General features: G+C 48.4%; 79 protein-coding genes, 1 other RNA gene and 1 pseudogene. 31 read left to right on the top strand and 50 right to left on the bottom strand.

Features of this window, described 5'->3' with window-relative positions:
* Positions 1-110: 110 nt before the first annotated feature.
* On the top strand, positions 111-755 hold the full coding sequence (locus QGP82_RS20260; RefSeq protein WP_499060794.1) for a hypothetical protein: 645 nt from the start codon (positions 111-113) through the stop codon (positions 753-755).
* 7 nt (positions 756-762) lie between these two features.
* Here QGP82_RS20260 and QGP82_RS20255 read toward each other — a convergent pair whose 3' ends face one another.
* The 4 genes from QGP82_RS20255 to QGP82_RS20240 form a co-directional block, all read right to left on the bottom strand.
* Entirely contained in the window at positions 763-1593 is an 831-nt protein-coding gene (locus QGP82_RS20255; RefSeq protein WP_163661448.1) for an SWIM zinc finger family protein, read from the bottom strand.
* 43 nt (positions 1594-1636) lie between these two features.
* Positions 1637-3037 (bottom strand): aspartate ammonia-lyase, encoded by a 1401-nt coding sequence (locus tag QGP82_RS20250; protein WP_499060793.1) that lies wholly within the window; start codon positions 3035-3037, stop codon positions 1637-1639.
* 210 nt (positions 3038-3247) lie between these two features.
* On the bottom strand, positions 3248-4159 hold the full coding sequence (locus QGP82_RS20245; RefSeq protein ID WP_499060797.1) for an RluA family pseudouridine synthase: 912 nt from the start codon (positions 4157-4159) through the stop codon (positions 3248-3250).
* Positions 4160-4232: 73 nt separating this feature from the next.
* Positions 4233-4652 (bottom strand): HHL1-like protein, encoded by a 420-nt coding sequence (locus QGP82_RS20240; RefSeq protein WP_163700698.1) that lies wholly within the window; start codon positions 4650-4652, stop codon positions 4233-4235.
* A 131-nt stretch (positions 4653-4783) separates the two neighbouring features.
* Here QGP82_RS20240 and rarD point away from each other — a divergent pair, with 131 nt between their 5' ends.
* Complete coding sequence (gene rarD / locus QGP82_RS20235) at positions 4784-5653, top strand: EamA family transporter RarD (RefSeq protein ID WP_163661442.1); 870 nt, start codon at positions 4784-4786, stop codon at positions 5651-5653.
* 38 nt (positions 5654-5691) lie between these two features.
* Here the strand turns inward: rarD and QGP82_RS20230 are convergent, their stop codons facing one another.
* Positions 5692-5862, bottom strand: a complete 171-nt coding sequence (locus tag QGP82_RS20230; RefSeq protein WP_499060792.1) for a hypothetical protein — start codon at positions 5860-5862, stop codon at positions 5692-5694.
* A 76-nt stretch (positions 5863-5938) separates the two neighbouring features.
* Entirely contained in the window at positions 5939-6823 is an 885-nt protein-coding gene (locus QGP82_RS20225; RefSeq protein ID WP_499060791.1) for a hypothetical protein, read from the bottom strand.
* Positions 6824-7169: 346 nt separating this feature from the next.
* On the opposite strand from QGP82_RS20225, the gene QGP82_RS20220 reads away from it, so the two are divergent.
* The gene (locus QGP82_RS20220; protein WP_499060790.1) at positions 7170-8543 is read left to right on the top strand and encodes a P-loop NTPase fold protein; all 1374 of its coding nucleotides are present in this window, start codon (positions 7170-7172) and stop codon (positions 8541-8543) included.
* The gene (locus tag QGP82_RS20215; RefSeq protein ID WP_499060789.1) at positions 8536-13431 is read left to right on the top strand and encodes a WD40 domain-containing protein; all 4896 of its coding nucleotides are present in this window, start codon (positions 8536-8538) and stop codon (positions 13429-13431) included. Before QGP82_RS20220 ends, QGP82_RS20215 begins: the two co-directional genes overlap by 8 nt.
* 45 nt (positions 13432-13476) lie before the next feature.
* Here the strand turns inward: QGP82_RS20215 and QGP82_RS20210 are convergent, their stop codons facing one another.
* Together QGP82_RS20210 and QGP82_RS20205 are read right to left on the bottom strand one after the other, a co-directional pair.
* Positions 13477-14022, bottom strand: a complete 546-nt coding sequence (locus QGP82_RS20210) for an EF-hand domain-containing protein (RefSeq protein ID WP_163661435.1) — start codon at positions 14020-14022, stop codon at positions 13477-13479.
* 118 nt (positions 14023-14140) lie between these two features.
* The gene (locus tag QGP82_RS20205; RefSeq protein ID WP_163661434.1) at positions 14141-14560 is read right to left on the bottom strand and encodes a hypothetical protein; all 420 of its coding nucleotides are present in this window, start codon (positions 14558-14560) and stop codon (positions 14141-14143) included.
* Between the two features lie 201 nt (positions 14561-14761).
* Between QGP82_RS20205 and ilvA the strand changes: the two genes are divergently transcribed.
* Positions 14762-16273 (top strand): threonine ammonia-lyase, biosynthetic, encoded by a 1512-nt coding sequence (ilvA, locus tag QGP82_RS20200; RefSeq protein ID WP_163661432.1) that lies wholly within the window; start codon positions 14762-14764, stop codon positions 16271-16273.
* On the opposite strand, the gene QGP82_RS20195 is transcribed toward ilvA, so the two are convergent.
* The 4 genes from QGP82_RS20195 to QGP82_RS20180 all read right to left on the bottom strand — a co-directional run bounded on the left by QGP82_RS20195 (position 16252) and on the right by QGP82_RS20180 (position 19751).
* Positions 16252-17019: a TspO-related membrane protein gene (locus QGP82_RS20195; RefSeq protein WP_163661430.1), complete on the bottom strand. Its 768-nt coding sequence runs from the start codon at positions 17017-17019 to the stop codon at positions 16252-16254. The genes ilvA and QGP82_RS20195 overlap by 22 nt on opposite strands.
* Positions 17020-17066: 47 nt before the next feature.
* Positions 17067-17723 carry a hormogonium polysaccharide biosynthesis acetyltransferase HpsU gene (gene hpsU, locus QGP82_RS20190; RefSeq protein ID WP_250564744.1) on the bottom strand — a complete coding sequence of 219 codons (657 nt, stop codon included), beginning with the start codon at positions 17721-17723 and terminating at the stop codon, positions 17067-17069.
* Entirely contained in the window at positions 17723-18664 is a 942-nt protein-coding gene (locus QGP82_RS20185) for a glycosyltransferase family 2 protein (protein ID WP_163661428.1), read from the bottom strand. The genes hpsU and QGP82_RS20185 overlap by 1 nt, the downstream gene beginning before the upstream one ends.
* Positions 18665-18806: 142 nt before the next feature.
* On the bottom strand, positions 18807-19751 hold the full coding sequence (locus QGP82_RS20180) for a glycosyltransferase family 2 protein (protein ID WP_163661426.1): 945 nt from the start codon (positions 19749-19751) through the stop codon (positions 18807-18809).
* Positions 19752-20110: 359 nt separating this feature from the next.
* On the opposite strand from QGP82_RS20180, the gene deoC reads away from it, so the two are divergent.
* Positions 20111-20791 (top strand): deoxyribose-phosphate aldolase, encoded by a 681-nt coding sequence (gene deoC, locus QGP82_RS20175; RefSeq protein WP_499060788.1) that lies wholly within the window; start codon positions 20111-20113, stop codon positions 20789-20791.
* Positions 20792-20934: 143 nt separating this feature from the next.
* A complete protein-coding gene (hpsJ-B, locus tag QGP82_RS20170) occupies positions 20935-21717 on the top strand; it encodes a hormogonium polysaccharide biosynthesis protein HpsJ (RefSeq protein ID WP_163661422.1) in 783 nt (260 codons plus the stop codon).
* Positions 21718-21770: 53 nt separating this feature from the next.
* On the opposite strand, the gene QGP82_RS20165 is transcribed toward hpsJ-B, so the two are convergent.
* Genes QGP82_RS20165 through QGP82_RS20150 form a run of 4 tightly spaced genes read right to left on the bottom strand, consistent with a single transcriptional unit; the run spans position 21771 to position 24548 of the window.
* Positions 21771-23216 carry a protein adenylyltransferase SelO gene (locus QGP82_RS20165; protein ID WP_163696215.1) on the bottom strand — a complete coding sequence of 482 codons (1446 nt, stop codon included), beginning with the start codon at positions 23214-23216 and terminating at the stop codon, positions 21771-21773.
* Between the two features lie 24 nt (positions 23217-23240).
* On the bottom strand, positions 23241-23918 hold the full coding sequence (locus QGP82_RS20160; protein ID WP_163661418.1) for a Uma2 family endonuclease: 678 nt from the start codon (positions 23916-23918) through the stop codon (positions 23241-23243).
* A gap of 44 nt (positions 23919-23962) precedes the next feature.
* Positions 23963-24259, bottom strand: a complete 297-nt coding sequence (locus tag QGP82_RS20155; protein WP_163661416.1) for a DUF3593 domain-containing protein — start codon at positions 24257-24259, stop codon at positions 23963-23965.
* Entirely contained in the window at positions 24252-24548 is a 297-nt protein-coding gene (locus tag QGP82_RS20150; protein WP_163661414.1) for a DUF2499 domain-containing protein, read from the bottom strand. Before QGP82_RS20150 ends, QGP82_RS20155 begins: the two co-directional genes overlap by 8 nt.
* A gap of 184 nt (positions 24549-24732) precedes the next feature.
* Here QGP82_RS20150 and csaB point away from each other — a divergent pair, with 184 nt between their 5' ends.
* From csaB to QGP82_RS20135, 3 genes are all read left to right on the top strand, one after another.
* Positions 24733-25809 carry a polysaccharide pyruvyl transferase CsaB gene (gene csaB / locus QGP82_RS20145; protein WP_499060787.1) on the top strand — a complete coding sequence of 359 codons (1077 nt, stop codon included), beginning with the start codon at positions 24733-24735 and terminating at the stop codon, positions 25807-25809.
* 183 nt (positions 25810-25992) lie between these two features.
* Entirely contained in the window at positions 25993-27345 is a 1353-nt protein-coding gene (locus QGP82_RS20140) for a hypothetical protein (RefSeq protein ID WP_163661411.1), read from the top strand.
* Positions 27346-27569: 224 nt separating this feature from the next.
* Positions 27570-27797, top strand: a complete 228-nt coding sequence (locus QGP82_RS20135; RefSeq protein ID WP_163661409.1) for a hypothetical protein — start codon at positions 27570-27572, stop codon at positions 27795-27797.
* 168 nt (positions 27798-27965) lie between these two features.
* On the opposite strand, the gene hetR is transcribed toward QGP82_RS20135, so the two are convergent.
* The 5 genes from hetR to QGP82_RS20110 all read right to left on the bottom strand — a co-directional run bounded on the left by hetR (position 27966) and on the right by QGP82_RS20110 (position 32855).
* The gene (gene hetR, locus QGP82_RS20130) at positions 27966-28871 is read right to left on the bottom strand and encodes a heterocyst differentiation master regulator HetR (protein ID WP_036020477.1); all 906 of its coding nucleotides are present in this window, start codon (positions 28869-28871) and stop codon (positions 27966-27968) included.
* A gap of 263 nt (positions 28872-29134) precedes the next feature.
* A complete protein-coding gene (locus QGP82_RS20125; RefSeq protein WP_499060786.1) occupies positions 29135-29533 on the bottom strand; it encodes a hypothetical protein in 399 nt (132 codons plus the stop codon).
* A gap of 135 nt (positions 29534-29668) precedes the next feature.
* On the bottom strand, positions 29669-31453 hold the full coding sequence (locus QGP82_RS20120) for an FAD-dependent oxidoreductase (protein WP_499060785.1): 1785 nt from the start codon (positions 31451-31453) through the stop codon (positions 29669-29671).
* 23 nt (positions 31454-31476) lie between these two features.
* Positions 31477-32226, bottom strand: coding sequence for a DUF533 domain-containing protein (locus QGP82_RS20115; RefSeq protein WP_163671149.1), 750 nt, complete (start codon positions 32224-32226; stop codon positions 31477-31479).
* Positions 32227-32282: 56 nt separating this feature from the next.
* Entirely contained in the window at positions 32283-32855 is a 573-nt protein-coding gene (locus QGP82_RS20110) for a YdcF family protein (protein WP_499060796.1), read from the bottom strand.
* Between the two features lie 339 nt (positions 32856-33194).
* Here QGP82_RS20110 and QGP82_RS20105 point away from each other — a divergent pair, with 339 nt between their 5' ends.
* A complete protein-coding gene (locus QGP82_RS20105) occupies positions 33195-33578 on the top strand; it encodes an endonuclease domain-containing protein (protein ID WP_499060784.1) in 384 nt (127 codons plus the stop codon).
* Positions 33579-33747: 169 nt separating this feature from the next.
* On the opposite strand, the gene QGP82_RS20100 is transcribed toward QGP82_RS20105, so the two are convergent.
* Positions 33748-34098: a CU044_2847 family protein gene (locus tag QGP82_RS20100; RefSeq protein ID WP_163671152.1), complete on the bottom strand. Its 351-nt coding sequence runs from the start codon at positions 34096-34098 to the stop codon at positions 33748-33750.
* A gap of 86 nt (positions 34099-34184) precedes the next feature.
* Between QGP82_RS20100 and QGP82_RS20095 the strand changes: the two genes are divergently transcribed.
* On the top strand, positions 34185-38363 hold the full coding sequence (locus QGP82_RS20095; RefSeq protein WP_499060783.1) for an NB-ARC domain-containing protein: 4179 nt from the start codon (positions 34185-34187) through the stop codon (positions 38361-38363).
* Positions 38364-38423: 60 nt separating this feature from the next.
* On the opposite strand, the gene QGP82_RS20090 is transcribed toward QGP82_RS20095, so the two are convergent.
* From QGP82_RS20090 to QGP82_RS20055, 8 genes are all read right to left on the bottom strand, one after another.
* Positions 38424-38630: a hypothetical protein gene (locus tag QGP82_RS20090; RefSeq protein ID WP_250565017.1), complete on the bottom strand. Its 207-nt coding sequence runs from the start codon at positions 38628-38630 to the stop codon at positions 38424-38426.
* A 117-nt stretch (positions 38631-38747) separates the two neighbouring features.
* Positions 38748-39056 (bottom strand): hypothetical protein, encoded by a 309-nt coding sequence (locus QGP82_RS20085; RefSeq protein WP_163696231.1) that lies wholly within the window; start codon positions 39054-39056, stop codon positions 38748-38750.
* Positions 39057-39286: 230 nt separating this feature from the next.
* Complete coding sequence (locus tag QGP82_RS20080; RefSeq protein ID WP_499060782.1) at positions 39287-40366, bottom strand: calcium-binding protein; 1080 nt, start codon at positions 40364-40366, stop codon at positions 39287-39289.
* A 593-nt stretch (positions 40367-40959) separates the two neighbouring features.
* The gene (locus tag QGP82_RS20075) at positions 40960-41934 is read right to left on the bottom strand and encodes a hypothetical protein (protein WP_499060781.1); all 975 of its coding nucleotides are present in this window, start codon (positions 41932-41934) and stop codon (positions 40960-40962) included.
* Positions 41935-42104: 170 nt separating this feature from the next.
* Complete coding sequence (locus tag QGP82_RS20070) at positions 42105-43442, bottom strand: DUF58 domain-containing protein (protein WP_499060780.1); 1338 nt, start codon at positions 43440-43442, stop codon at positions 42105-42107.
* A 3-nt stretch (positions 43443-43445) separates the two neighbouring features.
* A complete protein-coding gene (locus QGP82_RS20065; RefSeq protein WP_499060779.1) occupies positions 43446-44426 on the bottom strand; it encodes an AAA family ATPase in 981 nt (326 codons plus the stop codon).
* 381 nt (positions 44427-44807) lie between these two features.
* Entirely contained in the window at positions 44808-45959 is a 1152-nt protein-coding gene (locus QGP82_RS20060) for a hypothetical protein (protein ID WP_499060778.1), read from the bottom strand.
* A gap of 364 nt (positions 45960-46323) precedes the next feature.
* Positions 46324-48336, bottom strand: coding sequence for a mechanosensitive ion channel domain-containing protein (locus QGP82_RS20055; RefSeq protein ID WP_499060777.1), 2013 nt, complete (start codon positions 48334-48336; stop codon positions 46324-46326).
* A gap of 305 nt (positions 48337-48641) precedes the next feature.
* Between QGP82_RS20055 and QGP82_RS20050 the strand changes: the two genes are divergently transcribed.
* The 3 genes from QGP82_RS20050 to QGP82_RS20040 all read left to right on the top strand — a co-directional run bounded on the left by QGP82_RS20050 (position 48642) and on the right by QGP82_RS20040 (position 55371).
* Complete coding sequence (locus QGP82_RS20050; RefSeq protein ID WP_250565463.1) at positions 48642-50708, top strand: NAD(P)H-quinone oxidoreductase subunit 5; 2067 nt, start codon at positions 48642-48644, stop codon at positions 50706-50708.
* 29 nt (positions 50709-50737) lie between these two features.
* Entirely contained in the window at positions 50738-52543 is a 1806-nt protein-coding gene (ggt, locus tag QGP82_RS20045; protein WP_499060776.1) for a gamma-glutamyltransferase, read from the top strand.
* Between the two features lie 296 nt (positions 52544-52839).
* The gene (locus tag QGP82_RS20040; RefSeq protein WP_163670649.1) at positions 52840-55371 is read left to right on the top strand and encodes a CHAT domain-containing protein; all 2532 of its coding nucleotides are present in this window, start codon (positions 52840-52842) and stop codon (positions 55369-55371) included.
* 967 nt (positions 55372-56338) lie between these two features.
* Here QGP82_RS20040 and ssrA read toward each other — a convergent pair.
* Positions 56339-56731, bottom strand: a transfer-messenger RNA (tmRNA) gene (gene ssrA, locus QGP82_RS20035).
* A gap of 379 nt (positions 56732-57110) precedes the next feature.
* Here ssrA and QGP82_RS20030 point away from each other — a divergent pair.
* Complete coding sequence (locus tag QGP82_RS20030) at positions 57111-57530, top strand: hypothetical protein (RefSeq protein ID WP_163670647.1); 420 nt, start codon at positions 57111-57113, stop codon at positions 57528-57530.
* 111 nt (positions 57531-57641) lie between these two features.
* Here QGP82_RS20030 and QGP82_RS20025 read toward each other — a convergent pair whose 3' ends face one another.
* A complete protein-coding gene (locus QGP82_RS20025) occupies positions 57642-58496 on the bottom strand; it encodes an ABC transporter ATP-binding protein (RefSeq protein WP_250565191.1) in 855 nt (284 codons plus the stop codon).
* A gap of 54 nt (positions 58497-58550) precedes the next feature.
* Between QGP82_RS20025 and QGP82_RS20020 the strand changes: the two genes are divergently transcribed.
* Positions 58551-58862: a hypothetical protein gene (locus QGP82_RS20020; protein ID WP_163670645.1), complete on the top strand. Its 312-nt coding sequence runs from the start codon at positions 58551-58553 to the stop codon at positions 58860-58862.
* Positions 58863-59057: 195 nt separating this feature from the next.
* Here the strand turns inward: QGP82_RS20020 and QGP82_RS20015 are convergent, their stop codons facing one another.
* The 4 genes from QGP82_RS20015 to QGP82_RS20000 form a co-directional block, all read right to left on the bottom strand.
* The gene (locus QGP82_RS20015; RefSeq protein WP_163670643.1) at positions 59058-59201 is read right to left on the bottom strand and encodes a CAB/ELIP/HLIP family chlorophyll-binding protein; all 144 of its coding nucleotides are present in this window, start codon (positions 59199-59201) and stop codon (positions 59058-59060) included.
* Positions 59202-59366: 165 nt separating this feature from the next.
* A complete protein-coding gene (locus QGP82_RS20010) occupies positions 59367-60458 on the bottom strand; it encodes a hypothetical protein (protein WP_499060774.1) in 1092 nt (363 codons plus the stop codon).
* A 296-nt stretch (positions 60459-60754) separates the two neighbouring features.
* Positions 60755-61873: an SPFH domain-containing protein gene (locus QGP82_RS20005; RefSeq protein WP_163696249.1), complete on the bottom strand. Its 1119-nt coding sequence runs from the start codon at positions 61871-61873 to the stop codon at positions 60755-60757.
* A 228-nt stretch (positions 61874-62101) separates the two neighbouring features.
* Positions 62102-62659 carry a phycobiliprotein lyase gene (locus QGP82_RS20000; RefSeq protein ID WP_163670637.1) on the bottom strand — a complete coding sequence of 186 codons (558 nt, stop codon included), beginning with the start codon at positions 62657-62659 and terminating at the stop codon, positions 62102-62104.
* A 214-nt stretch (positions 62660-62873) separates the two neighbouring features.
* Between QGP82_RS20000 and QGP82_RS19995 the strand changes: the two genes are divergently transcribed.
* Entirely contained in the window at positions 62874-63464 is a 591-nt protein-coding gene (locus QGP82_RS19995; protein ID WP_163670635.1) for a chromophore lyase CpcT/CpeT, read from the top strand.
* 12 nt (positions 63465-63476) lie between these two features.
* On the opposite strand, the gene QGP82_RS19990 is transcribed toward QGP82_RS19995, so the two are convergent.
* Both QGP82_RS19990 and QGP82_RS19985 read right to left on the bottom strand, forming a co-directional pair.
* Positions 63477-63761: a hypothetical protein gene (locus QGP82_RS19990; protein ID WP_499060773.1), complete on the bottom strand. Its 285-nt coding sequence runs from the start codon at positions 63759-63761 to the stop codon at positions 63477-63479.
* A 30-nt stretch (positions 63762-63791) separates the two neighbouring features.
* A complete protein-coding gene (locus QGP82_RS19985) occupies positions 63792-64244 on the bottom strand; it encodes a DUF3531 family protein (protein WP_163696253.1) in 453 nt (150 codons plus the stop codon).
* A gap of 123 nt (positions 64245-64367) precedes the next feature.
* On the opposite strand from QGP82_RS19985, the gene QGP82_RS19980 reads away from it, so the two are divergent.
* Both QGP82_RS19980 and rsmG read left to right on the top strand, forming a co-directional pair.
* Positions 64368-65018: an ABC transporter ATP-binding protein gene (locus QGP82_RS19980; RefSeq protein ID WP_163671857.1), complete on the top strand. Its 651-nt coding sequence runs from the start codon at positions 64368-64370 to the stop codon at positions 65016-65018.
* Between the two features lie 61 nt (positions 65019-65079).
* The gene (gene rsmG / locus QGP82_RS19975) at positions 65080-65832 is read left to right on the top strand and encodes a 16S rRNA (guanine(527)-N(7))-methyltransferase RsmG (RefSeq protein ID WP_163670632.1); all 753 of its coding nucleotides are present in this window, start codon (positions 65080-65082) and stop codon (positions 65830-65832) included.
* Between the two features lie 82 nt (positions 65833-65914).
* On the opposite strand, the gene tatC is transcribed toward rsmG, so the two are convergent.
* The 3 genes from tatC to QGP82_RS19960 form a co-directional block, all read right to left on the bottom strand.
* On the bottom strand, positions 65915-66676 hold the full coding sequence (gene tatC / locus QGP82_RS19970; RefSeq protein WP_163670630.1) for a twin-arginine translocase subunit TatC: 762 nt from the start codon (positions 66674-66676) through the stop codon (positions 65915-65917).
* Positions 66677-66784: 108 nt separating this feature from the next.
* Positions 66785-68065 (bottom strand): helix-turn-helix domain-containing protein, encoded by a 1281-nt coding sequence (locus QGP82_RS19965; protein ID WP_499060772.1) that lies wholly within the window; start codon positions 68063-68065, stop codon positions 66785-66787.
* Between the two features lie 295 nt (positions 68066-68360).
* The gene (locus tag QGP82_RS19960) at positions 68361-70547 is read right to left on the bottom strand and encodes a lytic transglycosylase domain-containing protein (RefSeq protein ID WP_499060771.1); all 2187 of its coding nucleotides are present in this window, start codon (positions 70545-70547) and stop codon (positions 68361-68363) included.
* Positions 70548-70820: 273 nt separating this feature from the next.
* Between QGP82_RS19960 and QGP82_RS19955 the strand changes: the two genes are divergently transcribed.
* Positions 70821-72296: a leucyl aminopeptidase gene (locus tag QGP82_RS19955; protein WP_499060769.1), complete on the top strand. Its 1476-nt coding sequence runs from the start codon at positions 70821-70823 to the stop codon at positions 72294-72296.
* Positions 72297-72344: 48 nt separating this feature from the next.
* On the opposite strand, the gene QGP82_RS19950 is transcribed toward QGP82_RS19955, so the two are convergent.
* Entirely contained in the window at positions 72345-72608 is a 264-nt protein-coding gene (locus QGP82_RS19950) for a hypothetical protein (RefSeq protein ID WP_163661795.1), read from the bottom strand.
* A gap of 244 nt (positions 72609-72852) precedes the next feature.
* On the opposite strand from QGP82_RS19950, the gene QGP82_RS19945 reads away from it, so the two are divergent.
* Positions 72853-73071, top strand: a complete 219-nt coding sequence (locus tag QGP82_RS19945; protein WP_499060768.1) for a hypothetical protein — start codon at positions 72853-72855, stop codon at positions 73069-73071.
* Between the two features lie 25 nt (positions 73072-73096).
* Positions 73097-73387 (top strand): annotated as a pseudogene (locus QGP82_RS19940) (DUF3179 domain-containing protein); the annotation flags it as partial.
* A gap of 296 nt (positions 73388-73683) precedes the next feature.
* On the opposite strand, the gene QGP82_RS19935 reads toward QGP82_RS19940, so the two are convergent.
* The 5 genes from QGP82_RS19935 to gghA all read right to left on the bottom strand — a co-directional run bounded on the left by QGP82_RS19935 (position 73684) and on the right by gghA (position 80374).
* Positions 73684-74778 carry a hypothetical protein gene (locus QGP82_RS19935; protein WP_499060767.1) on the bottom strand — a complete coding sequence of 365 codons (1095 nt, stop codon included), beginning with the start codon at positions 74776-74778 and terminating at the stop codon, positions 73684-73686.
* 320 nt (positions 74779-75098) lie between these two features.
* Positions 75099-76589, bottom strand: a complete 1491-nt coding sequence (glpK, locus tag QGP82_RS19930) for a glycerol kinase GlpK (RefSeq protein ID WP_458789461.1) — start codon at positions 76587-76589, stop codon at positions 75099-75101.
* Between the two features lie 79 nt (positions 76590-76668).
* Positions 76669-77058 (bottom strand): VOC family protein, encoded by a 390-nt coding sequence (locus tag QGP82_RS19925; RefSeq protein WP_006515683.1) that lies wholly within the window; start codon positions 77056-77058, stop codon positions 76669-76671.
* 315 nt (positions 77059-77373) lie between these two features.
* Positions 77374-77661 (bottom strand): DUF6679 family protein, encoded by a 288-nt coding sequence (locus QGP82_RS19920; protein WP_006515682.1) that lies wholly within the window; start codon positions 77659-77661, stop codon positions 77374-77376.
* Positions 77662-77920: 259 nt separating this feature from the next.
* Positions 77921-80374, bottom strand: a complete 2454-nt coding sequence (gene gghA, locus QGP82_RS19915; RefSeq protein ID WP_499060795.1) for a glucosylglycerol hydrolase — start codon at positions 80372-80374, stop codon at positions 77921-77923.
* A gap of 525 nt (positions 80375-80899) precedes the next feature.
* Between gghA and ggpS the strand changes: the two genes are divergently transcribed.
* The 3 genes from ggpS to QGP82_RS19900 all read left to right on the top strand — a co-directional run bounded on the left by ggpS (position 80900) and on the right by QGP82_RS19900 (position 85395).
* Positions 80900-82411 (top strand): glucosylglycerol-phosphate synthase, encoded by a 1512-nt coding sequence (gene ggpS, locus QGP82_RS19910; protein WP_163670614.1) that lies wholly within the window; start codon positions 80900-80902, stop codon positions 82409-82411.
* A 147-nt stretch (positions 82412-82558) separates the two neighbouring features.
* Entirely contained in the window at positions 82559-84247 is a 1689-nt protein-coding gene (locus tag QGP82_RS19905; protein ID WP_163670612.1) for a glycerol-3-phosphate dehydrogenase/oxidase, read from the top strand.
* A 212-nt stretch (positions 84248-84459) separates the two neighbouring features.
* Entirely contained in the window at positions 84460-85395 is a 936-nt protein-coding gene (locus tag QGP82_RS19900; protein WP_163671854.1) for an NAD(P)H-dependent glycerol-3-phosphate dehydrogenase, read from the top strand.
* Between the two features lie 40 nt (positions 85396-85435).
* On the opposite strand, the gene QGP82_RS19895 is transcribed toward QGP82_RS19900, so the two are convergent.
* Positions 85436-86995: a hypothetical protein gene (locus QGP82_RS19895; protein ID WP_499060765.1), complete on the bottom strand. Its 1560-nt coding sequence runs from the start codon at positions 86993-86995 to the stop codon at positions 85436-85438.
* 589 nt (positions 86996-87584) lie between these two features.
* On the opposite strand from QGP82_RS19895, the gene psaA reads away from it, so the two are divergent.
* The 3 genes from psaA (at position 87585) to QGP82_RS19880 (ending at position 94008) form a co-directional block, all read left to right on the top strand.
* Complete coding sequence (psaA, locus tag QGP82_RS19890; RefSeq protein ID WP_163669349.1) at positions 87585-89852, top strand: photosystem I core protein PsaA; 2268 nt, start codon at positions 87585-87587, stop codon at positions 89850-89852.
* 23 nt (positions 89853-89875) lie between these two features.
* Positions 89876-92080 (top strand): photosystem I core protein PsaB, encoded by a 2205-nt coding sequence (gene psaB / locus QGP82_RS19885; RefSeq protein ID WP_163669350.1) that lies wholly within the window; start codon positions 89876-89878, stop codon positions 92078-92080.
* Between the two features lie 560 nt (positions 92081-92640).
* Entirely contained in the window at positions 92641-94008 is a 1368-nt protein-coding gene (locus tag QGP82_RS19880; protein ID WP_499060764.1) for a TIR domain-containing protein, read from the top strand.
* A gap of 68 nt (positions 94009-94076) precedes the next feature.
* Here the strand turns inward: QGP82_RS19880 and QGP82_RS19875 are convergent, their stop codons facing one another.
* Both QGP82_RS19875 and QGP82_RS19870 read right to left on the bottom strand, forming a co-directional pair.
* Positions 94077-94556, bottom strand: coding sequence for a DUF2690 domain-containing protein (locus QGP82_RS19875; protein ID WP_499060763.1), 480 nt, complete (start codon positions 94554-94556; stop codon positions 94077-94079).
* A gap of 35 nt (positions 94557-94591) precedes the next feature.
* A complete protein-coding gene (locus QGP82_RS19870) occupies positions 94592-95317 on the bottom strand; it encodes a Uma2 family endonuclease (RefSeq protein WP_499060762.1) in 726 nt (241 codons plus the stop codon).
* Positions 95318-95595: 278 nt separating this feature from the next.
* Between QGP82_RS19870 and QGP82_RS19865 the strand changes: the two genes are divergently transcribed.
* Complete coding sequence (locus tag QGP82_RS19865; RefSeq protein ID WP_499060761.1) at positions 95596-96414, top strand: hypothetical protein; 819 nt, start codon at positions 95596-95598, stop codon at positions 96412-96414.
* Positions 96415-96560: 146 nt separating this feature from the next.
* On the top strand, positions 96561-98093 hold the full coding sequence (locus QGP82_RS19860) for a hypothetical protein (protein WP_499060760.1): 1533 nt from the start codon (positions 96561-96563) through the stop codon (positions 98091-98093).
* Positions 98094-98196: the final 103 nt, after the last annotated feature.

Genomic DNA, 98196 nt, shown 5'->3' with positions numbered 1-98196 from the left:
CGTTTGGTATACTTGAGGCAACATTTTATTTTTTGTGGGGGCTGCATAGTCCCCTATTTTTTTGCCCTTTTAGTTTCCCAAATCATTGCCGACTATAGGCTTGAAGTTCCTTGTCACCCTTTAAGGAACTTGCCAACCAATTAGGCTTTATTGCCCTAACAAAGGCTCAAGCAGATATCTATTTTGATCACGGTTTTGAAGCGAATCATTCTCCCTTACAGTTTACTAGCGATCGCATAGATGAAATTCTGGACTTATTTGAGCAAATTGATCTGCTAGACCACCTGAGTCCAGACCAGATTGAGGCTAGCCGAAAGTTAATTGCCGAAAGCTATATCACTCAGCGTTATGAACTTTTTTCAGCCTTTAAAGATGTAATTCTTCTATTTGAATGGGAGTCAGGCAATGTGGATACGCCTTACCAGAGTCTGACAGAAAACTTTGCTGCTATTTCGCGAGGACAATTTTCACCAACTGAGATATCCAATGAATTTGACTTGGAGAATCAGACCGCTGCACAGACATTTATCCTGAATGGCACGCAATATCACACCCCTCTAGAGTTTAATGGAGACTGGCTCGACCCTAATTTTTTTAGTTTTATTCAATCAGTTGCAGATCAAGAAATCTCGACAGGGCGGTTTTATGCTGTTGATGTTGGCTATGATACTCCTGGATATTTGTTCTTAACACCCACTCAGTTAGAAGTTCTCAGATCTGAAAACTTAATCCAACTCACTACTTCTAATAGGTGAATTCAGATCAACTCAAGGCCGACATCATGGCTTGTTGGGCAACGCTTTGATAAAGGCTCGTAAAATGGCCACTGAGTACCTGGGCATCGCTGGCTGGGAGGGGCATTGGCCCTAAGAGATCCAATACTGTTTGATCCGCTGGGATAATGACGACGAGAGATGAGTCTAGAGCGTCATCATATTGCCAGAAATTTTCTAAGTTAAGGGTTTGAGATTTTGTCTCAGCCGCAACAACAACTTCTTCAGTGTCTTCAGCGATGATTTCTACAGGATTCTCTTCTACCTGTTGCCTCCGCTTTTCACGAATAGCATCGATAATCTGTTCTTTAGTACGACCGCGAAGCTGGAACAGAACGAATGGCTCTTCTCGAAATGCATCTGCTAACTGATAGTACACAGCGGCAATATGCTTACAGGGATTTTTCGGGTCGGGGCAATTGCACTTGGAGTGTACATCCGCCAGGGTAAAAGGAAATAGGCTTAACCCGTTGGCGGTAAATACGCTTTCAATGTCGGCAGGCATTTCACCAGCCAGGAGCTGTGCTGAGTAGAGTGCTTTTTGAGATAACGTATCTACCACGAAATCCCAATCTTCATCGGCAAAGCGATCAATCCAGATAGACAGCTTGTAAGGTTCATCCGCCGTTCCCTGCACTGAGGCATGGACCTTAGATTCGGTGAAATCCAGTCGGAGAATGTGACCTTCACGGGCGTAGCGGCGACCACGTTCTAAGCGCTTTTTGAAGCGATAGGAATTAAGGAGGTCCACCCATTGCTGTACCCACCAGGCTTCGGATTCGAGTTCGTAGGGATTGGGTGCTGCTTGGTATGAGGTCATGAATGTGCAGGTTTTGGTGACTGGTGGATGTTGTGGGGACGGTTTATTCAGGAATTTTGCTCATTTTTTCTAAATCAAGCACTTCGTTTAGTTTATCGTCGGGCATTAGATTTTTTTCTAGCACAAGCTGACGCATGGACTTGCCGGTTTCTAAGGATTCTTTAGCAATGGCGGCGGCATTAAGATAACCGATGTGAGTATTGAGGGCTGTCACCAGGGCAAGACTGCCTTCGGCGAAGTCACGGCAGCGTTCGGGGCGGGCGGTGATACCTGCCAGGCAACGCTTATCGAGGGCGCTGATGGTGTTGCCAAGGATTTCGATGCTGTGGATGAGATCGTAGGCGATCAGGGGCATCATCACATTTAGCTCTAGCTGACCGGCTTGGGCAGCGCAGGCGATGGCTTGATCGTAGCCCATCACTTGGAAGCAGACCATGGAAGTCATTTCGGCCATAACAGGGTTATATTTCCCTGGCATGATGGAGGAGCCTGGCTGAACCGGTGGGAGCTGAATTTCTTTGAGTCCTGTTTTAGGACCTGAGTCTAGTAAGCGCAGGTCGTGGGAAATTTTGACCAGGTCTTGGGCCAGGTTACGGAGGGTACTGGAGACGGCGACAAAGGGGGCCATGCTCTGCATTGCGGCCATTAGGTGGGGGGCACTGGTGAGGGGTTGACCAGTGAAGCCTGCCAGCAGCTCAGCCACGCGATGGCGGTATTGGGGATGGGTATTGAGACCGGTACCAGTGGCACTGCCGCCCAGACCCAGCACGCAAAGATCCTGAGCAGCAGTGCGCAGACGGCGCAGGTGATCGGTGAGAATAACTTCCCAGGCACGGAAGCTTTCGCCAAGGCGGATAGGCACAGCGTCCTGCATGTGGGTACGGCCAGAGCGGACGATGTCTTGGAATTCGGTGGCTTTGGTTTGGAGTGTTGCGATCGCACCCGCCAAACTCGGATATAAGGTATGCTCCAACGCCAGTAACCCACCAATGCGAATCGCTGTGGGAATCACATCATTGGTTGACTGCCCATAGTTCACATGGTCGTTAGGGCTGATGCGCTTATAGTTGCCTTTTTCATCCCCCAGCAGTTCCAGTGCCCGATTTGCCAGCACCTCATTCACATTCATATGGTGGGAAGTACCTGCCCCGGCCTGGTACACATCCACAATGAACTGATCCCGCAGCTTGCCTTTGAGGATTTCATCCGTGGCGGTGACGATGGCCTGAGATAGTTCTGTAGGGATGCAGTTGAGTTCGCCGTTTGCGATCGCAGCTGCTTTCTTAATCAGCAAACACGCATCTACGTAAGTGGGTAATGGCTTTAGACCGCTGATGGGGAAATTTTCCACCGCCCGCAGGGTTTGGATACCGTAATAGGCTGCTGAAGGGATTTCCTTTTCCCCCATGGAATCTTTTTCAATGCGGTTGGTGGAAGTAGTCATTGTGAAATGGAAAGAGCAATAGCGATCGGTGGGGGAGTTTTGAGTTCTTAGTTATTGGTTATTAGTTTTTAGGGTTAAACAAGCTCTGACTAGGTAAAGTTATTTGCTTTGAGTAACTCAAAATGCTCAGCAAGCTGAGAAGAGCAAAGCTCTACAAAACTCAAAACTGCCTAGTTGATAGTAGCGGTTAGAGTGAACCTGTGGTCATTTCTACGGTAGCAATTGTGGTCGTGGTGCACAGGTGAGTGTCATTGATTCGCCTGCGGGATGTATGAATGAGAGCTTATGGGCGTGGAGCCAATAGCCGCAGTCGCTAGGTATGGCTGTGCCTTCTGGATGGGGGTGACCGCCAGCGATGTAAAGCGGATCGCCTAGGAGTGGGTAGCCCATGGTGGCTAGGTGGATGCGGATTTGGTGGGGTCTGCCGGTGAGGATAGCGACGTCTAGCAGGGTGGCGTCAGGACGGTGGTGGACCACGGTGCAGCCGCTATGGGCATCGAGACCGTTTGGATTAGCGCCGTAGATGTATCCCAATTGGGGATAGGGAATTTTGCCGATGGGATGGGTGATGGTGAACTGGTCAGGTAGGTTATCTGCTGGGCCGATGAGGGTGCGATAGGTTTTGCCTAGTTGACGCTGACGCATCTGCTGACTGAGGTGGGCACGGGCCGCCTTGGTTTTGGCGATGAGCAGAATCCCAGAAGTACCTCGGCCTAATCGATGAATAGGGGCTGCGGTTGGATTGCGCTGGCGGAGCTGCCATAGGAGGGTGTGCTGCAAGAAATTGCCGCCGGGGAGTACGGGTAAGCCTGACGGTTTATTGATGACTAGCAGCAAATCGTCTTCGTAGATCGTAGCGATATCTAGGGGAACTGGAGGTTCCTGCCAGGGAGGACGATGATAGCTGAGGCGTTGTCCGGCTACTAGGGGGGTGTCAGATGTTGTGGGCTGGCCGTTGAGGAGGATTTGGCCTGATTCGATGCGGGTTTGCCAGGTGGCTCGGTCTGAATGGCGGTAATGGTGGGTGTAGTAGTCGAGGACGGTGGTTGGAGGTGGTTGGGTGGATATGTGGCCTGACGAGTCAGGGCTGATGCGATCGCAATAAACCCAGCCATCATTCAACCCCGGAGGGTGAGCATTGACCACTCTTCGGGGTTGAACACCATCTATCTGATTGCGCGTCTCATCCAATTGTTTATCGCTTAAATAAACCAGTAACGCTGTTCTTAACCTGATTTGCAATGGCCTGAACGCCACCCGCAATACCCGGTTTAGGAGGCACTGCTACAGTAATCGGTTCATCCTTAAACGCCTTTACTCTGTAGCCATACTCCAGGTTAGTCTTGTTCTTCCGCAGAATTGGATAAATCCGAAACGCACCTTGGAGCAGATCTTCTTCACTGGCAAAGATAGCGCGATCGATATCAGTCGACCGCTTTACAGCCACTACGCCCACTGGGTACCACTGCTTTTTATCTTTGATGCGAATATGCACCTCAAACTCAGGATCGCCAGAGGAACGGCGCTTATCCATTTCCTGAGAGGCTTCCTGCCGTCGCTTAGTGCGTTCCGATACCTTGGGTTTAGGTTTAGCTTTGCCAAATCCGGTGGCCATAGGAATACCTCTTGAGGTTAGTGCTTTGTAAAAGTTTACATCTTTTTAATTATAGACCCTTATAAATGTGGTCGATGGTGGCTAGCTTAGGTGACTGCTAGGGTTAGTTGCAGTATCTACCCAGGTTTAATTTGAATATACAATCTGGTCCGCTCTACGCCATTCTTGCGTATGGTTCTTGGGGCTTGCTACCCATTTATTGGAAGTTTTTTAGTGCGGCCTCACCCATAGAGGTGCTCAGTCACCGCATGCTGTGGTCACTGGTCTTTCTGAGTTTGATTTTGACGCTGCAACGGCGATTGTCAGAATTGCGCAAGCTACCACGGCGTCAGGTGCTTGGACTATTGGCAACAGCTTTACTGCTCAGTGTTAACTGGGGGCTGTACATTTACGGTGTGAATACGGATCAGATTGTAGAGACTAGCCTAGGGTACTTTATCAATCCGCTAGTGTCGGTGATGCTGGGTTTTGTCGTTCTGCGAGAGAGGCTTTATCGAGGACAGCAATTAGCAGTAGTGCTGGCGACTATCGGGGTGGGTTACTTTATCTGGCAGTTTGGCTCAGTACCTTGGATTGCATTGGGACTAGCAGGCACGTTCGCACTGTATGGATTGTTGAGGAAGATGGTAGCTGTGTCTCCAATGGTGGGACTGGCAGTGGAAACAGCACTGATGACGCCAGTGGCATTGTTACTCATTTTTTACTGGCAATCATCGGGAACTGGGAGCTTTGGTAGTAGCTTTAGCCTGACGTTGTTGTTTATTGGGGCTGGTGTGGCGACATCGATGCCCTTGCTGTGGTTTAACAATGCGGCGAAGCGGTTGTCATTAGCCACGTTAGGATTCTGTCAGTACATCGCTCCATCACTTCAGCTGATGCTCGGCGTATTTTTGTATCAGGAGTCGTTTACACAGACACATTTAATTAGTTTTAGCTGTATTTGGACTGCATTGTTGGTTTATTCGAGTACATCTTTGTTTAGAGCAAGATCAACAGCTTAATGTTACTCATCAATGGATAGCATCACTGTTTAACAGAATCATATTCGTAACTGGCCATCACAGGCATAGGCCTCGAGGTCAAAGGCACATTCGTTGCCTTCAACCATTTCGCGATCTGGGTATAGTTCGGCTAGGGATTTGCTGATGTGGTATGCGATCGCATTCGTTGGCAATTGCAATGCATCCGTGATCAACTGCTTAATTTCCATGGATTTCTGGCTAAAAGACGAATGACACCTCTATGCTAGTGACCCTTGTTCTCCATATGTGACCGTTATCAAGTATTTACATGGCTTCAGTTCCAGGCATGATGCCAAAAATCTGATTGGAATAGTGAAGCAGTTCTTCGTTTTTGAGCAATAATAAAAATCGTTCATCTTCAGCGAAAGTCTGCCAACGATTAGTGACGTCCATGGTTTGTGCATTGCCACTTAAACCTTGCTGATCAAACGAACTGCCACCACCATAGCTGCTGACATAATCCAACCCTGCATCAGAGAAGTTGATGTCCAGTGCTTCTGCAATACCCTGACGATAGTCCTTGTCTGAAAACCAATAATTATAGTTAATAACAACTTTCTGATTGCCGAGATAAGACGTTTCTCCTACATATTCTTTGGCATGCTCAATCCACATGTCAATCAATGAGATGCCTTCCGTTTTCACATCTAGATAGTTTTTCCTCAGACGACTAGCTAAAAGATTAAAGGGATCTCTAAGGACTAAGACATTGTATCTATTCTGGGTTTTGCCAATGTAGAGATCATGTTTCTTCTCAGTACTCGAATGAACAATCTCAGCCACACTATAGTCTTCATAGCTGTAGATAAAACAGTCTTTAGGTTGAAACTTACCCCAAGCTTCGTCATGAAAACCTTTATGGGGAAAATGCAGATGATAGTGCCGAAACGGACTGGTTTCCACTGACACATTATTGAGAAACTTAACGTTCGGTATTTGAGCTTTAATCCAGTGCAAAACCGCATGATTACCGCTGCGTCGCAGGCCGATGAAGCGAATTTCCTTTTGATTGATAATTTTTGAGAGTTCACTCCGTTGCGTTAACGCGCGCCATGCATCATGGGCGTCATAGGCTAAATCGCGTTTTAGCTTTCTCAAAGGGTTGAGTTGCCCATTGATGAGGGTAGACAGCTGATTGACTGGATTCATTTGAACTTCTTCGATGACGAGGTAGCACGTGTCATTAGTTATAAATCCTATACTGCCTGTTATGTCCGTAGATAGCTTTACAAAGCAAGAGCGCTTGTGTGATTGTTCATCGTTGCTTCATAGAAGTGCTTATGAGTAATTCTTCCCTGCCCATGGGGCTGACTTAGCAGTGCTGACTAATGAGACGATATCTACTAAATTCCACAAAAATCCGTACTCAAATCATTAGTCGCTGTAGATATCTAGGCTGAAGCCTTTAACTTTTTCAACAGTCGATGGGTGGTCTCAGAAAAATAAGCCATAGTCTTATGCAGAGCGGCGCTAGTCAGAGGAAGTGGGATAAACCATGGGAGTAAATCTAGGTCGATTTTTTCGAGCGTGTAACCCAAGCAAAACGCTGAATCTCATATCCCCTGATGATGGTAAGTATTACATCGACTTTTCGGAGGTGCGGGGTAGTGACTTGGTGCGAGAGCTAAAGCGCACCATTACCTTTTCAGATCATGAGCCCACCTGTCAGTTGTTTACGGGGCACATTGGCTGTGGCAAGTCCACCGAGTTATCCCGTCTGCGTCAGGAATTGGAAGATGAAGGCTACCATGTGGTTTACTTTGAGTCCACTGATGACCTGGATATGGGAGATGTGGACATCAGCGATATTCTACTAGCCATTGCTAAACAGGTCAGCAAGAGCCTGGAGGATGCACGTCTGCGTCTGACACCCAATAAGTTTCAGAAACTGCTCCAAAGCACGGCTACTTTACTGAATTCTGAAGTGACAGGGCTCAAGGTGAAAATTCCCGAGATCGCTGGCTTCAAGGTGGGCGAAGAGGTGGGTCTGAGCAGTGAAGATGGTAACTATTCCCTGGCCTTTGGCATTGGTGAGCTGACCACGAAAGCAAAAGACAGCAAAGATGTGCGATCCCTACTAAGACAGCATTTAGAGCCCCGCATTAATTCTATTTTGGAGGTGATTAACAGTGAACTGATTGAGACAGCGAATCAGCAGCTGAGTACTCAGGATAAGGCTGGGTTGGTGGTGATCGTTGATAACCTGGACCGCATTGATAATAAACCCCGTGGCCAGGGGCGTCGTCAGCCAGAATATCTATTTGTTGACCGTGGTGACCAGCTCAAGAAACTGCGCTGCCATGTGGTGTATACCGTGCCGCTAGTGCTGTCTTTTTCTAATGAGCAGGAGAACCTGACCAATCGGTTTGGTAGTGCGCCTCAAGTATTGCCCATGGTCCGTACCCAAAACCGAGATGGCAGTCCTTGCGAAGCCGGTATTAGTGCCCTCCGACAAATGCTGCTGGCTCGGGCATTTCCAGACCTATCGGCTCAGGAACGGTTAGCTAGAGTTGGTGAGCTGTTTGACTCGCTAGAAACTCTAGACCGACTATGCCTTGCTAGCGGTGGTCATGTGCGAAATTTACTTGTATTAATTAACTACTGCTTAAAAAAAGCCGATCCACCTTTTACCAGGGAGTTGCTGGACCGGGTGATTAGTCTTCGACTCAGCGATTTAACCAAGGCCATCGACTTTGAGGAATGGGGTCTGCTGCGGGAGGTGAATCGCACGAAAACTGTTCGAGGCGAAGGGGAATATCAGTCGCTATTACGCAGCTTATTTGTGTTTGAATATCGGGATGCTGGACAAACCTGGTTTGCGCTCAACCCAGTTTTACTCAATGCTGAGGAACTAAAGTCTGATGCCTGAGGTGCCATCACCGCAAAATCAAGAAGCTTTGGAAGAACTTTGTCGTCTACTGCGGTTTTCCCAAGGTGAATTTGCGTTGATTTTGGCAGTATGCAACTCCACGCTTCACCGTCAGGAGCTGATTAGTAAGCTACGGCAACAATGTGCTTTTCCGTTTGATGAGATCACTCTGGCTCCAACGGCGACCACACTCTTTACCACGGTTAATGCCTATACCAGGAATGCTGACCCTGATGCTTTGATGGTGTACGGTCTCAATGAGGTGCAGGATTCGGAGCAATTGTTAACTGCCACTAACCAGATTCGTGAAGAGTTTCGTGAGTTTTCGTTTCCCCTGGTACTATGGCTCACTGATAGTGACCTGAAGCATATTATTCGCACTGCACCAGATTTTTATACTTGGGCTAATTCGATTACGTTTGAAACACCGTCGTCCTTTTTTCTAGTATTTATCGATAAATTTATTCAAAATGTATGGCAACAGGTAACGCAGTCCCAGGAGCATCGCTTTCTCACTGTCCGAGACTTAGGTTTTACAGCTAGTTCGGCTAACTACCAAGAATTAGAAACGAGCTTGGCGGCATTGAGTGCTCATAATGTGCAGCTTTCTCCATTTCAGACGGCTGACTTGGAATTTGTGCGTGGACGCATTGCTAATAACAATCTAGATATAGCTCGCCACCACTATGAACATAGCCTGAAGCAATGGAAAAGCTTGATTGCTGAAACAGATCATGCTCTTGAGTGGCAGGAGAAAATGGGGCATGTGCAATTTTATCTAGGGCTGTGGTGGCGCACCCATGCTGAGCGTCACTTGCCTGACTTTGAGCGTGCTTTAAATAATGCTTGTAAATATTTTACTGCGGCTATAGATACGTTCGAAATTGCTCAGCAACCAGAATTAGCTGCCAAATATATCAATTACTTGGCGGAGTCTCTTCATCGTTTGGAACGGTGGTCAGAACTAGAGATCGTGGCGACTAAGGCTAAAAGTCTACATCAACAACAACAGCAGAATACTTTTCGGCTAGCTCGTGCTGGGGGGTTTCTGGCGGAGGTAGCTTTAGCTAGAGGCGACTGGGCTAAGGCTCAAGCCTATGCTGAATCTGCGTTGCGACTAATTCAACCGGCTAATCTTTCTCTAAAAGATAAACAGGATGTTGATTTGTTCAATTGGGTGAATAGTTTTCATCGTAGCTGGTATCTATTTTCGTTAGGGAAAGCCCAGTTTCAACAACGAGAAATTGATACAGCAGTTGCTACGTTAGAAGAAGCCCGTAGTGTGGCTCATCCAGACTACGATCCCAGGTTGTATAGCTTATTGCTAGCACAGTTACAAAAAGGATATTTTCAGCAGGGGCTATATCTACCTGCCTTTGAGACCCGTCGTCAGAGAGATGCTATCGAGAGTCGGTTTAATTATCGTGCATTTGTTGGTGCGGGGCGATTACAGCCAAAACAACAAATGGCAAATCCAGCCTTGCCTTCTGACGAAGTCTTCAAAGATGTCATTGTGGCATCTGGTCGTAAACAGGATGTAAAAGAACTGGTACGACGGCTGGGTCAAGATGAGTATGTTTTGACCATTGTGTACGGTCCATCGGGAGTAGGTAAGAGTTCTCTGATTGAGGCGGGATTGGTGCCTGCATTGGAGCGGGAGCGCATTGAAACTCGTCGGGTGGTGCCCGTGTATCTACGACGATATCGTAACTGGGTTGAGGATCTAGTCCAAACTCTGACGGATATAGATGCTAAAGGAGATTTGTATAGTTCTGGCATTCTTGGTTATGTGCAAGAAGGGTCTGAGGAAGCGGATGAGTCTGTTGCTGCCAGTTCCATACCACCTGAGAAGGTTCTCCGTCGTTTAAAGCATTACACTCAGAAAAATCAGGTATTGGTATTGGTCTTTGACCAGTTTGAAGAATTCTTCTTTGAGTTTGAGCAAACGGCAGAGCGTCGCCCATTTTATGATTTTTTGCGGTCCTGCTTGACGATGCCCTATGTCAAAGTGTTGCTATCGCTGCGGGAAGATTATATTCACTATTTGTTAGAGTGCGATCGCATCACTACTTTAGATATTATCGACAATAATATTCTCGACAAAAAGTGGCTCTACTACATAGGGAATTTTAGCCTTGAGGAAACCCAATCGGTTTTTAAGGATCTGACCTACCCTACCCCCTATAACCCTGAAGATGACCTGATAGAACAGGTGGTTAAAGACTTAGCGGCAGGGGCTGGAGAAGTGCGTCCTATTGAGTTGCAAATTGTTGGAGCGCAGCTACAGACGGAAAACATCACCACTAAGCGAGAGTATCACAATTGGGGGGACCCAAATTTATCGACTAAAGAACTGCTCGTACAGAAATATCTCAATGACGTTTTATACGAATGCGGTCCTAGAGAAAATCAGCAGCTTGCTGAGCTAACGCTGTATTTGCTAACGGATGAGAAAGGAATTCGTCCCCTAAAGACAGAATCTGATTTAGTGGATGATTTACGTAGTTATGGTGAGCAGAAGGCGCTAAAACGCCAGAAAATAAACCTTATTCTCAAGATTCTTACTAAGTCAGGGTTGGTGGTGGAGGTGCCAGAGTTCCCTCAAGAGCGCTACCAGTTAGTGCATGACTATCTGGCAAACTTCATGCGTGAGCAAAAACAGTTTCTGAAAATTGAAAGACTACGTGATGACCTAGCCAGGGAAAGGAAAGAACGAGAACGAGTTGAAAATAGGCTTTCTCGATTTTTTAAAGCCCTGATGATATTTGGCGGAGTAGTGGGTGTTGCCGCTGTTGTGACTAGCATTGTTTTGGCGATACTTTTGGTGAATACACGCGCACTAACTCGTCGAACCAAGGAATCGTCCATTGAACGATTGCTCGATAGTTCGAACACTTTTCATCAAACAGATAAGGGGCAGCTGATGGAACCACTGCTTAAATCGCTGGAGGCTGCGGAAATATTTCGACAGCTGCAATGGGATAAACCAGAGCTCAAGGCACGTATCTCTATTGAGTTACAAAAATCCTTAAGCGAGATTCGGGAGATTAATCGCTTTGGTGGGCATTCCAAATCTGTTCTTGCTGTTGCCTACAGCAATGATGGCACAATGATTGCTTCTGCTGGCGATGATGGCACAATTAATATCCGACAAAAAGATGGGCGTTTGATCAGCAGTATATCTAGAGCCCACACAAAAGGTATTAGAAGTGTTGCCTTCAGTCCTAATAATGAACGGATTGCATCAGCCAGTGACGATCAGACGATCAAAATTTGGGATTTAAATGGCGTATTACTAAAAACACTCACGGGCCATACAGGAGCAGTTAACAGTGTTGTATTTAACCCAGATGCCCAGATGCTGGCCTCAGCCAGTGCTGATAGGACAGTCAAACTTTGGAATGTGAATACTGGTCTTGAAGTACGCACCATGCGCGGACATACATCTTGGGTGAACAGTGTTGATTTTAATCGTGATGGCAATCTCCTGGTTTCAGGGGGGAGTGATCAAACGATTCGGCTTTGGTCCTCAGAGGGTGAAGACTTAGGTCAGATGGCGGGCCATGGGGCTTCAGTTAATCAAGTGGTATTTAGTCCGAATGGCCAGCTGTTGGCTTCTGCTAGCACCGATAGAACCGTTAAACTCTGGACGCTTGATGGCCAGCTGAGGGATAGTCTTGATGGTCATCAAGCTAAGGTTTGGGACGTCAGCTTTAGTGCCGATAGTCAGTTTCTGGTTTCTGCCAGTAGTGACAGAACGATCAGGCTTTGGAACTTACAGGGGCAGCAACTGGATGCCTATCAATCAAGTGATGCTCAAGCCAGCTTTTTTAACGTTAGTTTTAGCCCTAATGAAAACGTATTTGTTTCGGCCAGTGCGGATGAACGGGTCAGCCTATGGGACTTCAGAGCAAAAGATAGAACACTTATTAGTCACACAGAGACACAGGCCACTAGCATTGCATCGGCTAATGTTAACGGTGCTTTTATCTCAGGCTATCGAAATGGCACGATTAAATTTTGGGATGGCAGTGGCAGTTTGGTGAGCATTATTCAAGCCCATAATGGGAGCATTACTGATCTTAGCTACAGCTCTAGGGGAGATTTGATTGTTTCTGCCAGTAATGATGGCACGATTAAGTTGTGGCGTAATACCGGCGAGCTGATCAAAGAATTTGATGGTCACGACAGTTCTGTTTCCAGTGTTGAATTTAATCCGAGAGATGACTCAATCGCCTCAGCAGGTATAAATGGAGAGATTAAGCTCTGGAGTGCTAACGGCGAGCTGGCGCATCACTTTGGTGATAGGGACAGACCCATATCCAGCATTAGCTACAGCCCTAATGGAAAACTGTTAGCGTCGGGTAGTCAAGATGGCACTATTCATCTTTGGGATACAGAAGGCCAACGGCTTAAAACCCTAAGGCGTCACCAGCATGCTATTTCTAACATTCAATTTAATGCCGGAGGGAATCATGTGGCTTCGGCTGACGTTAATGGAACAGTTGCTATTTGGAGCGCTCAGAATGGTAATTTCTTGTTTTCCAGGAGTTACTTGGGGCGGATTACAGATATAACCTATGGTGACAGTGATGAATTACTTATTGTTGCGTCAACGGAGGGTAAGATTCATGTTTGGCATTACCCTACGGATACAACGGTGGCAACATTAAATATTCACCGTAGTGGGTATCCTATTCTCTTGGACTTTGATGTAGATGAGACCACGTTGTTGTCACTGGGGTTGGCTGGTAAGCTCAACCTTTGGAATTTAGATATGGATGAGCTAATGCAGTCGAGCTGTGACTTACTGGCCGAGTATCTGGCTCCTGATGAAGATAGTTCTGGGAATAGTCCCCCTCCTGCCCTTTGCCAGACCTCAGGCTAAGGTTGAAGCAGCAGGGGAATAATCGCAGGAGTTTATGACTGCCCATTAGTAAGGCCCAAACATGGAATTTGCCACTGAAGTGGGATCATCGCCGCAGAAGAAATCGTCAATTAAAACTAAGATTTCGTCCTTGCTGAGAAAACCGTCGCCGTTCATATCCAATTGCTCAAAAGCAAGGGGAGCGTAGGCAGGATGGACATTGTATACCTGGAAAAGCTCGGCCCACTCTTCTGTGCACAGCTGACCGTCGCCATTGGTATCAAACACTTCAAAAATCAGCTTCATTAAGGATTGAACTTCTTTAAAGTATCGGTCTTTGTTACCTAGAACATCATCGTAATAGGTGAGCCACTCCTGCAAGCTGATTTTCTTATCACTATTACTATCAGCACCACTTAATAGAGACTTCCAGGCCTGAAGAAAGCGTTCTTTGAGGGCTAATACCTTAGGCGAACGGGCACCTAGATTTTTAACTTTTGCTAGCTTGGTGGCGATATTTTCAAAATCTTTGCAAACTAAGAACCCATCGCGATCGCAATCATACATACAGAACAGCTTCAGGAGTTTGCGGTTTTGCAGCTCTGTCAACATAGTGTCTATAAATCTCCTAGTAGATGGGTGAGTGATTGCGTGTTAATCCAAGAACCGTAGCATTGGTACGAGAATCATAAATCATTCATTACCCAAAAATCGTTAGCTATAAAATGCTTTACTCTCGTACCTGCTCAACAACCCGCTCTCCATCATCTGACCAGTAAGCATAGGTGCCAGCTGCAAAATCCCACTCGCCGACAAACTGTAACGATGCGCCGGTTTCCGTCCACTCTACGCCATAGCCATCCCGCACAAAGTCCAGCGAGTCGCCCCCATAAAAATTACCCCCGCGATCGTAGATAGCGATGCTGCCGCTCATGTCACTGCCTTGTCCGGGCATCGCTGGAAGAAAGTGATAGAGCTTGGGGTAGGTGATGACTGCTTCGTACTTTCCTGTGGGATCGGATAATCGGTCGTATTCAACCTGCACTAAGGACAGGTAAATGACGGCCCAAATCAGGCTGGAGCCTAGGAGCATCAGACCGTGGATGCTGGCGCTGGTTGCGATCGCAATGCCCACAAAAAGTTTTCGCATTAAAGAGCGCATCTACCTATCTTCTATCCATAACCTGAGAACTGAGAAAAAGATGCACCCTGCTACAGAACAAGACCCAACGGTAGCTTCATGACGTTTCCAAGGAATTTCGCAAGGCAATCGAGCCAATCTACTGGGAGGTGGGGCTGTATATTTTCATTAGGACATGTAATCTAAAGCACCTCCCATTCCCCTCCGCCCATGCACGCTGACTATCTCAAACGTATTCTCAATGCCCGTGTCTATGACGTTGCTCAAGAGACTGCCCTAGAACTGGCTCCCAATTTATCTAAGCGTCTGAGTAATCAGCTACTGCTCAAGCGAGAAGACATGCAGTCAGTCTTTTCCTTTAAATTGCGGGGGGCATACAACAAAATGGCCCAGCTGCCACCGGATAAGCTAGCCCGTGGGGTGATTGCTGCCTCGGCTGGAAACCATGCCCAGGGGGTGGCCTTGGGGGCTCGACGTCTATGCACCCGTGCCATTATCGTCATGCCTGAAACCACACCGGATGTGAAGGTTGATGCAGTTAAAACCCGTGGCGGTGAGGTTGTTCTCCATGGTGAGACCTTTGACGATGCCTATATCCATGCCCGCCAGTTAGAAGCGGAAAAAGGGATGACCTTTATCCATCCCTTCGATGATCCGGATGTGATTGCCGGGCAGGGCACCATTGGCATGGAAATTTTGCGTCAGTACCAGCAGCCCATCCATGCCATTTTTGTCGCCATTGGGGGTGGCGGTCTGATTTCCGGCATTGCGGCCTATGTAAAACGGTTGCGACCGGAAATTAAAATCATCGGCGTCGAGCCCAAGGATGCCGACGCCATGTACCAATCCCTAAAGCTAGGGCAGCGAGTTAAGCTTTCCCAAGTGGGCCTGTTTGCGGATGGTGTAGCCGTTAGCCAGGTGGGGGAAGAAACCTTCTGGCTCTGTCAGCAATATGTGGATGACATTATCCGGGTGGGCACTGATGATACCTGTGCTGCCATTAAAGATGTGTTTGAAGATACACGCTCGATTGTGGAACCGGCGGGAGCGTTGGCCATTGCAGGGGCTAAGGCCTATGTGAAACAAACCGGCATTAAAGATGAAACCCTGGTGGCGGTGGCCTGTGGTGCCAACATGAATTTTGACCGGCTGCGGTTTGTGGCTGAACGGGCAGAGTTGGGAGAACAGCGGGAAGCGATTTTTGCGGTCACCATTCCTGAGCAGTCAGGCAGTCTAAAACGCTTTTGCGATCACATTGGCAAACGCAATCTAACGGAATTTAACTATCGCATTGCTGATAATACTGAGGCCCATATCTTTGTCGGTTTGCAGATTTGCGATCGCAACGACGCCATTGCCATGAAAGAACGGTTTGAGGCCAACGGCTTTAAAACCCTGGACCTCACCGATGATGAACTCACCAAAATGCACCTGCGCCATATGGTGGGTGGGCACTCTAACCTGGCCAAAAACGAACGCCTTTACCGGTTTGAGTTTCCTGAGCGCCCCGGTGCTCTGATGAAGTTTGTCAGCTCCATGAGCCCCAATTGGAATATTAGTCTGTTCCATTACCGCAACAATGGCTCAGACTATGGCCGCATCGTGGTCGGTATGCAGGTGCCACCGGAAGAAATGAATGAATGGCAGGCGTTTCTAGAAACCCTAGGCTATCGCTACTGGGAAGAAAACGATAACCCTGCCTACCAGCTCTTTTTGGGATAGCGACGATAGGCCAAGAGACCCACTAGGGCAATGCTCATGACTAACGCCGGCACCCAAATGGTGGGAATGGTGTGATGCCGCTGGGCAATGGCTACATTTGCCCAGATGAAAACCAGGGTAAAGGGGAGATCTCCCCGTTGCACCAGGGCTAAAACTGCGATTAAATTAGCCACCACAATCATGATGGCTGTCCAAACGGCACCGGACAGCCCCAGTTCTGGTAAGCCGGATGCATAAAGAGCCGATGCTACATTCACCACCGTTGCTACTGAAATCCAGGCTAAGTAAATGCTAATCGGTCCATTGACCCAACGTTTACGGCGACTACTGACCTGGTGCTGGCCCTCTTCCAGTTCGCTGTAGGCGGCAATGAGAGCCGATAAAATAATCACCATGGCCACCACTGACAGCCAGTAGAGCTGTAGTGTAAATAAGTAAATCCAGGCCATCTGAGCTACACAGGCTGTGATCAAACAGTAGTTGATGCGTTGGATCAACAATTGACTTCGATATTTACGCCGAGACTGATACCAGGCATAGGCAATCAGACCGACGTAAATTACCCCCCAGATAATAAAGGCATAGTTGGCGGGGGTAATGAGAACGCCGCCAAGGGGGCCATTGGCCAGGTCGGCAACGGTGTTGCCATCAATGGGGAAAAAATTGGATAGGGTATTGACGGCCAGGGTGCCAAGGATAGCTACCCAGGTTGCGATCGCTAATGTCCTATCTCCAATCAACCCCATCTTTCTGCCTGCAGATTACTCAGTTATTGTGACGTTTCCCAACAATGTTAGCTAGGTACGTCAGACGTAATGACACGTACTTTTTGAGGTCGACAGGGTGATCCGACACAAATATGTTGGGCCGGCATGTCTTTAAAGACACTGCTACGGGCCCCGATCAGGGCATTAGCGCCAATCTTGACCCCCGGTGCGATAAAGCAATCCGTCGCTACCCAGGCTCCATTTTCAATCACAATGGGAGCCGTCATTAAGGCAAAGCAGGGATCGCTAGGGTCATGGCTACCGGTGCACAAATAGGACTTTTGCGAGACAACACAGTGCTGCCCGAGGCGAATAGGAGCCAAGCTATAGAAGGTAACGTCTTCCCCCACCCAGCTATAGTCGCCAATTTCCACTTTCCAGGGATAGGTAAATCGAGCGGATGGACGAATAACTACATCTTTGCCAATTTTTGCCCCGAACAGCCGTAGTAGGGCACACCGTGGCCCATGGGCCGTGTGCAGGGTGAGGGGAAACACAACGGCTTGGACGAGCCACCACACCATGACGACCCACTTCGGACGACCCACTTCGAAGCCCGGCTGATAATAACGCCTCAAATCCACCAAGGATGGGGGGCCAAAGTCAGGCTCAGGGGGGCTAGAGGGGGCAGACAGGGGGTCATGAGATGTCTGGGGGGAGGTTTGGGGCATACCATCAGCCATCAAGCATCACCTAATAAAGCAGCTTGAGGGTTTTCGTTGGGTTCTTTTTGCTCAGAGATGTTCAGGCTGCCACCAAATCTAAGTTCGTAGAGTTTGACACCAATCTGGTATTCATATTGGCTGAGCAACCGGCCATAGATGTAGCCGGGATAGCCATCGAGAAAACCAAGGCGAATAAAGTAAAACAGTACAAAGCGTAGAAATGGCTTGAAGGGTAAGCGCACCCAAATTTTCTTGAGAAATCGCTTGCGCTGAACAGAATCTCCAAAGAGATTGGCCCCAATGGTGCCGTCGTCGCCCATGCCAGTGAGTAAGTTGTAATACACCCGCGCTTCCCAGTTGGAATAACGGTTGTGGCGGGCCAACCAGTGGAACAGATCACGGAAGTCGATGTGGAGCATGTCGTTTTTGAGATAGCCTACATTGCCACTTTCAATAACCACATGCTCATGCACTTCGTTATCACCGGTATTTTGAATTTCCTCGGTGTTTAGATTTTCATAGCGACCTTTAGCATGGCGAAAAAAGCGCATGTTCCAGTCAGGATATTTACCACCGTGGCGAATCCATTTACCCAAAAAGTAAACCCGGCGATTGAGGTAGCAGCCATCTAGTGTGTTCTCTGTAATCACCTCTGCCATCTCTGCCCAAAGTTCTGGGGTGATGCGTTCGTCGCAGTCTACGATGAGTACCCACTCGTTACGGAAGGGGAGATGGTCTAAGGACCAATTTTTTTTCTTTGGCCAGCGTCCATTGAAATCAAACTGAACCACATGGGCACCGTAGGATTCTGAAATCTCAACAGAGCGATCGTCACTGTGGGAGTCCACCACAAATACTTCATCTGCCTGGGCGACGCTTTCTAAACAAGCAGGTAGATTGGCTTCCTCATTTTTGGCAGGAATCAGTACAGAAACAGGGATTTTGGTGGCAGCACTCATGGGTAAATGGAAATCTAAATGAACGGTAGATGGTTGATTAAAACCTGAGCGATTGAGTTCCTAATCTACGTATGACCTACGCTATCGAAATCCTGAAGTAAGGTTTTTATCTAACTAACATCTAACTAATTATGGTGCCAAGCTAGGCGGATGACTTAGCAGGTTTGTAGGGTCTGATTAGGTATCGCAAAACACTGCCCAAATAGCCCAGCTGACCATAGGCATAGGTCAAATTCTCAAACCGTTGTGCTGGGTCGTTAACGTATTTGACGGTCTTGTAAACACCGCGCACAAGGCGTTCCCCACCCCATCGTAATTGAGCTACACCAGCGCGCCCTGATACTTGCTCACGGTAGCATTCGCTAATGCCTTGCCACCAGCTACGGCTTAGGAACCAGCCTGGCTTAAGTCTAGCGGGGGATACATTGTGAGCAGCCAGTGCATCAGGAACATATACAACATCCCAGCCATTTCTAAGCGCTAACTGAGTCATGTGTAATTCTTCGTTGGAAAGCAGATTTTTTCCAACCCGACCAAGGTTGACGTCAAAGCCACCAACGGAATCTAAGAAGGTTTTGCGCAGGGAGTAGTTGAGACCTCGGGGGGTCAGACTCGGGTTTTTGATGTAACGTACCTGATCGCCTAAATCATAGGCCCCTAAGCCACTGGCTAAATCGTCTGACAGCCAGGCGGGGGGATGAACCACGTCGGGGGGCCAGAGGAGGGTGACTTTGCCACCTGCGATCGCAACCTTACTATTTTTCTCATACACCTCTAGCAGGGATGCTAACCACTGAGAACTGGCAACCGCATCATCATCAAGGTAAGCCACAATATCCCCGTTAGCAGCGTTTGCTCCGGTATTACGGGCGGTAGACAGTCCCAATGTGGGCTCGTATACGTAGCGCAACCGAGGGTCCGACAGTCGCATCTGGACGATTTCTGCTGTGGTGTCGGTCGAAGCATTGTCCACTACGATGACTTCGATATCAGGTAGCGTCTGAGTCAACAAACTATCGATGGCTGCTGCCAAGTATTGATCACGATTATGGGTGCAAATAATGGCGGAAATAGATAGCTCAGCCATAAAAATCTTGAATAAAAAGGAAATGTACTGAAATAAGGAGTAAGACTATGTCAGGCACAAACTGCCTACCGCTTAAACTATGCAGTTGTTTGGATTACAAATCGATGGTGAGAATCGATGCAGACAGGCTTTAAAGAGCCATAATGTAGGCTTGCAAGCCTTTAATGAATCTCTTGTTTAATAATAGTTGAGCCATCTAGCTCTGATCAAAATTCCCGCTTTATTGTGAATGTACTCATTAAACTTTACTGAAGTTACGTAATTGAGTCTCAGCTATCAAGTTCTGTTTATCTATTCTTCAAACGTATAAAGCCTTCTCTAATCGGCTATTTACTCGATTTTCCATTTTTTGCTGAGCCATGAACACCTCTATTGATATTGATATTGCCCCCTACATCGACCATTCCCTATTGGTGCCCACTGCCACCTTAGAGCATGTCGATCACTGGTGTGCAGAAGCTCAACGCTTTGGGTTTGCCAGTGTCTGTGTCTATCCAGTGCATGTTCAACGGGCGGTTGAGAACCTGCATGAGAGTTCTATTCCTGTGAGTACCGTGATTGGTTTTCCGACCGGAGCAGAGACGTCAGCTAGCAAGTTGTTTGCTGCCCAAGAAGCGACGGAAAATGGCGCAACTGAAATGGATGTGGTGATTAACCTGGGCTGGGTCAAATCGGGTCAACTAGAACGGCTACATGCAGAATTAGCCCAGATTGTGGAAGCTACGGGGCAGTGTGTAAAAGCCATTTTGGAAATGGCGCTGTTGGACGAAGCTGAGAAAAGAACGACAGCCGATGTCTGTATGGATGCGGGCGTTAGCTTCCTTAAAACTAGTACTGGCTGGCATGGTGGAGCGACTGTAGAAGACGTTCGCTTGCTCAAAGACGTCAGCCGTGGTCGAGTTGGCATCAAAGCCTCTGGTGGTATTCGTACCCCTGATCAGGCACTCATGCTGATTGAATCAGGGGCTACTCGCCTGGGCACATCGCGCGGTCCCGATATTTTGCGGCAGCGGGCCACGAAATCTCAGGGCGCTGGCTAGGCATTTAGCATTTCTTGTGTTGTACTTAAGAACGTCAGGAAAGCTAAATAATTAAGAAAACTGCATATTTTTTTCTGGCAATCTACCCCAACGGTAACTATGTCGGGCACTATTAACTATGATGTAGCACTTCGTGATCGTACATGACTTCCTCTGCTCAATCGACGAGTAATGCGCCATCTCCCATTGCTGCTCTAGCTCTCAAGCTGGTGGGTGGTATTACCATTTTGGCCGCTTTAGTGGATTTTCTGGTGCTACTATTACCGCCAGATTTACTGAACCGTACCTGGCAAATCACAACGACTACCCAGCTAGTTGATCGCGGCATCGTTCCTTTAGTGGGTATTGCCCTACTATTCACTGGCTTTTGGATTGATAGCTATGTCCGTGGTAAGCGCGGTAGTGGCAGCCTGTTTCTAGATGTGCGTTTTTGGACCTGTCTCTTGGCTTGCATCCTAGGTTTGCTATTTGCTGTCCTGGCACCGGTGCATATGAATAATGTGCGGTTGCAGAGCCAGGAAGCGCTGACCCAGGTCTCCACTGAAGCTACTGAAGCCGCTAATCAGTTGGAGCAGCGTCTTAATGTAGAGGTGACTCAGCAACGCGATCGCATCAGCAGCTTATTGAATAATCCAGAACAAATTGATCAGCTGGTGGCTAGCGGTAATGTCACTGCAGAGCAGGCAGCTCAAATTCGTCAGTTTGAGGAAAACCCAGAATCTTTAGATGAGTTTCTCTCTGGTCAAGCCTCTCAACTGCGTACGCGTCTGGAAACAGAAATTGGCACCCGTCGCGAAGAAGCGACTAAGCGGGTGCGGTCGGAGGCAACTAAGGCAAGTATTCGTATCGCCTTAAGTAGCATTTTGTTAGCTGTTGGTTACGCTGGCATTGGCATCAGTGGCATCAGACGTCTGCTGGCCATTTAAATCAGCGGTATTATGAATCGTGTAGAACCCTTCCATGGAAAGGTTCTACACGATTAACCTTCACCAAACGGGTCTTGAAGTTTGGCCACTAGATCGTAGAACGGTTGCCAATTATCTTCAGCAACGATGGGTTCCCAAATTGCTTCAATTTCAGGTCGTAGCAACACAGTTGTTGGATTGTGCTGGCGTAAGCATTGACCTATCTGGGTAATCTCCTCTGACGACAGCGTGGTCAGGCAACTGTGATAGTGAAATCGCCAAGCCTTGAGCAGTGTGGCTGCTTCATCATCAGAGTTTTCAACCGTCGTCTGTAGAATGTGCTCGGGGTCTTCACACCATTGTGGGGAAAACTGGCCCGTTAGCCCCGTGAAAAAGTCGTGATAACTCACCTGTGTTTTTTCTAACAGTTCTAGGGTTAAGCGCAGCAGTTCATCCCCAAGTTCCGGTAGCAGTTCCCCAAAGCCTAACTTGGTTAGCATTTTCTGTTTGTAGGCAGCGTAATAATGATCGCGATAGCGGGCGAGGCCAGTTTCCAAATCTTCGGCAGCCATAATCAGTGCCAGAGGCTTCTGCAACATCCGTAGATTCCATTCGCATACCCGAGGCTGGTTGCCATAGCTGTAGCGACCCATGTAGTCAAAATAGGCCGCTGTAAACCGAGGGTTAAACTCATCCATAAAAGCGTAGGGACCGTAGTCAAAGCTTTCCCCAGTGATCGACATGTTGTCGGTATTGAGTACAGCATGGCAAAAGCCCACCGACATCCACTGGGCTGCCAACTGGGCCACTCGTTGCACGAGTTCGGCATAAAACTGCCCATAGCGCTCCTGTGGATCCTGTATACCCAGCAAATGGGCGTAGTAGACCTCAATCACATGATCGAGTAAGGGAGACATTAGGTCAGCACGTCCCAGATAGTGCAGCCGCTCAAAGGTGCCAAACCGAATGTGAGATTTGCTGAAGCGCACCATGACTGATGACCGAGTTGGTGATGGTTCATCCCCGCGCCATAGGCTTTCACCGGTTTCCACCAAGCTAAAACATCGAGATGTGTTGACTCCAAGCCCATGTAGAGCCTCAGAGGCTAAGATTTCTCGAACGCCACCCTTGAGGGTTAATCGCCCATCTCCATTGCGAGAGTAAGGTGTGGTGCCGGAACCTTTAGTGCCAAAGTCATAGAGTACTTTATCGGTACCTCTCACTTGGCCATAAAGGAAGCCACGGCCATCACCCAGCGCGACGTTGTAGTCACCAAACTGATAGCCGTGGTAGCGCAGGGCCATCAACGGTGAGCGTTGTTGAAACTGCCCGAATGCTTCGATAAAGTCGAAGTCACTGACGTTATCTGGCTCTAGGTTCAACCTTGGTAAGAGGTCATCATTGCGAAACCGCAGAATGTGTTGAGGAAAGCTGGCTGCTACAACAACGTCATAATAGTCATCGCCTAAGGCCTCTAAGGCAGGCTCATAGGTCAAATTTAGAAAAGGATTCTCGGTCACAGAGAAGGGATCAAAAAGTAGGCTTTATTTAGTATCTCTTAAAGCTAAGACTTGCTGGTTAAACCATTGTGCGGCAGTAATGTTGCTGTTGTTTTCTAGCTTGGCAATGGTCTGTTCTAAAAGGGCTATGGGTAAATCCTTTAATGCCTGGGAGGTGTCAGTCAGCTGATATTTACCATCAGACTGTAGTGCAAACGCAAAAACACGGATGCCTCGCACATCGATTACCCAATATTCAGGAATACCAAGCGCGGCATAAAGCTGCTTCTTTTCATCTAAATCACTCGCTAAAGTCGTGTCTGAAATTTCGCCCACCAAATCGGGGGCACGCCATTGATGTAAGTCAATTCTGCGAGGTTGACCAGATTCCCAACGTGGATAGTCATCACCAAGGTATAGGACTAAATCAGGTGCACCAGCCGTGTCTTTATCTTTTTCGATAAGACATCGACCCAGTGAACTAGCTATTTGTTCAGGATGGATACTGAACCAGAAACCCAGAATGATAGTGAATAAGTCGCAAATTGTAGCGTGGGTGATGCCTTCCCAGCCCATTTCGGTGATGAGTAGATAGCCTTGATGAAAAAATAAACGGTACTGATCAGGGGACAAGCTATCTCGATAGCGGACATAGTCACCCCACTGGGCCTGGTACCATTCTGCAAGACTAGACTTATTTTTGGCAGTTAAAACAGCAGACATTGTTATTACCTACGCCACAGTTGCTGGGATCTCTAGCAGAAACCTCAATTAGCTTTCTTTGCTTTTAGTTTCTGTACTGCGTTTCTAAAGCCTAGCACTACAAAAATGTTAGAGAGTGTGAGGAAAATCTCAGCACTGCCGTGGAGCCAGTCCACATTGGCAAGCTCTAGACCGTAAGCTTTCTGAGCATAGATGCCTGCTGGAATAGTCACTGCTACGAAAATGAGCAGCACGTAGAACCCAGTTAATGCCAACTTGGGTGTCTGCCTTGACCTGGTTAAAAAATAAAGAAACCCTAGATAAGGAAATAGGGACATCGCGAACAAGGTTTCTTTAGACACGGGCTTGTCTCCAGATATACCAGGCAGCAGCACAGGCGGTACAGTTACCTACCATGGTCATAGAGGCCTGTAAAATTACCAACCAGCTTAGAGAGGGAGAATTATCGAAAAAATGCCAGGTACAGGCACACATGGCGCTGACCAAGGCCGGTAGCATGCCGAAGGATAACCATTTCCATGCGAGCCAGCCGGTGATATCAGCAAACTGCCAGACAAAATAAATGGCGGCGATCCATTCAATCACGCTGGAGATATGAACCATCCAGGTAGGAATCGAGAGGGCGTGCATAAATCTAGAACGTCAATGGTAGGGGCAACGATAAGGGGCATTCCCTTTTAATTGCTCCAGGTCAAAATGGTTAATGAAGGTGGGCTATTGCCTACCTGTCTGGGCATCGCCTTGTGGGTGCCCTGGGATAACCACGAGCTCTAGTCTAAAGTAGATTCGGCAGACAGTTAAGGGAACAGCGTGCATGCGGGCAGTGTTGTGTGGCTACTATGGCATGGGCAATGGCGGCGATGAGGCGCTGTTAGCAACGTTGCTACAGCTATTGCCGCCGTCTGTCACCCCCATTGTTCTCTCCGGTAATCCCCAGGAAACGGCTCAACGCTATGGTGTTGAAGCGGTGCCAAGAAAATCGTTGTCGGCGGTGTGGTCGGCTCTAAAAAGTTCTCAGGCATTTATTTGGGGCGGGGGCAGTTTAATGCAGGATGCCACCAGTGCTATCAATCCGCTGTACTACGGTGGTTTGATGATACTGGCGCAGTGGCTGGGGCTGCGTACCATTGCTTGGGGCCAGGGAATGGGGCCTTTAAAGCGACGTAGCAGTCAATGGATTACCCGCTGGGCTCTGAAGAATTGTGATGGGATTAGTGTGCGAGACAGTGCTTCTGCCCAACTGCTGGCCGATTGGAGAATTAACTGTCAGCTAGCCCCAGATCCTGTCTGGGCACTCAAGTCTAGCCCCTTAGCAGGATTTGCGGATTTACCTGCACCTCGAATTGCTGTTGTGCTGCGGGGCCATGCTCAGCTGACACCGGAACGACTGACAAATTTAACAAAAGCCATTGCAGACTTTCAGGCAGCAACCCAAACCTGTGTTGTGTTATTGCCCTTTCAACCGGTTAAGGATGGTGCGATCGCAACCCATATTGCCCAACATCTGAACGGTCCCCACAAGATTATCCAAGTGGCCGATCCGGTGCAGCTCAAAGGCGTCTTTCGCGGGATTGAAATGGCCATTGCCATGCGGTTTCACGGTGTTGTTATGGCCGTTGCCGAGGGCTGTCGCTGTTTTGCCATTAGCTATGACCCTAAGGTCACCCAGATTATGCAAGAACTGTCGCTACCGGGCTGGGGACTTTCCCCTAACGACCCGTTGCCACTCATCCCTGACCATGCCCACACCATGACTCAGCAGTGGTTAGACCATTATGCCAATGGTGATGGCTTAAGTGATGTACAGGTTCGTGCCCATGTTGATCGTGCTTTAATACACAGCACCTTATTGGCGCAAACCCTTGTTGAGGATATTGATCATGTAGGATGAAACGTACTTTCGTGTAACTTTTTAATACATTTTAACGATTGAGAAATTCCTTGAATGTACTGATTTATTGGTAATTCCTGGTAGGAACTTGTGCTCAATCAAATTTTCTGTGTTAACACTGTGGGGAGATTGGCGTAATATGCCATCGTTATCCGCTTTGCTATTGCGGCGCTTTGAAACATAATGTTTAATTTCGCCAGATCAAACGATAGTTTTCCTGATAACGGGAACACTCCCCGTGACGTTTCGTCGCATGGGGCACAGTTACCTGTTGAAAATTCAGATAACAATAGCTGGCAGACCGTCCATTTCCCAGGTACGGTCATTATCGATGAAATTCCAGGGACTACCCCTAATTTGCAAACTAACGCTATGGATTCTTCTAGCACACTCCCAGGTAACAGTATTTCTGAAACCGCTACTGAGCAGACTGGTCATCAGCGTGAGGCCGAACTGCTTAATTTGGTGCGGGACCTAAATGAGTGCAACGATGTACTGCTGGCTAAGGTATCTCAGTTAGAAGAATCTCTGGAGCGATCGCAAGCTGCCCTCCAGGCTGAGATTGATCGTGCCCCTGACGTAAACCGTGTGGGTGATCGTGAAATTGTACAATTAGTCACTGAACTAGAACAAAGCAACCAGTCATTGCAGCATCACCAGATGCTAAACGAAACCCTACAGACAGAGTTGGCTGCCTATCGAGAGCGGACAGCCCAGTTAGAAGCCGAGCATAACACCCTACTTAGGCAAAATACTGAGCAGTCTCAGGAATTATTGCAGGCCAATACAAACTGTCGAGATTTGAGAGCGCGGCTCCAGAGGCAGCAGCGCTACACACTGCAATTCAAAGCCGCCCTTGAAAAGTGTTTGAGTATGTCTACAGAGGCATCCAATAGTTCTGTCGCACCGCTTGATGTATCAAACCTGGCCATGCCCAAAGCAGACGAAATTCGCCCTTGGGAGTCTACATTAGGCCATGGCAAGTTAGATCCTCAGCTTGAGTCCTTGATTCGGGGAGCGCAAGGCAGACCTCAGGTTACCGTTCAGACCCCTGAGATCATGTTAGATGCTCAGAGGGTTGAAACCAGATTAGCAACTGAGGCCGAAGATCAGCTGTGGCATGACTTAGCCAGAGTAATGGGTCCCGATGAAGTTGCCCCAGCAGCTGAGGGACAAACCCTTCCCATGGAAACTGAAGAGTCTCCTCAGTTTACTGAACCCTCTCAGTTTACTGAACCCTCTCCTTGGGCTAAAGAGCCTCAGGAAACTAACGACTCTGTTATGGCAGATAACTTAGGGGATGCTACAACAATTTCCTCCCAGTTATCTCCGCAGGCCAGTGAAATCCTGGCTCGTGTACAAGCTTCGCGTACAGGGGGATTGACTGATACTTATCTGCCTGTAATGTCTGCCCAGGGTACTCCATCACCTTTAGTCAATCCATTGAAGCCCCAGAAACGAATTACGTCCTTATCTGCGATTGATCTACCAAACTTTCCTCGTCTAAAAAAACAACCTCCTACAGCGCAAGCTTAAGGGAAAATTTAACCGCAATTCCCAAAATTAAAAACTTTTTCTTGGTCAACTTAGGTTAGACTTTGTTAACTTCTGGTCAATATGTGTGAGGAACAGGTAGCTATTCCTTGCAAATGCTAGTTCGCAGGTGCGTCTGAACTGATCTGTCGGTATTAGTTGATAAATATTCCTGCGATTTGCCTGAGCCCATCGGGTAGAGTTTGCATCTTACCTATTAATAAAATATGAGCCCGTCATCTTTAAAAACTGTTTTAGAAAGCTCTTCTCCAGATAAGTCTGTGAGCGAAGCGCATATAGCCACTGCGATTATCCATGTGATTGAGACTGCTCGCTCTCAAGGTCAAAGCCTGGATGATGTTATTACTGAACTAATGGCTGACGATGCCTTGTTAGATAGAAAAAGTCGCCATCTGCTGGGAGACATCCTGACCCAAGCTTGGAATACTCTTTGAGAAGAGTATTTAAGTTGAGAAGATTGTTGTGGGATGAGTCAAAATGCTTAGACAGTAGTCCTAGGCAGTGATAGACGTAATAATAACGGCATCAGCTGGAATTGCCTCCCTCGCTGATGCCGTTGCTAATATGAATCCAAATAGAAGCTACAGACAGCTTTGGCTGAACTAGCCATCAATGTCGCCTACACCTACGGCCATTTGTAAAACCATAGGCTCACCACCGGTTTGGTGATACTTGTCAGCCCATTTTCGTAAGAGTAAATCCAATTCATCAAGGGCCTGTTGACGATTCTCTGCGGGGATATCAAGAGACTCCAAGACCCTCATGGTGCCATCTTTACGGGCAACCCATTCTCGCATGATGCGAAAATAACGGGCTGTATCCTCAATCATGGTGTAAGTTCTTTCAGCATCATCTGTCGGAATATACGACGCCCGAGCTAATGCATAAAAGGGCATACCCCATGGAGAATCAATGCGAGTGACCGTACCAGAGTAAAGTAAGCGACGGCGGATATGTTCTGCTAAGGCTTCACTCAGCGGCAGCTGTCGACCATTGGGAACAGATTCTTGAGAACGAGCATGGAGAAACTCAATTAGCTCAGCAAACTGAAATGAGGTTATGAGTTGCGCCTCTGGTAGATTGGACGGCAGCTTTTGCTCGATTTGGGCTTTTTCTTCTGATGTTAGGTTAGTGCCTACTAGCCTAGAGCGCCCTGGTTCCCAGGGATATTTTTCGAGCCAGACGTAGGGAAATTGAATTAAATAGCGGGGTTCTTGAGCACCCAACATCTTTAACAATTTACCTTCGCTTAAAGCCTGCCGTACTTCTTCTACGATGGCTTTAACACGTTTGGGTTCAATATGGTGTAAATGCCCCGTCATGCGCAGGTTTTGGCCCTGCTCTATATAAGTCGTGTAGATTGCACACTTGGCTGCGGTCGCTGCCGCATCTAGGAACGCACCGTGGCGATGACCGCCAGTACGCATAGCACTGAATGCCAAGTACATCATGATCTGATCAATGGCACTGGGTTCCAGGCGTTTAATCAGATCTGCATCAGCAGTCATCGGTGATTGAACATTGGTCATGGACGCTTAGGGATAGACACACGCTGATATAGCGAATGGAAATCTACGTAGTGGAACTAGGCTACCTTAAAGAAGCACCAATAATTCTTGATTTGTTTAATCAGACAGAGGAACTTCAACATTGATAGCTAATTTCCTCACTAGCTCGTAACGGTTAGCGTAAAACTTTTTCTGATTAATATCTATAGTGTTTTGTGTGGCCTTTTGCTGAAAAAGTTGGTTAGGGGCCATAAAACTATCCTCTAAGCAACTAAACGACCACTGCCACGGTACGCTTGGTCAATGGTTTCGTTCATAATACGACCGCTACCGCGATAAGATTGGTCGGTTGTAACTCGGCCACTGCCACGGTCAACTTGAGTATTTGTGATCCGACCACTGCCACGGTCAGCTTGGGCAATCGTGATCCGACCGCTGCCACGGTCAGCTTGGGCAATCGTGATCCGGCCACTGCCACGGTCAGCTTGGGTATTTGTGATTCGTCCACTGCCACGGTCAACTTGGGTATTTGTGATTCGTCCACTGCCACGGTCAGCTTGAGCTGTTGTGATTCGTCCACTGCCACGGTCAACTAACTGCGAGCTAGAAGTAATAGATAGTCCTAGTAAGCTGCAAAGGCTGATGGTAGTAGCAACTGACATTACCGATAGAGAAATTCTCATGGGTCAGAAAATGAGTAGTATTGCTACTTTCTGATTACATGGAATTGACAAATAACTCAGGAAAAACTACGTGAAAAAAGTGTGGGTGGTAACACCGATTTTTAGTACTGTGTGTTACACATCGTCCACTGATTGGATAGCTTTGACTAAAATCCAGGCACCACCCAGATTATGAATGCCGAAAACCTTAACGTTGCTGCCAGCAGTGACCTGCATTAGTTGCATTGCTGCTTGGGGAGAGATAGCGACAAGGCTAATGGTTTCAGTATCCCTAAGCAGCTGATGACTATGGTCTTTACCCCGTTGATAATGGCCGTAGAAAATATGGTTACCAGACGTGAAATTCTGGCTCGATGTTCTTGAAGAGTCTGTAAAGCCACTTGCGGGATATGCCGTTGGGGTATCTAGAAATGTTGTTTGTTGATTGAGCCAATGTTCGTCTTGAGGCAATAGGTCAAAGCAGGGGATAAGCATGGCAGGGGCTTGAGGGTCCCGTAGCAGAGTGTACTGTAGGTGCTTTACGGGCAGTTCCCTGGGTTGGCATGGATGCTGGATGCATAGGGCGGCAGCTGCCCCAGCAGCTTGTCCTATGCCTAAGACAATGGGCTGGAGACGGGTGGCTCCGTTGGCAATATGAGTGACGGAAATGTTTTTGTCGCACGCTAAGAGCCCATCAACAGTAGCTGGCACCAGGGCTCGGTAAGGAATAGTAAAGGGTGTTCCTGTCCAGCGGCCTCCCCAACCAATAGCTTTGGGGGCAAGGGGCATCTTGAAGCCAGGATAATGGTGGTCGTTGGGATAGTTGCCGATTGCGATCGCATCCACCACACCCTCTTCATTCACTGGCAACGGAGCCACCTGACTACCCGGCACTGGCAAAATATCTCGCTCGCTCACGGTCGTTAGCCCCACCAGTCGCCGACTCTCACGGTAGTAAGGATAAAGGGCAAACCCACCGCCGCCGGGGGTGCCTTCCAGCTCAGGGAAGACATGCTCGGCTAAACCATAGCGTTGCCCTAGTTGAGCCTGAATAAAACGAGCAAACTCCTGGCTGTGGTTCTTGGCCTCCTGCCAATAGTCATAACGCGTCGTCTCTGGCTCAATCAGGCGCTCCAGGCCCACACCGTAGTCATTTCCCTGCTGGGGCCAGTTGATCATAAAGCGATTGCCTGGCAGCCGCCCATAGTTGAGAAACTGCTCTGGACCATAGCCCTCCCAGGCCCCGACAAACGAGGCTTGGGAGCCAGTTGAGGGAATCAGTGGCGCGGTTTCACCTGTGCCGTAGTCCTGCATTACGACGACCCAGGTGGGGGCTTGCACCGGGTATTGCTGAATGGCAGGAAACAATGGATCAGCAGGATCGGTGAGAGAGTTAGGTGCACTAGGTTCCTGCCACTGCTCCTGCGATTCCCACCCCCAACGATAGGGGATGTTTCCCAAGGCCAGTAAATCTCCCAGCTCAGTGCCATCGATTGTGATTTGGGCTTCTACGGAAAACGGGTCAAATACCACTCCAGTGACCCGGTTGCCTGACCGCAATACTTCTCGAGGGTGGTGGCCCCAACGCCAGGTCAAATTGGGCAGAGCGGCTACCCAGTCGGCAAAAATGCTCGCGCCCACCGCTGGTTCATAGGTGAAGAAGCTCACCCAGCCATTGTGTAAGCCCCCTGGTTGACGTTGTTCCAGCTCTCTCAGAAACGCTCCCCACAGACCCGTTTGAAATGCGGCTAGCTCATTGCCATCGGGTGCGGTGACTCCAGCAGCGGTGAGCATGCCGCCCAACCAGGGCCATTCGCTCACTAACAATACCTGTGCACCTAACCGGGCCGCTTGGATGGCCGCCGCAGTACCGCCCGTGCCGCCGCCGACTACGAGGACTTCAGTTTTAAGATTTTCCATCACACCCTGAGTTTTAAGTTCTTCTACAAATAAGGTGTGACATCCTCGCCCAGGTCATCGGCTAGATGAGACAGGGCCCGAAATCTTAGCCCCACTAGCTGTTCGTAAAGTGGGTTGAGCTTACACATGGGCGGAATGTGTACCACCTTTTTGCCAAATAGGGTGACATCGCGCTCAAAGGGGCACTGGGATGGGATCATTTTGCAGACAAAGCGGGCCAGACGCGGGTCTTGGACTTCTAGCTGGTCCAGCCACTCGCGCATAGGCTTAAGCGGATCAGGGCCGGTTTTGGGAGTGGGGGGCTGTAGGGGACTGGCAGCAGCGGCGACGGGGGTGGCTTTATCTTTTTTATCTTTGATCAGACTGGTGCCAGGTTGAACCTCTTCCTTGATCTGACGCAGGTTGTAGAGGGTTGATTGCAGGGTCTGTAGGATGGCTGTATCGAGATTGAGGGCCTGGCAGAACTCCATAAGGACTTTATCTTCGGCGGCGGAGTAGATGCCGTCTGCGATCGCAACCATCACCGCCATTCGCAAAAAGTTTTCCGCAGCGCCTGGATTTGGCTTGAGGACAGTTGCTAGATCTGCTGGTGTAATGGGCTCAAAGGTTTCAAAATCCAGACCTGGGGCAAAATCCTCATCCATCATAGTGTGGATCAGCTCTTGCTCTTGAGCATCAAACTCACCATCGGCCCAGGCAATCGCCAACAGCCCTCGCAACCAGGCTTTAATCTGTTCTTCAGTGTAGAGAGAATCCTTCAATGTAGAAGACATAGCCAGCCTCGAAAAACATCAAATGTCTGCCGGGGAGAGCAACCCTGCCCCAACAGCTACGGAAGAGCGGGCAACTTGGACGACAGCTGAGCCAACTCCGATCCAGTTTTACCAGTAAATACCCATAGAATTGAGCGACCTCCATCACGAAAGCTGCGGAGCAATGGCTCTGGTGGACGTTCAGAAGCTACGGGTAAAGGCTTGTAATGAATGCCGCGACTACCTAACACGATGGTGGCGATGGTATTTGCCCGTCGCATGTGGTAGTCCGATGTAATTAAATAAACGCTTTTGATTCCCAGCCGTTCAAAATCATCAACTAACGTCGTAAAGTTAGTCACCGTATCCACGGCTCGATAGTCCAAATGCAGCCTTTCTAGGGATACCTGAGATTCTTGAAATACCCAAGTGGCGTATTCAGGATTGGCCCCCGATGAAATCCATACGTCTATGTCAGGATGATCATTGGCGAATTCAGCCGCAAACTCTTCCCGATGAGTGTCCCCCCCTAAGACCAGCGCAACCGTTGGTGACGATAGGCGACCGCGTATGTGCCATTGACCAAGCCAGAGTCCTGTTGCTAAGAGCAGCAAGGACGCCAGAGTTAAGCGACGATTTTTGCGACGCATTTTAGGCACTGATGGGTTCCTCAAAAAGGGGTGGACGAGCTGAAATAGTAAGGCTGAACTATCGATAAGTAGGTGATGATAACTGATAATTCCTCATTCTAAAGGAGGCTACCATGCCCGTTTGGGAAAATGTGCGCTTGTTTTAACAATGGGTTGCCCTCATCCCCAGCCCCTTCTCCCTCGGGGAGAAAATCAGCCCTCATCCCCCGGCCCCTTCTCCCCAGGGAGAAGGGGAGATAGGGGTTTAGCAAGATTTACCTGGGTAAAATGCATCTCCGTTCTCAAAATCCCCTCCTCGGGGAGAGGGATTTAGGGTGAGGCCCCGGGCATGTTAGCCCCATGACTGATCTAGACCTTTCTCTTTTATCAGGCCGTAACCGTCGGATTCCTGAAATATTGCTACAGCGTGCACGTGAGCTGCGGCTGCGGCAGACTACGGCAGAATGTATTTTATGGGAATGTTTGCGATCGCGTCGATTACACGGTTTTAAATTTCGACGTCAGCACAATATCGGTCGCTTTATTGCTGACTTCTATTGCCATGAGGCAAAGCTGGTGATCGAGTTGGATGGCCTAGTTCATAAACGACAGCCAGAAAAGGATGCAGAACGCGATGCATGGATGCAGGCTTGCGGGTTGAAGGTGTTACGGTTCGAGAATAGACGGGTATTTGATGATATCGAGGGGGTATTGGAGGAGATTGGGCGATGTTTGCCGGGGTGAATTTGTGGCCTAGGGATTGGCCCTCATCCCCCAGCCCCTTTTCCCCGAGGGAGAAGGGGGTTAGCAAGATTTACCGGGGTCAAACCTATCTCCGTTCTCAAAGTCCCTCTCCCCGGGGAGAGGGATTTAGGGTGAGGGCTCAATCCTCCGTTCCAAACATCCACTTCCATCACTTCGGCTTACACCTCACCTCGATTTCAAAACTGCCCTCTGCCGAGCCCTGCGCCAAAACCGGTAACCCCGTCGACCCGGCAATCTTAATGCCAAATTTCAGCGTAATTTCCTCCACCTCAGCGCCAGCCACCCCTTTGAATGCACCAAGGGCATAATTGGCATAGCTCTTCAGCGTGCCATGGATGTCTGCGAGCTTCGCCTGAACCTCAGTGCTAACGCCCATGGCTTCGTATTCGTCATCATCGCTGGTCTGTGACGGCGTATCTATAGCGTCATCGGCTTCAAAATACATGGTGTAGGCAGTGCCAGATTCATCTTCCAAGACGAGGCGATTCACATCAGTCATCGGTTTTTAGGGTGTGCTGAAAACATCGGTTATGTTAAGGGTGCCGGCGTCCTAAACTCCGTGTTTTCCTGGAAAGTCTTAAGCCCATGGCCCGTTACGCCCTCGTTGTTGGAATTTCTGATTACAAAAGCAACTACCTCAAAAATTTAAGTAAACCGATTGGTGATGCAGAAGCTATAGCACAACTTCTTAGAGACCATGGGCAATGTGAACGGGTTACAGTGCTTTCAGGGCATGTAACCGCTGAAGAGCTAGAAGACGCACTAACTCAGCTGATTCAGCAAGATGCAGCTAGAAATGAGGCATTTATCTATTTCACTGGCCATGGTCTGGCCGTTAAAGGTGGGCTAGGGGGTACAAAAGGCTATCTGGCCACGTCTGACTGCACGGTCACTATTGAGAAGAACCAACCGAAACGACAGACAAAAGCAATTTCGTTTTCTGACCTGAATGATCTGATTTGCGATTCGGATCTAAGCAGTCTGGTGATGTTTATCGATGCTTGCCACAGTGGTGAGTTGATTGAGTCAGAGCTGGTTGAGCATAGTTTTGCCGGTTTAAATTCTGAGCAAGATTATTATCTGATTACATCCTGTCGTGGCCATGAAAGCGCCTGGGCAAAGAGGCGGGAAGACCATAGCGTTTTTACAGGTGCGGTATTGGATGTGTTGGTGCCTGAAAAGGTGAATAATAAGGGGTATATTTCTGGGGATACGGTATTTGCCCATCTGGATGATGTGCTAAAAAATAGCCGCCAGGAGCCGAGACGTTTTGGTAAGGGTAGGGCCTTGCCGATTGTGTGGTTTCAGGGTAGACAACAGAATGGTGAGGAGATTTATGGATCTGTTGCTGACACCGAGAAAAAATCTCGTCGTAACTGGGGTATCCCGTTACAGATGCCGCCGTTACCGGAGCATTTTGTAGAGCGACCAGAGCACCAGGACAAGGTAAAAGAACAACTGCTATGTGACGACAAGAAAACATTTGGCACATTGGTTGTTAGTGCCATCTATGGTCTCGGTGGCATTGGTAAGTCGGTGCTGGCATCGAAGCTGGCCCATGATGATGAGGTGCAGGCTCGCTTTGCGGATGGGATTTTGTGGTCCACGTTAGGCCAGAACCCGGATATTTTGCCGTTGTTGAGTGGGTGGATACAGGCTCTGGGGGACCATGACTATAAGCCCACGGCGGTAGAAGCCGCGTCGAACCATTTACGGACGTTGTTGTATGACAAAAAAGCGCTGCTGGTGGTGGATGATGTTTGGAATCCGGCGCATTTGGAGCCGTTTCGGGTAGGTGGCAATGGTTGTTGTGTGCTGGTGACGACACGGCAGGCGAAGATTCCGGAGGCGCATAAGTACAGTCTGAATGTGATGACTCCGGAGCAGGCTCTGGAGCTAATGACGCAAAAGCTCAAAGAGGAGCTGAGCGCAGAGGATCGGCAGCAGGCGTTGGATTTTGCGGCGCGGGTGGGATATTTGCCATTGGCGCTGGAGCTGGCAGCGTCGCAGATTGAGGAAGGTGTGACCTGGACTGAACTGTTTGAAGACTTTCAGGATGAGGTGGTGCGTCTGGAGGCGTTGGATCTTTATGGTCGAGAGGATATCCCCGATGATGCGAAGCGGCGGAAGTATAGTCTGACAGCTTGTTTTAACTTGAGTTTGAAGCAGCTGTCGGCGGAGCAGTTGCGGCAGTTTGCGTGGCTGGGAATTGTGCCGGAGGATGTGAGTCTGACCCAGGAGATGGCGGTGATGCTTTGGCAGGTGTCGAAGCGGCAGGCGGGGTCGATATTGCGGACGTTTAGCTCAAAGGCATTGTTGTTGCTGGGGGCGAAGCAGGCAGGACCTGAGGCGCGGCGCACATTTCGGATGCATGATTTGATGCATGATTTGGCGCAGCGGTTGTTGGTGAGTGCACCACAGCCTCTGCAGGAAGGGGACCTGCCAGGGTTGGGGATGACGAAAGCGGAAGCCCATAGTGAGTTTTTGGGGCGGTACCGGGCGAAGACGGAGCGGGGGCAGTGGCATACGCTGACGGATGATGGGTATATTTTTGACCGGCTTACCTGGCATATGGAGCAGGCGAAGCAGGTACAGGAGATTCATGGGTTGTTGCAGGCGAGTAATGCGGATGGGCGGAATGGTTGGTATGAGGCCTGTGATGGGATTGGGAAGCCTGCAGGGTTTGTAAATGATGTTGCACGGGCGTGGGAGCTGGCGAAGAAGAATTATAAGAATGAACCAGGGGAAACACTGGTGCTGTTGTTTCGCTATGCGTTGATGCGGACTTCGATAAATAGTATGGCGAGTAATGTGCCTGCGGAGTTGGTGGGGGCGCTAGTGGAGAAAGAAGTTTGGTCTCCGGCTCAGGGACTGGCCTATGCGCAGCAGGCGCAGAACCCCTGGCAGCGGGCGGTTTGTATTTCAAAAATTGTGCCTCATATGCCAGAGTCTTTGCTGCCAGAGGTGCAGAAGACCGTGGGACAAATTAAGGAGGCAGCTTACCGGTCCTATGTTTTGGGGAAACTGGCAGAGAAATTTCCACAGCTGTGGTCAGATGTTTTGGTAGCTATTGGTCAAATACAGGATCGTTATGGAGATCACCGTGATAGCACTCAAGGATTTTCCTATCGAGCCTATGCATTGCAGAAGATTCTTGACAAGCTACCAGCAGATTATCTTTCAGAAGCTTTGGTGATTGCCCGTCAAATTGAAAATACAGATGATCAGGCTCTTGCTCTGGTTACATTGTCAAAGCAACTGTCAAAGCTATTACCGGAAGCGGTAGCTGCAACTCGGGAGATTGCCTCTTCATATTATCGTGCGAATGCGTTGCGTGAGCTGTCGAAGCAGCAGCCAAAGCTATTACCGGAGGTGATAGCTGTAACTCGGGAGATTGCTGACGAATCTGAACGAGTGTCTGCACTGCGTGAACTGTCGAAGCAATTGCCACCGGAGCTATTACCGGAAGTGATAGCTGTAACTCGGGAGATTGCTGATGAATCTGAACGAGCGTCTATACTGTGTGAGCTATCGAAACAGTTGCCACCAGAGCTATTACCAGAAGTGTTAGCTGTAACGCGAGAAATTGCCAATGAATCTCCTCGAGCATCTGCTCTGAGTAAGTTATCGAAGCAATTGCCAGAGCTATTACCAGAGGCGATAGCTGTAACGCGAGAGATTACTATTGAATCTTCTCGAATTTCTATGCTACGTGAGCTGTCGAAACAGTTGCCGCCGGAGCTATTGTCGGAAGCGTTAGCTGTAACGCGAGAGATCGCCGATGAATATTCTCGAGCATCTGTGTTGCATAAGCTGTCGAAGCAGTTGCCGGAGCTATTGCCGGAAGCGTTAGCTGTAACGCGAGAGATCGCCGATGAATATTCTCGAGTATCTGTGTTACATAAGCTGTCGAATCAGTTTCCAGAGCTATTGCCGGAAGCGTTAGCTGTGACGCGAGAGATCACCTTTGATTTTTTTCGTGCGCATGTTCTGCGTGAGCTATCGAAGCACTTGCCGCCGGAGCTATTGCCGGAAGCGTTAGCTATAACGCGAGAGATTGTTAATGGATCTTCTCGAGCATCTATACTTAGTGAGTTGTCGAAGCATTTCCCAGAGCTATTGTCGGAAGCGCTAGCTGTAACGCGAGAAATTACCAGTGAATCTGAACGAGCGTCTGCGTTAAGTGAGCTATCGAAGCAGTTGCCGGAGCTATTGCCGGAAGCGTTAGCTGTAACGCGAGAAATTACCAGTGAATCTGAACGAGCGTCTGCGTTAAGTGAGCTATCGAAGCAGTTGCCGGAGCTATTGCCGGAAGCGCTAGCTGTAACGCGAGAGATTGCCGATGAATCTGAACGAGTGTATGGGATCCAAGGGATGTCTAAGCAGTTGACGCCAGAATTATTGCCAGAAGCTTTGTCAATAGCTATAGAGCTCAAAGATGAATCTTCGCGAGCAGTGGCGTTGAGTAATTTGGCTAAATATTTGCCAGAAGCATTATTAGCTAAAGCTTTGGAAATGATGTGGCAAATTCAAGACCCCTATTTTCGATCCCGGGCTCTTCGAGGCTTATTACCCTACCTGATGAAGCTAACCATTACCTTTGCTGACTGGACTGTCATGCTGGAGGTATTAGCCTATCAAAACCGCAAAAATTTGCTTGAAGAACTACCCGACATTTGCCCCATCATTTTAGAGCTAGGCGATGAGCAAGCCTTTTCAGATATCTTGCAAGCTGTCCGAGATGTCTGCGCTCAATGGCCGTGACGCTTTGTGAGTTTTGAGTGTTGAATGTTGAGTTTTGAGTTGGGGGGCGGCTATGCCCTCCTAGCCCAGGATTTCTGTCAACAACTTAACCAAAAACAGCTTATCCTGTTCCGACAAAGCCCCTAGCTGCTTCAAAATTAGTTCCTTTTCCACCGTCATAACAATTGGCTTAATCACCGATGGCTTCAAAAGACCAGCCGATTTCCAATCCTGAATCACAACATTATCAGCATATGCCGTTGCACTTGTTTGACCGGTAATCCCCATCAAGACAATATCGATGTGCCGCTGATTATACCCATCTGAATGACAATGACCGCTGGACGTTTCTTACTCGTTACCTGGTTCGTAAACGGAAATGGCACCAAAACAACATCCCCAAACTTATAGGTCATTGTAGATGTCATCCTCCGGGTTATCCCACACCTTGGCAAAGGAAGACTCTGATAACTTCATAGCAGAGTAGGTCAGCGTGGCATCTTCTTGGGCAACATGAACCTCAGATTGAAGGTTTGCCTGTGGCACTTCGTCGGCCAATCCCAATAATTCCTCCACCGTTGGAACACTGTCTGCAGTTTTTAACCAGTTAATAAGCGCCTCCCACACTGCGGGCGTCACCTGTACAGCGACTTTTTGCCCTGTGGTATCCACAACAAATTGCGCAGATTGCAAAGCTTCTAACACCGTGGTCATGGGACTTCTCCATAGGCTAAGCCTATTCTAATGCCGTCCGCTAAGTAATTGACATTTGCATAGTTGAGCCGGGTAGGGTGCGATGCATCGCACCACTTCCAACCCACTTCGCCTCCTAACCGATTCCCCCTTCACCCCATATCCAATGAGAACTAGCCATTTTAAATGGGCTACTACAGTCAGTGTAGTAGCCCACATCTGTATCAATTACAGGTAAACATTAGGCAAGGTTAGAATGCGCCTAGATCAGCTTTTACAACAGTGACGTCGTTGGCCAGGTTAAAATTACCGTCATGCTTAACGTTAATCACACCCAGCACATCCAGATCATGGGCACCGCCCCCGCGTACACCGTCCCCGCCTTGATCAGTATAAACACCAAGCACAATGCGTTCATCTAGCTCCTTGATCACCTTGTAAGTGACAGTATGGCCAGTAATGATAATTTGGTCCCCTTCGCCGCCGGTACCGCTAAAGTCAGTGATTGTATCACGACCAATACTCTCAACCCAGTGGTCATGGTAGTTGTCATTTTCCCCAGCAACAGCTCCCATGCCCCAGTTGACCAGGCCGTCGTCTTGCAGATGCTGCGTATAGATAGCAGCAGGTGCGTTCATGAGGATGTCAAATTTAAAGGTGTCTGCACCAGCACCACCAGTTAGCCTATCATTCGCTGCCAGACCATCGGGATTGTAGAATTTTTTCGCAAAGACAAGTTTATCAACATCATTGCCATCATCCTGATTAGCAACAATTCTCGTGTTCTCAGCCGGAGCATTCGCATCACTGATACTTACCAAAATATCATCTCCAGCTCCGCCAATTAGACGATCACTACCTAATTGATCTTGTAGAAAGTCATTGCCATCACCACCTATTAGGCGATCATTGCCATGGAGAGCATTGGTAGTATCTAACAAATAGCCATCGGCATCATAGTCTTGGGCGGTGAGTCTTTCATCACCAATGATAATGTCATCACCAGCTTGACCTGCCAGGCGATCATTACCAAAACCACCCAAAAGAGAGTCATTGCCTTTTCCACCCCGCAAATTATCATTGCCGATGCCACCCAGGAGAATGTCATTATCACGACCGCCAAATAGGATGTCGTTGCCTTTGCCTCCTAAAAGAATGTCATCTCCAGCTCTCCCGCGAAGGGTGTCATTGCCCGCTTGGCCAGTCAGTTTGTTTGGTTCTTTATTGCCAAAAAGTGTATTGTCTCCACCATCACCAATAATTTCTTCAATCTTGGCTAATAGAGCCAGTTCAATGTCGGCAATAAGTGATGCGTTCCCTTGTGTACTCATGTATCTCTCGACTGATAGCGGTTTTATTGGCTTTAGAGCCTGTGCCGATTCTATAAGTTACCGATAGAGAGGAAATCGGTAATAGCTCCTTATCTAATATCAGGAGAGGATAAAGCTAACGAAACGAGATTTGCAAGAACAATTACTTAGTCTGGCAAAAAATCAATAACTTTACTAATTTATTACGTTAAACACAACCGTAGAAATCACGATTAAATAGTTTACTTATGCTAAAAAATCACCCTCGTTCTAGATCAATAAGGCCGTTGATGTAGGAATATCTACAGTACGGACTCTAGGAACTGGAGAGGATGAAAAATCTACTAGTGTTTAAAGGCTTTCTAAAGATACTGGTTGGCCTGAATAAAATATGTTTTGTTAATCGCCATAATAGTCTTGTGCCAGGTAGGGTACGATGCATCGCAACACTTCCAACCAACTCCAACCCCTAACCAATTCCCTCTTCACCCTATATCCAACCTCCCTGCCCAAATCCCATCCGCCCATTCCTATTCCCCTTGGGAAGGCTACGCCAACGACTCCGCTCAGGACAGGCCATCCATTCCTTTGACTCCGCTCAGGACACCACCTATCTACCCTTGAGCATCCTGGCTGACACGATAACTGTCTAACCAGGATTTGCTTAGGGATCTCAGCTGATTTCTCTCAGCAGCATCAATACCCTCGGGGTCAAAACGATAGCGATAATGCAATTGGATAATGGGTTTGAGTGCTTCCACCTGAGCGATAGATAGTTTTTCGGTAAGTCGTTCTAGCCAATGCTGTAGGTTCTCCGCAGGTCTGCGCCTCAGTTTTAATTGCTTGAAAATCTGTTCAATTTGGTAAAACTCTGAATCAATACCGAGGAGAGCCGGTTGCGATCTCACCTCAAAACTCTCACTTGTAGTCGGCATTTTCTGTCGCCGTCGTCTCCACCACCAGATCAAGAGGCCAACAACAATGACAACAACTAAGAAAATTAGCAGAAGCAGCACTCTAGAATTAGGATCTTGCGGTAGTTGCTCCTGGATCGGCGCGAATAGTTTTTCCCCTAACCTCCGTAACATCAATTCCAGAGGACTGTCTTGTTTAGGGCCTTGAGAAAACTCATTACCTTGTCCATAGCCGCCTTGTCCATTACCTTGTCCACGACGACCATCATTGAGCCAGCTATAATCCAACTGAAGCTGGCTCAACTGTCTATGGGCAAAAATGCCCAACACCCCAGCCAAACATATTAAACCAAGCCAAGCCATCACTTTAGATTTTGCAGGCCGCAGGTAAAAGAACAGTATGGCAACCACCAGCCAAGCTAAACTATAAAAGAGAACTCTATTGGCGTTTGCGGCACTGGCTGATAACAAACATAGGCCAAAGTAAACATAACCAAAGTCAAAGGAGGGCCGTTTCCACTGAATTCCTCGCTTGGCAAAGTAGGGATTCATCAAGAAATCCTGAATCTGCTGAGAAAGGTTGACCGTATAGATTTGAGCCAACATCAGTGGAAACATTGCCAACGGCAGAAATAGCAGCATGCCCTGGAAAGCACCCGTGAGTTGGAGTGCCACAATGCTCGCGGAAATGCAGATGAACACAATCCATACGGTTGCCTTTTTAGAGAGCCTCCAGCGCTTGGAGAACACCTGTCTCCCTTCGATGCACAAAATCATCGACACTACCAGACCCCACAGCCCCGTTTGAAATCCCCACAGGCACAATGCCAGACTGCACAGGCTGGCTATATGGAATTGCATATCGTTTGAAGCCCCGGCTGAATGTGACCTAACGGTAACGGATAAACTCGCATTAAATGACTTTGATAATCTTCTAACATCGGCGATAGTGTGTGTCGATCACGGGTCAGGATCAAAACCCATGTGGGGATATTAGCGGACTGTAATTGCTTAACCAATGTCTGGCGCGCCTCATCCCAGGTGAGTAAAATGCAGATGCAGCTACTGAATAGTGGCAAACGATTTTGCATGATTGGCAACAATGAGTCAAAGGGCTGATCCTGACAGGGGACTACCGACGCTAACAACTCAAGGATACGTTCTGTTTGGCCTAACCCTCGACCCAGGGTAACGTATCCGCCGCCTAATCCTGAAAAGATTAGCTCCAGTAAGGACTCCTGGTTTTGCATTTCACAGGCCAACGACGCGGCCACTGAGATCGCCTCTTCTAAAATTTCGCTAAATGACTCCGGTTGAAATGTGTCTAACACCAGAGCGTGATGTACAAAGTACTCAGCTTGTTCTTCTCGAACCACAGGTTTACCCAATTTGGCCCAGCTTTTCCAGTGAACCTTGCGCGGTGAGTCGCCGGGGCGATAATCTCGCAAGGACCAAAATTCTTCTGATTCTCCCACCGATAGGGCAAGCGATAATCCTCCCGGTTGATACCCTTGACGTTCTGGTAGTTGAAACGAGGGCACCGGGTAGCGCTTTGGCAAGATTAATACCGATTGGGGCAGGGGTAGTCTGACGCAGGCATTAAATAGGCCGAGCGGATCAGGGCAGGCCAGGGTCATGGTCTCAAACTGTAGTAACCCTCGTCGTAGGGGTGTAATCTCACCTTTGATTTCAGTCATGCCCTGGGCTGCCAATACAGGAATCCCGACGGCAGGTGCGATCGCACGCTGAGCCTGATCGATTAGTTTGCTCCATGATTGAGCATCCTTGCGGCCTGGACGGCTAATGTCAAGATAGTCTTCAAAGCTAGGAAATGCGTGGGCAAACGCTTCAATCAGTCGCAGTTTCCTAAAATCCCTGCCAGTAGAATTCTGTACCGTTACTCGGTAGGGTAACGGCAAGCCTACCGTCCCAAAGCGCGGTAGCCGTCGCTTGACCTGGAACCGAGGCCGTGAAAAGGCTGTAGCCACCATAGACACAGTCAATAATAAGCAGGCCAGGGCAAACACCTGGTAAGACAAACTTTGCTGGGTATCCAGACCTGCCAGCCCAGCCATGATGGCAAACACTAAAACACCCACACCCAGCGGCGTAAATCGCCTTTTAAACCATTGCCGCAGGCCGTAGCCCAAGCATCGAAATAGACGATAAAAGAAAAGATTCATGGCTCAGGCAGGCACAGGCGTCGCATTTAAGATATCTTGAATCACCGCATCAGCTGTTTGGCCCGAAAACCGGGCCTGGGGTTCGAGGACCAACCGATGGGCCAGGACTGACAGCGCCATCTCTTGCACCTGCTCTGGCAAAACAAATTCGTAACCATCAAAGAGAGCGAGTGCCTGGGCCAGTTTCATCAAGGCGATGGCTCCCCTGGGGCTAGCACCTAGCTGTACCCCTTCTGCCTGGCGAGTAGCCCCGACGATATCAATGATGTAACGCTTGAGTTCATCGCTGACTCGTATCTGCTGCACCTGTTGCTTGAGGATAAAAATATCATCTCGTGAGAGACAGGGTTTAACCTGGTCAATGGGATGTTGCTGGAGCTGACTTGATAAAATCTCCATTTCTTCTTCTGGAGAGATATAGCCCAAACTAAACTGCAGGGCAAACCGATCCATTTGGGCTTCTGGTAAGGGATAGGTGCCCTGGGCTCCCACCGGATTTTGGGTAGCAATTACAAAAAAAGGTGGGCTTAGCTTTCTCAAGGTGCCATCAATGCTGACCTGGGATTCTGCCATGGCTTCCAGCAGCGCAGATTGGGTGCGGGGAGAGGCGCGATTCACCTCATCTGCTAGAACGATATTGGCAAAAATAGGACCTTCGTGAAACTGAAAGGACTGTTCGATGGGGTTTAAGATTGAGATGCCCAAAATATCAGAGGGGAGCAAATCAGGCGTAAATTGAATCCGCTTGAAGGAAACATCGACGGAAAAAGCCAGCGCTTTGGCCAGGGTGGTTTTACCCGTGCCAGGGTAGTCTTCTAGCAGCACATGCCCGCCACTGACAAAGGCGGCCAGCAGCTTACGCACAGCCGCAGTCTGCCCTTTGACCACCTGCTGAATATTCTCGGACAAACGGGTATAAATTGCTTGCCCAGAAGCGTGGCTAGAAATAGTATCTGAATCTGATTCTACAGTCGACGATTCCATAAATGGGTCCTTAGTGTCCATGATTCAAGATAACCGCAACGTTGGGACTGGGTCACTAAGGAGACGTGCAGCAATAAGTTCCTGGTTTTGGGTGTAGATGAGTAGAGGGGTGGATGCGTGATTGCCCTTAGCTCTCATACCCATACCAAGCCCTATTGCTTAGTCTCTGACTGAGTAACTCAACGGAGCCTCTGGCTCCTTAGTCATGGGCAACCTGGCTCCATCCAGGGCAGTTTTCTAGATTGATACATGATGTAGTACCCTCGGAAGTAATTATATGCTAGTCATCGGTTGTGGGCGATGGAGTACCCCTTAGGGGCATATGCAAGGCCATTTAACCCTTCGCTATGCCACTTTTTAAGCTGGTTATGAAAATGGTTTCTATGGTGATTCTTGTAAGTCGTCAGCTACCGTGTTTTGTAACTCCTCTGCCTTTTCGTCAGCTGTCTGTTGTACTGCTTCTGATAGTGCAGGATTCTCGTTGATTTCTCTTAAAGCTCTAACCGCGTGGTCCCTTACAACGCCATCGTCAACATTGCCAATCTTAAAGATACTGTCGATAAATTCCTGTGCCTTTTCGTCTGAAGTGGCATTCAAAACTAACGCTCTCGTACTATCAATCAAAGAAGTCTGACTGTCAGTTGGGTTAGTTGCTTGTATTCGACTAAGTGGGGCTAGATCATCTGGCAATGATGGTTCTGTTGTTTCAGGAGCAATATCCAATGTTTCAATATCATTAATAATGCGATCATGGGCAACCTCCTCTAGGTTTTCTGCCTGTTGAGTGGTTTCTCTTACTTTCTCTTCAAGTACGGTTTTCTCTTCATCTGCCCTGATCAGCTTGGCCTGTGACATGGCATTTTCTTGAAATACCGTAATCACAGAAGGGAAAAAGAGGGCAAACATTAGCGATGTCGCTGCTAGCTTTGACTTGTTGTTCGCCTTTTCCGGTGGACCATCCAAGCTAAGAATGGTGCCGATAAAGCCCACTACTGCCCCTAACAAAATGCTGGAAGTTACTAAGATTAAAAACTCTAAACCAGCCCCCAACTGAATAGATGGAACAAAGTCATGGACGACGCTTTCTTCTGTTGCCGTTTGTTGCTCCTGAGTGTTAGATACGCTGTCATCTTCCGCTTCTAAACTTGGCTCAATTTGTTCTGAATTCTCTTCACTGTCCTGTTCTTTTGCAACTGTTTCGGCCTGTGCTGAAATCTCTGTGCCATCTTGTGTGTCCATTGCCTGGGCATTGGCTGTAGCCATGAACGACCCCCCCTCCTGGATCAGCCGCAATGCAACGCTACCTAGACCACCAAACATCGCTGGTACCACCACATATCTGACTGTAACGTTATTACTCAACGTGCTATTCAGCTTATGGGTAGCACTATTCACTACGTGGGAGGCAGTATTGGATAACTCAAAAATCTCTGGAGGGGCAGCCAGATTTGTCTCAGGTATAAGCGTGTTTGGTGGTTCAGTCTTGCCGGTTTGTGGGTCTAAGGGGGGGAGGGCAAGAAATGCGGTATACATGGTGACTTTGTCCGAGGGGCGATGGGCATCTGGTAAGTTATTCAGTTTACCTCAGCCATTTTGCGGAGTGTTTTTGCTGTGGAAGTGCGAAATGGCAATATCTGCGACTTTTCTACAAAGGTGATTGTTGTTTGTGTAAAAGCGGCGCGGTTATTTTGTCGTAGTCGATATCCTTCAATATGTGAACAATACTGTGGGTTGGTCCATGGTGAAATGGGCTGCTCAGGGCTTTCCTCCCCAAAACCCTCCTATTCATATAGCCCGATTCAAAATGGATAATCCTGTAGGGGCTGTGCCTTGTGCCAACCTTGAGACGCGATAGCTATCAGTCAGGCTCTTGTTAAGGGGTATGTTTTTGTCAGATTTATGGTTCATCTTCGTAAAACCGATAAAATAGGTATTCGTCTTTGAAGGGATGTTCATCGGTGACGTGGTGAAATATGCCTTGTTCTACTAAGGCCTGGCCGATCCTGACGGCGGCTTCTCGGGTGGCGTTTTGTGTTTTGGCTAGCCACGTTACGGCTTCACTGCCAATAAAACAATTGGGATACACCGTCAATCGGAACCGACGATTCTGAATATTTAACCCATCCTCCGAGCGCATCTGTTTTACTAAACGCTCCAATAATGCATCTTGTAAACGCTGCTGATTTTGTAACAGGCTGGAAAAATCTCTAACATCCGCCAATAAATCGGAGGTTTTTAATCCCTGGGGCTGTTTTTCTTCCTTTCCTAAGGCGGCTGGAGTTCCTGCTTGAGATCTCTGTTGTGCCCAGATAGTTGTATCCCACTGGGGAGAACGGATGTTTAAATCTCGTTGGGGAAAGGGGATCTCGATGTTGTGGCGACGAAAATTGGCTTCGAGCATGTAATAAAGGTCACTCTTGATATCGAATTGTAGGCGTGGGTCCCGAATCCATACCAGTACATCAAAATTGAGGGCGCTGTCACCAAAGCCTAAAAATCGTAGACGGGGCTGGGGATATTGCAACACGCTCGGATGCGCTCTTGCTACCTCCATCACTGTCGTATGTACCTGTCGAATATCTGAGTTGTAAGCCACTCCCATGGGCAAATGAAGTTGCGATACTGGATGCCCATGGCTCCAGTTGATTACCTTGTTTTCCAGTAGCTGTGCATTCGGCACAATGATCGACACGCGATCTAATGTGCGAATTTCCGTACTGCGCACGCCAATACTTTCAACGGTTCCGGCCAGGTCGCCCAGGTTAATAAAGTCTCCCACCTGAATCGATCGCTCAAAGAGCATCATCCAGCCGCTGACCACATTATTGGCAATATTCTGTAGACCAAAACCCAGGCCAACACCGAGCACACTGGCAAGAATGGCTAAGGCGCTGAGGTCAATGCCTAATACCTGCAGAATCAAAAAAAGGCCAATGCCTGTGAGGATGGCCTGCATGAGTGTGGCGATCGCATCTTGTACACCCCGATCCGGTATCGCCGCCTGCAAAAATCTAGACTTGACTGCCGATGTGACAACCCGCACCCCAATCCACAGCGCCAGGGTGAGCAAGACCACATTAAATAAACTGACCAGGGAATACCCTTGGCCGTCAATGTCAAATAAGGGGTCGGTAAATGTCCGTTCTAAAAATTGAAAGATGCGATAGCGGATAGACCGGGCTACAGGAAATAACTCACATACATAGATGCCAGCGGCTAGCCATACCAAAAATCGGGCACCCAGCAATGATGGCAAAATCCACATGGGTAGTCTGCCCTTGCGGGTCTGCCGTCGCCAGAGCCAGCGGCGGATGTTGTAGAGGAGCACCCAAGAGAGGAGTGCGATCGCAACCACTCCCACACTTACCCAGGCCATTTTTCGCTGATAATCAGGCTGCCGTTCTTTCTGGGCTCGATCCAAAGCTACTTGCAAAATCTCAGCCCACAGCTCAGCCCGCTCTTCGGGTAGCACTCCAGCCATCAGATCGCCACTGGTCACCGTGAGCAAATGACGACCGTTAGCCCTGAGCGTTACTAGACCATCGCGTTCTCGTGTCCGCACTCGAATCGGTGCTGGTGTTGGCTGCTGATCAGCATTGTCAATCACCTGCCATAGGGCCTGGTTCGCAAAAACGGCTCGTTCCTCGGCACTGATATCTTCAATGCTGCGCAGCTGGAACAACACCCGACCATCAATAACAACATCAGCTTTTTGCGCCATTGGTTGCGCCCCTGTTTGCGCCATGATCGGCAACGCTAGGATGTTCGCCAGCAGCACAAGGGTGACGATAGCAATGCGGAAAAAATATTTAACCCAGAGGGTACGGTGTGTCCACCTACCCCATTGCCCATTGCCCATTGCCCATTGCCCTGTTCGCTTCACCCTCCCTCCCCATCGCCAATGACCCATTGGGCTTTATCAATCCTTGTTGTGAACTTACTCATCCAACATCAAGAAACCTAAACCATTCAGCGATGTCGTAAAAAATAACCTTTTTCTCAGGATCGCAACCTTGTTCAAACCCGCTTAAACAGAAGCCCTCGTTTTACTTGCGTTGTACCAATTTGAGTGATTGATTGCTCAAGGAAAAATCAACGTCCTGTAAGAAAGGTCCGTCAGAAGTTGGATAATAGTCCAGCTCTCATGTGTAAGAATGTAGGCGGTTTTGCCAACTCTAGCGTGTGGGGCAGGCACCAAAAAAACTTATGGAACCCTTGGAATCTCTTTATTCATATGCATGGCTCATCCCAGTACTGCCACTCCTCGGTGCAGCTATTGTCGGTGTGGGTCTAATCAGCTACAGCGACGCTACAAGCAAGCTGCGTACCCCTAGTTCAATCTTTATCGTCAGCCTGGTTGGGGTGGCGATGGTGATGTCATTCGGCATCCTCTGGAGTCAATGGAATGGTCACGAGCCCTACTCATTTATGTTTGAGTGGGCTTCGGCGGGCAGCTTTAAGCTGCAGATGGGGTACACCATCGATCATCTGGCTGCACTGATGCTGGTGATTGTGACCACCGTGGCCTTTCTGGTGATGGTATACACCGACGGCTACATGGCTCACGATCCTGGCTATGTCAGGTTTTATGCATACTTGAGCCTGTTTAGCTTCTCCATGTTAGGGCTGGTGATGAGTCCTAACCTGCTACAGGTTTATGTATTTTGGGAACTGGTGGGCATGTGTTCCTACTTGCTCATCGGTTTTTGGTATAACCGCAAACCAGCTGCTGACGCTTGTCAGAAAGCCTTTGTCACCAACCGCGTAGGTGACTTTGGGCTGTTGCTGGGTATGCTCGGCATTTTCTGGGCCACGGGTAGCTTTGACTTTGACATTATGGGTGAGCGTTTGACCCATATGGTGGAAGTTGGCAGTTTACCGGGTGTAATCGCTGCTTTATTTGCGATTCTGGTCTTTATGGGACCCATGGCCAAGTCGGCTCAGTTCCCCTTACATGTGTGGTTGCCGGATGCGATGGAAGGCCCCACACCCATTTCTGCCCTAATTCATGCTGCCACCATGGTGGCAGCTGGGGTGTTCTTGATTGGCCGCATGTATCCGGTGTTTGAGGAAATCCCTGTAGCAATGACAACCATTGCCTACGTGGGGGCTTTCACCGCCATGATGGGGGCCACAATCGCCATTACGCAAAACGATATTAAGAAAGGTTTGGCCTATTCCACCATGTCCCAGCTGGGCTACATGGTCATGGCCATGGGTGTGGGTGCTTACAGCGCTGGTCTATTCCACCTGATGACCCACGCTTACTTTAAGGCCATGCTCTTCCTGGGGTCTGGCTCTGTGATCCACGGTATGGAAGGTGTGGTTGGCCACAACCCCACCTATGCCCAAGACATGCGTCTGATGGGTGGTCTGCGTAAATATATGCCAGCTACAGCCACTACCTTCCTAATTGGTACCCTGGCGATTTCCGGTATTCCTCCCTTTGCTGGTTTCTGGTCTAAGGATGAAATTCTGGGTTCCACTTTCCAGGTCAGTCCTTTCCTATGGGCCATTGGTTGGTTAACCGCCGGTATCACTGCGTTTTATATGTTCCGTATGTACTTCTCCACGTTTGAAGGGGAATTTCGCGGGACTAACGGTGACATCAAAGAGCAACTGCGCATTGAGAATCTCCAGAGTATGGGCGCTTCCCTCGGCCCTGGTGCCATGAGTACTCAGGAAATGCCCATGGCTGCAGAGGACCACCATGACGATCACCACCATGCGTCTGAGCCCCATGAGTCACCGATTACGATGACTCTGCCTTTGATTCTCTTAGCAGTGCCTTCGATTCTGGTGGGTCTGGTGGGTACGCCCTTTGGCAATTACTTTGAGGCGTTTATTTCTGCCCCTGGTGAAGTGGTTACTGTTGCTGAGCTGGCGGAAGAAGTAGACCTGCATGAGTTTGCTGTGATGGCAGGTAGTTCTGTGGCGATCTCGGTCGTGGGTATTACCTTAGCGGTGTTGATGTATGTGACGAAGACGATAGATGCGGGTGCGATCGCAACCAAGATCAAACCCCTCTACAACTTTTCCCTCAACAAGTGGTATGTCGATGACATCTACGAAGTGGTCTTTGTCCAGGGCAGTCGCAAAATTGCTAAATTTGCCCTTACCATGGACGTCAAACTAGTGGACGGTATCGTTAACCTAACTGGCTTCGTCACGCTGATTACAGGTGAGGGGCTGAAATACCTGGAAACCGGTCGTGCCCAATTCTACGCTCTGATTGTGTTTGGAGCTGTGTTGGGATTAGTTCTATTGTCAGGTTTGACCTAGGTTGAATGCGGGAACCTCTATTTAATCCCATGAACATTCGTAGGGGCGTTGTATACAACGCCCCTACGAATTATTTGTGGTTGTGGTGTTGTGCCATTTGCCTGGTATTGGTTTTTGCCTGTACCAGTTTTGCCCAGTCTGGGGGTAAAGTTCCTGTGGCCAATGGTGCTGGCGGTGCGGTGGCCTCAGTCGATGAAGCTGCCAGTCGCATTGGCATTGAGGTGCTACGCCAGGGGGGGAATGCGGTGGATGCGGCTGTGGCAACCGCTGCTGCCCTGGGGGTAACTGAGCCCTTTTCCGCTGGTATCGGTGGCGGTGGCTTTATGGTGATTTACCTCCATGACCAGGACCGGGTGATTACCCTGGATGGTCGTGAGGAAGCTCCAGCGGCAGTAACCGCTGATTTGTTCCGCGATCCAGAAAGTCCCACAGGGGAAAATTTACCGTTTTTCCCAAATCGCATAAGTAGCGGTCTGGCCGTCGGTGTGCCAGGGACGCCACTCAATTGGCAAACGGCGCTGTCTCGCTATGGCACCCTATCCCTGGCAGATGCGTTGGCTCCAGCGATTGAGCTAGCGGAGTCTGGCTTTACCGTGGATGAAACATTTGTTCAGCAAGTAGTCCGTAACCAGGAACGATTTGAGGCATTTACCTCTACGCAGCAGTTATATTTGCCAAACGGCGAACCGCCAGTCGTTGGTTCACGGTTTCAGAACTCGGACATGGCCAAGGCCTATCGCTTGCTGGTAAACCAGGGCGTTAATAGCTTTTACCGAGGTGACATTGCCCAGGCGATTGTGGAGACCGTACAGTCACCACCGACCGTCAATGAGCCTCCATTTACTGTGTACCCTGGGGCAATGGATCTAGGCGATCTAGACCGCTACGAGGTGCGGGTAAGACCGCCCGTGGTTAGTGACTATCGCGGCTATCAGTTTTATGGCATGGGGTTACCTAGTAGCGGTGGGATCACGGTAGCTCAAACGCTTAAACTGCTGGAGTCTAGCGATCTGGGCAGCTTGGATCGCAGTCAGGCGCTGCATCGGGTGATCGAGGCGGAAAGGCTGGCATTTTGCGATCGCAACGCCTACCTTGGCGATCCTGAGTACGTAGATGTTCCCGTAGCCGGGTTGCTCAATGCCAATTACATTGCCAGTCGCCAGCTTCCGGACAGGGCTGCTGAACCCTGTACCACACCTGGTAATCCGCTACCCTATCAAACCGACCCTAGCCCCAGTCTCACCCAAGCACCTAAGGTAGCAGTTACCAATGGCCAAGAAGGGCTATCGACGACCCACTTAGTGACTGCCGATCGGTTTGGCAATGTTGTTTCTTATACCCTAACCATTGAATCTACCGGTGGGTCTGGGATTGTCGTCCCTGGCTATGGGTTTATCCTCAACAATGAACTCACAGATTTTGACACGACTGTGCCCCACCCCAATGCGCCAGAACCGGGTAAACGACCTCGCAGCAGTATGTCTCCCACCATTGCCTTTGCTCCGGATGGTCGAATTTTGGCCTTTGGGAGTCCCGGTGGTTCCACTATCATTACCACTGTCGTTGGCATCGCTACTAATTTAATTGATTTTGATTTATCCTTGCCTGAAGCCATTGGCGCTCCACGCTTCTCCCAACGCAATGGCAGTACCACCACCGTTGATCAAGTTGCAACTGCTAATGTGAACTTACTTGAACAGTTAGGCCATCAGTTTCGGACGGTGGAGGAAATTGGGGCGGCTACTGGTGTAGAGGTATCGCCTGATGGCACTGCGATGCAGGCTGTTGCGGAACCCAGGCGACGCGGAGGTGGTTCCGCCATGGTTGTGAATTAAACTTTGGAATGGGTTACCCTATGGAATGCCGAATACATAGGATGCCGAATACATAAGATGCCGGATACATAGCAGTCCTCAATCATTGGCGATGACAAGTGTATCGGCTGATAGTTGTCTATCCGATGTGGGCACCAAAGCCATGTAGACAGTTAGATAACTGCATCTTGTCGGGGCATCGTATCCATTTCGACACGTTATGGTGGTTTATTGGGGATACTAAAACGGCCTAGGGGCGTCAGGGGTATCAGATAGAAAGCAAAAATTAAACGTAACAGGGACGCGATCTGCTAACAGTGCTCCAAGAGTTTGACATATCAATTACAGCCGTCGGTGATAACCGCTACCTGGTGCGCACAGAGCAAGTTGCGCCAGGTGTCCCCTTGGCGCAAGAACAGTTTCACTGGCCCATTGATAGCTGGCTAGCAGAGGCATCTAACCTGATGCATGATCCGTTGCTAGGGATCCTCAAGGGCGAGTCGAGCCAGCGCTGGGCATTTCGTTCAAATGTACATTCTTCTTCAGACGGTGACGATGATTCGTCTGGCAGTCAGCCACCAACCCTCGTTAGTCTAGGTCAGGCTCTTTATAACAGCGTCTTTGATAAAGCCTTACGCGATAGCTGGTTGACAGCCCAAGGGATTGCCCAACATCGCCGTTCTCCCCTGCGGCTGCGCCTTGGTTTAAAGGGGGAAAAGCTGCAAAAGCTCCCTTGGGAAGTCTTACATGCAGGCGATCGGCCCCTGGGGACTGGTACCGATGTCACATTTTCTCGTTACCATCTAGGCCGACGCCAGGGATATGACCGTCCGGTGGCAACGGTGCCTGATTTTGATCAGCCTCTGCGCGTCCTGATGGTGATTGCTGCACCCAACGATCAGGATCGTTTAGAACTGGCCCGTGAAGCTAATCACCTGAAAAATGAGCTGCATCCCTTATCAATGCGTTCTGGAGATGACTATAACTTGCTGCCAAAACAGCAACTGGACGTGCAGCTGACAGTCTTAGAACAGCCTGACCGCAGTGAACTGACCCAGGCGTTAGAACATGGTCGATACCAGGTGTTGCACTATGCCGGCCATAGTAATTTAGGCAATGCTGGTGGCGATCTTTATCTTGTCAGCCGCCAGACAGGACTCACCGAACGCATCAGCGGTGAAGACCTAGCAGGGCTGCTTTCCAACAATGGTGTGAAACTAGCCGTTCTCAACTCCTGTCGGGGAGCCTATTCCCAGGGCCAAGGTTCTGAGTTGGGTTGGCATGAGCAAAACCTGGCCAATGCCCTGGTCAATCGTGGCATTCCTGGGGTGATTGCTATGGCCGAGCGCATTCCTGACGATGTGGCCATTACGTTTACCCGCTTGCTCTATCGCAACTTAAAGCAAGGCAATCCCATCGATTTATGTCTTAACCGTACTCGCCAGGGGCTGATCTCGGCCCACGATTCCAACTATAGCTATTGGGCACTGCCAATTTTATATATGCAGCCTGGGTTTGATGGCTATCTTGCCAGTAAACCTGGTAACCACAACAGTGCCCTTGATAAGTTGTTGAGTGAGTCTGAGACTGCTTTAGCGGCATTGGAAGAACACCCCCCTAAGGCGGTTGATGCTGCTATTGTGGTGCCAAAACGCTCAGCGACAGATCCTGATGCTCTAGAGAATATAGATTTAGACAGCGTCGTTGAAACGGTAGAACTTGAGGAAATCCTTGATTACAACGAAGAAGACGTTTCGACAATGACGGAACTGGTAGAGCAGCTGTCTCAAGCGTCAACGTCTGATGAAGTGCCACTAGCGGAGGTCGATGAATCACTGCTGCCCGAAACCCTAGAAACGCCAGGGTTAGATCTCCATGATCAACTACCCCAAAAGCCAGACTCGCCCCCCCTCGCTGAGTCAGATGATGGGGCTAGCATCTATGACCATGGCGACGATGGTACAACTTATGGGGCGAAACTTCCCGAAGACAATGTGCCTCAGTTGGCTGAGCGTAGTGTTAAAGATCAAGCTTCAGGACGGCGCAAACGTCAGCTTGCCATTGGTATTGGTGCTTTAGCCGCTACTATTGCCGTTGCTGGTGTGGGTATTAACGATCCCTTTAAGTGGTTTGAGCCGCCATCCTCTCAACCCACCACGACACCCCCTTCATCTGAGTTGCTGGCAATTAGTGGCATCGCCAGTGGTAACCCTGAAAGTGCGGTCATGGCCATTAATGAGATGGCAGCGGTGGGTGACCAAGATAAGGCTCTCAATCAACTGCTGGCTTTAGGCCAGATTGAAGATCCTGCCTTGTTGTTTTCCAAAGGACAACTACAGTGGGCGTTAATGAATCAAAACCCCTCTATTGATAATTCCATCGGGCCTGCAGAAGCAGCAAGGTCATGGAAAGATGCTTTGGACGCACAGCCTGACTGGCTAGATGCTCAGGTTGCCTTGGGGTTTGCTTACTATGAAAGTGGTTTTTGGGAAGATGCGATCGCAACCTGGAAAAATGCCCTAGGTTCAGGGCAAGACTATGACATTCCCATTGTCACCCTGGGGCAGATTCCTCAAGATGTCGATCTTCAAAATGCGCCTACTAAGCTGCATGCACAAATTGGTTTGGCCATGGCTTACTATCAACAGTCCAAGCAGGGATTAACAGATGATGATAGCTTGCCATTGTTAGCCACTGCTGCTAGCCATTGGCAAGATGTGATTGAGTCGGCTAGTGACGAAGATGTCACCAACCATCTATCATTCCACTGGCTATGGTCTCAAAAAGCGTTACAAGATTGGCAAGAAGCCCGACAAAAAATTGCCAGCTACATCAGTCAGGCAAATTAAACATTTCGACCGTTCAAACTGGTCTTTAGATTTGAATTAATAAGTAGACAGTATTGGGCAAATAACTTGGCAACCTAAAGGCGTCTGCTGATACTTTCACAAATGCCTTTAGGCTGCATAGAACAAATTATTTTGTTAGAAAATTTTGACATTAAGTCAGTAAGTGATGTCAAAAATCAAACAATGTTGTTTGGTTGTTTTTTCCCTTGCAAGTAAAGGATTTTTGAAGGCTGGATTAGTTAAGTTTTCCATGCTGACGATATTCTTTTTCCCAACACCGCTCTAAATGTTGGATCTTATGTTGTTGCCAAAACTTGAATGGACTAAAGAATGTTTTGTGATCAGAGCTAAAAACCGGTTGTTGGAGGTAAGGCCAAAGGGGGAATTTCATTATTGAGCGACTCAGCAAAACAAACGAGAACAGTAACTGAAGACCAGATAAGGATCAGATACAGATAAACAACAGTATTTGAAATAACACACCACCTATATGACCTAAGTCTATTGATTAGACAATGACTTGACCACTCAAAATACTGTTTGTAAACCTATATCTAAACTGATAACTTCGAGGTTTCTTACTATCTTTACTATCTATAATCTTCGACTGGAAGCCTTTCTCCTTCAGTATAAACACCTCAGTTTTTAGCAACTAGGCTTGTTCCAAACTTGGAAAAATACTTCACTCAGCTTAAAGAAAAAAAATAGTGAAATCTAATAGGTAGCACCCTAGGCGATCATCATAATCGCGTTAATACATATACATGATAGGTAGATAGATATAGCCCCTAGAAAGATCCCTCAGAGCAATCCCTTAGCAGAATCTAAACACTCAATCCTAGGAGCATTTAAAGATAGGAAAAACTGCCGTTGCTGATTTAGGGATAAATCAATCTGTAAAACTTGCCGATAGCCTAAATTTGACAGATTAAAATCACCGCCAGGGACAACACACCGTCGAAAAAATTAATGGAGCTGACGGGAGTCGAACCCGTGTCCGCCCTGAGTAATAACACGCCACTCATTCACAGGCTTAGCCTATCTAACCCTCTAGGCGGGAACCGTTCATTATCCCGAACGGTGGGATGCTCTAGTAAAGGTCTTTGTTAGGTTGCTCACTAGAGAAATCAACCTAACGCATCCGTTGGGGTTAAGCTTACCATCCTTAACGGAGTCAAATGATAAGCGCTCGAACCTGAAAGAGGTGTTTAAGCGGCAGCTACAGCTACTTGCTTACGAGCAAAAGGTACGATGTTGTTTGCATCTGTATTTAGTTGAGTCTTGATTTTCGAGAGTGGACTCACTCTCGGCCTGTATCACAACGCGACTTTCGTCAAAACGTCGAAACCGTTACAGCCCCCTGATGACAACCTCAGTTAAAAAATTAACGTTTGGTAGCTTAAGAGCACCTCTAATTTTAGCTCGGAATTTCTACTTTGGCGACCGTTAGTTAACAAACATTCCAAAGCTTTAGCGGCAGTTGACGAATAGAGATTTATGGGATTGATTAGCTTTAATAAACTAAAGCGGCTGTTTTTTAACTTATAATTATTTAGTATTTAGATATTTGTACCACTAGAGCTTTACAATGCCCTGATGCCTCATGGGTTTTTGCTCAGTGACTTGCAGGGTATTCATTGGTGGTATCAAGGTCTGGCGTTCAGTTTTGAGAATGTCTAGATCGTTAGCCAAATGAGTTCCACAGGAATACTTTAACTAGTAGAAGGGGTTATAGGGTTATGAGCAGCGACGCACCGGAAACCACTGGTACAACGACTCAAAAATCTAGTTCTTCGAGTAGGACCCAAAAGAAGACTACATCTGCTGCTGCCAAGAGCGGCGGCATAGTTAAGGCTGAAAAGCCTGACATTATTGTGCTAGAAGATAATACTCGCGTTGTTGAGACAAACACATTGCCTAACAATCGCCCCATCACCGTTAGTGATGTGAAGGTAGTGCATAATCTTTCTTCAGCAGGTGTTCGTCCAGTAATGGAGGATAACTTTGAGGTTGCTAGCACGGATCATCTACCTGGTCATCGTCCTGTGGCGGTGAGTACTTTGGTGGTTTCTGACCTAGATACTCTGCCTGGTCATCGTCCCATTGCGTCTAATGATATTGACGAAGATACCTCCGTATTGATGGGCTATTTGGATTAATAGAATTTATACGGTGTAGGGGGCGTTCCATGGAACGTCCCCTAAATTATTGATTATTTGGTTGAGGGATGACTTATGGGGTCATCCCTCTTTGTGTTTAATGGGATTGAACTAGTCCAGGTTATGGCCGGTCAGCTCAACGAAAATATCTTCTAAGTTGGAGGGGCGGGTCATCATGCCGGTCTTATCAGGCTGTTGGTCCAAATAGCGATTGGCGTCTTGGAGGGTGGGGAAAAAGGTATAGTTCCAACGGTCGTCAGTTTGTTTGATAACGATGCCTTCGCCGTGGTTAGAGCGCAGCTCCGCCAACGTGCCCATTTCGATCAGCTGCCCCTGGTCCATAATGCCGATGCGATCGCACAGATACTCAACCTCTTCCATATAATGCGTGGTTAGTAGCATCGTCACCCCCTGCTGCTTGTTCAGGTCGAGGATAATTTCCCATAGACGGCGACGAGTTTGTGGATCTAGGCCCACTGTAGGCTCATCCAGGAAGAGAATTTTGGGCTTATGTAATAGGGCGCGGGCAATTTGTAAGCGTCGTTTCATGCCGCCTGATAGGGTTTTTACCTTATCATCACGGCGTTCAGATAGTTCCACATAGGCCAGCCATTGATCAATATCGCGCTGCCGTCGTGGGTTGGGTAAATGGTGCATTCTGCCGTGGAATTCCATATTTTCCCAGACAGACAGATCCCCATCAACGCTAGTTTGCTGTAGTACCACGCCAATTTGACGACGCACCTCGGCTTTCTGCCGTTGCACATCATAGCCAGAGACAACAATGTCTCCCTGGGTGGCCCGAGTCAGGGTGGTCACCATGCGAATTGTGGTGGACTTACCTGCACCATTAGGTCCAAGCAGACCAAAGATTTCACCCGGTTGAATCGTCAGTGATAGATCATTGACCACACAGGTGTTGTTATAGACTTTGTGAACGTTACGCAGGCAAACAGCCGCCACCATGGGATGTTTTAGAAGAAATTAAGGTATGGATACAGTTGTAGAACATTGACCCCCATGAGAGCAAAGATCAGCAATCAAGTTTTATTTATCTATCAGGACGATGTGCCCCCCTACAAAAAGAAAGGATCCGTCGTCCGCAATAGCTATTTTTGGGCCCTCAAGTCCATTGCTGATCGCGCTGGCTTTAGTCACGACTGGGAGTTCGATGAAACAGTGTGGATTGCCCTGGCCCGTATGCTGATGTCATTTACGGAGTCAGGCTACCTAGGATATCGGGAGACGATCTTGGAGTTTCATCCCGATGATCAAATTCCCCCTGAGCTGAAGGCCGTGGCGACTTGGGCAGAATTGGAGGAGGAAGAATAAGTTTGAAGTTTGAGTTGGTGACCTTTATCTTCGGTCTTTCGGCAAAAGCATAGATACTTCAGAACTCAAAATTCAGAACTCTGGCACTTCTGACAAAAAAAGGACAAGCCAAAGCTTGCCCTATAGTTCTCTGACTGTACAAAAAAAGACTGATACTGGAGATATCATCTTTTAATGACCTGTTTAATCTCAGGTTTACATCAAGCCCAACTGGGATAGGATGCCCTGACCAGTCATTAGCTCAGTAGCTAGACCAATGACAAAACCTAGCATAGCCAAGCGACCATTCCAGTTCTCAGCGATCTGAGTAAAACCAAACTTTGCGTTCTCTTCAGTCATGATTCCAAGTCCTTCAAGCGAAACGTTAAGGTGGGTTACACCTTGTAACTAAATGTTAAACACTATTTTTTGAATCGGCAATGGGTGTTTGAAAAAACTTGGATAATACTTAAGTCAAGGGTTAGAGATGTTTGCCATGAACCATTGATTCGGTTCAATGGTCGGTTATCCGTTGGCGGCCACAAGAACGATTATGAGAATCAGGATTGCGATCGCGATCACTAGTGCCACTTTCCATGTTGCTATAGGACGATCGCCCATCACGTTGCCTGTTTGGGCATTGATCAACACCTGATAGGTTTTCCCCCCATAGCGATAGCTGGCCATCCACACGGGTAGCAAAATGTGTTTAAACGTTTCTTGAGAGTAGTCCGTCGATACTGAATGAATGCGTTGTTCATCGCCACCAATATCAGAGCGGATATCACTGCGGATAGGCTCTGTCATGATCGCCTTAGCGAGCTCAAACCCTTCTTTTACTGGAATTGCATACCGCTGTGCCTTAAAGCCTGCCAGGTACTCAGCGCTGTAGGGCTTGAGTTGGGATACTGCCAGGGTGGGCCATAGTTTCCGTAGTTTTTTGTCGCTAATGGCTTTAGTGGCTGGCACCAACACATCATCAAAAAACCTAGACACACGCCCTGAGGCTGAATACCAGCGGGTATGTTGAACTTGGCGAGTTTTAGTTTCTGACTCACCGTCAGCGTTGGTCGTCGTATAAGTCTCGGTTTCGTAGTAATGCTCGCCCCGTTCACCCCGATAGCGGCTGTTTGTTTGGGCATCATAGGTCCAAAACGGTAGATAAACGCCGGTTAACGCTTTATTTTGAGCTAGCTCCTTGAGCTTTCCAGGCAAGAATATGGCCTTCAGGTCTTTCCAATCCCAACGAAACGCTAGCCAGTCTCGTAGGTTTTTTAGGGCCACCTTGCGTCCCACGGTAAAGGGCACCAAACCCGATGGAGCCAGGGTGGGATCAGCCGCATGACTCTTCTGGGTAACAATGCTGGTGGCACAGAAGGGACATTTCCCCGCCACATCAGGTGGTTCAAAGGTAATGGTGGCTCGGCAGCCCGGACAATTAACTTCCTGGGCTGTGGTTGCTAACTGGGCAATGTGCGTGCGGTTTGTTTCAATGAATGCCGCTAAGTCATGTTCTTGTAATGTGGCACTGAGCTTCGTAGCCGTTACCTCTGGCATCGCTTCGGCGCGACCGCAGTAGGGACATTGAAGTTGCCCAAGATTGGGGTCAAAAGCCATGTCTGCCTTGCAGCCAGGGCATTTATATTGGTTAACGGAGGTTGTGGGCTCCATTGGGAAGTGGCGAATAGGGAGTAGGGAATTGGGAAAACGCTTTCGTGAAGTTATCTAGTAAGAAATTTGCTAACAAATTCTCCTCCTGGGAGAGTGCAGGGGGGTGTGCTCAGCCGTTATTGCTCAATGTCGATCACGTGTCGATCCAAGCTATTCCTTGGAAGCAATGTTCGCTTCATGGAGAGAATTTTTTGCCTGTTAAGAATCTGTAAGGGTCCCAGGAGAGGGCTTATGGGGTGAGGCTAAGCCCCCGGTGGCGGTGGTGGCACACTGCTCAACAATGCTTGTAACTCAGGTACCGTATTGGCCATTTGCCAGCCAGCCATGCCCTGTTTCCACACATTGGACTGAGCCGTTAATCCATTGGCCAGTAGCTGGTCTTGGGCATAAGGACCAAAATTTTGACCGTCTCGGGTGATATACCAGACAGCGGTTGGCATGGGTGGCGGTGGTGCAGCGGGGGCCGGTGGTGCAGCGGGGGCCGGTGCAGTTGGTGCAGCTGTAGCTCTTGGATTCATGGCATTGGCAATCTGCTGACCCATGGCGATGCCGACACCGAGGTCAAGGCCAGGGCTAGCTCCAGCCGGATTTTTAGCCGATTGCTCGATGGCATTAGCGGCCTGGTATTGGGTATATTGCTGCATGTTGCCCAAAATACCGATGGAGGCGCGCTTATCAAGGGCAGCTTCGACTTCGGGGGGGAGTGAAATATTCTCGATGAGTAACTGGCGTAACTCTAAGCCAAACTGCTCCATATTGGGCTGCATAGCTGCGCGCACTTGTTCGCCCATGGCCTGATAGTTGGCGGCCAGGTCAAATAACGGTGTTTGATCCTGACCGACCCAACTAGCAAAGGCTGACACGATCATGTTGCGTAAATGATCGCTGATTTCGTCAGTTTGGAAGAGGCCATCGGTGCTGATCAGCTGCTCTAGCAATGTGCGAGCATTATTGACCCGCATCGTATAGGTACCATAGGCTCTCAGACGCACTGGCCCCAACTCGGGATCACGGATAGTAATGGGATTAGCTGTACCCCATTTTAGGTTGGTAAAAATCTTGCTATTAAAAAAATAAACCTCAGCTTTAAATGGAGAGTTAAAGCCGTATTTCCAGCCCATCAGTGTCGTTAGGACGGGCATATTCTGGGTTTCTAGGCGGTAGCGGCCCGGCTCATAGATATCGGCGACCTGGCCTTCGCCCACTAGAATCGCAACTTGACCGGGACGGACTATCAGCTGCGCCCCCATTTTGATTTCATTCTGAAACCGTTCAAAGCGATAGGCAATAGTGTCTTGCGATGGATCGAGCCATTCGATAATGTCAATAAACTCGGCCCGAACTTTCTCAAATAAGCCCACTGTGCGCTCTCCGTAGCGAAGATGTATCTGTTCTATAAGAGTTACCCCAGCTTTCCCGGTAGCTTGGGTAATTTTGTTTAACTGTTATAGAAATCAATACACCTTCATTTGTTCCGGTTCCGTAAGTCACCAGAGCAGTGGGTTTTGAGGGCAGTTTTGAGGGCAGGCTATGGGATCGAGAATAAAGTTCACATCTGGATCCCATAGCCTGATTTCTATCTACGTGTTTTAAGCCCCCTTTTGTTCAACGCCGAAACCTACTAAGCCCAATGTTTCCAGGGGTTGACCTGTCGGTGGTCGCAGGTAGTTGAGAATGCGTCGAATCCGAGTTTGGGGATTGATTAGGGTAATGGAGTCGACTGAAACCACCCGAGTGTAATTGGTGGTCATCAACAGTTCGTTTGTGTTGGTGTCGAACCGAAAGTGGGAGATGATGGGACGGGCTTCTTCATAGGCGCGATCGCGAAGATAGTCGCCCTCTAAAATATGACCAGTTTCCGTGTGGGTGACAAAGAGCAAATTCAGACTTTGAGAAACCTTTTCGCCTTTTTCCGACACCGTATTAAAAGCAAGGCGAAAGCCCGGTAACGCATCTAGATCCTTAACGTCACTGTAGGCATTGTCAGACAGCACCTTAGTCTTAATCTCTGACGTGATTGGCGATACTTGAAAGTCAGTGTGGGAACGCTCTACTTCGTTTTGAGTGAGATAGTGATAAGTACGCTCTGTGGACCAACTACCAACACAGTGGTCAAAAAATGTATGAAAAACTGAGCGAAGCTCCATGGGGTTGCTCTTAAGAGGATTTTATCTTTTCATAATAAATGGCAAAGTCGAATCAATGCTTAGCCTGAGAGAATCCTTATGCTTGGTAGTCTGGATGTTCTCTGGATGTCATACGTCATCTGACCAGAAAACTGAGCCATGGGTATGTGACTTGTCTCTGTTGTCCGTGCTGACGCCTCTTCGTTAGAGAATTCAGCTACTAATCCCTGCTTATATGTCTCACCCAACCGATATTTGTACCTTGCTCAAGTGGATGGCTGCTGATTTTAGTAACCAGGCCCAAGCAATTGAAAATCCTCCCTTTTTTGCCCATATTCGGGTGTGTATGCGCCCGTTGCCATCAAACTTTTTGTCAGGGAATTGCTTGTATCTTGAGCAAGCATACGACTTCATGTTGGGGCAACCTTACCGGGTGCGAGTGCTGCGTTTCCTACCGCAGGACGATCACATTTTGCTTGAAAATTATTCCTTCAAAGATCAGGAGGCTGTTATCGGGGCAGGGCGAGACCTGGTGAAATTGGCTACATTAACGGCAGACCAGCTTGAAAAAATGACAGGTTGTGACATGACTGTACGCTGGACCGGCCATAGCTTTATTGGTAAAGTCGTGCCAGGCAAAAATTGCATAGTCGTCCGCCAGGGCAAGACTAGCTATCTAGATAACGAATTTGAGATTACTGACGATAAGCTCATCAGCTACGATCGAGGTCGTGACCCAGAGACCGATGAGTTACTGTGGGGCTCCATTGCCGGACCCTTTGAATTTGAGAAACGCCAGCGATTTGCTAATGAAGTAGTGGTTTAGGAAGAGGTCGCCCTACTTCACTGTAGTGGGTTGTTTAGCCAAGATAAATTCTAGAAAAGCGTAGGTTGTAGCCGTGTCAAATCGATAGGTTTTGCCTTCATAGTCAACAATGTATTCACCCTCAACTTCACCACAGGCCGTACAGGTAAATGCTTTGGAGGCCAGCGCATCCACACTGAGATCGCGAATACGTTTGGTGAGCCATTGGTTTAACTGGCTAAAGACTGGGGATTCTAGGCTAGCTTGACGCTGGGCTGCATTGTCCATGATAGATGTTCTGTGAGAGGGCACTGTCATTATGACTGGTGAAGCCTACCCAGTATCGATTTAATGCATAGCATCGACAAAGTCAGCATGTTGATCACGGGGGATAGGCCAGTCTTCGTTTTCACCGCCGATGTAGACGCGTTTGATCGCGATATAGTCTTTGTTGAACTGCTTTAGCGTATTGATCAACACATCCACGGCAATGGCATCCGTGGTGCCAAGATCAAACCAGCAGCGAGCCCAGGTGCCTTCGAATTGGACTTCAGACATATTGTGCATAACCGACATTAGGCTGTTTTCAGCACCATCGTTGTCGTAGTCCATGTAGCTGATTTCGTGGCCACCATCTTGAACTTGCAAGTTTTCAGCATTAAAGCCACCTAATTTGCCCAGGAAAAACCATGAGTCAAAAATTTCTTCGATATACTGTTGTTCCATGGCGGAGGGAACATTGTCGAGCTCTAGCCAAATCCACAAATTGAAGAAGTCGCACTCGCGAAAGCGAATTTCCATAGCGTCAGTTTCATGATTCTAGGTATATAGAATAGCAAGCTCTTTGAACCTCTACGTTTTTCCTAAATCCCTGCGAGGGGGAAACATTGGCTATAGTGTGAGATGGCCTTTCTTGTTGCCCTAATGCTCACCCTTGATAATGTTTCCTACCATCCGGCGGCTAGTGTAGCGCCTATTCTGAAGCATATTTCATTTACTCTAGAACCCCAAAAAATGGGGCTGATCGTGGGGCCAAGTGGTTCGGGAAAGAGCACGTTATTGGAAATTTTAGCGGGATTGGTGTCTCCGTCTAAGGGCACGCTGCATTGGCGCAATCAGGAACTTCAGCCGGAAACACTGCAACAGTTGGCCGGTTTAGTGTTTCAGTTTCCAGAGCGTCATTTTTGTGGGCACACCATCCTGGAAGAGTTGCGCATTGGTCATCCTGAACTCGGGTCTGAACCCGTTGCCAAGACCCTGGATTCAGTCGGTCTTGGTGAAATTGGGTTGCAGACTGCGCCCCATGCCCTCAGCGGTGGTCAGCAGCGTCGTTTGGCTTTAGCTGTACAGCTGATTCGACAGCCCTATTTGCTGTTGCTGGATGAGCCAACGGCTGGGCTGGATTGGTCGATGAAACAGCAACTCATTGGCTTACTGGCAGAGCTCAAAAAAAACTGGAGTTTGCTGGTGGTGTCCCACGATGCTAGTGATTTAGCCCATTTGGCAGATTACTGCTGGTCATTGCACAATGGAGAGCTGGTTAATCAGCCATTAGAGGCGGCTCCAGTTGCGTGAGTCGTTGGGTTGGGTAAACCCAATAAATTAGGGGAATCAGGGGAATCAGGGGAATCTAGGAATGACGGAAACCGTAGCCACATTACCCGGCAACGATAAGATATGGCAGGAAACATTGCAGTGGCAGCCCTCTGAGGCACAGCAGGCCTTGTTTGATCAGTTATATCGAGGCGTTGTTGAGGGTAATCGTCAGGTGAACCTGACGCGAATTACTGAGCCGGACGAGTTTTGGGAAAAACACTTGTGGGATTCCCTCAGCGCTTTGGCCCCGTGGTATGAGCCTGAAAAGCCGGACTGGTTGCCGACCGTAAAGCGGATAATTGACATTGGTACGGGGGGCGGATTTCCTGGAGTGCCGGTTGCGATCGCACGTCCCCGATGGCAAGTCACCCTTCTAGACTCCACCCGCAAAAAAATTGCCTTCCTGCAAACTTTGTGTGAACAACTGGGGTTAACTAATACAGCCTTTTTGACCGAGCGAGCAGAAACGGTGGGACGGGATCCGCATCATCGTGCCCAGTACGATTTGGCAATGGTGCGAGCAGTTGGTCCAGCCTCTACCTGTGCAGAATATGCGTTGCCGCTGCTCAAAAAAAGTGGGTTTGCCGTCCTATTTCGTGGTCAGTGGACTGCCGAAGAAGAGGAACTATTCATGGGAGCTTTGGACACCCTTGGTGGTGAGCTAGTAGCCATTTGTCCATGGGAAACACCGCTTACCCAAGGGCTGAGGCATTGCCTGTATATAAAAAAGGTTGAAAAGACCGATAAAGACTTTCCAAGACAGGTAGGAATGCCTGCAAAACAGCCGCTATAGGCCTTCAATCTGTCCGCCCTATAGCTCTCTCTCCAGTATGACTAGGTAAAGACAGGTTCAGGGCAACATGCCCACTGCCTATCTACTTACCAATTGCTTTGACCACAAGAATGCCGCCAAAGTACAAAAATAGAACCGCTCCGGCTAATAGGCTTTGAGTAATGGGGTCAGTGGAGGGGGTCAGAACCGCCCCAAGGACTACGGCCCCCAACAAAACAGCACGCCAACCCTTGAGCATAGTTGCGGAGTTGACAATTCCTAAGACTCCCAACATGAATTGGATTACGGGTATCTGGAAAGCTAAGCCAGTACTAAAGAGTAACAGCAGCACAAACTCAAAGTAACGGTCGATGGACCACAGCTGTTCAACAACGCCCTCGCCGTAGTTAATAAAGAAGTTTAGAGCGGCAGGAATTAGGGCAATGTAGGCAAAAAAGATGCCGACGACAAAAAGAACGCTAGAGCCTAGAACGATAGGACCTACCAGCCGCCGTTCTCGCCGGGTCAGTCCAGGTAGGACAAATAGGGCAATTTGATAAAGGATAAAGGGACTAGCAACTAAAATGCCGCTGTAGCCAGCTACCTTAATGGAGACAAAGAAGTACTCACCGGGGGAAAGCTGTAGAAATTTAGCTCCCTGGGCGGGAATCTCTAGAAGTTCGACAATGCGGTTAACAACACAAAAACAGCCGATAACACCGATCAAAACACTGATCAACGAATAAAAAATGCGCATCCGCAGCTCTTCGAGGTGGTCGAAGAGGGACATTTCTACCTCGTCAGGCATTTCGTCGAGGTGGTCAATCTGCTCAGTGGGCTCTACCGTCTCTAGGTTGGACGTCATGGGCTACAGTGCCAGTACTTTATGTAGATTGTTTTCTATTGTATCGCTGTGCTTGTACTGCGTCTGTGGGAATCCCCCGTGGAAGCTAACCGACAGAGGGTTGCTACGTTATTCTGCTGCGACCTCAAAGGTTAGGAACTCTGCGCCCCCCGGATTCCCAGCGGGTTTGGGCTCGCTACCGTTGGCAGAGATGAGGGCTGCACCAGCATTGCCGACATTCATCGTAATGGATGTTTGGCCTTCCCACGTTTCGCTAGTGCCAGGATCCATCAATCCTTCAAAAGCAAGTTCGCCATCAACCACAATGCTCATCCAAGAAGGGCCTGCTTCAGTGATTTCTACCTGGAGATTAACTGGGGCATCACTCGTTGCAGGTTCGGGATCTGGCTCGGAGTCTGGCACAGCTTCAATTTCGGGAGCGGTCTGGGCGATAATCTCTGGCTCAGTGGTGGTTGTTTCAGCTGTTTCCGGCTGTTGGTTAGAACCACCGCCAATGATTCTGGGGCCAATGAGTGCGATCGCACCCACTAGCACCGCCGCACCGATCCCCAAGGGCAACCAGTTAACGCCAGAAGACGTAGTATCGTTGACCAGACTAGACGCTATGGGCTCAGCAGGCTCAACCGGCATAGCGCCCACTGATGCAAGCTCTTCTGGTGCAGAGGGAGATGGTGGAGGGGCTGCTTTCGATAGAGATGGATCTGTCTCTTCTGGAGTTGGAGTAAATGGAGAACTTTGCAGCGGTTTAGAGTCTTGAGCTTGAGTCGCAATTCCATCGCCTAGGGTATTGTGCTTGATCCCCAATGATGCTAACTCGCTGTCATCCATGGGACCGGGATCTAAGGGGCCGGGATCTAAGGTGAAATCCTTAGGGGGACTGGTGACAGGAGGGGGACTGGTGACAGGCTGAGCAGGGGCAATTTCCTCGGCAGTGGCTTGTGCAGACGTCGCTTTTTCTGGCACCCCAACACTTCCCATCACAGGAGTGGGCTCACTCTTAATCGGTAGAGCGCCTATCTCTGGGCTAGGCTCTTTGGCTGCTGGAATTGGTGGCTTTTGGTCGATGTTCTGATAAGACATATCGACCTGGGCCGCTGGCCGAGGGACGGGCCGAGGGGTATTAGGGATGGAGTGAACTGGAAACTGCTTAGAAAAATTAGTTCCGTCTAACCCTAAGGCATCTGCATAACGACGGATAAAGCCTTGAACAAAAATTGGCTGAGGTAAATCGGAGGTATCACCGGTTTCTACGGCTTTGAGCAATTGAGCACGGATGTAAGTCTGTAGGGAGATATCTTCCAAGGATTTTCCCTGCTCCTGGCGCTTTTCTTGCAGGTAAGCGCCAAGTTGACTCAGTTGCTGCTTTTGAACGGTGCTATAGCTAGTCACGTTACTCTGCTAATTGTGATGAACGATGAGAGCCGATGCCTCAAATGAAGTGGACTATCCTAGGCCACAAGAGCCAGGCAGATTAACTGCACTAGCTAGGGTGCATTGTATCGGTGCAAGTACGAATGGGCTATAAAAATTGCGCATTTACACTAATGCATGATCCCAAGCGTTGGTTATCTAGGTGTCTGTCCCTATTTATCTGACCTATTGTATGGTCAACCGTTCGAATCGCATAGGGTTGTCAATACGAATGTAGTCTGGATGAATGGAATCTAGACAAATGTAGTCTGGACTACGGCGTAGCCTGTTGAGCAGTGTGCTGCGCCATTTGACGACTAATAGCCGGATTATACAGTCTTAAATAGTTCCAGTAGCCGCCAAACACAGCTTCCACGTAGCCTTTGGTTTCAGGAAATGGAATGTTGTCCACAAAGACATCGGGGTCGCCATATCCTCTGGCAATCCAGTCGGCCACAGCGCCAGGGCCAGCGTTATAGCTAGCCACAGCAAACATTGAATTATCGCTATATTCCCGATGGGTGTAGTCCAGGTACCAGGTGCCTAGTTTGATATTTTCACTAGGGGTTTTGAGTTGGGTATCCAGGTCGCTGTTATTTTCGCCGATTTGACTGACAATCCAATCAGCGGTGCTGGGGAGCACCTGCATCAGGCCAATGGCCCCGGCGACGGATTCGATGTTGGTCTCAAATCTAGATTCTTGGCGCATCAGGGCGGTGACTAGCAGCGGGTTCAGCTGACGCTGCTGGGACCAGGCTTGAATCAGGTCAGAAAACGGAAAGGGGTAAACCGTTTGCCAGTAGTTGGATGTATTCCTGAGCTGCTGATACTCGGTCTGTTCATCGGCCTGATTACGCCAGGCCAGACTGGTTAGCATAAAGATACCGTCGAGGTTGTCGCCCACCCCCACCCGCATAACGCCGTCGGTGAACTGTTCTGCCACCGTTGGGTCCTGGACGTTTTCAAATTCAGTTTGCCAGAGGCTCCAGGCGGCGGCATCTTGCCCCAGGCGGTATAGCAGTTGCAATGTTTCTGAGCCGGCAGGCAGGGGCTCTCGTTGTTGGGGCAGGCTGACTTCAGGGTTTAATGAACGGACGCTGTTAAAATCCCCCACATCCCAACCCAGCATGACGGCTGAACGCCAGGCAAAATAGGATTCTGGATATTGGGCTAGGGTGCGTTCATAGGCCTGTCGGGCCTGGTTATCTTGTCCTAATTTTTGAGCCCATTTCCCAGACCAGAAGCTGGCTTCAGCAGCCAGTTCACTTTGGGGGTTAGCCGTAATCAACTCTTCCGCCAGCTGACGGGCCGTGGCTGAGTCATTGGCTTTGGCGGCCTTATGGGCACGGCTGAGGCGTAATTCGGCAGCAGTTTCTGAGTCGCTGTACTGGCTGAGCACTGATGTGCGGGCGTCTTTGGCAGACGTAGGGCTATTCAGCTGGTCTAGAATGTTGGCTTTTTTGAGTAGTGCTTCGCCGGCTCGATCTGGGAAGGCTTTCATGGCCTGATCCAGCGGGGCAAGGGCTGCTTTATCGGGCAGAGAGTCTGCGAGCTTGATGAGTCCAAGACCGGTTTCAGGGGCATTGGGAAAGGTTTTGGTAAGCTTTTGATAGTTGGCGATCGCAACCACCCGTTTCTGAGCAATCTGAGCCCCCCGAGCTGCCCGATATAAGCTGGTAGGCGATGCAGGCGCTTTAGCATAGGCTTCAGAAGCCTTGGCATATTGCAGATTTTCCCAATAGCCAAACCCTACGGTTTGCCATTGGTCAGGTGTTAGTTCCTGGCCATATTCCTGCGTGAGTCGGTCAAGGCTGGCCTCATACTCCTCACGGTAGAGACCATGGGCTGCCACCAGCAGTAGCAAATCCTTGGACGTACCAGTTTTCAGCTTCTTTAGTGCTACCTCGACGGCTCGTGGGTGACTGGGGTGCTTTTCTAGCAATGCTTCCCACTCATTGGGATCCTGTTTACCCAGCTCATAGCGAGCCTCAGCCGTAGCACTGTGGGTGTCATAGTTACCCAAAAGCTCATTCCAGCTAGTGGGCGACTCCCCTGTCAATAGCTGTGCCTGTCCTCGTTTTAGCAGCACGTAGGGAGTCAGGGCAGACTGCTTATTTTTTTCCAGCTCTCCCAGGGTAGATAGTGCTTCAGCCGCCTGCCCTTGATTCAATAAATCCGTTGCCAGCAGATAGGTAGCCAGATAGGCATCACCATCTATCCCAGAGTCAATCAACTGCTGCAACATATCACGGCGCGTTTCCGCTGGTTGCAATGCCAGTTGAAACGTTTTGGCTGAGGCTGCCTGTTGCAGCTGGGCAGATTCTGTCGCTGGCTCAGTCGGCAACAATCGTTTCGTCGCCTGCCCAAAAAATACAATTAGGGCTAAACTTGCTAGACTAACTCCCCCCAACAGCAACAGGGGTAATCGCTCTTTTCCAAAATCTATGAGACGTTTTCCCATGGTGGATCAGCTCAATCAAAGGTACAGAAGACAGTCTAGAGAGTTCTTTGTAGCCAGGAACGGGAGTTTCTGGTAGAAGATACCCAAGGTTTTAAGGGGATACGGTTTAGAAAGTGCAAGGATGCGCTACCGTGCTCTCAAAGTGAACGAATATCGCCCCAAAATGTTCTATCTAAAAAACTATGAACATGATAAAGAGCCATATATGATATTCAGTCAATAAACACGCCGAAATCATTAGATACTAAGACGGGAATTAGCACTGAGATGGGAATGAAGTTTGTAGCATCAGATAAGTCTTGTTTAACGTGGTCAGGCGATTGCCTTGTTGTCGGTTTATCTGAAGAGTCATTGCCCCTGACAGGGCTGCTATCTGAGTTAAATAAGAGAGTATCTGGGCTGCTTCAAGAGCTCATCGACGAAACAGACTTTAAAGCAAAGGCCGGTAGTTCTGCTGTGATCCGCGTCGGTAATGACGTGCGTAAATTGGCCATTGTTGGTTTAGGTGCTTCTGAAGATCTAAAGCTAGAAAGTCTACGTCGTGCTGCCGCTACTGCTGCCAAGTTAGCTAAGCGTGAAAAGTGTGCATCCCTTGGTATTAGTTTCCCCATTTGGAACAACAGTCCGGAGCGAACGACCCAGACGATTGCTGAAGGTGTGACGTTGGCAATGCATGAGGATAAGCGGTTTAAGTCGGATACCGACGCTCCAAAGGTAGTGCTGAGCGATATTGCATTGCTAGATTTGGTAGGTTACGAAGCTGCTTTGGAGACAGCTGCCCATGTATGTGACGGTGTGATCCTTGCCCGTGAGCTAGTGGCTGCTCCTCCTAATGTAGTGACCCCGACTAGTATGGCCGAGACTGCTGCTGACATTGCTAAGGAGCATGGTTTGACGCTCAAGGTGTTAGAGCAGGCTGAGTGTGAAGATCTGGGTATGGGCGCTTACCTGGGGGTAGCCATGGCGTCGGAGATGCCGCCCAAGTTTATTCACTTAACCTATACCCCCGAAGGCACACCCAAGCGAAAATTAGCACTGATCGGCAAGGGGCTGACCTTTGACTCCGGTGGTCTAAATATTAAGGCTGGTGCAGGCAGCATGATCGAGTTGATGAAAATGGATATGGGTGGTGCTGCCGCAGTATTAGGTGCTGCTAAAGCCATTGCCCAAATCAAACCTGATGTAGAAGTGCACTTTATTAGCGCCGCTACTGAGAATATGATCAGCGGTCATGCGCTGCATCCAGGCGATATTTTGACGGCGTCTAATGGCAAAACCATTGAGGTGAATAACACGGATGCTGAGGGTCGTCTGACCCTGGCTGATGCCCTGGTCTATGCCGATAAGTTAGGTTTAGATGCCATGGTCGACCTGGCCACTTTGACGGGTGCTTGCATTGTGGCCCTGGGTAATGACCTGGCCGGTTTATTTAGTCCGGATGATGAACTCGCTGGAGCATTGGCTAACGCTTCTGAGGAAGCGGGTGAAAAACTCTGGCGCATGCCCATGGAAGAGAAATATTTTGATGGGCTTAAGTCAATTGTGGCGGATATGAAAAATACTGGCCCTCGCCCCGGTGGTTCTATTACCGCAGCTCTATTCCTTAAGCAGTTTGTCAAGAATACGGCATGGGCCCATTTGGATATTGCTGGCCCTGTATGGAGTGAAAAAGATAATGCGTACAATAACCCTGGTGCAACAGGGTACGGTGTACGCACATTGGTTCAATGGATTTTGGAAAGCAATTAGTAGAAGGCTGTAACAGGCGTTATCCATAACGCCTGTTACCCAACATCATTAGCTTGCTGCTTGGACGCTCATGGGCTTGTTATAGTTTTCTGCTTTGGCAGGTGGGCAATGTTGGGGCATTTGGCCAACCTGGTTAACTACGGCTGCGTGGGGGAGCAGCTCATCTTCGCTTTCACTAACCACCATCTCTTGGCGACAGCTGGGGCAGTACCAAAACATTCTGCTTTGGCTGATATGGCGCAACAGTGTGTCTTGGCAAAGACTGCAAAGAGCTCCATTGTTTGATGGAGGATTATTAAAAGAGTTTTTCATATGTCGTCGCATCGTCTCGATACGTCACTGACTATCACTACGATGCCCAGCCTTCTAAAAAATTGCTGTAACTTTGCATATATTTGTACAAAATTTAAAGAGTTTGCATTTCATAACATTTTGCTCTGATGTGCGCATAATGCGTTTAGGTATGTGATTTTGAGTGGTTTGGGCAGGGCAATTAGAATGGGTTGCCCAGGGCTGCGTCATGGTTTGCGAGATTATCAATGCCGCTTGACCGCGGTTGTCCTCAGCTGAAAACGTTGTATGTGGCAATGGCAGTGATTTGTATCACATGTTTGTGAATGGGATATTAATTGAATTTGGGTGTGTGGGTGATAATGGGGGTGCGATCGCAGGCATTAGCGATGGCCCAATAGCGATGGCCCAATTCTGTTTAGCATTTCCCATATATTTTTCAGGTGGTTTTCAGCTGACTCATACCTTGATCGATCCAGCCTAATCACAGTTAGTGGCCGATCAATAACTTTGATGTGCGTAATCAGGAGCAGTTAGACCTGCATCCGAAGGCGATTGTTAGCTATGTGTGGGAGCCGGATGGGGAAACGCCCCACAATCAGTTTTCGGGAGACAGTCTGCAGTTTGTGCATGATCAGGTGAAGCGGCAGGGTAGGCAAGAGGCTCAACTCTCTGGGCGTACTGTGCGAGCTCGGTGGGATGAGACGTTGGAGACGGTTATTATTGAGGAAATGGATGGGACGGTGATTCCGAGTTCGACGGCGTTTGCATTTGTTTATCCTGCTTTTTATGGTGAGTGATTGTGATTAAGGGCTTGCCTCAAGATTCTGTTGAAAAGTAGTATGTAGGGTGCTGTTAGTAGCGCACCTCATTTAACTCAACGCGGCGACACATCATTCAGTCGCAGCTCTAACTCTGGAAATGTCTGCGAGACAATTCTCTCACCCAGTCGAAACTGTTGTTGTTTATACTCATCATCGACCAACTGACACACCGTAATCGTCGGCTGTTGATGTGCTGCTTTAATCTCAAGACTATACTACATCTAGCTTTGTGACTAAATCTGGCTTTGTGGGTTCAGTTTTTTGGGTAAAGTCTAGTTTGCTTTACTCAGATACGCCTGAGCTTGTTGAATCAAAACTTGAGCATCTTTGCTTACCGTTGTTCCGGAGGGGACTTTTTCAAGGTTACTAATCACTTGATTTACAGCCGCTATGGTTCTCTCTGGACTTTGTTGTGCAGATAACTCAATCAGTTTGTTAATGTCTTTTTCTGCTGATTGGACTAACTTGACAGCTTTCTGTTGAGAGTTTTGCAGTTCTCTCACTTCCCCCAGATTAATCGTATACTGAGCCTTCAACGCTTGAGCTTTGACATAATCTGGCTCGTCAGACTGAATATTCTCCAATTCAGCCAGGGCCGCCTCCCATAGGGTGGCAATACGATCCCATTTTTCAGTACTGTGGGGTGGATTTTTCCCCTCTGAACTAGCTGCATCGGCAAACTGTTGGGCAGCGGCTAAAAGCGCATTGCTCTTACTCAGAACGGCTGTCTGTCCTGAGATGGCTTCATAGTCTCGTTTGTAGGCGGTTAATCTGGTGTTGGCCAGGCGACCGGCAAGGGTTTCTGACGGGATTTCACTTAGCTGATCCATCGATTGTTGCCAGTCTTTTAAAATGTCTTCTTGGGTAGCTGGATCGCTGGTTTCAAAACTGTTTCTAGCTTCAACCACCTGGTTAGAGGTGGTTTCTAAAACAGTTAATGCATTTTGTTCTTGAAAAATTTGGGCGTCCATTCTGCCGATCAGAGCGCGGGCGTCTTCAAACTCATCCAGGGTAAATTTCCAGCCACATCCAAATAAGCCGCAGTATCTTTTGGGGTAGTATCCCAGAAACCAGACGGGTAAGTTGTCGAGATGCTCTTGGGCCTGGGCTGCTTTTTCCGAACCCAGTTCAAAATCTTCTACTGTGGTGGCCTGGTTGATTAGCTGATCGGCTTGTTCGGTTTGGATGATGGCCTGGCGATAGTGGTGATCCATCTGCATAAAGCTGGGCAGCAGGATTATGGGAGCGACTTTTGCTATGGGCCAGCGAATCATGGGATAGGGCAGGTTCAAAAACCAGATGCTACCTGCGATCGCACCCACACCCAAAACTAATTTTCCAAATCGGTCTAATGTGAGAAGCATCATTTATTGGTGACTTAACATGTGCGGCCTTGCAACAAATGGCTTCACCCAATCCAATAGAACTTACGTGCTGAGATACGCGGGGATAACCGCACCTAAGAGAAACCATACAAATTACCCACACTCTGTAGAGTGCCCATGATCCAAATGCAGAGTGAGTTGGCTAGCCTGAACAACTGGAACCATGGGGAGTAGAGGAGTAATTATGTTTCAGTATAGTCATCTCATTAAACCCGTCCGTGCCTGCTATATAGGTTGGCTGAACGAAATCGTTGGCTGAGCGAAGTCGTTGGCTGAGCGAAGTCGAAGCCAACGACTTGATTCTAAACAATCCACCCCTTCGCCCGCTCCACTGCCCGCTTCCAGGTGGCAAAATTTTCCTGAGCTGCGGTTTTGCCTTCCCCAGGTTCAAAGGTTTTATCAATCTTCCGACTATTGACCAGCGTCGTATAGTCATCCCAGAAACCCACTGCCAGACCTGCGGCAAACGCAGATCCCTGAGCTGTCGCGTCCAACACTGCCGGACGCTCCACTGGAATACCCAATACATCCGCCTGATACTGCATCAAAAAGTCATTGTTGCAGGCACCGCCATCCACTTTGAGTGTGGTGATGGGTGTGCCACTATCATCATTAATGGCGGTTACTACCTCACGGGCCTGGTTGGCAATCGCTTCCAGCACTGACCGCACCATATGGGCCTTAGTCGCCCCTCGGGTAATGCCCAAAAACGCACCGCGAGCCCCCATATCCCAATGGGGTGCACCCAAACCACTCAGGGCAGGTACAAAATAAACGCCACCGTTATCGTTTACTGAAGTGGCTAGGGGCTCACTGTCTGCGGCGCTATCGATAATTTGTAGGCCGTCCCGCAACCACTGAATGCAGGCCCCGGCGGTAAACATGCTGCCCTCTAGGCCATAGCCCAGGTCATAGCTGCCGTCTGTCTTAGTGGTGGTCCAGCCGATGGTGGAGAGCAACTGGTTCTTGGACCGGACAATTTCTTGGCCAGTGTGAGCAACCAGAAAAGCTCCAGTGCCATAGGTGCACTTTAGTAAGCCGGGGCGATCGCAACCGTGGGCAAACAACGCCGCTTGCTGATCGCCCAAAAGTGCCGCAATCGGAATTTCCACACCCAGCAAACTGGGGTCAGTGTAGCCAAAAATTCCCTGGCTGGGTTTAATATCTGCCAGTAGCGATCGTGGCACTCCAAAAATATCCAACAGTTTGTCATCCCACTGCTGCTGTGCCAGATTCATCAGCAACGTACGACTGGCATTGCTATGGTCCGTCGCATGCACCTTGCCATCCGTTAGATTCCATAGCGCCCAGGTATCGATTGTGCCCGCTAGAACATTGTCTAGATTATCCGGCTGAACTTTATCCAGTAGCCACCGCAGCTTGGTACCCGAAAAATAGGCATCCAAAAATAGACCGCTGCGCTCATAAATCTCTGCCTTGTGGTCTGCTAGGGTGGCACACATATCTGCTGTGCGTCGATCCTGCCACACAATGGCCTTATGTAAGGGTTTACCCGTTGTCTTATTCCACAGCAAACAGGTCTCTCGCTGCACCGTTAGACCGATGGCCGCAATCTCACTGACATCAATATTTGCTTCGCCAATGGCTGTCTTTATGGCCCACTGCACCTGCTCCCAAATTTCTATGGCATCATGTTCCACCCAGCCTGGCTGTGGATAATACTGAGTCAGTTCCTTATAGGCCTGACCCACAATGTCGCCCGCTTTGTTAAACAAGATGGCGCGGTTGCCAGTGGTGCCCAGATCCAGGGCCATGACGTACTGTTTTGCCATTGACGATTCCTCTTGGAAATAGGGGGTGAATAATTAATGGGTATATCTGTAGGGTGGGCACAGCCCACCTGCTTGTCGATTACATCAGGTTCTCAAACAGTCCAATCAAATTGCCTTCAGGGTCCCGACAGTAGGCAATCTTGAGATTGAAATCACTGTTCTGCGTAGGTGGTTCATCAAAGTGAACGCCACCCTGCCGCAGCTGAGAATAGGTGCCATCCAAATCTGTGATGGTAAAAATTAGAACGGTTTTATCTTGGCTATCGACAGAAGTAGGCTTATCGCTAGTGTGGATAATGGACGCCATTTCCTCTTGATGAAACAGGGAAATGGTTTGACCTGCGGCCTCAAATTCAGCGTAGCTTGGGGTTTCTACGATCACTTTCAGGCCCAGTAAATCCCGATAAAACCTGCAACAGTTGGTAATATCTGACACCAGTAAGCGCGTAGACGCGGCTTTGACATCCATGGAAAACCGATCTAATTAAAGAACTCCACCTATTGTGTCGCGGGTTCTTTTTTCTGGAAAAAAACGAGGCAAGTCTTAGGGGAAATTAATAAAAGTTGGAGTTCGACTGAGCGTAGTTGTGGTGGAGGGAGCGTAGCCGAACCCCAAAAAAAAGAGGGTGCGTTGCCGCACTCCCCTTCAACGAAGTTTTTGAGTATTGATTTCTTTTAGCGCTCTTTCAAGTCTGAACGGATTTGACGTGTTTCGAGCAAACTAATTAGGTGCTTTGAAACGATTTAGAGGCAATGGGGTCAATGCCTGGTCCCTATGGGCGACCTAATAATTGTCTTGATCCAAGAGTTTAGACAACTGTCCGCGAATAGCATCTAGCTTCTTATCAACTTTTGGAACAGTAAGCAGTCTTACTTCCACTTCAGCAATGTTGTCAATGCGAGTGGTTTTTTCCCAAAGTTTACGTTCAACCTCAGACTCAGACTCGTAACGGAATGTAATGGTTGTGTCGGTTACCTCTAAAATTTCCACATTCTTGAACCAGCCATTGCTACTTTTGACATAAAGCCAAACACTGCTTTGGCCGACGAGTTCTTTGAGTTTTTTTTCCATATGGCAATTCCCCAGACACTGCACAGGTCTACGAAGAGATAATGCTGTCTTTTCTTAAGGTTGATTTTATATATCGTAGCACTTTGAAAAGTTATATGTAGACAAAAAAATAAATGTTCTATGATCTCTAAAATCCTTCTGGCGTAATTAATAGAGTGAGTTTCATTAATTGTTGTCAGGGAAAAACTACTGCTCCAGTACAGGCTGGGCATTACACAATTGTCTTTCAAGACTTATTGATTTCTTAAAGCTAGGGTGTTTATTTTTTCTGTTCAAAAAGAACACCCTGGCTATCCTTTAGGGGGAAGTGGCTCAAGTTCTTGAGATCGGTGTCGAGATTGAGATCGGGTGTTGCGATCGCAACCTGCCAATCCTCCATGTTTATGCCTAACCAATCCTCCAGTTTGATGGTCAGCGGCTTTCCTCCCATATGGGCCACCATCATAATTGGGGATGCCTCGGGTTCATCGGGATTGCGTCTGAGGCCATAAAAAACCGTACGCTGGTCGTCGCTAATGCGATTAAACCGATCATGGCCAGTCAAATTGTCCTGCAACCAGGGATAGCGGCGGCGATACTGTCTCAGGGCGAGGTGGAATTTGGCAATGCCTTGATCGATCTGCCCATAGGAACGGGAGACATTGCACAAATCATGGCCATCTTCCATAAAAGCCATGGCAAACCTTTTCAGTTTTGGGACATCTAAATTGGCTAAAAACTCCGCTAGAGAAGACTCGTTGAGCTCAGCCAAAGCAGGGAGTTCACAGCTTTCGGTACTGGGTCCCAGGCACTTACTGCAAATGGCAGCTACCTCTTGTAGGTTATAGTCCGTTGATACCATGGCTTCCTGTAGTGTGCGTGAAAAGTCCTGCAATTGCTGGAAATCACGAAATCCCATTTGCTTGAGCTGGGGATACACTTCTGGCAAATCGTACATATCGGGTTCGATTTGCCAGTCTAGAAAGCTGATTTCTTCTGAAACGACCTTGACCCCATATCGGTCATCGGTGTTTCTGAAAAACCCCCAGGGCGCACCTACGTTGGCATTGATAAAGTCCATGGGTAAGCCGGGACTAAAACCACATACCCATATCTGGGTGGCTGGGTTGTTATAGGCCTTGTGCAGAACATTCGGTAGGGTTTTGCCCAGATTCCAGTTGATCGGCTGGTCCGTTTTTACCTGGGTGCCACGCCGCACCGTGTCATGGTTGCCACAGCCTGTAATCCAACGGTTCCCTTGGAAAATGACTTCCCCCACCCGTCGCCATTTGCGGTCCCAAAATCCTTGTAGGGATGGGGTATTGTGAGCAAAAATCAGTGGTCCCCACTGAAATGATTCAGGTTTTTGCTCAATTAGCTCCCGGTATCGGGAAATTTCTTCCCAGCCTTCCTGGGGCCAGGGGCGGCCATCCTCAAAAATAGTGAACATCAACCGTCGATAGCCGTTGATGTCCTGCACGACATCGCTCATGGCCAACAGATAAGCATCATCCTGCTCGACTCGATCCGTGAGCGGGTTAAAGAAGCGAAAATCCTGGCCGCCATCTACGCGGATGCCGTCAGCCCCTGTATTGATTTTGCGTCGCTGCATCTCTAGCAAGATAGCCCTTACCTGGGGTAGCTGGTGGTTCAGATCTTGCCCATACATGTTGGGTCCTTTAAAGAACTGATGGGTCATGACCTCTAGGGCTTGGTTGTCGGCATGGCCATAGACCAAGTCATAGATCAGCTGAATTGGGCCTGTAGAAAAGTTGTGGAGTGTGGCAATAAAGTCGATCACCTCATCAGGCCTCAGGCTCCCTAAAACCGAGGGGTTAGTTGTGCCTGAGCCCAGCATGGGAACATCGTAGCCCCAATTTTGGGTGTCGGGCTTGCGTAAAACGGCCTGAGAGACCCTGGGGGAAAGGTCAGGGACAGAATTTTCTGCAAACGATGGATGGGGAGCTTCGTTTTTGTCTGGCAGAATCGCAAAAAACTCATAGTCTCCATGGGAGTCTTCGCGACGATACTCAATGGTGGGTACTACAGGCAGTAGCTGAATAGCATCGTAGCCTGCATAAACGGCCTCTTCAGCGGTGAGTTCTTCCCCAGCGGCAAGCTTGTCGGAGATCCGCTGGTAAATTGCCGTCAATCCCTCAAATGTGCCTTGGGGCGACGCCGTCTTGACGTGAATCTGCAAAATATTGGTGGGCGCACCGATGCGGGGAATGTCCGTGTCGCTATAGCTGCTGCCGGTACGGCGAAAATAGCTACGATCTGCTCGCTGCCGCTGTATTAAGCGCATATCGTACAGTTCTGCGGGGGCAAAGATACCGTAGGGCAGAGAATAGGCCAGCGGATCACGGATGATGTGTACTCTTCCATCCTGATCGGTATAGCGTAACCAGTAAAAACAGCCAGCGCGATCGCGACGTCCTGACCGCATGCCCTCGATTACGCCCCAAACAAATTCGCCCTGTTTGACTAGGGGGATTTGAACTCGATTAAACGTAACGGTTTGTTCTGTTGCTCGAAAGTTAATATTCTCTGTCGGTGTATAAATCTCCAGTACAATTCGGTCTTCTGACTGGATAATGTCCCCCGTTAGATCGGGGGTCCAAAAACCAACTTCAGTCAACCGATCAGCACGATAATGTGCGCCCAGACGTCGAGCAATTTTCTGAGCTTTTTCAAAAAATGTGGCTTCTGAACGTTGGATGCTTTCGGCCCACATCAGTAGGCTTTGGGTTTCATCTTCAACTAGTTGAATGTGTTTGGGGGCAGTTGCAATCACCGTATGTCTCGTTATTGAGGGGAGCGCAGTTTACTCGGATGTGGTTTAGCGGCGCTACATTAGCTCAGAATGTTGAAAACGCCCATAGTTCCCATCGATCAAAAGTAAGACGAAAATGTGTCCATGATTTACATCTCTAAACTGAGTGTAAGATCGATATCGAGTGAAAACATATTTATGGTTGACGTTGTTAAATTCGTTCCCGAAATGTTTTCCCTTACCCAATGCAGGGCTGAAAGGAGAATACCCGTTAAATTGCTAAATCAGGCTTAATACGGTAATGTAACTCTCTGTAAACCCTGATGTGTTGGTAAAAATCGTCGGCGGATTTTAAGTACTATTTCATGCAATTTTTTGGGGCTCAGCAGAGGCAGCTTGGTAAGTGAGCTGTCATTGCTGAGCTTTATTATGTTCGAGTTTCAAGCTTAATTGACCGCTGCTAATAAACTTGCAGGAGAAAATAACATGAAGTCTTCCTTGGTCATCCTATACCACCGTGAACCCTATGATGAGGTGAAGGAAAATGGCAAGATTTATTATCGAGAAAAAAAGAGTCCTAACGGTATTGTTCCTACCCTAAAGAGCTTTTTTGCTAATGCCGATCAGAGCACTTGGGTAGCGTGGAAACAAATTACTGAGGCTGAGCAAGAAGGATTTGTTGATCGAGTCACCATGGACGGGGGCAGCGATAGCTGTGTGGTGCGGCGGATCCCTCTTAATGCTGATCAGGTACGTAACTTTTATCACATCACCTCAAAAGAAGCCTTTTGGCCTATTTTGCACTCGTTCCCTGAGCACTTTACCTATGACAGCTCTGACTGGGAAAACTTCCAGAACATTAATCGGTTATTTGCCGAAGCGGCTTGCGAAGATGCAGCAGACGATGCGCTGATTTGGATTCACGATTACAACCTCTGGCTCACGCCCTATTACATCCGTCAGAAGATGCCCCATGTGAAGATTGCATTCTTCCATCACACGCCTTTCCCGGCAGCGGATGTGTTTAATATTCTCCACTGGCGAGATGCCATTATTGACAGCTTACTGTGCTGTGATTTGTGTGGTTTCCATATCCCTCGCTATGTGCAGAACTTTGTGTCGGCTGCCCGCAGCTGTCGTGATGTAGAAGTTGTAGAGCGCATCCCCGTACCAGAAGCCTTTACTAAGACAGGTACTGCCCTAGCCGAACCTGAAATGGTCACTAAGCTGCGCTACAACGGTCGCATTGTCACCATTGATGCATTCCCTGTGGGAACCAGTCCCCAAAAGATTCACGATGTGGTCATGCGCCCATCGATTCAAGAGCGGGTGAAGGTACTGCGTGCTGAGATTGGTGATAACAAGCTGATCATGTCCGCTGGGCGGGTTGATTATGTCAAAGGTGCTAAGGAAATGCTGGCCTGCTACGAACGGTTGTTAGCCAGACGCCCTGAGTTGATTGGCAAAGTCAACTTAATGATGACGGCGGTGAAGGCGGCCAAAGGGATGCGGGTTTATCGCATTGCTCAGGAGCAAATTGAACAAATGGTGGGCCAGATCAATGGTCGCTTTGGTTCCCTTAACTGGACGCCTGTGCAGCTCTTTACTGAGCCTTTGCCCTATGACGATTTGATGGCACTGTACAAAGCCGCAGATATTGCCTGGATCTGTCCGTTAAGAGATGGTTTGAACCTGGTCGCTAAGGAGTATGTAGCTGTTCATAACGGCGAAGACGGTGTCCTCATTTTGTCTGAGTTTACGGGGTCCGCTGTGGAGCTGCCTGATGCGCTACTCACCAACCCCTATTCCTCCACACGTATGGATGAGCGTATTGATGAAGCGCTGGCCATGTCTGATGAGGAACAGGCCGAGCGCATGAAGAAGCTCCACAAGGCTATTTGTCGTTATGACGTTCAGCAGTGGGCCAATCATCTATTTAGGGAAGCCAAAGCGACGGTAGCGATTGAGCCAGAGACGAAGGAGGTTGCTAGAGTTTAGGAAATTTGAAATTGTAGGGGTGTTCCATGGAACACCCCTACAATTTCAACCTCTTTCTAAAAAACTGTGCCATCTTGAAACATGGGGAATTCTAGTTCGTGATTTAATACTTTATTTCTCTATAGCTCGTTACTTTTGGTGGCAACTATGCCTGATTACTCAACGATAGAAGCGACGACCTACGATTTAATTGTGATTGGTGGTGGTATCAATGGAGTAGCCGTAGCCCGTGATGGTGCCTTACGTGGTTTAAAGACCATTTTGATTGAGAAAGGGGATTTTGGTGGCGGCACCACTAGTTGGTCAAGCCGCTTGGTTCATGGTGGTTTGCGCTATTTAGAGTATTTCGAATTTAACTTGGTACGGGAGTCACTGCGAGAGCGAGAAATCTTGCTGCGAACAGCCCCTCATTTGGTGAAGCCCATTCAAATGACAATTCCTATTTATGCCCAGGGGTCTCGTAGCTATTGGGAGATTCAGGCGGGGATGGTGCTGTACGATCTGCTGAGCTATGACAAGAGCTTGCCAAATCATCGGATGTTAGCGGCTCAAAAGTTACAGCAGCTATTTCGAGCAGTGGAGCCAGAGGGCTGTCGTGGTGCGGCCCAATATTATGATGCTCAAGTGGAATATGCTGAGCGGCTCTGTTTAGAAATTGTGCTATCGGCCCAGGAGGCCGGGGCTACCATGCTGAGCTATGTGACCGTAGCCCAGCTCCAACGGAAGGATCAGCGCATTTCGTCGCTGCTTTGTCGCGATACTGAAACCGGTGAAGCCTTCACAGTCCATGGTCATGATCAAACGGTGGTGATCAATACCTCTGGCCCTTGGGTTGATCAGGTTTGCCGCAGTGGAATTAAGGGTAATGCGCCTGCGCCTGTCGGTAAAAGTCGCAAAATTGGTGGCACACGGGGTAGCCATATCATCGTCGATAAATTCCCAGGGGCACCGGATGAAGCTCTTTATGTGGAAGCCCTTACCGATGGTCGACCTTTCTTTATTTTGCCGTGGTTAGGGATGTGTCTGATTGGCACCACGGATATTCGCTTTGAGGGCGATTTGGATAAGGTCCATGTCAGTAATGATGAAATCGATTACCTATTGAATGAGGCTAATCGGGTCATCCCCACAGCTCAGCTGACGCGGGAATCGGTGCAGTTTACCTATGCGGGTGTGCGCCCTTTGCCCTATAGCAAAGGCAAAAAGACTAGCAGTATTACCCGTAGCCATGTGCTATATGACCACACATCCGAAGGGGTGAATAACATGGTTTCCTTGATTGGTGGCAAGCTCACTACTCACCGTCAGGTGGGCGAGGAAATGGTGGATGCAGCGCTTAGAAAGCGATTGAAAAAGCAGAAGAAATCTGGCAGTCATTCAGTCACTAGACAGGCACCGCTACCCGGTGCAATTTCAACTAGCGAGGCTAAGACACTAATGACGACGGCCAATCGAGATGTGGTCGCTCATTTGTTATCGCTCTATGGTGCGCGAACGCCTCAGGTATTGGCCATCGTAGAAGAGTTTCCTGAACTGGTCGAGCCGATTGTGCCAGACCAGCCTGATATTAAGGCACAGATTGTCTACAGTGTGAGGTCAGAGATGGCTCGCACCTACCTAGATATTTGTCGACGGCGGACAGCTTTGTCGATGCGGAGTAACTATGGTTTTGATGTACTGCCTGTATTGGCGGATGTGTTGAAGCGCTACTGTGGTTGGTCGGAGGGTAAATGCGATCGCAACCTGATCGACTACTACACCTACATGCGCGACAACTGTATCCCCGACTATCAGCTAGACAAATACAGCCCTCCCATAGCTACGACCGTTGCTTAGATCAGTGATCGGTTCTGATATAGCCCTGCCATAGCTACGACCGTCGCTTAGGCTAGTTGTAGGTTCTTAGTGTTGAGTTTTGAATTGGGCAACTAACTCAAAACTCAACACTTAAAACTTAAAACTCTAGAGTAAAGGGAGCTTGTCTCGTGGTTACTTCATCTGCACCGTCTGAAACTCCAATTATTCCGCTCTCAGAAGCTTTAAAGCAGATGGCTCGGGTGACGGTATTAGGGGCAGGAGCTTGGGGAACAGCGTTAGCAAGGCTAGCCCTGAGCAATGGCAATCAGGTGCAGATCTGGTCGCGACGGGGGCCTTCAGATCTCAAGTCTGCGGTCGCTGATGCTGACATTGTAGTATCGGCCATTTCCATGAAGGGGGTTTCGGCGTTAGCGAGTCAGCTTCAGACGGCGGCTCTCAAAACCTCGACTATTTTAGTGACGGCGACTAAGGGGTTAGATCCTGAGACCACCAGAACGCCGTCTAAGATTTTTCGCGACACCTTTCCAGACAATCCCATTGTGGTTTTGTCTGGCCCTAATTTATCTAAGGAAATCGAAGCGCAGCTACCAGCGGCCACAGTGGTGGCGAGCACCGATGTGGATGCAGCGGCAAGGGTACAGCAGGTCTATTCGTCTGAGATGTTTCGCATTTATACCAGTCCAGATCCAGTGGGGGCTGAGCTGGGGGGGACATTGAAAAATGTGATTGCGATCGCAGTGGGTGTCTGTGATGGCCTTAAGCTGGGCTCCAATGCTAAAGCGGCTCTAATTACCCGCGCCATTCCCGAAATGCTGCGGGTGGGTGTTCACATGGGGGCGCAGGTAGAGACCTTCTACGGGCTTTCGGGTTTGGGTGATCTGCTAGCCACATGCGATGGCACCCTCAGTCGTAACTATCGTGTGGGCTATGGCCTCGCGCAGGGGAAAAAACTCGATGATATTTTGGCAGAGTTAGGCAGTACGGCTGAAGGGGTGAACACGGCTCACGTCCTGATCGACATGGCCAACCGTGACGGTATTCCAGTTCCCATTGCTCGCCAGGTTCATCGTCTTCTGCGGGGGGTAATCACCCCCCAGGAAGCCGTTGGCAACTTGATGGAGCGGCAACTTAAGCCAGAGGCCTGTGATTTAAGGGCTAAAAACTAAGTCCGTTTACGCCGTAGTAGGTATGGAACGGGAGATTGGCTTAATTGCGATCGCGATTTTTCATGGCGCGATCGCTATAGTCATACAGTTTCTGAAAATAGCGTCTCGATGATGAGTCTTGCTTATCCGTAATGGGTGTCTGTTCAGACATGGCCTCTGATGAGGGTTCAATGTTTTCCTCTGTATCAGCAGAAGTAGCTGACTCAGCACTTATCTCTAAGTCAAGTTTGTCAGAACGTTCTGGCACAGCAGTTGTTTCTGTTACTGGTAAATCAGACTCATCAACTTCAGCATCATCACGATCCTCAGTATCACGATCCTCAGTCAGGCTGTTATCCTGCATGGTCTGATCGATCGAGCCGCCAGTATTTTCAGAGGGCTCAGCGGTTTCTATGATCTCCGGGGCTGCTATGTCAGGAATCTCTTGCTCCAGTGTCTCCGGTTGAGCTGGTGCTAGTTCACCAGGTTTATCCAGCTTTTCCAGAATGGACGGTGCGGCTACCTCCGGTGCCGCTACTTCCGGTTCGTCCAGAGTGGGCGATTCGATAACTTCCGGGGCCGCTACTTCTGGTACCGCTACTTCTGGTACCGCTACTTCTGGTACCGCTACTTCTGGGGCCGCTACCTCAGGCTCTTCGACAACCGGTGGCTCATAGGTTGGATCGATAATGCCGCCCACATCTTCTAAGGCCACCTCTCCCCGGATGATTTTGGCAAGACTATTGTTGTCATTGGGGTCATAGTCAATCAGTCGCACAGTGTTATTAAAAACCCCTGCAATTGGCTTACCGTCCTCGTTAACCAGTGTGAGCTGTACCCAGTTTTTTCCAGGTTTTAAGCCCTCTATATATATAGGTTGCCAATCTTGGAGGGTGATACTGTGGCCATTGATGGTGTATCGCACTCGCCAATCTGAAATCGTTGGGTTATCTACAGCGACTTGATGTAGAGGAGCCTCAGTTAAATAAAAATCCAATAAAATCGGCTCAGCTCCATAGACACCCATGGGTGCACCGTAAGTGAGCAGTGGCTGATTAGCCTTTGGTGCATTTTCATCCGTTTTGGCAAAGATGTGAAATGTCGCTTGGGCATAAGCCCCTTCATTTTTAAAGCTTTCATGCCAGGGGCGTTCAGCAAAGATCCTGATGGTATGGGTGCCTGGCGTTAGATCCGTCAACGTAATAGATTGATCAAGGTCGTATATCGCACCATAGGGCTGATTATCCAGCAGAAGCACTAAGTGAGGCCCCATCTCCCACCTTGTGTCCTTATATATAGGTAAATCTTTCACCCTTAGGACTACACTGACTGTAGTTTTGTCAAAAACTTCTTCAGCTTTGGGTTCCAGGATTTGGACTTGGGGTTCGTAGGTATCTAGCCACGGGGCCAATTCTTGAATCAGTTCCGGTGTGTCTACCTGCTTGATCGGAGGACTTGGCGTAAATAAGGAGGACTTAGCGGTCTCCGTGACGGTTGACGGTTCGATTCCTTGAGGATTGCTACAGCCCGTACTGAATAAAAGTGCTGTTAAAACCAACGCTCCAATTATCTTGACTAAATGCTGTTGCCAACGTCCCAAAACATTAGAAACCAGAGTCATGGTGTAGCTCTTCCTGTGACAGTTAAATGTGCCCCTGCCCTGCCTTTGAAACCAAACAGAACTGTGCTTAATCGATCCTAGCGGGCTACTGTCACGCTTAATGAGGAAATCCTCTACAACCACCGCAAGAGGAGAAAATTACTCAGCTAATTTACAAAAATAAATAAATCTAAATATATGCATGTACGAGACTGAATCCCTTACTATTATTAGATTCTATGGTGTTCATTAGGAAAAAGAAGTTGAGTTTTTGGGTTTGTATGCAATCTCCATGACTTACGGCCCAAAATAGAGATCTCTATTGAGATTTGTTAATATCACCCATGCTCGATGTCAATTTTGTGGCATTGACTACCTTGCGATCCTTATCCTAAGAGGATTTCGGAGGTTGAATTATTGTTAACTCGACGCAAAATTGGTGAAGCGCCAAGTCTATAATGCTCAGGAGCAATCCTATTAATGGCGAGCGTCAAAATTTTCTGTGAGTTAACATCTCAATGAAAATGTTTGCAATTGTTTCATTCACGAAGCATTTGCTGATCTCGTTTTTTAGGCTGTTCGTTCTTTGTCTAGAGAGAGGAGAGTCTCCATGACAACTACCCCGCGGGAGCGGGAGGCAGCAGTCAAGGTGGCAGTTGATGAGAATCCGGTACCTGTTTCTTTTGAGAAATGGGGCAAGCCCGGTCACTTCAGCCGTGCCTTGGCCAAGGGACCCAAAACTACTACCTGGATTTGGGACCTCCATGCCGACGCTCACGACTTTGATAGTCACACCAGTGACTTAGAGGACATTTCTCGTAAAATTTTTAGCGCTCACTTTGGCCATTTGGCCATTGTGTTCATTTGGTTGAGTGGCATGTATTACCATGGCGCTCGCTTTTCTAACTTTGAAGCTTGGTTAGCAGATCCCATTAATATTCATCCCAGTGCTCAGGTGGTTTGGCCTATTTTTGGTCAAGAAATCCTGAACGGTGAAGTGGGCGGCGGCTTCCAAGGTATTCAAATCACGTCTGGTTTGTTCCAGATGTGGAGAGCAGCTGGTTACACCAACTCCTTCCAGCTTTTGTGCACTGCCATCGGTGCGCTGGTAATGGCTGGTTTGATGATTAATGCTGGTGTATTCCACTACCACATCAAGGCTCCTAAGCTTGAGTGGTTCCAGAACGTGGAGTCCATGTTGAACCACCACCTGGCTGGTTTGTTTGGTCTAGGTTCTCTAGCTTGGGCTGGTCACCTGATCCATGTTTCTTTGCCTGTTAACGCTCTATTGGATTCCGGGGTGGCTCCACAGGATATTCCTTTGCCCCACGAGTATCTGCTAGATAAAGTGTTCATGGCGGACTTATTCCCTGGTTTTGCGCAGGGGATTACTCCATTCTTCACCCTGAATTGGGGTGCTTATGCTGACTTCTTGACCTTCAAGGGCGGTCTAAATCCTGTGACTGGTGGTCTATGGATGACTGACATTGCGCATCACCATGTGGCGATTGCTGTCATGTTCATCTTTGCTGGTCATATGTACCGTACTAACTGGGGTATTGGTCATAGCATCAAGGAGATCCTAGAGGGTCAGAAGGGCGATCCGTTGCTCTTCCCTGCTAAGAATGGCCACGATGGCTTGTTTGAGTTCTTGACCACTTCCTGGCATGCTCAGCTGGCTATCAACCTGGCTATGGGTGGTTCGGTAACGATTATTGTGGCTCAGCATATGTATGCAATGCCTCCGTATCCTTACCTAGCAACTGATTACGCTACCCAGCTATGCTTATTCACTCACCATATGTGGATTGGCGGCTTCTTGATTGTGGGTGGTGCTGCTCACGGTGCGATCGCAATGGTTCGTGACTACGATCCGGCCATGCATGTCGACAACGTGCTCGACCGCGTCTTACGCGCTCGTGATGCCATCATCTCTCACCTCAACTGGGTATGTATTTTCCTAGGCTTCCACAGCTTTGGTCTATATATCCACAACGACACTATGCGTGCCTTGGGTCGTCCCCAAGACATGTTCTCCGACAGTGCGATTCAGCTACAGCCTATCTTTGCTCAATGGCTGCAGAACCTGCACACCTTAGCTGCTAGCGGTACCACTGCTCCTAATGCAATTGGTCCTACTAGTGTTGCCTTTGGTGGTGACATGGTTGCCGTTGGTGGCAAAGTGGCTATGATGCCCATTGCTCTTGGCACAGCTGACTTTATGGTGCACCACATCCATGCGTTCACCATTCACGTAACTGTTCTAATCCTGCTTAAGGGTGTGCTTTACTCCCGTAGCTCTCGCCTCATCCCTGATAAGAGCGAGTTGGGTTTCCGCTTCCCTTGCGACGGCCCCGGTCGTGGTGGTACTTGCCAGGTTTCTGGTTGGGACCATGTCTTCCTAGGTCTGTTCTGGATGTATAACTCCTTATCTATTGTGATTTTCCACTTCAGCTGGAAGATGCAATCGGATGTATGGGGCACGGTTTCCGGCGGTGCGGTATCTCACCCTGCTGGTGGTAACTTCGCGACTAGCGCAATTACTATCAACGGCTGGCTCCGTGACTTCCTTTGGGCTCAGGCTTCACAGGTAATTAACTCCTACGGCTCTGCTATCTCAGCCTATGGTTTGATGTTCCTAGCCGGTCACTTTATCTGGGCATTTAGCCTGATGTTCCTGTTCAGTGGCCGTGGCTACTGGCAAGAGCTGATCGAGTCCATCGTTTGGGCTCATAATAAGCTCAAGGTCGCTCCTGCAATTCAACCTCGCGCACTGAGTATTACTCAGGGTCGTGCGGTTGGTGTCGCCCATTACCTCCTCGGCGGTATTGTGACGACTTGGGCGTTCTTCCATGCTCGAATTCTGTCGATAGGTTAGCGGGGAGGACTTAATAGAACACTATGGCAACTAAATTTCCAAAATTTAGCCAAGACCTCGCACAAGATCCAACTACGCGTCGGATCTGGTACGGGATTGCCACTTCCCATGACTTTGAAAGCCACGATGGCATGACGGAAGAGAATCTTTATCAAAAGATTTTTGCTTCCCACTTTGGTCACCTGGCAGTCATTTTCCTCTGGGTATCCGGCAACCTGTTCCACGTTGCTTGGCAAGGTAACTTCGAGCAGTGGGTCGCTGACCCCCTCGGTACCAAGCCCATCGCCCATGCGATTTGGGATCCTCACTTTGGCCAGAATGCGGTGGATGCGTTCACCCAGGCTGGTGCTACTGGCCCCGTTAACGTGGCGTTCTCTGGGGTTTACCACTGGTGGTACACCATTGGTATGCGGACCAACGGCGACCTATATTCGGCGTCCTTGTTCCTGCTAGTGCTGTCCTCAATCTTCCTGCTTGCAGGTTGGTTGCACCTACAGCCTAAGTTCCGTCCCAGCTTGTCCTGGTTCAAAAATGCTGAGTCTCGCCTAAACCATCACCTTGCTGGTTTGTTCGGTGTGAGTTCTCTGGCTTGGACCGGTCACCTGGTACACGTTGCAATTCCTGAGTCCCGTGGTGTGCATGTTGGTTGGGATAACTTCCTAACTGTTATGCCTCACCCCGCTGGCTTGGCCCCATTCTTCACTGGAAACTGGGGTGTATACGCTCAGAATCCTGACACTGTAAACCATGTGTTTGGTACATCTGAGGGTTCGGGTACTGCAATTCTCACCTTCTTGGGTGGTTTCCATCCTCAGACTGAGTCTCTATGGCTCACTGACATGGCTCACCACCACCTAGCCATTGCGGTTGTCTTCATCATTGCTGGCCACATGTACCGAACTAATTTCGGTATTGGTCATAGCATCAAGGAGATCCTCAATGCTCACCAACCCCCTAGCGGTAAGCTTGGTGATGGCCACAAGGGTCTGTTTGACACGCTCAACAACTCCTTGCACTTCCAGCTAGGTTTGGCACTTGCCTCCTTGGGTGTAGTAACGTCTCTAGTGGCTCAGCACATGTATGCGTTGCCTCCTTATGCCTTTATGGCTAAGGATTACACCACCATGGCTGCGCTTTACACCCACCACCAGTACATCGCTGGCTTCATCATGATGGGTGCCTTTGCCCACGGTGCGATCTTCTTGATTCGCGATTATGATCCTGCTGCGAACGCTAACAACGTCTTAGCTCGCATCTTGGAACATAAAGAAGCAATCATTTCTCACCTGAGCTGGGTAACTCTGTTCCTCGGTTTCCATACCCTGGGTCTTTACGTACACAACGATGTCGTAGTTGCCTTTGGTACTCCCGAGAAGCAAATTCTGGTTGAACCTGTGTTTGCACAGTGGGTTCAGGCTGCCTCTGGTAAGGCCCTATACGGCTTTGATACTCTGCTTTCCAATGCTGACAGTGCTGCTACAGCTGCTGCTGGCGGCATCTGGCTACCTGGCTGGTTCGAAGCTATTAACAGCGGTACCAATTCTCTCTTCTTGACCATTGGCCCTGGTGACTTCTTGGTTCACCATGCGATTGCCCTGGGTCTCCATACAACTACTTTGATCTTGGTCAAAGGTGCATTGGATGCCCGTGGTTCTAAGCTAATGCCCGACAAGAAGGACTTTGGCTATAGCTTCCCTTGTGACGGCCCCGGTCGTGGCGGTACTTGTGACATCTCTGCATGGGATGCCTTCTACCTAGCCATGTTCTGGATGCTTAACACCATCGCCTGGTTAACCTTCTACTGGCACTGGAAGCATCTGGCTATCTGGTCTGGTAACGTAGCGCAGTTTAACGACAGCTCTACTTACCTGATGGGTTGGTTCCGTGATTATCTGTGGTTGAACTCTTCCCAGTTGATTAACGGCTACAACGCCTACGGCATGAATAACCTGTCTGTATGGGCATGGATGTTCTTGTTCGCTCACCTGGTTTGGGCAACTGGTTTCATGTTCCTAATCTCCTGGCGTGGTTACTGGCAGGAGCTTATCGAGACCATCGTATGGGCTCATGAGCGTACTCCTCTAGCTAACCTGATCAGCTGGAAGGACAAGCCTGTTGCACTATCCATCGTTCAGGCTCGTTTGGTTGGTCTAACTCACTTTACTGTGGGCTTTGTCCTCACCTACGCCGCCTTCCTGATAGCGTCAACGTCTAGCCGATTTGGATAGCGTTTGAAGCTCTCTTAGGAGAATGAAAAAAGCCCTTCAGCTAAGCCTGAAGGGCTTTTTGTTTTGGCTCAAGTGCATAATTGATGTGCCAACTTCATTTCGGGTACTCTTGTACCAAATAATAGTTTTTCTAAGATAGTTATCTGGATTTATTCGAAGATATACGGATGTACACCTATTCAGAAGTGTATGAAACTTTAATCGATGAACAGCAACCTCTATCAGTTGGCCTGGCTATACTCGAAAGTTGGGCGAGAGTTGAGCAAAAAAATGAATTAGTTCATTGGTGCAGACGTGAACTAGATGGTTACGAAAGAACACCCTGGCCGAAAATTCCTGAATAGCGTCGTCGAAAAAATCGCACTTCACATAATAAGACTACTATCTTTATTAAGTCAGATGATTCCCTAAGAAAATCAAAAATCATTCAAATTAACGATACTTTCTTTGAGGATGGTTGTGTTTCTCTCCTGGAAAGGACTGCCCGTTCATTTGATGTCCTATATAGGATTAGGTGCGAGGCTATTGGCAAACTAAAACAATATTCTAATTGTTCAAGTATGACTCCTAATACAGATGAAATCCAAAATAAAAACAAACAATATCAGGTGGCAATCTCTTGTGCTGAAGCGGAACATGATTATGCAGAGAGGCTTGCTCACATTTTAGAGAGATATGACGTAAGTGTTTTCTATAAGGGAAATGAGCAAGGTGAGGTATGGGGGCAAGATTTATATCAGTATGATGTGTTAATCAAGAGAACTGAATACTGCGTTATTTTTGTTTCTAAAGCCTACAGTCAAGAACCTCAGGCTAAACATGAGCTAAAGCAAGCACAAGCTAGAGCATTTAGAGAAGACCTGTATATTCTACCTATTAGAGTGGACGATACGGAAATACCAGGCTTAACCGAGACTACTAAGTGTATTTATTTGAAGGATTATACCTTTGAAGAAATAGCGAAAATGATACGAACAGACAAGCTGCGATCTTCCTCTATTAGTAGAAAAGATACTGGGAGTAAGAATAATCTTGGTAAGCAAAACAAGAAGTCTTCCAGAGGTTTCTTGAGGAAGAAAGCTAGCTCATTAACTGAGAGGAATATATCAGTTTGTTTGTTTATAATTATATTCTCAATCTTAATCTATTTCGTTTTTAACTCTCCTACTGAAAATAGTTTTACACTTTCCATAATAAGGTTGCTTGCAGCTTTCACTGCAGCTCTCGGCACATGGCTATTTCCAGGAGAGTTATATTTGGAAGGCCAGATCTTTAAAAACATTTATGTTAAAGCTGTTAGCGCATTTGCTATGTTTGTGTTTGTATTCTTTTTGTTTTATAGCTTGCCAGCTCAGAATGCTGGTTTTGTTGACGATATACCACCATATCTCATAGGTAGTGATGGAGATATCTCCTACTCGGTATTTCAAGAAGCTTTTGAAGAAAATGGTGGACAAGATATTCTTGGTTTTCCAATCAGTAACGTTTATAAAGGTGACCGTAGTGCTCTTATTCAAGAGTTTTCTGGCGGCACCGATGAAGTTGGAATCTTAATTAAGCCGTTGGAATCTCATAAAGCATTTTGGGTCGGTGGTGAGTTTTGGCTGAAATTTGAAGCTGCTGGTGTAGGCAACCCTACTCTTGGGTATCCAACAACAAATAGGTATCCGACTAATGATGGTTGGCGTCAAGACTTCGCTAGAGGCGGAGCGATACTGCAGTTAGATAAAGTCGCATTTCCTGTTTTTGGGGGAATTGGTGTGCATTATCTTGAGGAAGAAAACGGTGAACTTGGGCGATTAGGGTTTCCAATCAGCATAGAAGAGCAGCAAGAAATATCTACAACCATTCATCAGAAATTTGAAAATGGCTATATCCGATACGGTGATGGGCCGACACGTACTGTTATGAATTCTGATAAATTATAAGCTGCTCTAGGCGAATTAACCGGCATCTATCGTGTTGGTTGAGCTTGGAGCCTTCTATGTTCTAACTCCTAATCCGTATAAATGAGTGCTGCTAAATCTGTGCATAGAAGCTCCCCTTCTAACGTGTAAACACAAGCGCCTGCGGCGAATCCTGGCCCCATGTCACCATAGTGTTGATTGTATCGATCTGCAGGAATTGTGTAGTTTCCATATTGTCTCTTATTAAGATCAACAACAAAAATTTCAGACCCTTTTGGGGCAGTTGAGCGTGCCCACGTCATGTTGCACTTAGGGGAGTATCGAAGCTCAATATGAATATCTTCTACTTGCCTTTCAGCCTTAGTTTGAGGCTTTCTATCACACTTTTTTTGAATAGGATCTTTGTTAAGACAAGATTCTGGTTCCTGAAAACAGGGATGTACTATATTTAGGAAGTTCGCTAAGCCAATAGTGCTTAGGATGCTAACGATAACAATGACTACTAAAACTTCAATAAGGGTAAATCCTTGAGCTTGAAGCTGTGTACATTTTGTTAAGTGAATAGCCATAAGTAAACTTAGTTTTGAATCGTTAATTCCAAATCCTAAAGCTTGCTTGGATCAACTCCCAGCTCTCTTAACTTTTCCGCCAATCGATCAGCCCGAGCTTGCTCTTGATCAACCTGAGCCTGGGTCTGATCAACTCTTTCCTCTGGTGTCAGTAACCGATTCCCATCTTGGTCATACCAATAGAGCCATTCCCGCTCTCGTCCCAGATAAGTACCCCGCTCACGTCCCAGCCCCAAACCAATTTCAGGCAACCAAATCGGTCCACCTTCCAAAAGCTGATAGGTGCCATCCACCAGTTCATAAACCTCTAGCGGCTGTCGCTGCCGACGAGCTCGCGTGCTGCTAGATGGATTTGGCAGATAAACCGCATAGTAGGGAATGCCCAGATCCGCATAAATGTCCTTTTTACGTTCGTATTCCCCACCATAGGTTTTAGAAACCACCTCCAACGCCAAGGTGGGAGCAATATTGTCCTCTTCCCACATCACATAGCTGAGGCGACCCTCTTCGCCAATAAAGCGTTCCACCCCTAAGCTTAGGAACCCATCAGGAACAACCGCAGGTGTTGATGGCGCATAGTAAATCCCCATATCCACACCAAAGAACCAGTCCTGACGGTCAGGCCATGCCATTGCCAAAATTGCCTCCAGTAGATTCGGGATTAAATTCTGTAACTCGTTATCCACAGGGGTATCATCTGAGTCGGGCAACTCAGCAGAGGAAGGCAGACACTGCTGCTTAGGGTCATACTGTAAAACCACTGGTCAAGTTCGATTAGACCGACAATAGAGCTATTGTAATGCGATATCTATAGAGCAGGGTGACAGCGCAACTTAAGCCTGTTTGGCTTTGCTGAGTTGCCGTTGTATCAGACATTCTTGAAAGATGTAGTGGAGTGTGCCAAGGACAAAACCTTGTTGTGCAAAAGATATCCATTCCATTACGGTAACTTCATGGCATTCACATCAGATGACTACGAAAATACCATTCTCTAATTGAAGTTTATTGTCAGTGCGCTCATAAATTCAGAATCATAGTTATGGATAGACGTAAGGTCACGTTGAGGTTGTTGGGATGTGGGTTGATTGCTGGGCTGACTGTACTAAACTTACGCCCAGCCATGGCATTTCATAATGAAATTGAAACCCTAGATGCTTTAGCACCTGGCCCTAATAATTTTTCGGGCCATGGGGGTGATGTGATCATGATTCGTGCCCAGAGTGCAGGTGGTAATACCACCTGTTTTCCGGTGGTGACTCCTACAGAATCTTTGTTGCCCATGGGGGAGGTTAAGCGAACTGCCAGTGATAAAACCTATATATTTGAGGTTTATGAGGATGGTACCTATGAGTATAGTCTGCCAACGCCTCTAGATGAAACCGGGAGTTGTTCCATAACTGTAGGTTTGGCAACACGTTATGAAACATTAATACTTGAAGCTCAGGAGCTAGAGCGTAATAGTTATTGGGTTGTTTCTGAAGAAGATACTGCTAAATTCCTTCAAAGACAACAAGATACAATGGCACTTTACCAAGAAGCAATTGATTTGGAACCAGAATATCCTGATGCATATAAGCGAGTGTTAGAATTGTTGTTAGAGATTAATGTGACTGATTTTGATCTGGAACAAGATGGGCTGGATGAGTTAGGCGAGATTTTTCTGCATTGGCCAGACTCAGCGCGGATGACCATGATTAATCATTTAGAGGCCTTGGCACAGATCTATGAAAAGTCTCCTGACTGGCAAGAAGAGAAAGGAGATGATCCTTTATTTTTAAAAGGCTTTGCTGAATTTGTTCAGACAGGAAACGCACCTGACGTGGTGAGAGAGTTATTACTGGAAGGCCGAGGAGGTTAGGGATCATAATATAGGGGGCTATCCCCCCGTAAGTTTCTTTTTAGAGTTGCTTCTAGAGCCTGGTAGACTTTGGATAAAGTTCGCATTAGGCTCTTGTGGGACGATATCCTTAGCTAAAATAATAAGAACTTAGATTTGGAGCTGGGATGATGTCGTTAACTGCATCACGTTTGACCAAGTCAGTTTTGAGAATATGGTTAGCGTTACTAGCTCTGTTGAGTATTCCCTTATCTGCTAGGGCACAGCCTGATCCTACACCTGAAGACAATCCGCAAGTTCCCTATCGTCTATTATTACCCTTGCTACAGCCCTATCCTCTATTTGGAGAGACGGTACAGTTACACATTGGCAATGATGTTCCAGATTTACCAACTGAACTACCAGTACCTACTGCTGGAGTGCATCAATGGACTATGGTTACAGCACCTTATCACTTGTTATTTTTTGAGGTAGATGGAGAATACTCGCAAGTTGAGTCTGACTATTTAGAAGACTTGCAACATGCTGGATGGGAACGCTGGATGACGCCTGAGTTAGAACCCGGCCTGGAGATCACCGATACGGAAGATAGCGCTACTACTGGTGCACTAGTAATTTCTATTACCTTTGGTAGACCGAGTGAACCTTTGCCAGAGTCAGAAAAACAACAAATATTTTGCAAACAAGGAAGTGATATTCAATTATCGTTTAATACTTTTCAAAGCAGTTTAGATACCACTAAGCTCAGAGTTACTCTGATTTCTACACAATCTGGCTTTGCATGTAATTCTGAGAAAGACTCGTGGGCTGAGTCCGAGAGTACGTTACTATTCGAATCTGATATTTCAGAGCTGTTGCCAGAATTATCACTATCCCCCCCTAACGATGCACAACTTGAATTTTTAGATAGTAACGGTGGTAATAATTATTTAGACACACAGACCAAGATTCAGACAACTTTATCGTTAGGGGCACTAACGGCTCACTACTCAACCCAAATGCGCCAGCAGGGTTGGAGCCTGCAAAGCCGCAGTGGTAATGATCGCTTGCAGTGGTCTGTATGGTCTCAATCAGTTGATTCCGAATTACCGCAGCAAGCGACAGTTTATCTGTTTGCCACAGAAGAACCCGAGCACTATATAGGAATGTTTGGCCGGAGACACAGCTCGCAACAAGATTTTTGGCCCGATCTTGTTACTGATAATATTCCAGATGGAGAAATCCCTGAAAGTACAGCCCTGGGAATCTTGAAAGATATGGGGCAACTCTCTGACAGTGAGGAAATTGAGTTATGGCTGAACCAGCTGCCACCTGCCTTTTCTGATAACTTACCTGTTCCTCCAGAAACGGTTGTTTTAGGGGGTACATCAGATGTTGTAAAAGATATTGCGATATTAGAAACCTCACTACACCCCGGACTAATATCTGACTTCTATCGTGAGTCTTTGACTGAAGATGATTGGCAGATTCGTGAAAATGTTCAATTGCCTAGCTTTAATTTTGGTTTCGAGTCTTCTAGATTTTATTCTTGGTTTCCTCAATTATTTTGTCATTCGAACGGAGTAGATGAGCTTATTTTACAAATTCGACCTGTTCAGAAGGAAGCATCAACTATTTACCTTGAGCGCCATGCCATTGGTTCGTTATCTCCTTGTAGTAGCGAGGATCAGTTTTACGTACCTAAGTTTTGCCCAAATTAATGGCGACTTGCTCTGAGGAGAGAAGGGTTTCCAGCCCCCGTATCCAAGGTCTGACCAGAGAATCCGCTGCATTGATTAGAATTTCAATTAAGTACCCCTGTGA

The sequence above is a fragment of the Leptothoe sp. LEGE 181152 genome, from assembly GCF_032906605.1.
In the GTDB taxonomy this organism is placed as follows: Bacteria; Cyanobacteriota; Cyanobacteriia; order Phormidesmidales; family Phormidesmidaceae; genus Leptothoe; species Leptothoe turfae.
Note: the sequence above shows the minus strand (reverse complement) of the source record. Positions and strands in the feature narration are given on the sequence as shown.

Coding starts and splice junctions, on each gene's coding strand:
- QGP82_RS20105 (WP_499060784.1), top strand. CDS start 33,195: ATGACTGATCTAGACCTTTCTCTTTTATCAGGCCGTAACCGTCGGATT.
- QGP82_RS20015 (WP_163670643.1), bottom strand. CDS start 59,201: ATGACTGAAGAGAACGCAAAGTTTGGTTTTACTCAGATCGCTGAGAAC.
- hetR (WP_036020477.1), bottom strand. CDS start 28,871: ATGACTGCTGATGCAGATCTGATTAAACGCCTGGAACCCAGTGCCATT.
- QGP82_RS19990 (WP_499060773.1), bottom strand. CDS start 63,761: ATGACAGTGCCCTCTCACAGAACATCTATCATGGACAATGCAGCCCAG.
- QGP82_RS19860 (WP_499060760.1), top strand. CDS start 96,561: ATGATGTCGTTAACTGCATCACGTTTGACCAAGTCAGTTTTGAGAATA.
- glpK (WP_458789461.1), bottom strand. CDS start 76,589: ATGGCAAAACAGTACGTCATGGCCCTGGATCTGGGCACCACTGGCAAC.
- QGP82_RS19955 (WP_499060769.1), top strand. CDS start 70,821: ATGAAGTTTGTAGCATCAGATAAGTCTTGTTTAACGTGGTCAGGCGAT.
- hpsU (WP_250564744.1), bottom strand. CDS start 17,723: ATGGCTGATGGTATGCCCCAAACCTCCCCCCAGACATCTCATGACCCC.
- QGP82_RS20185 (WP_163661428.1), bottom strand. CDS start 18,664: ATGAGTGCTGCCACCAAAATCCCTGTTTCTGTACTGATTCCTGCCAAA.
- QGP82_RS20095 (WP_499060783.1), top strand. CDS start 34,185: ATGGCCCGTTACGCCCTCGTTGTTGGAATTTCTGATTACAAAAGCAAC.
- tatC (WP_163670630.1), bottom strand. CDS start 66,676: ATGACGTCCAACCTAGAGACGGTAGAGCCCACTGAGCAGATTGACCAC.
- QGP82_RS20210 (WP_163661435.1), bottom strand. CDS start 14,022: ATGTTGACAGAGCTGCAAAACCGCAAACTCCTGAAGCTGTTCTGTATG.
- QGP82_RS20110 (WP_499060796.1), bottom strand. CDS start 32,855: ATGCGTCGCAAAAATCGTCGCTTAACTCTGGCGTCCTTGCTGCTCTTA.
- deoC (WP_499060788.1), top strand. CDS start 20,111: ATGAACACCTCTATTGATATTGATATTGCCCCCTACATCGACCATTCC.
- QGP82_RS20055 (WP_499060777.1), bottom strand. CDS start 48,336: ATGGGTCATTGGCGATGGGGAGGGAGGGTGAAGCGAACAGGGCAATGG.
- QGP82_RS19900 (WP_163671854.1), top strand. CDS start 84,460: ATGGCTCGGGTGACGGTATTAGGGGCAGGAGCTTGGGGAACAGCGTTA.
- QGP82_RS20020 (WP_163670645.1), top strand. CDS start 58,551: ATGAGAGCAAAGATCAGCAATCAAGTTTTATTTATCTATCAGGACGAT.
- QGP82_RS19875 (WP_499060763.1), bottom strand. CDS start 94,556: ATGGCTATTCACTTAACAAAATGTACACAGCTTCAAGCTCAAGGATTT.
- QGP82_RS20240 (WP_163700698.1), bottom strand. CDS start 4,652: ATGGCCACCGGATTTGGCAAAGCTAAACCTAAACCCAAGGTATCGGAA.
- gghA (WP_499060795.1), bottom strand. CDS start 80,374: ATGTGGGCCGAAAGCATCCAACGTTCAGAAGCCACATTTTTTGAAAAA.
- QGP82_RS20085 (WP_163696231.1), bottom strand. CDS start 39,056: ATGACCACGGTGTTAGAAGCTTTGCAATCTGCGCAATTTGTTGTGGAT.
- QGP82_RS19995 (WP_163670635.1), top strand. CDS start 62,874: ATGTCTCACCCAACCGATATTTGTACCTTGCTCAAGTGGATGGCTGCT.
- csaB (WP_499060787.1), top strand. CDS start 24,733: ATGCGGGCAGTGTTGTGTGGCTACTATGGCATGGGCAATGGCGGCGAT.
- QGP82_RS19905 (WP_163670612.1), top strand. CDS start 82,559: ATGCCTGATTACTCAACGATAGAAGCGACGACCTACGATTTAATTGTG.
- QGP82_RS20070 (WP_499060780.1), bottom strand. CDS start 43,442: ATGAATCTTTTCTTTTATCGTCTATTTCGATGCTTGGGCTACGGCCTG.
- QGP82_RS20205 (WP_163661434.1), bottom strand. CDS start 14,560: ATGCGAAAACTTTTTGTGGGCATTGCGATCGCAACCAGCGCCAGCATC.
- rsmG (WP_163670632.1), top strand. CDS start 65,080: ATGACGGAAACCGTAGCCACATTACCCGGCAACGATAAGATATGGCAG.
- QGP82_RS20000 (WP_163670637.1), bottom strand. CDS start 62,659: ATGGAGCTTCGCTCAGTTTTTCATACATTTTTTGACCACTGTGTTGGT.
- QGP82_RS20215 (WP_499060789.1), top strand. CDS start 8,536: ATGCCTGAGGTGCCATCACCGCAAAATCAAGAAGCTTTGGAAGAACTT.
- QGP82_RS20230 (WP_499060792.1), bottom strand. CDS start 5,862: ATGGAAATTAAGCAGTTGATCACGGATGCATTGCAATTGCCAACGAAT.
- QGP82_RS20025 (WP_250565191.1), bottom strand. CDS start 58,496: ATGGTGGCGGCTGTTTGCCTGCGTAACGTTCACAAAGTCTATAACAAC.
- QGP82_RS20135 (WP_163661409.1), top strand. CDS start 27,570: ATGAGCCCGTCATCTTTAAAAACTGTTTTAGAAAGCTCTTCTCCAGAT.
- QGP82_RS19935 (WP_499060767.1), bottom strand. CDS start 74,778: ATGATGCTTCTCACATTAGACCGATTTGGAAAATTAGTTTTGGGTGTG.
- QGP82_RS20195 (WP_163661430.1), bottom strand. CDS start 17,019: ATGGGGTTGATTGGAGATAGGACATTAGCGATCGCAACCTGGGTAGCT.
- QGP82_RS20080 (WP_499060782.1), bottom strand. CDS start 40,366: ATGAGTACACAAGGGAACGCATCACTTATTGCCGACATTGAACTGGCT.
- QGP82_RS20220 (WP_499060790.1), top strand. CDS start 7,170: ATGGGAGTAAATCTAGGTCGATTTTTTCGAGCGTGTAACCCAAGCAAA.
- QGP82_RS20125 (WP_499060786.1), bottom strand. CDS start 29,533: ATGTCAGTTGCTACTACCATCAGCCTTTGCAGCTTACTAGGACTATCT.
- QGP82_RS20225 (WP_499060791.1), bottom strand. CDS start 6,823: ATGAATCCAGTCAATCAGCTGTCTACCCTCATCAATGGGCAACTCAAC.
- QGP82_RS19960 (WP_499060771.1), bottom strand. CDS start 70,547: ATGGGAAAACGTCTCATAGATTTTGGAAAAGAGCGATTACCCCTGTTG.
- QGP82_RS20090 (WP_250565017.1), bottom strand. CDS start 38,630: ATGGGGATTACCGGTCAAACAAGTGCAACGGCATATGCTGATAATGTT.
- QGP82_RS19950 (WP_163661795.1), bottom strand. CDS start 72,608: ATGAAAAACTCTTTTAATAATCCTCCATCAAACAATGGAGCTCTTTGC.
- QGP82_RS19985 (WP_163696253.1), bottom strand. CDS start 64,244: ATGGAAATTCGCTTTCGCGAGTGCGACTTCTTCAATTTGTGGATTTGG.
- QGP82_RS20140 (WP_163661411.1), top strand. CDS start 25,993: ATGTTTAATTTCGCCAGATCAAACGATAGTTTTCCTGATAACGGGAAC.
- QGP82_RS20150 (WP_163661414.1), bottom strand. CDS start 24,548: ATGCACGCCCTCTCGATTCCTACCTGGATGGTTCATATCTCCAGCGTG.
- QGP82_RS19880 (WP_499060764.1), top strand. CDS start 92,641: ATGACTCCTAATACAGATGAAATCCAAAATAAAAACAAACAATATCAG.
- QGP82_RS20250 (WP_499060793.1), bottom strand. CDS start 3,037: ATGACTACTTCCACCAACCGCATTGAAAAAGATTCCATGGGGGAAAAG.
- QGP82_RS20030 (WP_163670647.1), top strand. CDS start 57,111: ATGAGCAGCGACGCACCGGAAACCACTGGTACAACGACTCAAAAATCT.
- QGP82_RS20065 (WP_499060779.1), bottom strand. CDS start 44,426: ATGGAATCGTCGACTGTAGAATCAGATTCAGATACTATTTCTAGCCAC.
- QGP82_RS20160 (WP_163661418.1), bottom strand. CDS start 23,918: ATGTCTGCTGTTTTAACTGCCAAAAATAAGTCTAGTCTTGCAGAATGG.
- QGP82_RS19925 (WP_006515683.1), bottom strand. CDS start 77,058: ATGGATGTCAAAGCCGCGTCTACGCGCTTACTGGTGTCAGATATTACC.
- QGP82_RS20100 (WP_163671152.1), bottom strand. CDS start 34,098: ATGACTGATGTGAATCGCCTCGTCTTGGAAGATGAATCTGGCACTGCC.
- QGP82_RS20180 (WP_163661426.1), bottom strand. CDS start 19,751: ATGGCTGAGCTATCTATTTCCGCCATTATTTGCACCCATAATCGTGAT.
- QGP82_RS19865 (WP_499060761.1), top strand. CDS start 95,596: ATGGATAGACGTAAGGTCACGTTGAGGTTGTTGGGATGTGGGTTGATT.
- QGP82_RS19980 (WP_163671857.1), top strand. CDS start 64,368: ATGCTCACCCTTGATAATGTTTCCTACCATCCGGCGGCTAGTGTAGCG.
- psaB (WP_163669350.1), top strand. CDS start 89,876: ATGGCAACTAAATTTCCAAAATTTAGCCAAGACCTCGCACAAGATCCA.
- ilvA (WP_163661432.1), top strand. CDS start 14,762: ATGCACGCTGACTATCTCAAACGTATTCTCAATGCCCGTGTCTATGAC.
- QGP82_RS20255 (WP_163661448.1), bottom strand. CDS start 1,593: ATGACCTCATACCAAGCAGCACCCAATCCCTACGAACTCGAATCCGAA.
- QGP82_RS19920 (WP_006515682.1), bottom strand. CDS start 77,661: ATGGAAAAAAAACTCAAAGAACTCGTCGGCCAAAGCAGTGTTTGGCTT.
- ggpS (WP_163670614.1), top strand. CDS start 80,900: ATGAAGTCTTCCTTGGTCATCCTATACCACCGTGAACCCTATGATGAG.
- QGP82_RS19895 (WP_499060765.1), bottom strand. CDS start 86,995: ATGACTCTGGTTTCTAATGTTTTGGGACGTTGGCAACAGCATTTAGTC.
- QGP82_RS20060 (WP_499060778.1), bottom strand. CDS start 45,959: ATGTATACCGCATTTCTTGCCCTCCCCCCCTTAGACCCACAAACCGGC.
- hpsJ-B (WP_163661422.1), top strand. CDS start 20,935: ATGACTTCCTCTGCTCAATCGACGAGTAATGCGCCATCTCCCATTGCT.
- QGP82_RS20010 (WP_499060774.1), bottom strand. CDS start 60,458: ATGGCTTTTGACCCCAATCTTGGGCAACTTCAATGTCCCTACTGCGGT.
- psaA (WP_163669349.1), top strand. CDS start 87,585: ATGACAACTACCCCGCGGGAGCGGGAGGCAGCAGTCAAGGTGGCAGTT.
- QGP82_RS20115 (WP_163671149.1), bottom strand. CDS start 32,226: ATGTCTTCTACATTGAAGGATTCTCTCTACACTGAAGAACAGATTAAA.
- ggt (WP_499060776.1), top strand. CDS start 50,738: ATGAACATTCGTAGGGGCGTTGTATACAACGCCCCTACGAATTATTTG.
- QGP82_RS20120 (WP_499060785.1), bottom strand. CDS start 31,453: ATGGAAAATCTTAAAACTGAAGTCCTCGTAGTCGGCGGCGGCACGGGC.